The organism is Pseudomonas marvdashtae (genome assembly GCF_014268655.2).
Taxonomy (GTDB): Bacteria; Pseudomonadota; Gammaproteobacteria; order Pseudomonadales; family Pseudomonadaceae; genus Aquipseudomonas; species Aquipseudomonas marvdashtae.
The window spans coordinates 3,674,729-3,789,584 of record NZ_JABWQX020000001.1; the positions used below are offsets into that span (position 1 = coordinate 3,674,729).

Genomic DNA, 114,856 nt, shown 5'->3' on the forward strand with positions numbered 1-114,856 from the left:
CTGGCCATGAACGGATTGTAAATTCATGGACGCGAGTTGACCTGGCTCATGCAAACCCAGCGAAACGGGCTTACAGTGAATGCATGACGCTGCCCAGACAGCGCTTTACCCTGATGGCTGGAGATACTCGCATGCCCTGGAAAAATTCCGAGAACCGCTACAGCACCGTCACGGTCACATTGCACTGGTTGATGCTGGTGCTGCTGGCCGTGGTTTATGCCTGCATCGAGTTCCGCGGTATTTTCCCCAAGGGCAGTGGCGGTCGAACCCTGATCAAGGAAGCGCACTTCATGCTCGGCCTGACTGTGTTTGCGCTGGTCTGGCTACGCCTTTTCGCTCGAAGCATGGGCAAGGCGCCGGCGATTTTTCCGGCTTCGCCTGGGTGGCAAACTTTCCTGGCGCGCCTGATGCACTGGGCGTTGTACCTGTTGATGATCGCCATGCCGCTGCTGGGCTGGCTGATCACCAGCGCCGAAGGGCACCAGGTGATGTTCTACGGCTTCGATCTGCCGCTGCTGATCGATCAGGACAAGGATTTCGCCAAGCAGCTGGAAGGCTGGCATGTGCTGGGCGGCACCATTGGTTATTGGCTGATTGGCCTGCACGCAGTGGCGGGGTTGTATCACCACTATGTGGTGCGCGATAACACGCTGCTGCGGATGATGCCCAAGCGCGGTTGACGACCGGTCACGCAAGTCCCCGGCGGCCTTGCAGGCCGCCGGTATGAACGAAGATCAAGCGGGTGCCGGGTGCAAACATCCCGGCCTCGACCCGAGCCTTGAGCAACATCAACGCCTTGCCGGTGTACAACGGCTCCAGCTCGATAACATGGGTGGTTTCGATGAAGGCTATGAGGTCGGCATCCACCCGGGCAAATCCGCCCCGGCTGCCATCGAGCAGTTCATACAGCGGATCGGCAAGCCCCGCTGCCTCGACGATTTTTTCGACCTGCGGCTTCACCCCATGGTCTTCGGGCACTGCCAGGACACCATAGACGGGACGCTTGCCAGCTTCAGCCAGCACCAGGCCCGCCAGCGACGTTCCGGTGCCGCAGGGCAACCACCAACCGTGGTAATCGTCCCAACCCAACCCTTTCAACTGAGCGCTGACGCTGGTCGCCCACGTCATGCAGCCTTTGGCGCCAGGCAACCCAGAGCCCCCTTCGGGTATCGGCCATAACCTCGGATATTGCGCCTGCCAGGGCGCCCAGAAATCCGGATCATGCCGTCTTCGGTATCCTTCGTATCCCAACCAATGCAGCGTCATGCCGAACACTTTCAGGTCGAGCACCGTTGGCGTGTCCTGGGGATGGCCGCGCAGCAGTCCAACGGTCGCAAAACCGAAGCGCTCGCCCGCCGCGGCCAGTGCATGCAAGTGATTGGAGTAAGCGCCGCCCAGGCTCATGACGCCTTCGGCACCGGCCTCTTGGGCAGCGCGCAAATGATCAAGCAGCTTGAACCACTTGTTGCCGCTGACCAGCGAATCGATCTGGTCCAGGCGCAACACCGCCACCTCGACATTGGCACGGGCGAGCCAGTCCAAGTGAAGGGGTTCGAGGCGCGGTTCAGGTTGCCAATCAAGGGCGGGGAGAAACATCGCAGCAGGCCGAGGGGGAACAGGCCAGCATCTTAGCAGCTCGATTCAGACACCTGCGGGAGCGAAGCTGTTCGCTACCGCAGGAACCATCAGGTCCGAGCGCTACAGCTGCGCCGCCAACCGCGAACCCTGGTTGATCGCACGCTTGGCGTCCAGCTCCGCCGCCACGTCGGCACCGCCGATGAGATGGACGCTCTGCCCAGCTGCTTCCAGGCCTTCCTGCAATTCGCGCAGCGGATCCTGGCCGGCGCAGATCACGATGTTGTCCACCGCCAGTACTTGCGGCTCACCCGTTTCGCCAATGCGGATATGCAAGCCCTCGTCGTCAATCTTCAGGTACTCGACGCTGTTAAGCATTTGCACCTGCTTGTTTTTCAAGCCCGTGCGGTGAATCCAGCCGGTGGTCTTGCCCAGGCCGTCGCCGACCTTGGAGGTCTTGCGCTGCAGCAGGAATACCTGGCACGCCGGTGCGTGGGGTTCGGCCTTGATCCCAGCGACACCGCCACGCGCCTCGAGCTGGGTATCGATCCCCCACTCCTTCCAGAACGCTTCACGGTCCTGGCTGGTGGCGACGCCCTGGTGAACGAGAAACTCCGACACGTCAAAACCGATCCCGCCGGCCCCGATCACCGCGACGCTGCGGCCTACCGGCTTGCGCTCCAGAATCACGTCCAGGTAGCTCAACACCTTGGCATGCTCCACACCCGCAATAGCCGGTGTACGCGGCGCGATACCGGTGGCCAGGATGATCTCGTCGAAACCGCCGGCCAACAGTTGCGCTACATCGACGCGGGTATCGAGGCATAGCTCAACATGGGTGGTCTGCAACTTGCGCTTGAAGTAGCGCAGGGTTTCAAAGAATTCTTCCTTGCCCGGCACGCGCTTGGCGATGTTGAACTGACCGCCGATTTCGCTGGCCGAATCGAACAGCGTCACTTGGTGCCCACGCTCGGCCGCCACGGTGGCCGCCGACAACCCCGCGGGACCAGCGCCGACCACGGCGATTTTCTTCACCTGGGTCACCGGCAGGTAATTGAGTTCGGTTTCATGGCACGCCCGCGGATTCACCAGGCAGCTGGTGAGCTTGCCGCCGAACGTATGGTCCAGGCAGGCCTGGTTGCAACCGATGCAGGTGTTGATTTCATCGCTGCGACCGGCAGCGGCCTTGTTAACGAACTCCGGGTCGGCAAGAAAGGGCCGCGCCATGGACACCATGTCGGCGTCGCCTTCGGCCAGGATCCGCTCGGCGACTTCGGGCGTATTGATACGGTTGGTGGTGATCAGTGGAATGCCTACTGAGCCACGCAGCTTGGCCGTGACCTTACTGAACGCCGCCCGCGGCACCTTGGTGGCGATGGTCGGGATACGCGCTTCATGCCAACCGATACCGGTGTTGATGATCGTCGCACCGGCCGCTTCGATGGCCTTGGCCAACTGGACAATTTCGTCCCAGGTGCTGCCCCCTTCCACCAGATCGAGCATCGACAGGCGGAAGATAATGATGAAGTTCGGGCCCACCGCCTCGCGCACCCGGCGGACGATCTCCACCGGCAGGCGCATGCGGTTCTCGTAGCTGCCGCCCCAACGGTCGGTTCGATGGTTGGTGTGAGCGGCGAGGAATTGGTTAATGAAATAGCCTTCCGAGCCCATGATCTCGACACCGTCGTATTCGGCCTTCCGGGCCAGGACCGAGCAGGTGACGAAATCGCGAATTTGTTTTTCGATGCCCTCCTCGTCCAGTTCCTTGGGCTTGAACGGATTGATCGGTGCCTGGATCGCGCTCGGAGCCACCTGCTTGGGGCTGTAGGCATAGCGACCCGCATGGAGAATCTGCATGCAGATCTTGCCGCCGGCCTCGTGCACGGCCCGGGTCACGATCTGGTGCTTGAGCGCCTCGTCTTCCGTGGTCAGCTTGGCCGCGCCGGAGTAGACACCGCCCTCGTCATTCGGCCCGATCCCACCGGTGACCATCAGGCCCACGCCGCCCCGGGCGCGCTCGGCAAAATACGCTGCCATGCGTTCGAAGCCGCCGGGCTTCTCTTCCAGGCCGGTGTGCATCGAACCCATCAGGGTACGGTTGCGCAGCGTGGTGAAACCCAGGTCCAGCGGGGCCAGCAGGTGCGGGTAATGAGAGGCGGTCATCGGTAGCTCCACAACGGGCGATCACGGGAATAAAGCGCAAGCTCTGCGGCTTGCGTCTGTCATGGCCCACAGCGTAAGAGTCCGGCTGCGGCGGCTCAATGACCGTAACTGACAACTTAATGATCCAAACGTGCAGGAGGCTGATCAGCTGTGCGTGACTCTCAGCCGGATGAGCCAGTCCTATCAACGCTGGACCAGGTGCTCAAACCAAAAATAACCCTAATAACATGGTCGCCCTCGCATGCATCCCCAACGAAAAATGCTGCACAACGAGTTGCACGCCCGCCCGTCGTTGTATTTTGACGAGCCGGCCCACGTCTTCCACCTGGCGTTTCTGGGCGACAACACCCAGTGCAACTCTCTGCTCGAGCGACTTTGCCCTGATACCGTCGCCGCGCAAGCCGCGCAAGGCATCACTCGCCTGGAAGGACACCCGCTCAAGTGGGAGCGCCACGCCGAGTTCTTCACCCTGACCCTGGTCGTTCCCGCCAGCAGCAACGAACTGCAATGGACGACGCTGCCTGAAAGCCTTGCCCGGGGTATCGAGGGTCACGCCCAGCATCTCATCAATGCCGTTCAGGTGGTGGTGCGCGCAGAAGCCGGTCTCGACCTGCCCAGCTACGGCTTCAAGGACCCTTGCGGCTCGTGTGTGGGCGGCGGCGATGCGGTGGTCTGGAGCGATTTTCGCCTGACCGAGGACGGCACCAATCGCCTGTTGTTCATCAATCGACGGCTCAACGCTTATCGCCAGGGACGCATGATCCGGCGCCTGCTGGAAATCGAGACCTATCGCATGATGGCGTCCTTGTCGCTCGATATCGCCAAGGCGCTGGACCCGCAACTGAACGAATTCGATCGCACCCTGGTGAGCCTTTCCGAGCGCAACGCCAATGCCAGTGGCGTACATGCCAAGGCCCTGCTGGAGGACATCGCCCTGCTGTCGCGCCAAGTCGTCGGCAGCACGGTCAGGAATCGCCACCGATTCAGCGCGACCCGAGCCTACGCACAACTGGTGTTTGAGCGCCTGGGGGAGTTGCGCGAAAGTCACCTGGGGGATTGCCAGCGGCTGGGTGTGTTCATCGAACGACGCTTCAAACCCACGGTGCGTTATTGCGCAGCCACCGAACAGCGCCTCGAACAACTGGCCATGAGCGTCGCGAACCTGGGCGACCTGCTGCAAGCCCGCGTTCAAGTCGAGATGGAGGACCAGAACGCCGAGATCCTGCGCAGTCTCAACGCCCGCGCCGATGCCCAGATCAAGATCCAGCGCGCGGTGGAAGGCCTATCGATCATTGCCATCACCTACTACCTGATCAACCTGTTCAAGTTGATCTATAGCGGATTGCACACCTTGGGCGCCAACCTCTCGGCCCGTGAGGCGCTGCTGGGCATGACGCCACCGGTGCTGTTGATCCTGCTGTTGATTCTGATCCGGATCAGGAAGGCCAAAAATCACTAGGGTGCCCTGCCAGCGCAAAGGTGTCCGAGGTTTCCCCGGACACCCTTGCGTCTATTTGCGTTACTTACAAATCAGTGCCCGCCCTTCGCTAATCCCTTGTTTTACCGTACCCTGCCCCGTAGCTCCTGACGAAAATCACCAACCTGCACACGGCCGCTTACTGTTCCCCCATGCGCAAATTTCTGTACCTGCTGTTTTCACTGGCCTTGATTGCCGCTCTGGTCACCTACGCACTGTGGACGACCGATCGTCCGGCGGGTCATTACCTGTCTGACCTTCGGATAAACCTGGCGGTCGACCAGGGCACGCCGGCGGATCGAGGCAATCTGCTGGGCATCCAGCCTGAACTGTTTCCCACCGACTACCAAAGCCCGGAACGCCTGCATCGCAAGTTGGCGGCCTATCTGCAGACGGCTCGCGACCAAGGGTTTCTCAACGACAAGACCATCGTGGTCCTGCCAGAGCACATCGGCACCTGGCTAATGGTCAGCGGTGAGAAAGACGAGGTGTACCAAGCCACCACGTTCAAGCAAGCCATGCATTGGCTGGCCGTCAGCAATCCGCTGGCTTTCATCCAAGCATTGGCCGGCGCCAAAGGCGATAGCCGCCTGGACGACGCCTACCTGCGCATGAAAGCAGCCACCATGGCTCATGATTACCAGGCGCTGTTCGGCGGGCTGGCCAAGGAATTCGGCGTGACCCTGGTGGCCGGCTCCATCGTGCTGCCCGAACCCAGCGTCAGCGAAGGCGAACTGAAGATCGGTCGCGGCGCGCTCTACAACAGCAGCCTGGTGTTCGGTCGCGATGGTCGGCCGATCGGCCAACCGCAGCGCCAACGACACCCGGTGTTTGACCAGCAGGAGGTGCTTGAGGCCGAGCACTCGGACGCGAGCCGAGTGATCGAGACCCCCGCGGGTCGCCTGGGCATACTGATCGGCAGCGACAGTTGGTACCCGCTTCATTATCGGCAGCTCAACGAACAGGGCGCGCAATTGATCGCCGTGCCCGCTTTTGTCATGGGTCGCGACACGTGGGACAAGCCATGGAGCGGCTATAAAGGCCTGTCCACTCCGGACGAAGTGAGCCTCAAGCCCGGCGAATTGACTGAAGGCCAAGCCTGGCTTCGCCTGACATTGACCAGCCAGTTGCCTATCAGCCAGGCGCGGGGCGGCGTCAGCGTGTTCTTGCGCGGGCAATTCTGGGACAACGGCAGCGCCGGCCAGAGCTTCATCAGCCACAACGGCGAGCAATTCTCCGATGGCCAATCCCGTGGCGCCCGCCTGCTGAACCTCTGGTTGTGAACATGAAGCTGCAACCGATGCGCCTGGGTGACCTGTCCGTAGGCTTCGTCCACAGCCTCGCTGACGCAGTGGCCAGCCACGGACAGGATCCCCAGCCATTGCTCGAACAATACGGCCTCGATGCGGCACGCCTGGCCGAGCCCGGGGCTCGCCTGTCGATTCCGCGCTACATGCGCCTGGGCCACGCTGCGATCCAATTGACCGAAGATCCCGCCCTGGGATTGCGCATGGGTCAGTTCAGCCGCTTGAGCCAAGCCGGGCTGGCCGGCGTCACCGCGGCCCAGGCGCCGAATGTACGCGAAGCCGCGCGCTGCATGATCCGTTTCGAGCCGCTGTACGGGTCCAACTATCGTGGGCAGTCGAGTTTCCATGAGGACACCCGAGGCGCGTGGCTGCGGTTCTATTCCATCAGCCCGTATAACGCCTACAACCGCTTCGTCGTCGATTCCATTATCGCTGGCTGGCTCCAGCAATTGTCCAGCGTGAGCAATGTCGCGCTGCCCGCCGAACACATCGATATCGAGTTCCAGGAACCTGCCTATGCGCAGGCCTATCGGGTCTTGGGCGATTGCCACATCCAGTTCGGTGCCGAGCAGAACCAACTGCGCCTTGGCCTGGAAAGCCTCGCCCAGCGCAATCCACAACATTGCCCAAGCACCTGGCGGCACCTGATCCAATTATGTGAACGGGAGCTGGAGCAACTGACTCGCACCCGCACCCTGCGCGAGCGCATCATCCAGTTGCTTGGGCCGCTACTCAGCGGCGGACGGGAGCCGGGTCTTGAAGAAGTGGCGACACGCCTGAAGCTGCCGACCTGGACGTTGCGTCGCAAACTGGCTGAAGAAGGTACGCAATTCAGGGCGATCCTCAACGACACCCGCCGAGACCTCGCCATGACGTACATTCGCGACACGGAACTGGCATTCGGGGAAATCGCCTACTTGCTCGGGTTCGCCTCGGCCGAAGCGTTTCAACGCGCCTTCAAGCGCTGGAACCACCAGACGCCTGGAGAGTTTCGCCGCAGTCGCAAGGGAGCGTGAGCTGCGCAGCGTGCCGTACGGTCTGCAATTAACCTGCGCGCCTACAGCTCCGTCGCATCTTCGGCGGGCTCCAATGGGTCCAGCTCATACGCCTGATATTCCAGCAGCTCTTCCTGATAATCGTCCATTACGTATCCTTCCCATAAATGTTGAAACCGAGGGTCTAATGGCCTCGAATCAGCATAAAGCTGCTTTATGAACAAAACATGAAGCCGAGGCTTCATGAATTAAACGTAGCACAGCGTTGGGAAATTAATGAATGAAGTGTGGCAAGGGATTACAACCCCGCCACCACAACTCAGGACGCCGGAAGTGGCTGGATTGGCTCGGAGGGAAGCGGCAAGGAACTGGCCGGTGACGGAGTGACGGTTTCCGTCGACGAAGGCGCGTAGGACTCCGGCTCGCCAGGGGCGATCGGCGCAGGCTCGACTGGCGGCGTGACCGGCTCCGACACGGCAGGAGCGGGCTCCAGAGGCGCCGGCGCAACTTCTTGGACCGGTGCCAAAGGTACTGGCGCAAGCGCCGGTTGAGGGGCCTGTAGCGCGGCCGGCTCAGGAGCGGGCATCGCCGCGGCCGGTTCGGCCTTTGATTCCGGAACGCCCAGCTCGGTCTTGGGTTTTTCGAGGTTCTCGGTGGGCTTCTTCGTTTCCTTCGCTTCCGGAGGCAGGAACGCCTCCACCAGCGTAAAGAAACGCTCATAGAACTTGTCCGCCGACACCGTTTCGCTGGCGACCTTGACCATCGAATCGTCCGAGGAGCCAATCGGCATCGACACCGATCCCAGTACACCCACGCCCAAGCTGGCGGAGTTGTTGGTTTTCTTCAGGGCGTAGCGGTCCTGCAAGGCGTTGGCGAACAGGGTCGCCCGATGCCCTGGACCGCCGTCTTCGGCGCAGACCAGGTTGAAGCTGATCTCCATATGGGTATCGCCGGTTTGCTGGAAGCTCTTGTGGCCGCTGACCAGTTTAGGGTCGCTGCTGGTGATGATGTAGCCCTGGCTGAGCAGCGCACGACGCCCTGCTTCACAGGTCGCCACATCAGTCACTGAATAAGTACGCGAAAACGTGCCCGAATCATCGAAGTTTTCATGCTCGTAGATGGCGGCTTTCTTGGAGGAACAACCGGCGGCAACCGCCAGCAGCAAGGCCAGCCCAACGGTGCGCATGTGAAATGATCTGAACATTGAACATCCTGAGGAAAACAATCCGGGGCGTATTGTGCAATAGAACGCTGCCGGGCAGCGTGGGTATCTCGCCCCAAAGGGATTACAAGTCTACGGGGGGTTTGCTGCGGGAAAAAGACTCAATCTCGATGAATCGATGAACATCCCTGTGGTGGCAATACACAGATACAAAAAGACCCCGGCCTTTCGGTCGGGGTCTGGTGGGCAATGCATCAAGAACGTCAGAAACGCTTGATGTCCGCCTGGTTTTCCAACTGCTTGCGATAGGCCGCGAAGTCTTGCTGGCCGACGCGTGAAGCGAGGTAGCGGCGATATTCGGCCTTTTCTTCCTCGGTCGGTGCCGCAGCTTCGTTCACACCGTTCAAGCGCAGGACCGTCAGGCTGCCGTCAGGCAGCGTCACGCTGGCGAACGTCGGCTTGCCCTTCGCTTCGGGCTTGGGCATGCGGAACACCGCCTGCAGCACGGCAGGATCAATGCCTTCCTGGCTACGGGTGGCCGCTTCGACGGCTTTCCAGCTCTGGCCATTGATCGGTTTGTCCAGTGCAGTCTTGCCATCGCGCAGGCTGGCAATCAGCTCATCGGCCTGGGTCTTGGAAGCCGAGCTGGCATGTTCCTTGGTCAACTGGGCGCGAATAGGCCCGGCGACTTTGTCCAGCGGCAGTTGCTCAGGCTTGCGGTGCTCCTTGGCACGCAGCACCACGACGGTCTCCGGATCCAGCTCGATGGCGGTGCTGTTGGCACCCTCCTCCAGCACTTCCGGGCTGAACGCAGCGGTGACCACGGCACGGTTAGCCGCAATCCCTTCACCGCCCTCACGACCGAACGGCGCCGACGTGTGAACGGTCAGCTTCAAGTCCTGGGCCGGCTGTGCCAAGTCGGAAGCCTCGAACGAGGCATCTTCCAGCTGTTTGGTCGCCTCGACAAAACGCTGCTCCACTTGCTGGGTCTTCAGGTCGCGGGTCAGCTTGTCCTTCAGGCTCGCAAAGCTCGGGACCTCAGGTGCTTCGACTCCCAGCAGCTTGATCAGGTGCAGGCCGAAATCGGTGCGTACCGGTGCCGATACCTGATCCTTGTTCAAGGCATACAGCGCCTTCTCGAACTCCGGATCGTAAACGCCCGGACCGGCAAAGCCCAGGTCGCCACCGTTGTTGGCTGAGCCCGGATCCTGGGAGAACTCCTTCGCCAAGGCTTCAAACGACTCGCCCTTGGCCAGTCGAGCCTGGATTTCGTCGATCTTCGCCTTGGCCTGGGCCTCGGTGACCTTGTCGTTCACTTCGATCAGGATGTGCGCAGCCCGACGCTGTTCGGACAGGTTGGCGATTTCTTTCTGATAGGCCGCTTGCAGCTCCTCGTCCTTGACGGTGACTTGGTCGAAGAAAGAGGCTTTTTTCAGCTCTACGTAATCGATGACCACCTGATCAGGCGTCATGAACTCCTTGGCATGCTGGTCGTAGTAGGCCTTGACCTCATCATCGGTCACCTTCACAGCCGATGGGTCCGCCTTGATGGATAGCGTCGCAAAGTCGCGGGTCTGCTTCTCCAACCGGGCAAATGCCAACACCTGGGCATCAGTGACAAAGCCACTGCCAGCCAGGCCGGCGCGCAGTTGGCCGATCAGCATTTCCTGCGTCAGCATCTGACGGAACTGCAAACGACCGTAACCCAACTGACGGATCACCTGGTCGAAACGCTCAGGGCTGAATTTGCCGTCGACCTGGAACTCAGGCGTCTGCAGGATCACTTGGTCCAGCGCGGCTTCGGAGAAAGTGAATTTAGCGTCATGTGCGCCTTGCAACAGCAGCTTGCGATCGATCAGGCCCTTGAGGGCCGAGTCGCGCAGCATTTTCTCGTCCAGCAAGGAAGCGTCGAAATCCTTGCCCAGCTGTTGCATGAGCTGACGGCGTTGCATATCTACCGCTTGGGTCAGCTCGTTCTGGCTGATTTCTTCGCCATTGACCTTGGCCGCGTCATTGCTGCTGGTGGTGGCTTGAAAAATGGCTTCGAAACCGGTCAACGCCATCAATGCGACGATGATCCCGATGATGGTCTTGGCAATCCAGCCTTGTGAATTGTCCCTGATATTCTGCAGCATGCGTCCCCCAGAAACGGTTGAACTTCAAATTTAGGCAACCGTGGAGCGTGGGTAGAATCCGGATAGAAGAAAGGCGCATCCGAGGATGCGCCTTCTCGTAACTGGCGGAGCGGACCGGGCTCGAACCCGCGAGCCCTGGCGTGACAGCCCGGTAGTTACCGGACGCATTACCGCTCCGCTGCCAAGCCAGGCATGACCCCGACCCGGATAAACTCAGTGAAACCTTAGTTAACGGCTTCTTTCAGTGCTTTACCAGCTTTGAAGCCTGGCTTTTTGGCGGCAGCGATCTGCAGCGTCTTGCCGGTCTGCGGGTTGCGACCAACACGAGCTGGACGATCGGTAACGGAGAACGTACCGAAACCAACCAGAACAACAGAGTCGCCAGCCTTGAGAGCGCCAGTGACGGATTCGATTACAGCGTCCAGCGCACGGCCAGCAGCAGCTTTCGGGATATCAGCGGATGCAGCGATAGCATCAATCAGTTCCGACTTGTTCACTCTAAGTCCCCTTATATCTATTTTGAGATGATTCTAAGTTTTTTTGGTGAAAGCAAAAACGAGTGCTGAATGGCCTGCAGACACTTAAGAGCCGCTTTATAACAAGGGCTCTAAAAAACTGTCAAGGAAGCCCCCCAGGCAAATGCGTATTAATGCGTGCTAATTCTTTCCTTAGAGTCAGACTCTCGCTTTTCTTCCTTCGCGACAATCTCCGGAGCCACATCCGGCAAGGGCTCCGGCGCGTATTGCAGCGCAATTTGCAGGACCTCGTCAATCCATTTAACCGGTTTGATCTGAAGATCCTGCTTGATGTTGTCAGGAATTTCCTTCAGATCACGGACATTCTCTTCTGGAATGATCACGATCTTGATCCCGCCACGGTGAGCCGCCAGCAGTTTTTCCTTCAGGCCACCGATCGCCAACACCTGTCCGCGCAGGGTGATTTCGCCTGTCATGGCAACATCCGCACGCACCGGAATACCAGTCAACGCAGAAACCAGGGCGGTGCACATACCCACGCCAGCACTCGGTCCGTCCTTGGGTGTCGCCCCCTCCGGCATATGGATGTGGGTATCGCGTTTCTCGTGGAAATCCAAGGGGATGCCCAGGCTACGCGCGCGGCTGCGGACAACCGTCAACGCCGCGGTGATCGATTCCACCATCACATCACCGAGGGAACCGGTCTTGATCAATTGCCCTTTGCCCGGTACCACAGCGGCTTCGATGGTGAGCAATTCGCCGCCAACTTGCGTCCACGCCAGGCCTGTTACCTGACCGATCTGATCCTGCTGCTCGGCCAGGCCGTAGCGGAATTTACGCACGCCAAGGAAGTGCTCCAGCAAGTCCGCCGTCACCTTGACCGCGAAGCGTTTTTCCAGCGCATGTTCCTTCACCGCCTTGCGGCAGACCTTGGCGATTTGTCGCTCCAGGCCACGCACACCGGCTTCGCGGGTGTAGTAACGAATGATGTCGCGAATCGCTTCCTCGTCGAATTCCAACTCGCCCTTCTTCAAGCCGTTGGCCTGGATCTGCTTGGGCGAAAGGTATTTGACGGCAATGTTGATCTTCTCGTCTTCGGTATAGCCAGGAAGACGAATCACCTCCATCCGGTCCAGCAGCGCTGGCGGGATATTCATGGAGTTGGAGGTGCAGAGGAACATCACATCCGACAAGTCGTAGTCGACTTCCAGATAGTGGTCGTTGAAATTGTGATTCTGCTCGGGATCGAGCACTTCCAGCAACGCAGATGCGGGATCGCCGCGCATATCGCTGCCCATCTTGTCGATTTCATCCAAAAGGAACAATGGGTTGCGCACGCCAACCTTTGTCATCTTTTGAATCAATCTTCCCGGCATAGACCCGATGTAGGTGCGGCGATGACCACGGATTTCGGCTTCGTCGCGCACGCCACCGAGGGCCATGCGAACGAATTTACGGTTGGTTGCGTGGGCAATTGATTCCGCCAAGGAGGTTTTACCCACCCCCGGAGGACCGACCAGGCACAGAACCGGACCACGAATTTTCTTCACGCGCTTCTGCACGGCGAGGTATTCAAGGATGCGTTCCTTGACCTCTTCCAGGCCGTAATGGTCGGCATCCAGGATGTCTTCGGCACGCGCCAGATCGAGGCGCACCTTGCTCTGGGCTTTCCACGGCACCTGGACCAGCCAGTCGATGTAGGAGCGCACCACGGTGGCCTCGGCTGACATCGGCGACATTTGCTTGAGCTTGTTCAGCTCGGCCTGGGCCTTGGCAAGGGCATCCTTCGGCAGGCCAGCGGCATCGATGCGCTTTTTCAGCTCTTCGATCTCGTTGTGACCTTCATCGCCATCGCCGAGCTCTTTCTGAATCGCCTTCATCTGCTCGTTCAGGTAGTACTCGCGCTGGCTGCGCTCCATCTGCTTCTTGACCCGACCGCGAATGCGCTTCTCGACCTGCAACAGGTCGATCTCACCGTCGAGTAGCGCCAGTACGTGCTCGACGCGCGCCGACAGGTCGATGATTTCGAGGATTTCCTGTTTCTGCTCGATCTTGAGGGCCATGTGGGCCGCCATCGTATCGACCAGGCGTCCGGGTTCATCGATGCTGTTAAGCGACGACAGCACCTCGGCAGGCACCTTCTTGCCCAACTGCACGTACTGTTCGAACTGCGACAGCAGGCTGCGGACAAACACCTCGGATTCACGCTCCGGCGCATCGACTTCATCGATCAACGAGACTTCGGCACGGCAATGACCGTCCACTTCGCTGAAACGCTCGACCGAACCACGCTGCTCGCCCTCAACCAGCACCTTAACGGTGCCGTCAGGGAGCTTGAGCAGTTGCAGGACCGTTGCAATCGTACCTACGCGATAAAGTGCCTCTTCACCGGGATCGTCGTCGGCAGGATTTCTCTGAGCGATCAGAAGAATCTGCTTATCACCCGTCATCGCGGCCTCAAGGGCTTCGATGGACTTCTCGCGCCCCACGAACAGCGGGATAACCATGTGCGGATACACCACGACATCGCGCAATGGCAGGAGAGGCAATTCGATGGTTGTCTTCATGATTTCGCCTCTACGGCGGCCATAAGGCCGTAAACAGATGGAAGTAAGCTTGAAACCAAGATGGGGGCAGCCTTTAAAAAAAACAAGCGCTAAGACACGTCTAAAACGCGCTAATAGCAAAGGGGCCCGAAGGCCCCTTCTTTATTTCGGCACCTGGACGCTTAGGCGTCCGGTGCAGCCTTGGCAGCCGGCTCACTGTTTTCGTAGATATACAGCGGCTTGGACTTGCCTTCTATGACGCTTTCGTCGATCACGACTTTACTCACCTCGGACTGCGAGGGGATTTCGTACATCGTGTCGAGCAGTACGCCTTCCAGAATCGAGCGCAACCCACGGGCACCGGTCTTACGCTCCAGGGCTCGCTTGGCGACGGATTTCAGCGCGTCGGAACGGAACTCCAGGTCTACACCTTCCATTTCGAACAGCTTGGCATACTGCTTGGTCAGGGCGTTTTTCGGCTCGGTCAGAATCTGCATCAATGCCGCTTCATCCAACTCATCCAGCGTCGCCAGGACCGGCAGACGACCGACGAATTCCGGGATCAGACCGAACTTGACCAAATCGTCAGGCTCGACTTCACGCAGGGATTCACCCACCTTCTTGCCCTCTTCCTTGCTGCGCACTTCGGCGTTGAAACCAATGCCGCCGCGCGTAGAACGATTCTGGATGACCTTTTCGAGGCCAGAGAACGCACCACCGCAGATGAACAGGATGTTACGGGTATCGACCTGCAGGAATTCCTGCTGCGGATGCTTGCGACCACCTTGGGGTGGAACGGAAGCGACCGTGCCTTCGATCAACTTGAGCAAGGCCTGTTGCACGCCCTCGCCGGAAACATCCCGGGTGATGGACGGGTTATCGGACTTGCGGGAAATCTTGTCGATTTCATCGATGTAGACAATGCCCATCTGGGCCTTTTCCACATCGTAGTCGCATTTCTGCAACAGCTTCTGAATGATGTTCTCGACGTCCTCACCCACGTAACCCGCCTCGGTGAGGGTGGTTGCGTCGGCGATGGTGAACGGAACGTTCAGCAAGCGCGCCAGGGTTTCGGCAAGCAGGGTCTTACCCGAGCCTGTCGGGCCGATCAGCAGGATGTTGCTCTTGCCGAGTTCGACGTCGTCGTTCTTTTTGTCACGCTGGTTCAGGCGCTTGTAGTGGTTGTACACCGCTACGGCCAGTACCTTTTTCGCGCGTTCCTGACCAATTACATACTGGTCGAGGATGCCGCTGATTTCTTTGGGCGAAGGCAACTTATGCGCGCTGCTTTCGGCCTGGGCTTCCTGCACCTCCTCGCGGATGATGTCATTGCACAGGTCGACGCACTCGTCGCAAATGAAGACCGAGGGGCCGGCAATCAATTTGCGTACTTCATGCTGGCTTTTGCCACAGAAGGAGCAATAAAGCAGTTTGCCGTTGTCCTCGCCGTTGCGGGTGTCAGTCATTCGATCGATCCAAATCCGATAGGCTTGCAACACAAGATGAAGGCAATTGCGGGCTTTTTCAAGCCCGCAGGTGATCGGACCTGCCGATCAACCTCATTTTGAGCTGCTTATTTTAAGCGGGGCGCTGGCTGATCACTTCATCGATCAGGCCATATTCACGTGCGGCTTCAGCGCTCATGAAATTGTCGCGATTGGTATCGCGCTCGATTTCTTCAAGCGTGCGCCCGCTGTGCTTGGCCATCAAGGTGTTGAGGCGCTCGCGAATGAAGAGGATTTCCTTGGCATGGATTTCGATATCCGATGCCTGGCCCTGGAAACCGCCCAACGGTTGGTGAATCATCACGCGGGAGTTCGGCAGGCAATAACGCTTGCCATGAGCGCCGGCGGTCAGCAAAAACGCGCCCATGCTGCACGCCTGACCGATACAGGTCGTCGAAACGTTAGGCTTGATGAACTGCATGGTGTCGTAGATCGACATACCCGCCGTCACCGAACCGCCTGGGGAGTTGATATAGAGATGGATGTCTTTGTCCGGGTTTTCGGCTTCAAGGAACAACAGCTGCGCGCAGATCAGGTTGGCCATGTAATCCTCTACCGGCCCCACCAAAAAGATCACTCGTTCCTTGAGCAGACGCGAATAGATGTCATAGGCACGTTCGCCACGGGCGGACTGCTCGATAACCATCGGGACCAGGCCGCCAGCGGCTTGGATGTCAGAGCTCTGCTGATAAAAAGAATTGCGGGACATGTCTCGCAGTCACTCCCAAATAGTTATGTCTTGAATACGCATAAGCCAGCGCGAAGGCTGGCTTATGGTGTGTGTTTCTTACTGCAGAACCATCAATCGGCTTGTGGAGCTTCCACCGGCTTGACCGCTTCTTCGTAAGAGACCGCTTTGTCGGTCACGCTAGCTTTCTGCAGAACAGTATCCACAACTTGTTCTTCCAGCACAACCGAACGGACTTCGTTCAGCTGCTGCTCGTTCTTGTAGTACCAGGACACCACTTGCTCAGGCTCTTGATAGGCCGAAGCCATTTCCTGGATCAGCTCGCGAACGCGCGCTTCGTCGGGCTTGAGTTCGAACTGCTTGACCACTTCGGCGACGATCAGGCCCAGCACGACGCGGCGCTTGGCTTGTTCTTCGAACAGCTCGGCCGGCAGTTGGTCAGGCTTGATGTTGCCACCGAACTGCTGAACAGCCTGTACGCGCAGACGGTTCACTTCGTTGTCCAGCAGAGCCTTTGGCACTTCGATCGGGTTGGAGGCCAGCAGACCATCCATGACCTGGTTCTTGATCTTCGACTTGATGGCCTGGCGCAGTTCACGCTCCATGTTCTTGCGAACTTCGGCGCGGAAACCTTCCAGACCGGTTTCCTTGATACCGAACTGGGCGAAGAATTCTTCGTTCAGCTCAGGCAGCTTCGGCTCGGAAACACTGTTGACGGTCACGGTGAACTCGGCGGCCTTGCCGGCCAGGTCCAGGTTCTGGTAGTCCTCTGGGAAGGTCAGGTTCAGCACGCGTTCTTCACCGGCCTTGGCGCCAACCAGGCCATCTTCGAAACCAGGAATCATGCGACCGGAGCCCAGCACCAGCTGGGTAGCCTTGGCGGAACCGCCGGCGAACACTTCACCGTCGACCTTGCCGACGAAATCGATGTTCAACTGGTCTTCGTTCTGGGCGGCACGATCGGTCGCCTCGAAACGGGTGTTCTGCTTGCGCAGGATGTCGAGCATCTTGTCCAGGTCGGCGTCCGAAACGTCAGCGCTCAGGCGCTCGACAGCAATGGACTCAAAACCGGCAACGGTGAACTCCGGGAACACTTCGAACGTGGCGACGAACTCGAGGTCCTTGCCTTTTTCCAGCACTTTAGGCTCGACGGAAGGAGCGCCAGCCGGATTCAGCTTCTGCTCGACGACAGCTTCGTAGAACGAAGACTGGATCACGTCGCCCACGGCTTCCTGGCGCGCATCAGCTTCGTAGCGCTGGCGGATTACGCTCATTGGCACTTTGCCTGGGCGGAAACCTGGGATTTTGGCCTTTTGGGCAGTCTGCTGCAGACGCTTGTTGACCTGAGTCTCGATGCGCTCAGCCGGCACGGTGATGCTCATGCGGCGCTCAAGAGCAGAAGTATTTTCAACAGAAACTTGCATGGATATTCCTCGTTGCACAGACGTTGGCCGGGCGTTTCCGACCCCAGAATCAAGGGCATGCATTCTAGTAGGTCAAACTCAAGAAGTCACCCTACTGAAAACGCGCAGGAAACAGGCGCCGAATTTAGAAGCGGGACAATGCGTCATGCCCCGCCCGGTTTGCAAATACAGTCGGTCATTGCCAGGGCTCTGGGTAGCACTTCTATATATAGAAGCACCGTTTCCCTTCTACCCCGGCATACGGCTCGCGCTGGAAGACCGACGGAAAGTCGAGCATCATCACGAAACACATTTGCGACGAATCGCATGCTTCACACTCGCGCCAGAACCAGGCCGAGGCGTATACACGATCCTTGAAAACAAAAACGGCGCAGCCCTTTTCAGGTTCTGCGCCGTTCTCTGCTAATTAAATAGCGACTTGTATGGTGCGGACGGAGAGACTCGAACTCTCACACCTTGCGGCGCTGGAACCTAAATCCAGTGTGTCTACCAATTCCACCACATCCGCGTATCAAGCTTTTAAAGCAAAGGCGCCAGACTATTAAATCTGGCGCCTCTCTAGAATATGGGGTGGACGATGGGGATCGAACCCACGACAACGGGAGTCACAATCCCGTGCTCTACCAACTGAGCTACGCCCACCATATTGCCTTGTAGCGTTACTTGTGCCAAAGCTGCCTAATTGGCGCACCCGGCAGGACTCGAACCTGCGACCATCCGCTTAGAAGGCGGATGCTCTATCCAGCTGAGCTACGGGCGCCTTTTTAATCTGTATTCTTGGACGATTACAAACTAAGTGCTTTCAGTTTCGCTGAATTGTAACAACCAACTCCGCTCGACCTTCTTAACCAGTGCTAGGCTGTGCCCGACAAGTGCGACGAATGTTATAGACGGCCCGATAGGTCGTCAACTCTTTTTTAAAAAAAATTCATTTAATTAAAGGAGTTAGGGGAATTTGCAGACCAAGCGCCTTTGCCCTCACGCCTCGGCATGCGAGAATGCGTTCTCTTTTTTTCCCCTCTCGATGGTTAACCACGCGCAATGACTGCACAACTTATCGACGGCAAATCGATCGCCGCCAGCCTGCGCCAGCAGATCGCCCAACGAGTCACCGAGCGCCGCCAACAGGGCCTGCGCACGCCCGGCCTTGCGGTGATCCTGGTCGGCAGCGATCCTGCCTCTCAGGTTTATGTCTCGCACAAGCGTAAAGACTGTGAGGAGGTCGGCTTCCTTTCCCAGGCCTACGACCTGCCTTGCGAAACCACCCAGCAAGCGCTGGCCGAGTTGATCGACCGCCTCAATGACGATCCGAACATCGACGGCGTGCTGCTCCAGTTGCCCCTGCCCGAGCACCTCGATGCCTCGAAACTGCTGGAGCGTATCCGCCCGGACAAAGACGTCGACGGTTTCCATCCTTATAACGTCGGTCGCCTCGCCCAACGCATTCCATTGCTGCGCCCCTGCACGCCCAAGGGCATCATGACCTTGCTGGAAAGCACCGGCGTGGACCTTTACGGACTCGATGCCGTGGTAGTGGGCGCCTCCAACATCGTCGGCCGCCCGATGGCCATGGAGTTGCTGCTGGCCGGTTGCACCGTCACCGTGACCCATCGTTTCACCAAAGACCTGGCGGGGCACGTCGGCCGCGCCGACCTGGTGGTCGTCGCCGCCGGTAAGCCTGGCCTGGTCCGGGGCGAGTGGATCAAGGAAGGCGCCATCGTCATCGACGTGGGCATCAATCGCCAGGACGATGGCAAGCTGGTGGGCGACGTGGTCTATGAGACCGCCCTGCCCCGCGCCGGCTGGATCACTCCGGTACCCGGCGGAGTGGGACCGATGACCCGCGCCTGCCTGTTGGAGAACACACTTTATGCAGCCGAGACGCTGCATAGCTGACAGACGGGACGATCAGCCCAATCCCGTGGAGCGAGCCTCTTCGCTCCGCGGTATCCCGATCGCCGGATCCTGCTCCGCCAAGCAGCAAATTCTCTATCTCCCCAAATTACAAATTTTTCAGATTCGATTCGCCAGAATCGCCCTTCATTAAACTTTATTTATTCACGGGTCCCGGTGGCACAGGCATATAGCGCTGTCCTCGCCCATACTCATAAAATGCGGCGCTCCTTAACAAGCCGCTGTTCAACGGCATCTTCAACTCTATCGAGTCTACTCGCGTGAAAATTCGTCTTTCGGTCATTAGCCTGCTTTTCGTCTTCACGGGCACTCTCATCACGCAAAACGTCAGCGCGCAGGAAACCATTGCGGCTCCCCGAGACACCTCGAAATTGCAAGTCGCCTCCGGCAGCGCAATCCTCCTGGATCTACAGACAGATAAAGTCGTCTACTCGAGCAATCCGGACGTCGTGGTGCCGATTGCTTCGGTGACCAAATTGATGACTGGCCTGATTGTCCTGGACGCCAAGCAGAACCTGGACGAATACATCTCGATGACCATCGCCAACACGCCAGAAATGAAGGGCGTGTTCTCCCGGGTCAAGCTCAACAGCGAACTGTCACGCCGAGACGTGCTGCTGATTGCGCTGATGTCCTCGGAAAACCGCGCCGCCGCCAGTCTCGCCCATCACTATCCCGGCGGTTACGCGGCGTTCATTGCGGCGATGAACGCCAAGGCCAAGGCGCTGGGCATGACCAGCACCCATTATGTCGAGCCCACCGGCCTGTCTACCCAAAACGTATCGACCGCCCGTGACCTGACGAAACTGTTGATCGCTGCGCGCAAATACCCGTTGCTGAGCGAATTGAGCACCACCAAGGAAAAGACCGTGACGTTCCGCAAGCCGGTCTACAGCCTCGGCTTTCGCAACACTGACCACCTGGTCCACAAGGCCAACTGGGACATTCAACTGACCAAGACCGGCTTCACCAACCAGGCCGGTCATTGCCTGGTACTGGTCACGAAAATGGGTAATCGCCCGATGGCATTGGTCATTCTTGACGCCTTCGGCAAATACACCCATTTTGCCGATGCAAGCCGCATCCGCAGTTGGGTCGAGACAGGCAAAAGCGCCAGCGTCCCGGCCGTGGCCCTTCAATACAAAGCCGCGAAGAATCTCAAGAGCCGCCAAAGCGGTGTGGTTGAAGCATCCAAGTAGCGTGGCGTAACAATCCTTAAGCCTGAGAGAAATAGCCCCGAGCAAATAGCCCCGACGTGTCGGGGCTATTTTCATTCAGGGCTTGAGATCTCCCAAAGGATCGTAAGGCCTGGAAGAAGGTGCATCCTGCGAATCCTTCTCGTCGTCCCGGGGCGCCTTCGCCGGACCTATCGGATCGACCTGAGGATCGTCGAGATCCGGCGAGTCCGGATCGAAACCCAAATCATCATTACCAGACGAATGCTCGGACGAATGTGGCCCCGAAGGTGTTTTCGACTGTGCCATAGCTGCCTCCTTGAATCATGGCCCGGAGTTTCCAGGCCCTGACGATAAGAACCCGAGGCATGCCAGGTTGTGCCCGACAGGTGACGAACGGGGATCGCATTAGTGTGCAGCGTCCAGCGCCTTGGTCGCCCGCGCCGCTGCCTGCTCCTGCCCTGCCCCGGCCAATTGCTCGGCGGCTTTCAACCAGCGTTGCGAATCAACATTGGCAGGAAGTTGCGTAGGCTTCTGGATCAGTACTGCCCAGCCCCCAGCACCTTTAAAAGCCGACTCGAATGCATCGAAGCTCATCAATGAGCGTCGATTCATTCCAGAGCGCAGCAACACCGTGCGTTTCTGCCGGTTATAACCCGCGAGGATCGCGTAGCGCGGCTCGGACCAGAACGCCGAACCCTTGGTGTAGCGCAGCAATACCGGATAGCCCGCCGCCACCTGTTCGAGCAATGCGGCAAGTTGGCCATTGAGGGGGTACACCACCAGCCCGTATTCACGCGCCAGGGTTTGCAGGTTCTGCTGCAAACGAGCCTCGCCACCGGGCAGGTGCAGAGGTTTCTCCAGCAGCCCGGGCGTGATTACCGTTCCCTGCAAGGTCAACAGGGCCGCCATCGATTGCGGCGCGCCCTGGTGCGTTTCACCGCGAAAGAATGGCACGCTGTTGAGCTCCACCCGCTCGGGCAGGCGCTTGATCTGCGGCGACACGCTGCCGGCGCACCCCGCCAGGGCGGCGAGGCAGGACAACGCCAATACCAGTGATCGAAAAGATGAAATTACTGGCGACATGATGACTCTCTTGTTCAGGCAGACCCGGCATTCGAGCCGGGCGTGGGCCGACGATCATAAGGCGCGCATCGGCCCGGGTATAGCCATAAGCAACAGTTTCACAACCGCGATAGAACGAACCGATCCGTCGCCGCGCACCACGAATCGACTGCTCGTAACACTTGAGCGACTAGACTGTCCATTGTAGAGAGTGCATTGCCCGGTTCCGGGCAGAAGGAGGCGCAGATGAGCCTGATGATGACTGTTCTGATGCTGATATTCGGCTGGCTGAGCGTAGCGGCGGCCATGTTGTGGGGCGTGCTGCGGATCGCCCGGCGCCACCACCCCGCGCCGCAGCCACAAGCGCAACAGAACCCGAAAGCCGCCGGCCGCCACGCCACCGCGCACTGACCTTTACGTCGTCCATAAAAAAGCCGCCCGGGACCTTCGACCCGGGCGGCTTTTATCTATCTCGCTCAGGCTTGCTCGAGGGCCTTCTTTTCCCTGGCCCGACGAGACAGCATGTTCAACACCTCGATCGCTGCCGAGAAGGCCATGGCCGCGTAGATGTAGCCCTTGGGCACGTGGGCACCGAAGCCTTCGGCAATCAGCGTCATGCCGATCATGATCAAGAAGCCCAGGGCAAGCATGACCACGGTAGGGTTGTCGTTGATGAATTTCGCCAGTGGCTCGGCGGCCAGCAGCATCACCAGGACCGAAACCACCACGGCGATGATCATGATCGGCAAGTGTTCGGTCATGCCCACCGCCGTAATGATGCTGTCGATGGAGAACACCAGGTCGAGCATCAGGATCTGACCGATCGCGGCGGCAAACCCAAGGGTCACGCCGGACGTAGCGGACTTCGGATCATCCGGTGCCGGATCCATGCTGTGGTGGATCTCAGTGGTGGCCTTCCACAGCAGGAACAGGCCGCCCGCGATCAGGATCATGTCCTTCCAGGAAAATGCCTGGCCGAGGATCTCGATGACCGGTTCGGTCAACTGCACGATGAAGGCGATGGTGCTCAACAAGCCCAGGCGCAGGATCAACGCCATGCCGATACCGATCCGCCGAGCCCTGGCCCGATGTTGTTCGGGCAGCTTGTTGGTCAGAATCGAAATGAAGATCAGGTTATCGATGCCGAGCACGATTTCCATGACGACCAGGGTTGCCAAGGCAATCCAGGCGGTTGGGCTGGCGGCGAGCTGTAACAGATAATCCATGGGTCAGTCCTGACTCGATAAGACGGGTTAAAGGGTTTGGGTGGAAGGTTTGGCTGCTTCAGCATCGTCCTCGGGTTCTTCCTTGGGGCTGATCAACCCGCCGGAGAGCTCGCTGATGGCTTGTTCGGCAGCCTTGTGAGTATCGTCGATGGCCTGCTTGGCCGTTTCAACCGCTTGTTCCTTCAACTGCTCTGCCAACTGCTGGGCGCTTTTTTCGGCTTGTTCGCAGCCCACGAGCGCCAGCGACGACAACGATAGCAAGGCCGCTAGGCCCAAGGATTTATACGTCATGAAGACTGTGCCTCTCAGAGAATAGACGGAGCACAAGATGGCTCACCAATGGCCCGGCATTCTAGAGGGGCAAATACTTCAGGAAAATTCGTATTTTCAGCGGTTATACTTCGGTTTTTACGAACTGGCGCGCACATGCTCAATTACCGACAGCTCCATTATTTCTGGGTCGTGGCAAAAACCGGCAGCATCGTGCGTGCCTGCGAGCAATTGAACCTGACCCCACAAACCATCAGCGGGCAGATTTCCCTGTTCGAACAGACTTACAACATCAAGTTGTTCCAACGGGTCGGGCGCCAGCTGGAACTGACCGAAGCCGGCCGCCAGACGTTGCCCTACGCCGAACACATGTTCCAGCTGGGCGGCGAACTGGAATTGATGCTGCGGGCCCAGCCCAACGAGCAACAAACGTTGTTTCGGGTCGGAGTGGCGGATGTGGTGCCCAAGTCCATCGTCTACCGCCTGTTGGCGCCGACCATGGAGCTGAGCGACCCACTGCGCATCACCTGCCGCGAAGACAAGCTCGATCGGCTACTGGCAGACCTGGCGATTCAACGCCTGGACCTGGTGATTTCGGACAGCCCGATGCCGACGCACCTGGACATCAAGGGCTTCAGCCAAAAACTGGGGGAATGCGGGATCAGCTTTTTCGCCACTGCAGCGTTGGCCGAGCGCCATGGGCAGGATTTTCCCCACAGTTTGCATGACGCCCCGCTGCTGATTCCCGGGCCGGAGACGGTGGTGCGCAGCCGCTTGCAACGTTGGTTCGCCGAGCAACAGATCCAGCCGCGTATCGTCGGCGAGTTTGACGACAGCGCGCTGATGCAGGCGTTTGGTCAGTCAGGCAGCGGGATTTTCATCGGCCCTAGCGTGATTGCCGAAGAGGTGAAGCGGCAGTACGGCGTGCAGGTCATCGGCCAGACCGATGCGGTGAGCGAGTCGTTCTACGCAATTTCCGTGGAGCGCAAGGTCAGCCATCCGGGCATCGTCGCGATCGCCGAAGGGGCGCGCCGCGAGTTGTTCAGTGCCTAGCACTGCGCGCAGCTGACGCGGGGTCTGAATGTCATCAGCCATAACGTCAGCAGGATCGACACCAGGATGAAGCCGGCCGCGGCGAAACCGACGTTGCCCAACCCCAGGGTATCGATTACCCGTCCGCCGACCATCGCGCCCAGGCCAATTCCCAGGTTGGCGCCGGCGATGTTCAGCGACGCGGCGAACGCCGGCGCCTCAGGTGCAGCCTTCATCAACCGGACGTGACTGACCAGGAACAAAGCCGCCTGGGTCACGCCCCAAATGCCCAGCGCGGCGGCCAACCCGAGGGTCGAATGAATGCTCGGCACCAGCGCTACCATACCGCCGATCATGAACAGGCAGAACACCATCGATGCGATCAACGGATGCCGGTCCACCGCGCGGCCTCCCAGGGAATTGCCCAGCAGGCCCACGGCCCCAAAGCCCATCAGGCACCAGCCTACGAGCGTGCCGTCGAAGCCGGCCAGCCGTTCGAGAATATCCGCCAGGTAGGTATAGGCGGTGAACATGCCGCTGAACACCAGGACCGACAACAGCACATGCCCCTGCATCAAAGGGCTGCGCAGGATCTTGAGCTGCGAGCGAAAGCTCACTTGATGCTGATGCAGGTTGGTTTTTGGCAGATAGATAAACAGCAGCAGCGCCTTGGCAAACGCGATAACAGCCAGAATCGCAAATGCGCTGCGCCAGCCAAACGCATCGGCGATCAGCGTACCCACCGGAATGCCGAATACCGTGGCACAGACGATGCCGAATCCGATCCGGGCAATCGCGCGTCCGGCGAACTGCGGTCCGACAATGTCCACCGCCGTTTCGCTGGCCAACGCCCAGAATACCGGCAGGCCCAGCGCCGGGACCAGCCGGGCAACAGCCATGACCCAGATGTTGGGTGCCAGCGCCGCGAGGGTATTGGCCAGGCCGAACATCACCAGCACGCTGATAAACAATTTGCGCCGCTCGACACGGGCGAACCAGGCAGTCAGGAACGGCCCGAACGCCGCGACGGTAAACGCGAACAAGGTCACAAGCAGTCCCGCCTGGGGGATGCTGACGTGCAGATCACGGGCAATGGATGGCAGCAGGCCGACGATGATGAATTCCGTGGTCAACACCGTGAACCCGGCGGCGGACAACAGGAAGATTGGCAACAGCATGCAAGACTCCAACAAAACGACGACACCAGCGCTAGCCCAATGGCCCGCTGGAGAAATTGAAAATTGAGAAGCGCAAAGCCTAACAGAATGCCACCGTCAGAAAAATCCGCTCAAACAAGCAGGTGACGGATCGTCACAGGTCCGTCAGATTTTTCGTTGGGCTGTGATAAAGTCCGCGGCCTGCAAACGCTCTACTTTCTTTTCGGTCCCGCTCATGTGGCCTGCCCGCTTGTTGCCCTGTTCGGCTGACCGTTGCACATAAAAAATCAGAGATACCGTCATGACAGCTGTCTCCCCTTCTCTTCTGCACCGCCTCAAACACACCAGCCTGGTCACGCAAATTGTCATCGGCCTGATCGCCGGTATCTTGCTGGCGTGGCTGGCACCGGAGCTGGCAAAGTCCACCGCGTTCATCGGCAAGGTCTTCGTCTCCGCGCTCAAGGCTGTTGCGCCGATCCTGGTGTTCGTACTGGTCATGGCCTCGATCGCCAACCATAAGCACGGCCAGGAAACCCACATCCGGCCCATCCTGTTCCTGTATCTGCTGGGGACCTTCGCCGCCGCGGTGGTCGCGGTCGTTGCCAGCACGTTATTTCCGTCGAGCCTGGTGTTGAGCACTTCCGACGTCGCCGTCACCGCGCCCGGCGGCATCAGCGAAGTGCTGCAAAGCCTGCTGTTCAGCGTGGTGGACAACCCGGTCCGGGCGCTGATGGATGGCAACTTCATCGGCATCCTGGCCTGGGCCATCGGCATGGGCGTCGCCATCCGCCACGCCGGCCAAACCACGCGCACCGTGTTGGATGACCTGTCTAACGGCGTGACCGTCATCGTGCGCCTGGTCATCCGCTTCGCGCCGCTGGGGATCTTCGGGCTGGTGGCGTCGACCCTGGCCACTTCCGGCTTTGGCGCCCTGCTCGGTTACCTGCACCTGTTGACCGTGCTGATCGGCTGCATGCTGTTCGTGGCACTGGTGGTCAACCCGCTCATTGTGTTGTGGAAGCTGCGTCGCAACCCATACCCGCTGGTGTTCACCTGCTTGCGCGAGAGCGGCATCACTGCGTTCTTCACCCGCAGCTCGGCGGCGAACATTCCGGTGAACCTGGAACTGAGCAAACGCCTCGGCTTGCACGAAGACACCTATTCGGTCTCGATCCCGCTGGGCGCAACCATCAACATGGCTGGCGCCGCCATCACCATCACAGTGCTGACGCTGGCGGCCGTGCATACCCTGGGTATCGCGGTGGATTTGCCCACGGCGGTGCTGCTGAGTGTTGTCGCCGCCATCTGCGCCTGCGGTGCGTCCGGTGTCGCCGGCGGTTCGCTGCTGCTCATTCCGCTGGCATGCAGCTTGTTTGGCATCCCCAGCGAAATCGCCATGCAAGTGGTCGCCGTGGGGTTCATCATTGGTGTCTTGCAGGACTCGGCGGAAACCGCGCTGAACTCGTCGACGGATGTGTTGTTCACCGCGGCGGCTTGCCTGGGTGAGGAAGAACGGTCGCAGCGTACTGCCTGACAGACAGACACAAAAAAGCCCGGAACGGCTCACACCGTTCCGGGCTTTTTCATGCTTGCGGGTTTAGAACGCGCCCATGTAATCGCGCTTGCCCACTTCTACGCCGTTGTGACGCAACAGCGCGTAGGTCGTGGTGACATGGAAGAAGAATTGCGGCAGACCGTAGGTCAACAGGTAGGTTTGGCCGCTGAAGCGCTTCTCCTTCGGCGTGCCCGGACGGGTCACGATTTCAATGCCTTCCTTGCCGTCGATCTGCTCGGGTTTGATGCCATCGATGAACGCCAGCACCTTGGCGATCAACGCTTGCAGCTCAGCGAAAGTGGTCTCGCTGTCGTCATATTTCGGCACTTCAATCTCGGCCAGACGGGCGGACACGCCTTTGGCGAAATCCACGGCAATCTGCACCTGGCGCACCAACGGGAACATGTCCGGGAAGAGGCGCGCTTGCAGGAAAGCGTTCGGGTCGATGCTTTTTGAGGTGGCGTGGGCTTCGGCCTTGTTCAGGACATCGCTCAGGGCAGTGAGCATCTGCTTGAAAACCGGGACGGAGGCGGCGTACAGGGAAATAGTCATGGTGGTCTCATGCGGGTGATGAAAAAGAGATGAATCGAACGTGGGCGATTATAGCCACGGCTTGTTACGCACCTTGTCTTTTATTGCGCAAGGATTAGGCTAGCGTCCTCCACAGCATAGGGAACGCGCGATGAGCATCGAAGAACAAAGCCAGGCCGAAGAACCACGGCTCAATAGCACGGAAATCCGCATTCTCGGCGCATTGATCGAAAAGCAGGCGACCAATCCCGAAACATATCCCCTCACGCTCAACGCGCTGGTGCTCGCCTGTAACCAGAAAACCAGTCGTGAACCAGTGACCAACCTCAATCCGGGCCAGGTCGGCCAGAGCCTGCGGGCATTGGAAGGCCAGGGCTTCACCCGCCTGGTGATGGGCAGCCGCGCCGACCGCTGGGAACACCGGGTCGACAAAGCGCTGGAGCTGGTGCCGGCCCAGGTGATCCTGATGGGATTGCTATTTTTGCGCGGCCCGCAAACGGTCAATGAGCTGCTGACCCGCAGCGGCCGCATGCATGACTTCGAAGATGCCGAGCAGGTCGTGCATCAGCTTGAGCGGCTGATTGCCCGAGGCTTGGCGCTGCTGGTGCCACGCCAGGCCGGCCAGCGCGAAGACCGTTATGTGCATGCGATGGGCGACCCGGCGGACATCGAGGCCATCCTCGCCGCCCGCCACCAACCGACAGAACGCAGCATTGGCAGCGGCGTATCGCTGGAGCGCATCGAAGAACTCGAAGCGCGGATCGCCGCATTGGAAGAACGCCTGGCACGACTGGAATAACGAGGCCTACACGGACCGGGCGAAGGCCACGGCTTTTTCGAACTGTTCCAGATTGGGCCGCACGCCGGTGTACAGGACGAACTGCTCCAAGGCCTGGATTGCGATGACTTCCAGCCCGGTGATCACTCGCTTGCCCTCCGTCCGGGCCTGCACGATCAGCGGCGTTTCCGACGGGATCGCCACGACATCGAACACGGTGTCAGCCGCGGCGATCGCGGCGCGGTCGAACGCCAGGTGTTCCGCTTCCGGGCCGCCGGTCATGCCGATTGGCGTTACGTTGATGAGCATCTGCGGGCGTCGGTCAGCCAGTTCAGACTGCCAGTCGTAACCCAGCGAATCGGCAAGGGCTCGGCCAGTGGTTTGGTTGCGAGCGACGATCAGCCCGTTCTTGTAGCCTCCGTCGCGCAAGGCGCTGGCGACGGCCTTGGCCATGCCGCCGCTGCCGCGCAGCGCAAAGGTCGAATCCTTGGGCACGGCATGACTTTGCAGCAACTGAGCGATGGCGATGTAGTCGGTGTTGTAGGCCTTCAAGTGCCCGTTGGTATTGACAATGGTATTGATGGACTGGATCGCTGCGGCGGAAGGGTCCAATTCGTCGACCAAGGCAATGCACGCCTCCTTGAACGGCATCGATACGCCGCAGCCACGAATGCCCAAGGCACGTATCCCGCGCACCGCACCAGGCAGGTCCTGGCTGCTGAAGGCCTTGTAATAGAAATTCAGCCCCAGCTGTTCGTACAGATGATTGTGAAAGCGCAGGCCAAAATTGCCTGGGCGCCCCGATAGCGACATGCACAATTGGGTGTCTTTGTTGGGATTGATCTGCATGCTCGTCTCCTTGATGCCACTTTCGGACAGGCGGGATCACCGTCCCGACAGTTTATTTCGATGATCAGACACCGGGCGCAGCGTGGCGACTCGGCAATTTGTAGAAAAAACCGCCACAGACCTTACACAACATTTACCCAACGGCGTTGCAAATCCTGGGAAAATCGCGGTCATAGCAAGTATCCCCGCGCCCCTACTTGGGTCTGTTGCAGACCACAGGCGCCGGGGCCGGAACGAGGAATCGCCATGAAACGCAAACTCCCCATCATCGCCCTGCTTGTGGGGGCTCTCGCGGTCACCGGCCAGGCATCCGCCCATGGTCGCGGTGGTTGGGAGGGGCCCGCAGTGTTCGGCGCCATCGTCGGCTCGGCCATCGTTGGCTCGGCGCTGATCAGCCGTGACCGGCCGGTGTACGTCCAGCAACCGGTTTACGTGCAGCCGCAGCCGGTCTATGTGCAACAGCCGCCACCGGTCTATTACCAGCCGCAACCGGTGTACGTGGAACAGCCGATCTACTACCGTCCGGCACCGGTGTATTACGGTCCGCCACGCGGCTATTACTACGGTCCACCACGCGGCCATTACGGTCGCTGGTAATCACCGTTCAAGCGACACAAAAAAACAGCCGGCGATCAGTGATCGCCGGCTGCTTTTTTTGGGCTGGCATCAGCTACGAGGTCAGACGTGCTCGCTGCTTTTCAGCCGCACCGGGTCGTGCTCTGGCGCCAGGTGCTCAGCCACCGCTACCACCGGAATCTCGTTGCCGTCGCAGTCGTGCAGCTTGCCGTCACTGAAGTAATCCCCTTCGCGCAGCGCCGCCAGATCCTGGTAACGCAACACCCGCTCAGTACCGGCGGCGAAGACGGACTGCTGGTCGGAATTGCCCGTGGTGAAGTGGTTGAACGCCAGGTTCAGGATGATCGCCATGATCGCCGAGGAGCTGATGCCCGAATGGAAGATCGTCGCGAACCAACTGGGGAAATGATCGTAGAAGTTCGGGGCGGCGATAGGAATCATGCCAAAGCCGATGGATGTGGCGACGATGATCAGGTTGACGTTGTTACGGTAATCAACCTTCGACAGGGTCCGGATGCCGCTGGCGGCCACGGTGCCGAACAGCACGATACCGGCGCCACCGAGCACCGAGGTGGGCACTGCGGCGATCACCCGCCCCATGAACGGCAACAGGCCGAGCACGACCAGGAACACCCCGCCAGTTGCCACCACGAAACGGCTCTTGATCCCAGTCACCGCCACCAGGCCGACGTTCTGGGCAAACGCGCTTTGGGTGAAGGAACCGAAGATCGGCGCGATCATGCTCGACAGCATGTCCGCCCGCAGACCGTTGCCCAGGCGCCGGGAGTCGACCTTGGTGTCGATGATCTCACCCACTGCCAGGATATCGGCGGAGGTTTCCACCAGCGTCACCATGATCACAATGCACATCGACAGGATCGCGGCGATGTGAAAGGTCGGCATCCCGAAATGGAACGGCGTCGGGAAGCCGAACATCGGGCCTTCGCCGACGGAGGAAAAATCCGCCATGCCGAGGAACACGGCGATGACCGTACCGATGACCATCGCCAGCAGAATCGACAGCCGCGAGATGGTCGCGCTGCCCATTTTGCTCAGCAACAACACCAATACCAGGGTCACCGCAGCCAGGCCGATGTTTGCCATGCTGCCAAAATCGGGCGCATGGCTGTTGCCGCCCATTGCCCAGCGCGCCGCCACCGGCATCAGCGTCAGGCCGATGGTGGTGATAACGATGCCGGTGACCAATGGCGGGAAGAACCGGGTGATCCGCGAAAACACCGGCGTGATCAGCAGGCCGATCAGGGATGCGGCGATGACGGCGCCGAGGATGGCCTGGAAGCCCCCTTCTCCGCCGGTGCCGACAATCGCGACCATGGTGGCGACGCCCGAAAACGAGACGCCTTGGACCAGCGGTAGCTGACAGCCAAAAAACGGCACGCCGAGCGTCTGCAACAAAGTTGCCAGCCCCCCTGCGAACAACGACGCGGCGATCAGTAGACCGATGTCCGACGGTGACAACCCCGCCGCCTGGCCAATGATCAAGGGCACCGCGACGATGCCACCATACATGGTCAACACATGTTGCAGGCCGTAAGCCATATTCGCGCCGACGCCGAGGTTTTCGTCCTCGGGCCGTGGGAGTGAAACATGGGGCGTTTTCATGGTTCGGGGGTTCCCTGTTTTTTGTTATGAGCACACTGTATTCAAAACTCGGGACAAATGTCCATAGAGTTGTATACAACTTGTTGCCCGTACATCGTCTACAGGGTTGCAATTGCCGAACCAGAAGCTTCAGCTTTCTACACTAAAAGCCGCTGCACCGCGGGCCGCAGCTCCCCTCGGGGCGGCACCCTCAAACCAAACTCGTTTTCCAGCAGGTCGATCAGTTCATCGGCATCGTTAATGGTGCGTCGTTCGCTGTCGTGTCCAATCCGGTGCACGGCGTAGCTGTTGCCATTGAGGGTCTTGCGCAGCCCTTCCCCAGTACGAGCGACCATCAACCGGCCCATGAAGGGTGATTCCGGGTGGGAGCAGACGTACCAATTGCCGACGGCGTAGTCGATTTCCTCCTGGCGTTGCAGGTCGAACAGGTACATCGGCCGCCATTCATCGGCGACCTTGGCCCTTAGCAGATAGCCGTCTTCATTGGCCTCGATGCGGTACGGCTCGTGGGGTGTCGGTTGAACGTCGCGACTGTCCAGCAACAGCGGCGCGGTGGGCACCATGCCGCCGAAGCCGACATCGGTGATATAGCGCACGTCGTCAAGCGTCACCAGGCTCAAGCGATGAGTGCGCGCGGTCCAGGCGCCCTCGGGCGCGTTCATGACGACCCGTCCGGTGATGCCGCGGGCGCTGAAGCCGAGCACCTGCAAAAGCGCGAGGAACAACTGATTGAGCTCGTAGCAATACCCGCCGCGCCCTTGCTCGAACACCTTTCGTTCGACCGATTCGAGGTCGATGGGCACCGGCTGACGCAGCAGCGACGAGAGGGTCTCGAACGGAAACTCGGCCGTATGACGCTGTTGGAGCAGGCGCAACGTATCGAGGGTTGGCGGTGGGGCCGTGTCGAAGCCCAGTCGGCGCAAATAGCGGCCGGTATCGCTCAGTCGCGACTCGCTCATGGGGATGTCCTTTCCTGTCAGGTGCAGGGCCAGCGGTAAGCTGGCGGCAATCCGCAGGTATAAGGCATTTCCCTCTTGCGGACAATCTGCGGCGACCGCCCGTTCTACGTTTAACGCCGCTTTCGCGAAGACAACCGAATCCAAGTGGGCGCATGGTCGCTGGGATGAGGTTGGTTCCTGACCCAAGCGTCCACGCCCGCCTCGCTCAGGTAGGCGCTGGCCGCCGGGTTGAGCAGCAGGTGATCGATGCGCAGCCCGGAATTCTTCTGCCAGTGCTGGCGGAAATAATCCCAGAAAGTGTAGATGCGCTCGTCCGGGTAGAGGTGACGCAACGAGTCCGTCCAGCCTTGGTCCAGCAGCCGCTGATAACACTCGCGGCTTTCAGGCTGCAACAGCGCATCCTTGAGCCAGGAACGCGGGTTGTAGATGTCCATGTCGGTGGGCACCACGTTGTAGTCTCCGGCCAGCACCACCGGATGATCGCTTGCCTGTAGCGCCTGCGCATAATCGATCAGCCGTTCGAACCAGGCCAATTTATAGTCGAACTTGGGGCCTGGCTGCGGGTTGCCGTTGGGCAGGTAAAGGCAGCCCACCAGGACACCGTGCACCGCCGCTTCCAGGTAGCGACTGTGACTGTCGTCGTCGCCCCCCGGCAGGCCGCGCCGGCTCTCCAGCGGTTGCGCATCGCGGGCCAGGATCGCAACACCATTCCACGAAGCCTGGCCATGCCAGATCGATCCGTACCCTACCGACTCCAGTTCCGCTGCCGGGAAATCCTTATCCGCCGCCTTGAGTTCCTGCAAGCAAACGACCTCGGGTTTCTCCCGTTCCAGCCACTCCAGCAGGTTAGGCAACCGGGCCCGGATGCCGTTGATATTGAAGGTTGCGATTCGCAGGTTCTTCATGGGCCAAAAACTCTGAATGCCAACACACTGGTTGTGACCGTGAGGAAGCCGCCCAGGTTGCAACCACTGTTCAGGAACCGGTTCGCGGTAACGACTGGCCGCTCAAGAGCAAGTTCGCAAATGCCTGTTTGTCGATTGGCCGACTGAGGAAATACCCCTGGACTTCGTGGCATTCATCCGAGCCCAGCGACCCCAATTGGGCCAGCGTTTCAACACCTTCGGCAGTGACGGTCAAGCCCATCGCCTTGCCCAGGTTGATGATCGCCTGGACCACGGCCCGATCGTTGCTGCTGTTGCTCATGGAGGCGATGAAGCGCTTGTCGATCTTGATGCCATCGAATGGGTAGGTACGCAAATAACCGAGGGATGAATAACCGGTGCCAAAGTCGTCCATGTTCAAGCGCACGCCCAACTCCTTGAGCGCATTCATGACCTGGAGCGCGCCATTCACATCGTTCAGCATGACGTTTTCGGTGATTTCCAGCTCCAGGCGACTCGCCGGGAAATGGGTTTCGATCAGTACCTGGCGCACATCCTCCACGACATCGCTGCGTTCGAATTGTGCCGGGGAAAGATTGACCGAAACCATCAACGCTCCCGGCCAGGTCAGGGCGGTCTGACAGGCCTCACGCAATACCCAGCGTGAAAGCGGGACAATCAGGTCGGTTTGTTCGGCCAGCGGGATAAACGCGTCGGGGCCCAACAAGCCTTGGGTCGGATGTTGCCAGCGAACCAGCGCCTCGACTGCGACGATTTCGCTGCCATCGACTTTGTAGCGAGGCTGGAAATGCAGGATGAACTCGTTGTTCTTCACCGCCTGGCGCAGGTCACTTTCCAGCTGGCGTCGGTGCTGGATCTGGTCGTTCATGTGCGAGACGAAATAGCACCAGGTCTTCTTGCCCTCTGACTTGGCCTGGTACAGGGCGATGTCGGCGCAGCGGATCAATTCACTCGGCACATAGCCTTGGCGGCGGCTGACGGCAATGCCGATGCTGGCGCCGATGTGCAGCGAATGGGTCTCGTAGTGAATCGGCTGTTGCAGGCTGTCGATCAATCGCGCACAGAATCGATCAATTTCAGCGCTGTGCTCCACGCCACTGAGCACCACCACGAACTCATCACCTCCCAGGCGCGCCACCAGGTCCTGCTCACGCGTGCTGTCGCGCAGGCGCTGGGCGACTTCCAGCAACACCGCATCGCCGGCCGGGTGGCCAAGCGAATCGTTGATCGGCTTGAAGTTGTCCAGGTCCACCATCAGCAAGGCCAACGGCGCGGCATGCTCCTTGGCGACCAAGGCGTCATCCAGGTGCCTCGCCAACTTGTTGCGGTTCGGCAGGCCGGTCAACGCATCGTGCAGCGAAAGATGCTGGACCTGGGCATGAGCTGCGACCTCGTCGGTGATGTCGCTGGCGGTGCCGCGATACCCCGTAACGACGGCCTTGTCATAGATCGGCCGCGCCGAAACCCGACAGAACCGCAACTGCCCGGAATGATCGCGGTAGGAACAACGCAGGTTGCTGGCGTTCTGATCCTCCACCAGTTTGCCTAGCCACAGCGCGATCGGGGTCGTATCGCAATACAACAATTGTTCGATGTCCTGGCCCAGCCACTGCTGGTCGGAAAATCCCGTGACGGTATTAAAGCGACCCGACAGGTAGGTGATGTGCTGCTGGCTATCGATTTCCCAGATCCAGTCGGACGCGGCTTCGACCACGGCGCGAAAGCGCTCTTCGCTGGCTTCAAGTGCTTGTTTCGACTTTTCAAGGCTGTCGTAGCTGGCGTCTACCTGTCGAGCCGTGCGCATGGCATAGCGAAAAAAGTAAGCCGTGAGCAATGCCAGGATCAGCAACGCCCCACCCAATGGCGGCAGCAGCGACCAGAGCAACTGCTGGCCCGGCCGCTCCAGCCGCGACACCAGGCTATAACCCGTGCTGTCGAGCGGCACGGCGGCCTGGCCGGGCCCCAACGCGGTGTCTTTGACGAGGGTCAACTCGGTAAGGCCGTAGCTCTTGCCCAACTTGCGAAGTTTGACGGGCGTGAGTTGATCGACGAACAGCAAGACCGACGTTCCTTCAGGCGCCACCCGGGGGCGTTCGTCATTGGGAAGAATCACCGAAGCCGTAACAGCGGCCGGCCAGCCTTCGAACAAGGTGTAACGGATCGCGGGCGTCGTCAGGTCAGCTTGCGCCTGGAGCTGATCCATGAGGTCCGCCAGCGGCGTATCCATGTAGGCCGTTGCCTCTGCCTGGACATGCTGCCCGCGCACCACGGCGTATTTGGTGCGCTCACGGTCAATGACGAATACCCCCTCAAAGTCATCATTGGTGAATAGCGTCTTGCCCATGTTCTGTTCGGCATAGGCCCACTGCACGTCGACTTCACCGTTGAGGTGATCGTAGGCCGTGGTCCAGTAGGCGTAGCTGGCGATGTAGTTCTTCGAGGCGGTGATGCGGTTATCAAGGGCGCGTTCGATATAGAAATGGGTTTTGCGCACATCCTCCGTATCCAGCTTTTGCGCGATGTTGAACAGCGCGACAACGGCCACCAGAACCCCCAGGACAAACAATCCGCCGACGGCCACCACCAGGCGACGGGTAATCGGCGTGTGACGCTTGGCGTCAGAGGGGGTAGCGGCAGTGGTGTCCATTGACGTGCTCCTGTCCTTGCGGCGCTGGCTTCGCCGTACAGCTTTACTTCATGAGCGGCGCTCGGCCCTGGCGTTTTCTTAACCTTAGCAGCCACCGCTGTGACAGATGACGAGCCTACGGAATTTGACGAAAGGGCCTACGCATCGCTTGCGCCACGGGTCGAACAATGGACTGTCCTGCGCTACTGATGATTCCAACGAATCTCAACGATCGGAGCGCTCCAAAGCATCGAGCACGCCTTCCCTGGACAAGGCCTCGACACAGTTGCGACCGCTGTGCTTGGCTTGGTAGAGCGCCGCATCGGCGCGCTGGATGAACGCTTCGGTACTGTCCAGGCTGCTAGGCACGAAGGCATAACAGCCCAGGCTCACGGTCAGATAACCGGAGGGGGAAGCCGAATGGGTAATATGCTTGTCGATGACACTGCGACGGATCTGCTCGGCCAATGCCATCGCACCCTGCAGGTTGGTGTCGGGCAGCAGCACAGCGAACTCCTCACCGCCGTAACGCACCGCCAGGTCGGCTTTGCGATGACAGCAATTCCTGAGCACGGTCGCTACTTCCGCCAGGCAGTGGTCTCCGGCAACGTGCCCGTAGGTGTCGTTGTAGCGTTTGAAGAAATCGATATCGAGCATGATCAGGCTCAACGGGCTGCGCTGACGGGCGCCTCGGCCAAATTCGATGTCCAGGGCGCGCTCGAACAAACGGCGGTTTGCCAGTCCGGTCAGGCTGTCATGGGTGGCGATCAGCTCCAGCGCCTCCTGGGCCCTGCGCAGGTCGGCTTCAATTCGCTCGCTGTTACGCACCTGGCGCACGAATACCCAGCCGAACAGGCAGATGCCCAGCACGACCAGGCCCACGATGAGACTGGATTGGAACGCCCTGTCGTACCAGCCCGCGAGGATCGCTTCTTCAGACATCGCGGCGGTGACAACCAGGGGATACGCGCGCAAATGCTGATGATCATAAAGCCTGATGACCCCATCGGCGGCGGAGCGGATCACCGCGTTGCCGATGACGGTCCCTTGCGTCTCATGCTGGAAGATCGCGTCCTGGGCCAGGGAACGGCCGATCTTGGTTTCATCGAAAGGCCGGCGAGCCAGCAAGGTTCCGTCGGCCAGGGCGAGGACCATCTCGCCTTCGTCATCGAGGCTGAAGCTTTTGAAGAACTGATCGAAGTAGGCCATTTTGACCCCGGCCATCAGCACGCCCTGAAAATTGCCGTCCGAATCGTTCAATCGCCGTGAAACGGGGATGATCCACTCACCATTCTGGCGACTGCGAATCGCCGGCCCGATATGCGCAAGCAGGGAGGCATTCTGTTGATGAAAAGCAAAATACTCGCGATCCGCGACCCCCGCTCCCCTGTGCAGATTGGCGAAGGAGGTGATGACCCAATGTCCGTCCTTGTCAAACAGGAACAGCCCATGTAACTGCTCCAACGATTGCACGCGCCGGGCGAACGTCTGTTGCAGACGCGGTTGTAACGCGTGGCCGAAACCGTCGATCTGCATCCAGTCCGCCAGGCTGGCGAGGACCAGGTCAGTCTGTTGAAACGTGTCCTGGGCCTGCTGGGCCATGGCCCGCGTCAGGTTGGCCGAGGCGACGCGGGCCGACGCCAGGTCGTAGCGACGGGACTGTTCCAACTGCAGGTAGAGCAAGCCACACAGGCACAGGCAGACAGCGGCGATAAACGCAACCGCTGCCTTGAGCAACGGCAGGCGCTTGAGAGCACCACCGGGAGCGTGGAACGGATCAAAAGTGGGGATAGGCAAGCGAATTCCTGAGGGGGGCAGGACATGAGCGAATCGCTCAAAGCCCCCAATATTCGTGAGCTTAGCCTGCCGCTTGTAGGGCGGCAATTAGCCATTGGAACGAAGCCGATGGGTGGCTGAATGGATCCAAAACCCATCGTCGCTTCTGACGCGTGGCCTCCTCTTGAAGATGTTGTATCGCTGGTTTCATCGCACCGGCGGAACCCGGATTTCCCCAGCGCGGCATTGTGTCTTGACGCCCTTGCCACACTCGGTGAACGCCAGGTCCTTGCTCATGCACACTCGCACTTCCGACAGTTGCGGCCCGCTGCAAATCACTGCTATGCCGTTGGAATCGATATCGGGATTGCTTTGGCGGAACAGCCGGGCAATCTCCTCAGCTTCCAGATAAGTAGAAGAGCTGAGGGGTTGCAACTGCGCGGGAATCTTTACCGTGCCGATGGCCTTGTCCGAAGCTTCCAGATAGCCCATGGCACCGAGCCCGCTGCAAGTCCCGTGTTTGGACCATTCATGCTCCAACAGCTTGCGGGTCGGAAACAGCGTCAAGCCCTTCTCTCGCTCGGCCGCGGTCAAGGCCACCTTGGGCGAGCAGGATTTCGGCCAGCCGCCCTTGGCATATTGCGGCCAGAGGCCATGGAGCACAAAACCGTAGCCTTTGCCGGAACACTGCGTGTCGTTCTGGTGAGTAAGGCAAAAAGTCGGCGACCAGGACAGCGCCAGTACGTAATAGTCGAACACTCCCGCGATGGATGGCGCGCGAACTTGATGCGGCTCCCGGGCACTGGCCGCGCCGATGGAACCTAATAGCATCGCAACCAGCATGACGACCGTAAAACATTGCTTCATCGACCCATTCCTTGGTGAATATCTAGAAAGACGGCATGAGGACGGACCCGGATTAATTTGCCTCGGTTGTCCAACCCATTAAAGTGCGCTTTTTTACAAGCAAACCTAGCCGGGGGCTATCTAAATTGCGTAACGCGCCATAACGTTGGCAGCCCTTGACTACCAATTCCCGACGACCATGAGAAAACCGACCCCGGCCGCCGACATCCCCTTGACCCGCCCCGCGACCGTCAGTCTGCGGGAAGCTTTCTGGTTCTGGCTCAAGTTGGGCTTCATCAGCTTTGGCGGCCCGGCGGGACAGATCTCGATCATGCATCAGGAGCTCGTGGAGCGCCGTCGCTGGATCTCCGAACGACGCTTCCTGCATGCGCTCAATTACTGCATGTTGCTGCCAGGGCCGGAGGCGCAGCAGTTGGCGACTTACCTGGGCTGGCTGATGCATCGCAGTTGGGGCGGAGTGATTGCCGGGGCGTTGTTCGTCCTGCCGTCGCTGTTCATCCTGATTGCGTTGTCCTGGTTGTATGTCGCCTTTGGCGAAGTGCCGGCAGTGGCGGGAGTTTTCTACGGCATCAAGCCCGCCGTAACGGCAATCGTGGTGCATGCTGCGCATCGGATAGGCTCGCGCGCGCTCAAGAACGGCTGGTTATGGGTTATCGCTGCGGCGTCATTCACGGCCATATTCGCGTTGGATATTCCCTTCCCCCTTATCGTATTGGGCGCCGCTGTCATCGGCTATTTCGGTGGCCGCTGGGCACCGGACAAATTCAGCCTGGGTGGCCATGGGGCCAATCATCGATCCTACGGCCCGGCGCTGATAGACGACGACACCCCGCCACCGGAACACGCCCGGTTCAGCACCGCTCGACTCGTTCGGTTGGCGATGATCGGCGCCCTGTTGTGGTCATTGCCGATGGGGCTGCTAACGATGTTTTTCGGCTGGGAAGGCACCCTCACGCAAATGGCCTGGTTCTTCACCAAGGCCGCGTTGCTGACTTTCGGTGGCGCCTATGCGGTTTTGCCCTATCTATATCAGGGCGCCGTCGAGCACTTTGGCTGGCTGACGCCGACCCAGATGATCGACGGCCTCGCGCTGGGCGAAACCACGCCCGGGCCGCTGATCATGGTGGTGGCATTCGTCGGTTTCGTCGGCGGCTACGTGATGCAAGTGTTCGGTCCCGATCAGGCCTTCATGGCCGGCGCCGTGGCGGCCTCGCTGGTAACCTGGTTCACTTTCCTGCCGTCCTTCCTGTTCATCCTGGCTGGCGGGCCGCTGGTGGAATCGACTCATGATTCGTTGAAGTTCACCGCTCCCCTGACCGCCATCACCGCCGCCGTAGTCGGCGTGATCCTCAACCTGGCCTGCTTCTTTGGCTACCACGTACTCTGGCCCAACGGGTTCGCCGGTGCGCTGGACTGGCCCTCGGCAATCATCGCGACAGCAGCGGCCATTGCGCTATTTCGCTACAAGCGCGGGGTGATCCAGGTGCTGTTGGCATGCGGGCTTGCCGGGTTGGCGGTGCATTTGCTGCGCTAGACGAGGCATTTGCTCAGATAGATTGCGCAAGCCGGGCACACAATCTGTCGGAGCCGTCGCCCGAAACTACGCCGCCGCTACCGGAACCTGCAACAGCTCCGGTAAGAAAATTGAACGGCCCCTGGCTGAGGCGAACTAATCAGGTTCATGGCCCGGCCAAGGCCTTTGCGTCAAATCGGCCTGGGGCCCGACCTGAACAGCAATGGCACAGGTGACCCGTCAATGGATTCAACCCCCCTCGAAATCTTTACCGACACCCAACTGCTAGGCATCTCCATCGCCAACTGGTTACTGGCACTGACAGTGACGGCGGTGAGTTTTATCATCGCCAGGACAGGCGTCGGTTTCCTCCTGAAAAACGTGCGTGCCCGGGCTCAAAAGCCTGATGCCTACCTCAGCCACATCGCTGTCGAAGTGCTTTCCAGTACCAGCAATACCTTGTTGTTATTGGCCTCGATTCTGATTGGCATCGGCGTATTGGACCTACCGGAACGCTGGTTGGGCCGGGTCAGCAGCCTTTGGTTCGTGGTGGCCGCCTTGCAGGTGGGATTGTGGGCAAACCGGGCGATCGCCCTGGCATTGCTGCACTATTTCGCCCGTCACAGCCATACCGATATTCATCAGAAAAGTGCCTTGGCCACCCTGAGCCTATGGGGCGCGAAGGTGTTCCTGTGGGCGGTGGTGCTGCTGGCCATGCTTTCCAACCTGGGCGTGAACATTACGGCCTTTATCGCCAGCCTCGGGGTTGGCGGCATCGCCGTGGCGCTCGCCGTGCAGAACATCCTCGGGGATTTGTTCGCCTCGCTGTCAATCGCCGTGGACAAGCCCTTCGAAGTCGGTGACTTCATTGTGGTGGGCTCCCTGGCCGGCACCGTAGAACACGTCGGCTTGAAGACCACGCGGATCCGCAGCCTGGGCGGCGAGCAGATCGTCATGGCCAACGCCGGGATGATCAGCACCACGATCCAGAACTACAAGCGGCTCCAGGAGCGGCGTATCGTTTTCGAATTTGCTCTGCCCCAGCAATGCTCGACAGAACAACTGCGCCAAGTGCCGGTTATCGTCGAACGCATCATCAAGGCTCAGGAAAAGACCCGCTTCGACCGCGCGCACTTTCGCGGGTTTGGCGAAAGCGCGCTGGAATTCGAGACGGTGTATATCGTGCTGGATCCCAGCTACAACGTGTACATGGACATCCAGCAGGCCATCAACCTGGGCATGATGGATGAATTCGCCAAGATCGGCGTGCGCTTCGCCATGCCGTCCCGTGCCGTGCACATCGCTTCGCTGCCGGATACACCCGAGCGAATGTCCAGGGACAACGTGCCCGCGCAGGCTGCGGCGTCGTTTCGGGCGCAGCATTGATGCGCTTTATCCCGTGTGAGCTGCCCGAATCCGGCCCTTCGCCAATCGAAATGAAACGACTCATGACCCAGCGCAAATGAACACTCAGCCCCTTCAGCTAAGCTCAACCTATCACCACGACAGGGGATAGACATGAGCAAGGCAGACGAACTCGCGACCAAGCTGAGGCAGGCCCAACGAACCCCGGCCGATACCGACAACTGCGCCGACCTGGCCATTGAACATTGGCCCGGCCAAGTCTATGACTTGTACCGTCAGATCGAAACCTGGCTGGCACCGGTCTGTGAGGCCGGCCTGGACATCCGACATAACCCGACCCACGTATTTGAACGCCATTGCAGTGGTTCGACCTACAACTACGCCATCGACCAACTGGTGATCGAAGGCAATCATCGGCGCATCGTGCTCGACCCGATCGCGCGCTTCTCCTCCAGTTCGGACGGCTGCGTCGAAATTCACATGACGGGCCTGGAGCGCTGCATCCTGCGCACCGTGGGCGGGCACGGCGAATCGATCTGGCATTTGCGGTCAACCGGACAGCAGCGCTCAGAACCGCTGACGCTGGATGAAGATGCCTTCCTCTCGGTTGTCGAGGAAGGCCTGGGACTCTGAAAAAAATGGGCGACCTTGAGTCGCCCATTTTCGCGAAGACTGAAGCGTTTAGCCGGCCGCCGATTCAAGTTCTGCGTCAGGCCCTGATTCAAGTGCCCGAGCCCCGTGGATCGTTGTTTGTCTGCCAACCAGAATTGTCCAGGCGTTATCGATCTCGTCGACGGCGCCTTGTGCATGTTGGGCATCCGCCCAGCTCCAGTAGCGCTCGGACACCAACCCACCCACTGCCTGAGCGCATAACTCATCGCAACTGATGCCCATCTTGCCCGCAGCCGCGATCACCGCGAGGAGCGCTTGCTCCAATTGGGAAACTCTTTCGGTAGACACAACACTAACCAACTCGGCAGGTAACGAGTCCAAAGCTTATCAAGATATCAATGTGCCACCAACCGCAGCCGCCCAACGGTTCACTCGAGCACTTCCTGGTTTTGCATTCGCCGCATCGTTTTTGATCAACCCAACGCACCGGACGTCGCCGCGCTCGAAACTGGCGGAGACTGGCGAGCCGCCGCGCGGGCCGCCAGGAAGGCCAGGACGGCAGCGATGCCCAGTACGCCGGCGCTGGTTTCGAACGTCGCACGATAGCCGCTCGCATCAAACAGGACGCCCCCAACGGTGGCGCCCATGGCGATGGCAAGCTGGACGATCGCCACCATCAATCCGCCGCCTGCTTCGGCATTCTCGGGCAAGGACCTGGCCAGCCAGGTCCACCAGCCAACTGGGGCCGCTGTCGCCACCAGGCCCCATAGACCCAGCAGCACGGCGGTGATGATCACCGACTCACCGAACGCAACCAAGGCGAGGGCGATTGCTGCCATCGATATTGGGATGATGACGAGCGTCCGATACAAGCCATTTTTCAGGAATGAGCCGATCAGGAAGGTGCCGAGCAGACCCGCCAAACCAACCACCAACAGCATCAACGACAGCAGCGACACGCTCACCTGCGTCACCGTTTCCAGGAACGGTCGCAGATAAGTGAACAACATGAATTGCCCCATGAACAACGTGCTGACCGCCAGCATGCCCAATGCCACCTGAGCCTGAGTCATCAACTTGAAAGGGTTGCCAGTGCCTCGTTTCGCGTTGGCGGGCATCGACGGCAGGCGCAACAGTAGCCAGACGAGGGCAAGCGCGGCGACAGGCACGATGCAAAGGAACGCGCCCCGCCAACCAATGATCGCCCCGAGAAAACTGCCTAACGGCGCGGCCACCACCGTCGCCAAGGCATTGCCTCCATTGACGATAGCCAAGGCGCGGGGGATTTTGTCCTCCGGCACCAGGCGCATGGCCGTGGCCGCCGACAGCGACCAGAAGCCGCCAATCGCAACGCCGATCAACGCACGGCCGAGCATGAATATCGCGTAATTGGGCGCCATGGCAGCCACTGTTCCAGACACGATCATCAGCATTGTCAGCGCGCAGAGTAGCCATTTACGGTCGACCCGAGCGGCGATCAATGCGATGAACAGGCTGGTGACCAGCGCAAATGCGCCGGAGACGGCAATGCCTTGGCCGGCCTGCCCTTCGCTGACGTGAAGATCCGTTGCTACCGGCGTCAGCAGGCTGACCGGCATGAACTCCGAGGCCACGAGCGCGAAGGCGGCAAGCGACATGGCGAGCACCGCACCCCACGCAGGCTGGCGCTGCGGTTTGGGCAATGAGGTAGTGGTCATTGATGAAAGCCTTGAAATTATCGATGGGTTAAGCGTCGGGCCTATGCAACGCCCGAAGATGAAAACGGCGGCTCGCAGCCGCTGATTGGATTCTCTGCATTCTCAAGGGCCCGCGCCGTTGGCCGGTAGAACGTTTCACTGAAGTTCTTGCCCGATCCTGTGAACGTGTCTGTAGGCCATAGGCAACGCTTCGCTTGGCGGGTTAATGTTCTGCCCATAACTATCAACCCGGCAGAAGATCGACATGACCACTCAGGGCAGATCGCCACAAGAGCGCCTCGCGGGCCTCATCGGTACCCGGGCGACCGGAACGGGCGACTTCGAGACGTCGATTGCCGGCCTGTGTTTTTTCCGCCGCGACGCCCCTGCGCCGCCCGCGACCTGCATGATCGAACCGAGCGTCGTCCTCGTCGCCCAAGGCATGAAACAGGTCTGGATCGGCGGCCAGGCTTATGGCTATGACACCACGCGATTTCTCATGACATCGCTGGATATGCCCGCAAATTCCGAAGTGCTGATGGCAAGCCCGGAGCAGCCGTGCCTGGGCTTGGTCATGAGGTTGGACTTGCGCATGGTCGCCGATCTGGTTGCCCAGGGCAGCCTGGCGCCACGCGTTGAACGCCCGGTCGGGATTGGCGCCGGAATCGGCACGGCTACGCCTGATTTCCTGGCGCCGTTCGCACGTTTGCTGGCCTTGTTGGATGAGCCCGAAGCGATCCCGGTCCTGGCGCCATTGATCCAGCGTGAAATCCACTATCGACTGTTGATGAGCGACCAGGCGGCGCGACTAAGGCAGATTGCCTCCGTCGACAGCCAGGGGCATCGGATCGCCAAGGCGATAGACTGGCTGAAACTGAACTACACCGAGCCAATCCGCGTCGACGACCTCGCGGCCCGCGTGCAGATGAGCGCGCCGACGTTCCATCATCATTTCCGCCAGCTCACCGCGATGAGTCCGCTGCAATACCAGAAGTGGCTGCGGTTGAACGAGGCAAAGCGCTTGATGCTCAATGAGCACCTGGACGTGGCGAGCGCCGCCTACAGGGTCGGCTATGAAAGCCCCTCGCAGTTCAGCCGTGAATACAGCCGCCTGTTCGGCGAATCCCCCAAGCGCGACATTGCCGCCTTGCGCCGGCCGCCAAACGTTATCTAGACCGTCTGATCGTTTTGTCATGGACCATCGTGGCGAAGGCAACTTGCTTGCGGTCAACCCCTGCCCTGGTAGTACTGCGCCATATAATCGACGAACGCCCGCACCTTGGCCGGCAGATGCCGGGCGTTAGGATAAAGCGCGTAGTAGTGCCGTTCCCCAAGGGTGTGCTCAGGCAGAATCCGCACCAGCCTCCCCGTCAGCAGGTCATCCTTCACCGTCGCTAAAGTGAACGCGGCGATACCCCCGCCCGCCAGGGCGCAGGCATGCAAGGCGGTAATAGTGTCTGTATGAAATGTGCTGCGGCAATCCAGCGTGGCCGATTGGCCGCTCTCATTTCCAAGCGTCCATTGGGCGGATGCGCCATAGGTCAACAATCGATGTTCGTTGAGTTCGGCAACGCTGCGAGGCAGACCGCACTTGAACACATAGGCCGGCGCCGCCACGAGCACAAGCGGCGAGACGCTGAGCTGTCGGGCAACCAGGCTGCTGTCGGCCAACGGCCCGCAGATCCGCAACGCCACATCGAAGCCATCAGCCACCAGATCGACCAGCGGATCGGAGCAAGACAAATCAACCCAGATATCCGGATAACGCGCCTGGAACGCCGGCAACCAATGCGCCAGTTCCAACGTGCCCACCACCAGCGGCGCGCTGATTCGAAGCAGCCCGGACGGACGTTCCTGCTCCCGGGCGGCCGCTTGGGACGCAGCGTCCACGCGATCGAGAATATCCACGCAAGCTGAGTAATACCCTTCCCCCGCCGCCGTCAGGCTCATATGCCGGGTATTACGGTTGATCAGTCGCACGCCCAGCGCGGATTCCAGTTGCTGCAAATGCCGCGACACCGATGAGTGCGTGGTGTCCAGTCGCTCGGCGGCGGCTGAAAAACCCTTGGCTTCGGCGATGCTGCGGAACACGCGCATGGCGAGCATCTGATTCATAGGGCTTCAGCGCACCGGTAGCTTGATGATGTCGGCGGTACTCATCACGTCACCGAACGTATCCTCGATTTCAGCCAGGGCAGCCTTATGTAAAGCGTCCTTGTTTATCGAGTCACCGTTGACCCGAGTGATCGCGCGGGTAGCCGAGGCATCGGCCGCCACCAGCACGTTATAGCCCAGCGGGGCCGCATCACGGGCAGCTCCCGCCACGCACGCATGGGTCATGAGGCCGGAGACGACCAGGTTCTCGATGCCTGCGGCTTTCAGGCGGTTGTCCAGATCGGTACTGCCGAACACGCTCACGGTGGTTTTCTGCAAGACCGAATCCTTGGCCCGGGGCTGCATGTCAGGGTGGAATTTCACGGTTTCACCGTCAACGGCAAACACTGGCGAACCGGCAGGTGCAATGTGCTGGACATGGTAGACCGGCATTTCATGTTCATCGGCGAACTCGATCAGTTTGCGAGCATTGGCCAGCGCTGCAGGGCCGTCGGGGATCGGCATCTTACCGGCGAAGTATTCGTTCTGAAAATCAATCACCAGTAACGCGGTTTTACCAGAAGGCAATTGGCTGACCGGCGCGGCGCCAGACATGGCGCGGATGGTCGGGTGACTTTCGGCCAAGGCGCCAGCACTGGCGAGAACGCCCGATAAAACACAGGCACTGAGGAAACGGCGGGGGAAACGTTGCATGGGAGATTCCTTCATTCGTGGAGTGGATGAGGGAATGCTAGGGGGATGGTCTGCACCGAAACACAGTGCGCGCGGTACAGGACTTGTTTGGGGTTTGCACAGATACGTCGTTTGAAGGGCGACTCGTGAGGTCGCCCTCCTTCCGTCAGGATGCCAAAAGCTGCGCCTGCAATCGCCGTCCAATGACATCCAATAAATCGCAACCGTCCCGTAACGGGATCGCCAGTAGCTGGACGAAGTCCTGCAACACCACAGCATCGGTGCTGATTTCAGAACGCATCGCGAGGTTCTCAAGTAACTGTGTGACAGCAGCGATGCGGTAAGCGGCGGGTGTCATGCAACACGTCCAGCGGGGCTTCTGTGTCGATCAACAGGGCGTGGAAATTGTTCTCGATACCGGTGATGGGCATGTAGCGGGCCATGGGTGTCAGTACGACTCGGCGAAAAACGCTGCGAACAAAAAGAAACACAAAGTAAGCCTGGCAGACGCTGAAGCCGTATTTTACGACGGTATGGCCCTTGAACGAGAGGACAACGACCATGAGGAAACACGCTGGGTTATCATGGGCCGAGACGCAACCGGTCGTGTTCTCGTCGTTGCCTACACCTACCGCGAGCCGGACTTCGTCCGCCTCATCAGCGCGCGAGTAGCCTCCAAAAACGAACTGCATCAGTACCTAGGGGGGTGACCTATGAAAGAAGAATACGATTTCAGCACCGCCAAGCGCGGTCCCGTTGCGAGCAGTAAAGGCAAGACCCGCATCACCATCATGCTCGATGATGAGGTGATCAAAGCTGCTCGCGAGTCCGCCGAAAATACCGGTATTGGCTATCAAACCGTCATCAACCATCTGCTGCGTCAGGCCCTGGTATCCGAAACCGCCCACAACCTGGCACCAGCGCCGCAAAAGCGGACCCGCACCGTCAAACCCTACGCAAACGGAATTACCCGATCCGATGTGAAGGATCTGGAGAAACGGCTAGCCGCCATGACTGAAAAATTACACAAGATGATGAATGCGCCCAAGCCCGGCAGCGCCAAGGCATCGGCATGATCTGGGGAACTCTGTGACGCGCAGGCACTGTCTCAACGCAGTGCCTCTGCCATGCTGCCAACGATTATCCGCTTACCCTCCCTCTCCCCAACCTCCAATGCTTGCCCATCCCGCTGCTTCCCCTGCCGCGCCTGCCCCACCAATTGCGGAATCAAGTCCCCTTCCGGCAAATGCTTCCAGAATCGTCCCGGCATGTGCTGTCGTAACGCGGTGGGATTGAGCCTTGCCGGGTTGAAAATGTGACGATAATAGGTGCGCCACAACTCGGCGCCGGGGTCTTCGGCGTGGCGGGCCCATTGCTGCCACTGCTCGGGGCAGCGCCGCTGGTAATCCAGCGATTGGCCATCGAAACGGATTCCGTCGCGAGGCGTTGCGATCAGCCAGCGTTGCCGGCCCAGCCGCTCGGCGAAATGACCACTCGCGCTTTCAAGGATGTCGTGGGCCGGCTGGTGAAAAGCCACCAGATCCAATTCCAGTCGCTCGGCCACGGCTGGCGGCAAGGGGATGAAGCGCACAAAGGCGTGCAAATGATGGGCTTCGCGGCTGACCTGTTTGATGCGCCGTTGCAGTTCGCTACCCAGTCGATCCCCAGCGAGCATGGCCGTGCGGTCGCCATGGGCGACGCGCCAGAGCACTTCGTACAACAGACTCCAGCGCTGCTCACCCTGATAGCGGCTGGCCTGTTCGAGCTGATCCAACAAGGCCGCCGGAACACGCGTGCGGAACGGTCCCGGACCTTGCGGCAAGGGCGCCGGCACGGCCAACAAATCGGCCGTGGGGCCCTGGGACCATGTCACGTCGCAGGGGTCGACTCCATGTCCGAGCAGCGTTCGGGCCTGGTCACGCCACGTGGCGAAATCATCGTCACAATCCAGCGCGATCATGCCCATAATCCCATTTGCACAGGCCTTTGAGGATCGCGCAAACGAGCCCGCAGCAAGCCGCTGCGCATTTGAGCGTCGGCGGGTCGATAATCGCTGGTGACGATAAACGGCCGGGCCTTCTCCAGTACGCAGCGCATCTGCACCAGATCGTCGTAGCGAATCCGTCGCTCCCTGCGCAACGCTACCAGGCGTTGCACACTCCGCAGGCCAATGCCGGGGATACGCGCCAGCAACGCAGGTTCGGCGCGGTTGAGGTCGAGAGGGAAAACTTCGCGATTGGCCAATGCCCAGGCCAGCTTGGGATCGATGTCCAGGTCCAGGTTGGCGGTTTTTCCCAGCAGCTCGCCGGCCTTGTAGCCGTAGCCGCGCATGAGGAAGTCGGCCTGATACAGACGATGCTCGCGCAGCAATGGCGGCGCGGCCAGCGGAACGCTGGCGGGGCTGTCGGGGATCGGGCTGAAAGCGGAATAGTAGACCCGCCGCAACCCGTAGCCTTGGTAGAGCGACTCGGCATTGCTGAGGATGGCATGGTCATCGGTGGCATCAGCCCCCACGATCACCTGGGTGCTTTGCCCGGCCGGGGCAAAACGCGGCGCCCGGGGCTCGCCGGCCACCGCTTGTTGACCGTGATGGATGGTGCCCATGGCCTGGCGGATGGTCGTCAATCGCTTTTCCGGCGCCAGGCGTTTGAGGCTCACCTCACTGGACAGTTCGATGTTCACACTCAGGCGATCCGCCAACCGTCCCGCTTCTTCGATCAACAGCGGATCAGCATCGGGAATGGTCTTGAGATGGATGTAACCGCGGAACTGGTGCTCCTCTCGCAGCAGCCGTGCCACTCGGATCAATTGCTCCATCGTGTAATCCGCCGAGCGAATGATGCCGGAACTGAGGAACAGGCCGCTGATGCAGTTTCGCCGGTAGAAATCCAGCGTCAGGCGAACCACCTCCTCCGGCGTGAATCGCGCCCTCGGCACGTTGCTAGAGCGACGGTTGACGCAGTATTGGCAGTCATACAGGCAGAAATTGGTCAGCAACACCTTGAGTAGAGAAACACAGCGGCCGTCCGGCGTGTAACTATGGCAAATGCCCATGCCATCGGTCGCGCCAAGCCCGTCGCGCCCCCGAGAGCTGCGTTTGGGGGCGCCACTGCTGGCGCAAGATGCGTCATATTTGGCGGCGTCGGCAAGAATGCCGAGCTTGGCGATGAGTTGCATGGAGAATGCCCGAATACTGGATGCATACACAGTATTTTGAGACGCGCCGCGATGCAAGCTCCGTTGGTCAATCCAGGCTCCTGAAGGACCGAATCATCCCGGCCACGGCGTAGGCCCTGGTGGCGGGATGGGCTATAATCCGTCCACTCACGCGATTGAGGTTCAGCCCCATGGGCAATGTCAGCCTTGAAACAAAGAAGGCCTACGCGGCCAGGACACGCCGATCCAATTACGCCGCCAGCCTGCGCCTGGAAGGCTTCAAGGTGTCTCCCGAAGACGGCGAATGCAAGCTGCCCTCCCGTGAACAAGTCCTGAAGACCTTCACCCAGACCAGAACCTGATGCCCGACAAATATGGTGTCGGGGAAGACGCCTACTGCTACGCGGGCTCCACGGTCCTTCGCAATAAACTCGAGATCCGCGACGAGCCGACCCTGGACGAAGCCGAACAACAACTGTCGGCCATCGCAGCGGCAAGCGTCGAGTTCAACCCTCCCCCCTACGACCTGAGCTACCTGCAGAATATTCATCGAGCATTGTTCTGCGACCTGTTCGAGTGGGCTGGGGAACTGCGCACCGTTGGCATGGCCAAACAAGCCTCGCGCTTTTGCCAACCCGAATACATGGAAAAGGAAGCCGAGAAAATCTTCGCCAAACTGGCGACGGCGAACTGGTTCGAAGGCATGGACCGAGCGGACTTGATCGTGGCTGTGGCTGATGCCTATTCCGACATCAACGTCGTGCACCCCTTCCGCGAAGGCAATGGCCGAGCCCAGCGCATACTGTTTGAGCATCTGATCATGAATGCGGGATTTGAGATCAGTTGGTGGGGGATCGAAAAAGACGAATGGATCTGCGCCAATATCGCGGCCTACAACTGCGTGCTGGGGCCTATGGAAAAAGTGTTTGAGAAATGTATTGGGCAAGCGATTCAACCCTAGGCATAAGCCCTCTCTGCGCTCCCCCGTTTAAGTGCTACATTCCCCACCAGCCAAATCTTCCAAAAGACAGAACATGTACCGGACCGCCTCCTTCCCACCGAACAAGCAAGGTCGCGACTTCGTGGTGGGCGACATACACGGTCATTTCAACATGCTTGCCACGGCCTTGACCGCAGTGAATTTCAATACCGAGCTGGACCGTATTTTTTCCGTGGGCGATCTTATCGACCGGGGTCCCGACTCAGAAGACGTATTGAACTGGCTGGAGAAGCCCTGGTTCCACGCGGTACGCGGCAATCACGAGCAAATGCTGATCGACGGTATCTCCGGCCATGGGGACAGACCCAGGCATATCCGCAACGGTGGCGCTTGGCTCTACAAGTTGAACCCTGCCATCCAGGACAAGCTGTTAAAGGCCTTTGAAAAACTTCCAGTCATTCTCGAAATCCATCTATCGCCAAACGAAACGGTCGGGATCGTACATGCCCAGGCGCCGATGGTCGGCCTTAACGATGATTGGCAGGGTGCGAAAGACGCCATAACCGGGAAACTTGGAGAGCAGTGTCAACGCCAAGCCTTGGCGGAAGCCCTGTATGCCCGAGAAAAAATAGAACGACAGGACCAGACTTCAATCAAGGGCCTCCACGCACTCTACGTCGGGCATTCCACCGTCCCCAACGTCACGCGCCTCGGCAACGTGGTCTATATGGACACTGGCTGCTCCTTTTCCGACGGTGCGTTAAGCCTCGTGGAAATCAACAGCCAAGCCGTCATCAGCGTAGGCACGACACAATGAAGTAACGGCCCGTCTCGCGCGCAGGCGCTGGGCCAACCGCAATCGCTAACGTCCCATACCTGATAAACTGGCCGCCCTTCGCATTTGCCTCCAGATTCCCATGCATTCTCTAGAAACTTATCAACAATCGGTCTCTCGGCGTTTTAGTGTTGCCCCCATGATGGATTGGACTGACGCCCATTGCCGCTACTTCCTGCGCATCCTCTCCAAACACGCCCTGCTCTACACCGAAATGGTCACCACCGGCGCGCTGCTCAACGGTGATCACGAGCGCTTTCTGCGCCACCATGAGACCGAACACCCGCTTGCCTTGCAGCTGGGCGGTAGCGTTCCGAGCGACTTGGCGGCCTGTGCCCGGATGGCCGAGGAACACGGTTACGATGAGGTCAATCTGAATGTCGGTTGCCCCAGCGACAGAGTGCAGAACAACATGATTGGCGCCTGCCTGATGGGACATCCAGACCTGGTGGCCGATTGCGTGAAAGCGATGCGTGATGCGGTGTCGATTCCGGTGACGGTCAAGCATCGGATCGGAATCAACGGACGCGACAGCTACGAGCAGTTATGTGAGTTCGTCGGCACGGTGCACGAAGCCGGATGCACCAGTTTCACCGTGCATGCGCGGATTGCGATCCTGGAAGGGCTTTCGCCGAAGGAGAACCGTGACATTCCACCGTTGCGGTATGACGTGGTGGCACGGTTGAAAGCTGATTTCCCTGGGCTGGAAATTGTCCTGAACGGCGGGATCAAGACGCTCGAGGCGTGCCACGAACACCTGCGGACGTTCGACGGTGTCATGCTCGGACGCGAGGCCTACCACAACCCGTACCTGCTGGCCGAGGTCGATCAACAGCTGTTCGGCAGCACGGCGCCGATCATCGGCCGCGCCGAAGCCCTGGCACAGTTGCGGCCTTATATCGCCAATCACTTGGCCACAGGCGGCGCCATGCATCACATCACTCGGCACGTATTGGGGCTGGGCACTGGCTTCCCGGGGGCCCGACGGTTCCGGCAGTTGTTGTCGGTAGACATCCACAAGACCAAGGATCCACTGGCGCTTCTGGATCAGGCGGGACATCTGCTCGAAGGTCGCTGACCGTCACTTGCTTTGAACCTGCAAGCTGTTTTGGCATCGTATCTAGCGGTAGTTGCCCCGGCCTTTCAAACAGCTGTTTTCAGGTTGTTGCCGCTGGGGCCATCGATACCTCTTCACACCCTTGAGTGGCTGCCGGCCCTCGGGTAATGTCAACGGACCCATAGGACAGAGCACGCCCATGACTTCCAAGCTGGAACAACTCAAGCAGTTCACTACCGTCGTGGCCGATACCGGCGACTTCGAAGCCATCGCCCGCATCAAGCCCGTAGACGCTACCACCAACCCTTCCCTGCTGCTCAAGGCCTCGGCCATTCACGGTTACGCCGAGCTGCTGAACGCCTGCGTGGCGGACTGCAAGGGCGACGTGGGCTTGGCGAGCGACCGTTTTGGCGTCGCGGTGGGCCAAGAGATCCTGAAAGTGATTCCGGGGCGCATTTCCACCGAAGTGGATGCGCGCCTGTCGTTCGACACCGAGGCCATGTTGAAGCGTGCCCATCGCCTGGTCGACCTGTACGAAAAGGCCGGTGTGGGTCGTGAGCGCGTACTGATCAAGATCGCGTCCACCTGGGAAGGCATCCGCGCCGCCGAGAAGCTGGAGCGCGAGGGTATCCAGTGCAACCTGACCCTGCTGTTCTCCTTCGCCCAGGCCGCCGCCTGCGCCGATGCCGGCGTGTTCCTGATTTCGCCGTTCGTGGGTCGTATCTATGACTGGTACAAGAAGGCCAATGGCAACGATTACACCGGTTCCGATGATCCGGGCGTGCAATCGGTGACGCGCATCTACAACTACTACAAGGCCAATGACTACAAGACCGTGGTCATGGGCGCAAGCTTCCGCAATCTGAACCAGATCGAGCAATTGGCCGGCTGCGACCGCTTGACGGTCAGCCCTGAACTGCTGGAAAAACTGGCCGCCGACGAGGGCAAGTTGGAACGCAAGCTGGCGCCTGGGCAAGCCGGAGAAGCACGCTTGAGCCTCAACGAGGCACAGTTCCGCTGGCTGTCCAACGAGGACGCCATGGCGACCGAGAAACTGGCCGAAGGCATCCGCCAGTTCGCTCGGGACCAGGAGAAGCTGGAAGCGTTGCTGCAAGCCAAGCTCTGAATTGAGTCAGCGACATGCAAAAGGGCGAACCTGAATGGGTTCGCCCTTTTTTGTGCGGCCGTTGTGATGTAGCTGCTGCGCTAAGGCCGCTCAGCCGATAGAGAGAATCAAGGACGCTCCAACGCGTTAACCAAGTCATGGAACGCTTCACGGTTGGAGTCGTTCAGGCCCATCAGGATCTTGTGGGCTTCCAACACCTTGATCCGCACTTCCTCTTCGGACTGGTCCTGATCAGGCAGATCGTCCAGGCACTCCGGGCATGGCACCGGGTCGCCGACGATATTGAACACCTGGTCGAAGCCCATCGATTGCAGAAGACGGGTGATGTCGTTGTGGGTGGTGACGACGGTAGGCAGCAGGCCGACCTTTTGCCGCGACAGGATCGACAGTTTGGCCAGCAAGCCCAAGGTGGTGCTGTCGATGCTGCGGGTTTCGGTCAAGTCGATCACGATGGCGCTGAAGTTCAGCGCGGTGAAGATCTTTTCGATTGTCGCATCCAGCGCTGAACACAAGGTCAGGCGCACTTCACCGACAAACTTCAGGACAAATGTGCCGTCCTGCTCGGCGAACTGGATTCTACCGGTACTCATCAAAGGTTCCTGCTCAACACTAACAGGGCGATATCATCCGGCATCTCCCCTAGCGTGGCTAATCCAAACACTTGCCGCAGGCCTTCCAGGCTGCCGCCCGCCGCACTTACCCGTTCAGGCAAGGCTGCTTCTTTCTCTTTGAGTGTAGGTTCTGACAAAAGGTCCAAAATGCCATCAGACATCAGCGTCAGGCTGAACGCCGGTGGCAGTTCCAGCACGTGGTCTTCATAGGTCGCCTCGTTGAACAGGCCCACCGGCAAACCACGCCCTTCCAGGTAACGAACACTGTCAGGTGTATACAACACAGGCAACGGCAGGTGACCGCCGATGCTATACGTCAACAAACCAGTCTCCTCGTCGATGACTCCACCGACCATCGTGACGTGTTTACCCAGCTTACAACTGATCAGGCCCCGGTTGATATGCCCAAGGACTTCCGAAGGCTTGAATTCCGGCAAAGTACCGTTGCGCTTGGATTCGAACAGCAGGCGCGTGGTCATGAATTTCAGCAGTACCGTCACGAACGCCGACGAAGCGCCATGGCCGGAAACGTCCGCCAGATAGAACGCCACTCGACGTTCATCGACCCGGAAATAATCGACAAAATCCCCCGACAGGTACAACGACGGGATGATCTGGTGCGCAAAGCGGAAGCCATCGACTGTCCAGGGGCTGACCGGCAGCATGTTCATCTGCACCTGGCGCCCGGCGTTCTGGTCTTCCTGCAGCAGGTTCAGGCTGGCTTCCAGCTCACGATTGGCTGTCTCCAGCTTCTCGCGGTAACGTTGGTTTTCCACCAACAGGCGCGAGCGATCCAGCGCCCGGCGTACCGAGTGCTCAAGCACGGCGAGGTCTTCGAGGGGCTTGATCAGGTAGTCCGCCGCGCCCAGGCGCAAGGCTTCGACCGCGTCATTCATCACGCCCGCACCCGACACCACGATCACCGGCGTCTGCGACGACAGCTCGGTGACCTGGCGAATGAGTTCGAGTCCGCCCATCTGCGGCATGCGCAGGTCGCAGATGACCAGGTCGGGCTTGTCCTGCTCGAATACCTGGAGACCCTGTTGGCCATTGCTGGCCTGCAGGACGCTGAAACCACTGTCTTCCAAGTAGGCTGCGAGACTGGCTCGCACCACTTCGTCATCATCGATTATCAGCAGCGTGGCACTGGTTATTGGCATGTGGGCAAACGGCGCCAGAATTAGGTTGGCGTAGCGGGCTGGGCGATCGGGCCTGGCGCGCACTACTGGATTCGCTTTCTAGCCTCTCTGTCGTACAGGTTTCAGGCCTTTGCCCTACACGCAGTTACATCAGAGGTGCCCTTCTAAGGCGCAGACGGTACTCCCATCCGCGGGGCGTTTCAAGCTCATGCAGATAGCCGCTTGCCGTCTTTATTTGTCAAAGTCCGGAGAGTTATAAGAACCGAGCGAAGCGTAACTCAATGGAAGGATGGATCTGCACCTTGGCAGACGCCAAAGCGAAGAAGGCGGCCTTTCGGCCGCCTTCGTGTTTTACAAATCGAAATCAGAAATCGTCTTCGACCTGGCCATCCTTGACCTTGAATTCGCGGTTTTGCAGGTAGGCATTGCGGATGAACACGTATTTGTCGCCGCTGACCATCTTCTCGGCCGACAACAGGCTGGCGCGGGTGTCGACGATGTTCAGGCCCCAGATCGAATTGCGCACCGACACATTATCGATATACGGGTACGGCGTGGCATAGCTGTCGACCATCTTCGCCGGCGCATCACGCAAGGTGCTAGGCCCGAGCAAGGGCAGCATCAAGTACGGCCCACTGCCCAGGCCCCAGTACCCCAAGGTCTGGCCAAAATCTTCGTCGTTGCGCTGCAACCCCATCTTGGTGCCTACGTCGAAGAAGCCCAGGAGGCCAAACGTGGTGTTGAAGATCAGTCGCGCAGTGTCGACACCGGCGGCGGCCGGCTTGGCTTGCAGCACGTCGTTGGCGAGGTTGCCCACGTCACCGATGTTGCGGAACATGTTGTGGATGCCGTCCTCAAGGAATTGCGGCGTTACGTATTGATAACCTTGGGCCAGCGGCTTCAGGGCATAGGTGTCGATGGTGTCATTGAACGTAAAGATCGGACGGTTGACGCTTTCCCATGGATCTTCTTCCGTGGCGGCCTGGGCGGCGAACGGCACCAGCAGGACACTGGCAGACAGACACAGCTGAGCTAGACGATGGCTCCAGCGCATAGGGAAAAACTCCTTGGATTAATCTGGCAAGGGCGCCGAGCCCAGGCGGTAAGGTGGCTAGTATAAGGCGGAACGCGTGGATAGGCAGCAATGAAAAGAGCAGCTGGCTGTAGGAACATTCCGCGATCCTCCGCCTTCATTTCATTGTCACCGGACTGTCACAGGAGCTCGTTAGGCTGCTTGGTTATTTCAAGGACGTTCTCATGCCCCGCGCCGAAGCCCTGCCCCTCCCCGCTCCCAGCCTCACCGCTGTACTGTTTGGCCTGAGTGGATGCCTGGTGGATTTCGGCGCGCGTGTTCGCCAGCCAGGGGCCACGCCGACCGATCTCGCACAACCGACACCCGGTGCATTGGAGAGTCTGCAACGTTTGCAGCATCTGGACATCCCCTGCGCCTGGCTCGACGAATTGCCGCCTGCTGTCAGCCATAGCCTCGCCGCGTCATTGCCGGCATTCATCAAGGCGCCGCAACTTCCTGCAACAAATCAGCCATGGCCAGCACCGCACGCTTGCTGGCAATCGCTGATGGCGCTGGACGTCCAGCAATTGGACGGCTGCGTGTTGGTCAGTAGCGAACCGAAGTTGTTGCAGTCGGGGCTCAACGCCGGTCTGTGGACCATCGGGCTGGCGTCCTGTGGCTCGTTGTGCGGCCTGGCGCCCGCCGAGTGGCAGGCCTTGAGCCAACAAGAACGGGAGGCCAAACGCGCCAAGGCCACCGTGCAGCTGTTCGGCCTGGGCGTGCATTCGGTGATCGATCATCTGGGCGAACTCGATACCTGCCTGGCCGATATCAGCCTGCGCCGACTTAAAGGCGAGAAGCCCTGACCAGGATCATGCAGGGCGCGTAAGTGTGGATTACTCTTAAGGCAAGCCACGGACTTTTGACGCCGCGTCACGGTCCATGGAAGTGCCTATCAATAAAGGGAGTACGCCAATGCCTGCCCGCCGCGAACTGCAAGAACAACTGAATGCCCTGCGCGAGCAATTGGACCAGAACCCGCCGTTGTCTGAGCCAGAGCGCGAACACCTGCATCAGTTAATGGCGCAGATTGACGCTAAGATCCAATTGGAAAACCAGCTTCAGGACAACAACCTGGTCGACGGCGTGAACTTGGCCGTGGAGCGCTTTGAGGTTGACCACCCGGGTATCGCGGGCACGTTGCGCAACATCATGCTGACGTTGGGTAACATGGGAATCTGAATGACCGGATGCAAAAGCTCCGCTGGCGATAGCGGGGCTTTTTACTGTTGACCTACATACCCTTGAAGGGAGGTTTATTGACGAACCAAGCGCTGGTTCGGCAACTGCACCGCTTCAGTACTGCGATACGGGTTGATATCCAACCCACCCCGCCGCACATACCGTGCATACACTGTCAGTTTCTCCGGCTTGAGCAAGCGCTGCAGATCGAGGAAGATCCGCTCCACGCATTGCTCATGGAAATCCGAATGCTGGCGAAAGCTGACGATGTAGGCCAGCAGGCTCGCGTGGTCCAGCGCCGCACCGCGATACTCCACCGCCACGCTGCCCCAATCCGGCTGGCTGGTCACCGGGCAATTGGATTTGAGCAGATGGCTGTGCACGCTCTCCTCAACGATGCGCGATGCATCGCAACGCAGCAACTCCGGACGCGGATGCTCGTAGGAGTCGACGCTGATGTCCAGGTCGTCGATGCACACACCCGGCAGCGCCACGACGCCTTCGCGCTCTACGTCCTTGAGGCTACGAATGCGCACACTCACTGGTTTACCCGCCGCCGCTGACAGATCCTTGTGCAAGGTCGCTTCCAGGCTCGCGGTATCGGCGAACGGGGTCTGGTTCAACGAGTTCAGGTACAGCTTGAAGGATTTCGATTCGATGATGTTCGGCGAATCCGCCGGGATCGCGAACTCACCGATAGCCACCACCGGCTTGCCGGACGGCAACAGCCAGGACAGCTCGAAACAGTTCCAGAAATCCACACCCTTGTACGGCAGGGTCTCGGCCGTCAGGCCCAGCTCCGCCCATTTCGCGGTGCGCGGGATTGGGAATAGCAATGAGGGCGTGTACGTGGCGATGTATTCGCTGGATTTGCCCAGCGGCGAATGTTCGGCTGCGGGATGCATGACGGAAACCTGACTGAAGAATCAGCGGATTCTACCAGTCTTTACGGTTTTCTTGAGCCCTTACTCCGCCAACTGACTTGCAGTCGCATTACAACTTTGTCAGCTTGACCCATGACACGATGCGCCACGGTATAACGCCCTCGTTCAAACACAGCCGCGAGCAACCCATGAAACTGCTGATCGTCGAAGACCAACTGAAAACCGGCCAATACCTGCGCCAAGGCTTGAGCGAAGCCGGTTTCAACGCCGACTTGGTGGCCGACGGCATCACCGGCCAGCAACTGGCCCTAAGCGGTGAATACACGCTGCTGATTCTCGACGTGATGCTGCCCGGTCGTGATGGCTGGCAGATCCTGCAAGCGGTACGCGGGGCTGGGCTGGAGACGCCGGTGCTGTTCCTGACCGCGCGCGATGCGGTGCAGGACCGGGTACACGGGCTGGAACTGGGCGCCGACGATTACCTGGTCAAGCCCTTTGCCTTTTCCGAACTGCTGGCCCGGGTTCGAAGCCTGTTGCGCCGAGGCAGTTCGGCGACCCAGGAAACCAGCCTGCAACTGGCGGACCTGCGCCTGGACCTGATCCGCCGGCGAGTAGAGCGCAGTGGCCGACGCATCGATTTGACCGCCAAGGAGTTTGCCTTGTTGGAAATGCTGCTGCGGCGCCAGGGCGAAGTACTGCCAAAGTCGCTGATTGCCTCGCAGGTCTGGGACATGAATTTCGACAGCGATACCAACGTCATCGAGGTGGCAATCCGGCGTCTGCGGATCAAGGTCGACGATGAGTTTCCCAACAAGCTGATCCACACCGTGCGCGGCATGGGCTATGTCCTCGAAGAGCGCAGCCTGTGAATCATCGATGGTCGCTGAGCAATCGCTTGGCACTGCTTTTCGCTGCGTGCACCGCCATTGTGTCGTTGTTTGCAGGCGTACTGTTCAGCCGAGGCAGCGAGGCGCACTTCATCGAGCTGGACCAGCAAGTGCTCGAAGCCAAGTTGATTGGCGTGCGGCGCGCCTTGCAGGACAGCCATGGCCACGATCCGCGCAAACTCCTGGACGATGAGTTGAGCCGTCAGGCAGACCTGGCCTTGCGCATCAAGGACAACGAAGGCGTCCGCTGGCATGGCGGCTCGATTCGAATTCCAGCGCAAGTGCCGGAGCGGCTTGGCTTGTCCACGCTCAGCGACGCCAACAATGATTATCGGGTGTTGAATGCGCCGCTGTATCTTGATCGCGCGGACTCGGCGCAGCTCACGCTGTTGCTCGACATCACTCATCACCAGCACTTCCTGCAGCGCATGCAGCGCCTGATCTGGTTGACCGTCGGCCTCTCGGCCGTGGCCACCGCCCTGCTCGGCGCCTGGGCAGCGCGACGTGGTCTGCGCCCCTTGCGACGCATGGGCGCCATTGCCAGCAATGTCTCGGCCCGCTCACTCAACGCCCGACTGCCAGAAGAGCATATGCCCGCCGAACTGGCGGAATTGGCCCACAGCATCAACGACATGCTCGGACGCCTGGATGACGCCTTTCAACGTCTTTCTGCCTTCTCTGCCGATATCGCCCATGAATTGCGCACGCCATTGTCGAACCTGCTGACCCACACTCAGGTCACACTCACCCGCGAGCGCTCACTGGAGGATTACCGCGAAGCGCTGCACGGCAACCTCGAAGAACTGCAATGGATGGCGCAACTGGTCAACGACATGCTCTACCTCGCCAAAGCCGATCATGGCTTGCTGGCGCTCCACCGCGAACCGCTGGACCTTGCCCAGGAAGCGGATCTGCTGCTGGAATTTTTCGCCCCCCTGGCCGAAGACACCCATGTGCACCTGAGCCGCGAGGGCAATAGCCACATGGAGGGAGACCGCAACATGGTGCGCCGGGCCCTCTCCAACCTGATGGACAACGCCCTGCGCTTCACTCCCGATGGCGGCGAAGTGCGTGTGCGGATTGTGGATGGAGCTCAAGAGGTGAGTGTCAGCGTGGAGAACAGTGGCGAAGGCATTACAGCGGACTTGCTGCCGCGCCTGTTCGACCGTTTCTATCGCGCCGATCCGTCCCGCCAGGAAGGCAGCAGCGAGCACGCTGGCCTGGGGCTGGCCATCACCCGCTCGATCATCCGCGCCCATGGCGGGGAGATCCGCTGCGAATCGGCTGATGGCTGGACGCGGTTTGTGATCGAGTTGCCAAAGAGCAATTGAAGGCAACTCATACCTGTGGCGAGGGGATTTATCCCCGCTGGGTCGCGAAGCGGCCCCAAAATGAACAACTCAGTCTGTCTGGTGCACCGAGGCGCCTGGATTTAGGGCTGCTCCGCAGCCCAGCGGGGATAAATCCCCTCGCCACAAGGGCTTTGGAGCAAACTCACGGCCTCAGGAATACCGCAACGCCTGCGCCGGTTCGATCTTCGCCGCGCGCCAGGCCGGGTATACGGTGGCGAGGAAGCTCAGGATGAACCCGGCCGAGCAGATCAATATCACATCGCCACGCTGCAGCTCCGACGGCAAGTTACTGACGAAGTACACGTCTGAACTGAAGATATGCTGGCCGCTGACCCGTTCCAGCCACCCCACCAATTCGCTGACGTTCAACGCCGCAATCACCCCCAGCACGCCGCCGATCAACGTGCCGACGACGCCGATCACTGTGCCCTGGACCATGAAGATCGCCATGATCTGCCGCGGTGTGGCGCCAATCGTGCGCAGGATGGCGATGTCCGCGCCTTTATCGTTCACTACCATGATCAAGGTGGCGATGATGTTGAACGCCGCCACCGCGACGATCATCAACAACAGCAGGCCGATCATGGTCTTTTCCATTTTCATGGCGCTGAACAGGCTGCCCTGGGTGTGGGTCCAGTCGTCGGCCTTGTAGCCCGCGCCAAGGCCGGTGGCGATATCACCGGACACTTTCGGGGCCGCGTACAAATCCTTCACCGCCAGGCGCAAACTCTGCACCTGGTTCGGCTGCCAGTGCTGCATCTGTGCGGCGTCGGCGAGGTGGATCAGCGCCATCGAGCCGTCCAACTCTGCACCGACCTTGAACACACCCACCACATTCAGCCGCTGCATCCGTGGCGTGATGCCACCCGGCGCGGTGCTGATTTCCGGCACGATCAAGGTCAGCTTGTCGCCGACGTTGAGGCGGAAACGCCGGGCAGTGATTTCGCCGATGACAACGCCAAACTCGCCCGGCTTCAGGGCATCGAGACGCCCCTGGACGATGTGCTGGGCGACGATCGAGACCTTGCCTTCCTGGGCCGGGTCAATGCCGCTGATCTGGATCGGCTGCATCGAACCCTTGTGGCTGAGCATGCCTTCCATTTCAGTGAACGGCACGGCGGCGGTCACTTCGGGATTCTTCAACGCCGCGGCGGCCACCGGCTGCCAGTCGTCGATAGGATTGACGCCGACGATGGTCGCGTGGGGCACCATGCCGAGGATGCGCGAGCTCATTTCGCGCTGGAAGCCGTTCATTACCGACAACACCACGATCATCGCCAGCACGCCCAAGGCGAGGCCGATCATCGAGGTCATGGAGATGAACGAAACAAAGCGATTGCGGCGCTTGGCGCGGGTATAGCGCGTGCCGATAAAGATCGATAACGGTCTGAACATTCGCGGGGCACCGTATGAAAATAAAAGACCCGGCGCTGTTCAACAGGCGCCGGGTTTCGGTCGGTCAGATGGGCGTCAGGCAACCTTCCTGCAAGTGCAGGACGCGGTCCATCTGGCGGGCCAGGTTCATGTCGTGAGTCACCACCAGGAACGCGGTGCGCATCGAGGTGCTGAGTTCCAGCATCAAGTCCTGGATGCCCTGGGCGGTGTGGGAGTCGAGGTTACCGGTGGGCTCGTCGAGCATCACCAGCCCCGGCTTGTTGACCAGGGCCCGGGCAATCGCCACGCGCTGGCGCTCACCGCCGGACAGCTCGGCCGGCTTGTGCTCCAGGCGATGGCCCAGCCCTACCCGCTCCAGCAACGCCGTGGCGCGCTGCCGGGCTTCGGGAATCGCCGTGCGGCCGATCAACAGCGGCATGCAGACGTTCTCCAGCGCCGTGAACTCGGGCAGCAAATGGTGGAACTGGTAGACGAAACCCAGGGACCGGTTGCGCAGCAGGCCCCGGGCCTTCTCGTTTAGCGCCGACAGTTCTTCACCGGCCAGCCAGACACTGCCGGCAGTCGGCGTATCCAGGCCACCGAGCAGGTTGAGCAAGGTACTTTTGCCCGATCCGGAGGTGCCGACAATCGCCACGCGCTCGCCAGGATGCAGCTCCAGCTGCAGGCCCGACAACACCACCACCGACTCCGGTCCTTCCTCGTAGGATTTGCCCAGGTTGCGGCAGCTCAAGATAGCTTTTTCACTCATGCCCGACTCACTCATAACGTAACGCCTCTGCCGGCTGGGTGCGCGCGGCACGCCAGGCTGGGTACAGGGTGGCGAGGAAACTCAGGATCAACGCGGCGCCGCAGACCATCAACACGTCATCGGACTGCAACTGCGATGGCAGGTAGTCGATGAAATACACGTCGGCGTTGAGAAACTTGTGCCCGAGCAGCCCTTCAAGGGCGGCAATCGCGGCGCTGACATTCAATGCGGCGAACATCCCGACCAAGGCCCCCACGAACGTACCGATCACACCGATGACCGTGCCCTGGACCATGAAGATGCGCATGATCTGCCCCGGCGTGGCGCCGAGGGTGCGCAGGATGGCGATGTCGCCTTTCTTGTCGTTCACCACCATCACCAGCGTCGAGATGATGTTGAAGGCCGCCACGGCCACGATCAGCAACAGCAGCAGGCCGATCATGGCCTTCTCCATGCGGATCGCCTGGTACAGGTTGCCGTGGGTGCGGGTCCAGTCGCGGGCGTAGTAACGGTCTTCGCCGAGCTGCTGGGCAATGCTCCAGGCAACGCGCGGCGCCTGGAACAAATCGTCGAACTTCAGCCGCAGGCCCTGCACCTGATCCGGCTTCCAGCGATGCAGGCGGGCCAGGTCCTGGAGATTGGTCACGCCCAGGTAGCCGTCCAGCTCGCCGGCGCCGACATGGAAAATGCCGACCACGGTAAAGCGCTTCATGCGCGGGAACATCCCGCCCGGCGTCACGGTGACCTCCGGAGCGACAAACGTCAGCTTGTCGCCGATGGCGACGCCGAGCTTGGCCGCAGCCTTGTCGCCGATCACGATACCGAAGCTGCCCGGCGTCAAGTCGTCGAGCTTCCCCTGTTTCATGAAGTTGTCGATGATCGACACCTGCCGTTCGAGCCCGGGGTCGATGCCGTTGAGCAAGACCTTGGACACCTTGCCGTCGTTGGTCAGCAGCCCCTGCATCTGGGTGAAAGGCGCAACGGCCAGCACCTGCGGGTTCTGCTTGACCTTGGCGGCCAGGCTTGGCCAGTCGCTGATGGCTTCCCCGGTTTCGAGGGTCGCGTGGGGCACCATGCCCAGCACGCGGGTGCGCATTTCATGATCGAAGCCGTTCATCACCGACAGCACGACGATCATCACGACCACGCCCAAGGCGAGTCCGATGATGGAAGTCAGGGAAATGAACGATACGAAATGATTGCGACGCTTTGCACGGGTATAACGCGTGCCGATAAATACGAAGAGAGGTCTGAACATGTCGGGGCTTGTTCGGAGGGAAAAGGAACGTCCTTGTGGCGGGGGTCACAAACCAGCTTTACACTCAGACCACCGCCGCTACCATGGGTTCGCCATGTCGACATTAGATGAAGAAGATCGCCGCGAATACTACCGTATCGAGGACACGATCGCACTGGAAATTCGGCCCTTGTCCATTCCTGAAGCTGCCAGCCAGGAAGTGTTGCAGGATGAGTCCCCACTGTTCAATCTGCTCAGCGAACTGCACCTGAGCGAATTCGAGTCACAACACCTGTTGCGCCAGATCAGCGAGCGCGAACGCAGCATCGCGGCCTATCTCAAGGCCATGAACAAGCGCATCGATTTGCTCAGCCAGGTCATCGCCGTGACGGTGCTCGGCGAAATCGGCGAACCCCAGCCGGTGATCATCTCCGAAGGCGGCATCGACTTCCAATACCCCACTCCCATTGCCGTCGGCGCACACCTGTCGATCAAACTGGTGCTGATGCCCCAGGCCTTGGGGTTGTTGCTCCGGGCCCGCGTTACCCATTGCGACCCCAAGGGCGGTGGCTATGACGTAGGCACCGAGTTTGAGCACCCGACCGACGCCCAGCGTCAATTGCTGGCCCGCTATATCCTGCAAAAACAGGCTCAAGAACGACGCCTGGCCCGAGAACTGAACGAATCTGGCATCAATAAGGAAGAACCGTGACCCTCATTTATGGCCACCGCGGCGCCAAGGGCGAAGCACCGGAAAACACCCTCATCGGTTTCCAGGAATGCCTCAAGCACGGCGTGCGCCGTTGCGAGCTGGACCTGCACTTGTCAATGGACGGCGAGTTGATGGTGATCCACGATCCGACCCTCAAGCGCACCACGGACCGTCGGGGCAAGGTCGTTGAACACACCGCTGCCGAACTGGTGACCTACGACGCGCGCAAGGGTGGACCCGGCTGGATCAAGCCTTGCCCGATCCCGCGCCTGGAGGAACTGTTCGAACAATGTGATTTCGAGCACTGGCAGCTAGAGGTGAAAAGCGCATCACGCACCCGGGCTGCCGCCACGGTGCTGGGGATTCGCGAGATGGCCCAGCGTTTCGGGCTGCTGGACAAGATCACCATCACGTCCAGTTCCCGGGAAGTGCTCAAGGCCGCCCTGGACCTGACGCCAGACATTTCCCGTGGACTGGTGGCCGAATACGCCTGGCTCGACCCGTTGAAGGTTGCCCAAAGCTATGGCTGCGAGATTCTCGCGCTGAACTGGACCCTGTGCACGCCGGAGCGCCTGGTCAAGGCGCAGCGCCAGGGGCTGCATGTGTCGGTGTGGACCGTCAACGAGCCCGCGCTCATGCGCAGGCTCGCCGACTTTGGCGCTGACAGCCTGATTACAGACTTTCCCGGTTTGGCCACTGCCACCCTCGAGAATTGCTGAAATCGGTCTCCCCGGCCGGCTCAGGCCACCGGCCGGAGCCGCTCAAAAAAGCCGGTTGAGCCCGTCATAGGCCGCTACCCGGTAGGCTTCGGCCATGGTCGGGTAGTTGAACGTGGTGTTGACGAAGTACTTCAACGTGTTCAGTTCGCCCGGCTGGTTCATGATCGCCTGGCCAATGTGCACGATCTCCGATGCCTGGTAGCCGAAGCAGTGCACGCCCAGCACTTCCAGGGTCTCGCGGTGGAACAGGATCTTCAGCATGCCTTGCGGCTCGCCGGCGATCTGCGCCCGCGCCATGCTCTTGAAGAACGCCTTGCCCACTTCGTACGGCACCTTGGCCTGGGTCAGCTCCTGCTCGTTCTTGCCGATCGAGCTGATCTCCGGAATGGTGTAGATGCCGGTCGGCACGTCGTTGACGAAGCGCCAGCTGCCATTGTCGACAATGCTGCCAGCAGCCGAACGGCCCTGGTCGTGGGCGGCGCTGGCCAGGCTCGGCCAACCGATCACGTCGCCGGCACCATAGATGTTCGGCACGCAGGTGCGATAGTTCTCGTCGACTTCGATCTGGCCGCGGCTGTTGACCTTCACGCCGATATTTTCCAGGCCCAGGGTATCGGTGTTACCGGTACGGCCGTTGCACCAGAGCAAGGCGTCGGCCTTGATCTTCTTGCCCGACTTGAGGTGCAGGATCACGCCGTTGTCGCAGCCTTCGACGCGCTCGTAGTCTTCGTTGTGGCGCACGGTGATGTTGTTGTTGCTGAAGTGATAGCTCAGGGCCTGGGAGATTTCCGAGTCGAGGAAGCTCAGCAATTGGCCGCGGTTGTCCACCAGTTCCACCAGCACACCCAGGCCGCTGAAGATCGAGGCGTACTCGCAACCGATCACGCCGGCGCCGTAGACGATCAGCTTGCGCGGGGTGTGCCCCAGGCTCAGGATGGTGTCGCTATCGTAGATACGCGCGTGGTTGAAATCGATGTCGGCCGGGCGATACGGGCGCGATCCAGTGGCGATGATGATGTGCTTGGCCACCAGTTTCTCGACCACGCCATTACCGCAGACCACTTCGACCGTCTGCTCGTCGGCAAAGCTGCCGGTGCCGAAAAATACGTCAACACGGTTGCGGGCGTAGTAGCCGGTACGCGAGGCCACTTGCTTGGAGATCACCTTCTCGGCGCTCTTGAGCACGTCCGGGAAGGAGAACCAGCGCGGCTCGCCGATGGCCCGGAACATCGGGTTGGTGTTGAACTGCATGATCTGCCGGACCGAGTGACGCAAGGCCTTGGACGGGATGGTACCCAAGTGGGTGCAGTTGCCGCCGACCTGCCGACGGCTGTCGACCATCGCCACCTTGCGCCCTGCCTTGGCCGCGTTCATTGCCGCGCCTTCCCCCGCCGGGCCGGAGCCCAGTACCACCACGTCGTAGTTGTAGACAGCCATGCGTACTCCTCAGAACAGGCCGCGATGCCACATTTGGCACCGACGGCTAAATCATGCCGGCCGGCGGCATGAAGGAACAATTTTCAGGCCGGTTCACGAGCCCGGCCACAGTCTATAGAAGCGTCAACGCCGCGCACATTACCCCTTGGTCGCGTCGTAGGCTAGGGGGCGCTCCCCTTTACCTGCGCTATTTCGCCACAGGTAGGCTTTCAGGGCGCTGTCATCATTGGTTTTTTCCGCCGGCCATCCGTTCAAACGCATCGTTTGTGCGAACGACGAAACGGTCATTGTCCCGCAAGACAAAAAATACCCCGATGCCATGCTCCTGGGCATAGTCCCAACCCTGTTCAGGGCCGAGAATCAGCAACAGCGTCGATAGTCCATCGGCCATTAGCGCCGAAGGATGAATCACCGTGACGGACGCCAGGTTGTGTAGGACCGGCGCACCGGTGCGTGCATCAAAGGTGTGGGAATATCGCCTGCCGCCCTGCTCGAAATATTTACGGTAGTCGCCCGAGGTCGAAACGCCATAACCATCGAGCTCAATGACACGCTCCGCCACTCGTTTGTCGTCCCGGGGTTCTTCCAGGGCGACACGCCACGCGGAATCATCCGGCTTGCGCCCAGCGGCCCTGAGTTCTCCAGTGACCTCGGCCAGATAACTGTCGATGCCCAATGCCTTGAGCCGGGCGGCGATGCGGTCGACGGCATAGCCTGCGGCGATGCTGTTGAAGTCGACCTCGACCGCGGCGTCTTTGCACAACCGCTCGCCGTCGATGTGCAAGTGCCGATAGCCGACACGTTGCCGTGCCTGGGCCAAAGCGTCGGCGCCGGGCACCTCTTCGGTACGTGACTGAGGGCCGAACCCCCATAGATTCAGCAAAGGTTCGACGGTCAGGTCGAAAGCGCCATCGCTTTGCGAAGACAGCTGCTCACCGACCCGGATCAATTCGAGAACCGGAACGGGCATGACCGCACAACTGTCGGCTGGCAGCGCGTTGAAACGCTCGATGTCCGAGTCACCGCGGTAAGTGGAAAATTGCCGATCGACCTCGGCAAGGATGTTTTCCACCTCGCCGCGCACCTCTTTCGGACCGGCTGTGATGCCATGCCTGACGTACTGGATCGAATAGCGACTACCCATGGTCGGGCCATCGAAGCGTTCAAGGGTGTCGCCGTTGCCGCATCCGGACAACACGCCGGCCAGCATCACAAGCCCAATCCATCGTCCAGTTAACAAATCTTCATCTCCCCTCAAAACCACGCCGGCCATTATGGGCTACAGCGCTCCCGCAGCGAGCAATGCTTCCCTACAAGATTGGCCAGAGTGAGTACCTACACATGTCTTCCCAAACGAGCAACGGCAAGGCGATTTTTCGTGTTGTCAGCGGCAACTTCCTGGAGATGTTCGATTTCATGGTGTACGGCTTCTACGCCACAGCCATCGCCAAGACATTCTTTCCCACCGACAGTGCCTTTGCCTCCCTGATGCTGTCCTTGGCGACGTTCGGCGCCGGGTTCCTCATGCGTCCGCTGGGGGCGATTTTTCTCGGCGCCTACATCGACCGCCACGGCCGCCGCAAAGGCCTGATCATCACCCTCGCGATGATGGCCGCCGGCACCGTGCTGATTGCCTGTGTGCCCGGTTACGCCACCCTCGGCGTGGCAGCGCCGTTGCTGGTGCTGCTGGGGCGGTTGTTGCAAGGCTTCTCCGCTGGCGTCGAATTGGGTGGTGTGTCGGTGTACCTGGCGGAGATTTCCACGCCGGGGCGCAAGGGCTTTTTTGTCAGTTGGCAATCCGCCAGCCAACAGGCCGCCGTGGTGTTTGCCGGCTTGCTGGGAGTCGCTCTGAATCATTGGCTGAGCCCCGTGGAAATGGGTGAATGGGGCTGGCGCGTGCCGTTCCTCGTCGGATGCCTGATCGTACCGGTCATCTTCGTGATTCGCCGCTCACTGGAAGAAACACCTGAATTCCAGGCAAGAAAACACCGCCCTACCCTGTCGGAAATCGTCCGCTCCATCGGCCAGAATTTTGGCATCGTCCTGGCGGGCATGGCGCTGGTGGTGATGACCACCGTGTCGTTTTACCTGATCACCGCCTACACACCGACATTTGGCAAGGCCGAGCTGAACCTGTCGGACCTGGATGCGCTGCTGGTCACGGTGTGTATCGGCTTATCGAATTTCTTCTGGCTGCCGGTCATGGGCGCGTTTTCCGACAAGATTGGACGTAAACCCCTGCTGCTGGCAGCGACCATTCTCGCAATCTTGACTGCGTACCCCGCGCTGTCCTGGCTGGTGGCGAACCCCAGCTTCAGCCATTTGCTGATCGTCGAGTTGTGGTTGTCGTTCCTGTATGGATCGTACAACGGAGCGATGGTGGTCGCCTTGACGGAAATCATGCCCGTCGAAGTGCGCACCACTGGTTTTTCCCTGGCCTACAGCCTGGCGACGGCGACGTTCGGTGGGTTTACCCCGGCGGCCTGTACCTACCTGATACATGTGCTCGACAACAAGGCCGCACCAGGGATCTGGCTCAGTGGTGCGGCGGTGCTCGGGTTGATCGCAACCTTGGTGCTGTTCAAGGGCAATCGGCATGAATTGCGGACGGCGCAGGCTTCAATGGTCAGCGGCGCCTGACAAACCCCAGGCGAAAAAAAACGCCCCGACAAGTCGGGGCGTTTTCACAAGCGGCTAAGGCTTAGCGCGGGAACGCAGGCGGATTCACGTCAGCCATGTCTTCCATTACGCGAACCACCTGGCAGCTGTAGCCGAACTCGTTGTCGTACCAGACGTACAGAACAACGCGATTGTCCTGGACGATGGTTGCTTCGGCGTCGACAACACCGGCGTGGCGCGAGCCCACGAAGTCGGTGGACACGACTTCCTGCGAGTTGACGAAGTCGATTTGCTTGTGCAGATCGGAGTGCAGCGCCATGTAGCGCAGGTACTCGTTCATCTCCTCACGAGTGGCGGCTTTCTCAAGGTTCAGGTTGAGAATGGCCATCGACACGTTCGGCGTTGGTACACGGATCGCGTTACCGGTCAGCTTGCCGGCCAGCTCAGGCAGGGCCTTGGCGGCGGCGGTAGCGGCGCCGGTCTCGGTGATGACCATGTTCAGCGCGGCGCTGCGGCCACGGCGATCACCCTTGTGGAAGTTGTCGATCAGGTTCTGGTCGTTGGTGTACGAGTGAACGGTTTCGACGTGACCGTTGATGATGCCGAACTTGTCGTTCACAGCCTTGAGCACCGGCACGATGGCGTTGGTGGTGCAGGAAGCGGCGGACACGATCTTGTCGTCAGCGGTGATTTCGTTGTGGTTGATGCCGTGAACGATGTTCTTCAGCTTGCCCTTGCCAGGCGCAGTCAGAACAACACGGTCGATCCCCGGGCAGGCCAGATGCTGGCCGAGGCCGTCGGCGTCACGCCATACACCGGTGTTGTCCACCAGCAGGGCGTCCTTGATGCCGTACTGGGTGTAATCCACCTCGGCCGGGTTCTTCGCGTAGATCACCTGGATCAGGTTACCGTTGGCGGTGATGGTGTTGTTTTCTTCATCGATGGTGATGGTGCCGTTGAACGAACCATGGACCGAATCGCGACGCAGCAGGCTGGCGCGCTTGGTCAAGTCATTCTCGGCGCCCTTGCGCACCACGATGGCCCGCAGGCGCAGGCCGTCGCCACCGCCGGTTTTTTCGATCAGGATGCGCGCCAGCAGACGGCCGATACGACCGAAACCGTACAGCACGACGTCAGTGCCTTTGCGGGCCGAAGCGTTTTGCTGACCGACCACATCAGCCATTTCTTCACGCACGAATTGCTCGGCGCTACGGCCATTGCCTTCGTTGCGGAATTTGAAAGCCAACTTGCCCAGGTCTACCGAAGCCGCGCCGAGCTTGAGCTCGCTCATGGCCTTGAGCAGGGGGAAAGTTTCGTGGACGGAGAGTTCGCTGTCGTCGGAAGAACGGTGGCGAGCAAAGCGGTGGGCCTTGAGGATCGCGATGACAGACTGGTTGATCAGGCTGCGGCCATAGATCGAACTCACCACATTGTTATTGCGGTAGAGCTGACCGATGAGAGGGATCATCGCTTCGGCGAGAGCTTCACGATCAATCCATTCACCAAGACACTGGTCGGGCTTCTGAGTCACGGTAACCTTCCACATGTAGGGGCTGAAAAAAGGGGCTACATTATGACGCCGAGTCCTCTGCGGAGCAATGCGCGCCCGTCGCGCCGTGGTTTTAGGTGCTGCAAGAGTAGTCCGCGACTGACAGCCGGGCACTTCCCCCGCTACAATTGTCGACTTTGTCGCAACGCTTGGAGCTCAACCTTCCGTGCCCGTTCTGCGTCTTCCGCTTCTCCCTGCCGCGGCAGGTAAACAGCACTGGGGCAACCTGCCCGGTGCCGCCCTGAGCCTGGCCATTGCCGAGGCTGCCAGCGCTGCAAAGCGCTTCACCCTGTTATTGACCGCTGACAGCCAGAGCGCCGAGCGGCTCGAACAGGAGCTGGCTTTCTTCGCCCCGGATTTGCCCGTGCTGCATTTCCCGGACTGGGAAACCCTGCCCTACGATCTGTTTTCGCCCCACCAGGACATCATTTCCCAGCGTATCGCCAGCCTTTATCGGCTGCCGGAGCTCAGTCATGGCGTTTTGGTAGTGCCCATCACCACGGCCCTACATCGCCTGGCACCGACCCAATTCCTGCTCGGCAGCAGCCTGGTGCTGGACATCGGCCAGAAGCTCGACGTCGAGCAAATGCGCACCCGGCTCGAGGCCAGCGGCTACCGCTACGTCGATACGGTGTACGAGCACGGTGAGTTCACGGTGCGTGGCGCCTTGATCGACCTGTTCCCGATGGGCAGCAAATTGCCGTATCGCATCGACCTGTTCGACGACGAGATCGAGACGCTGCGTACCTTCGACCCGGAAAACCAGCGTTCCATCGACAAGGTCCAGTCGATCCGCCTGCTGCCGGCCAAGGAATTCCCCCTGCAAAAAGACGCGGTGACTCGCTTCAAGGCGCGGTTTCGCGAACGTTTCGACGTGGATTTCCGCCGTTGCCCGATTTTCCAGGACTTGAGCAGCGGGATCACCCCTGCGGGGATCGAGTATTACCTGCCGCTGTTTTTCGAAGAGACGTCGACCCTATTCGATTACCTGCCCCAGGACACCCAAGTGTTTTCCCTGCCAGGCATCGAGCAGGCGGCGGAAAACTTCTGGAACGACGTGCGCAACCGTTACGAAGAACGCCGCGTCGATCCGTCCCGACCTTTATTGCCGCCGGCCGAGTTGTTCCTGCCGGTGGAAGACTGCTTCGCCCGGCTCAAGAGCTGGCCACGCGTGGTGGCGAGCCAGCAGGACGTGGAAGTGGGTGCCGGTCGCGAACGCTTTCCGGCCAAGCCCCTGCCGGACCTGGCAATCGAAGCCAAGGCCACGCAACCTTTGGCGGCCCTGGCCGGTTTCCTTGACGAGTTCCCCGGCCGCGTGCTGTTCACCGCTGAGTCCGCGGGACGGCGCGAAGTATTGCTGGAGCTGCTCGAGCGCCTCAAGCTGCGGCCGAAGACTGTCGACAGCTGGCCGGACTTTGTCGCCGGCAAGGATCGCCTGGCAATCACCATCGCCCCGCTGAACGACGGACTGGTTCTCGAGGATCCAGCCCTGGCGCTGGTCGCCGAAAGCCCGCTGTTCGGCCAGCGCGTGATGCAGCGCCGCCGCCGTGAAAAACGCGCCGATGCCGCCAATGACGCGGTCATCAAGAACCTCACGGAATTGCGCGAAGGCGCGCCGGTGGTGCACATCGACCATGGCGTAGGCCGCTACCTGGGCCTGGCGACGCTGGAAATCGATAACCAGGCCGCCGAATTCCTGACCCTCGAATATGCCGAAGCCGCCAAGCTCTACGTGCCGGTGGCGAACCTGCATTTGATTGCACGCTACACCGGCAGCGACGACGCCCTGGCCCCGCTGCACCGCCTGGGTTCGGAAACCTGGCAGAAAGCCAAGCGCAAGGCCGCTGAACAGGTGCGCGACGTCGCCGCCGAACTGCTCGATATCTACGCCCGTCGGGCCGCCCGCGAAGGTTACGCCTTCGCCGACCCGAAAGCCGATTACGAAACCTTCAGCGCCGGCTTTCCCTTCGAAGAGACCGTCGACCAGCAGACCACCATCGAAGCCGTACGCGCCGACATGCTCGCGCCCAAGCCGATGGACCGGCTGGTGTGTGGCGATGTCGGTTTTGGCAAGACCGAAGTGGCGATGCGTGCCGCCTTCATTGCCGTGCACGGAGGCAAACAGGTCGCGATCCTGGTGCCGACCACGCTGCTCGCCCAGCAGCATTACAACAGTTTCCGCGACCGTTTCGCCGACTGGCCGGTGACCGTGGAGGTCATGAGCCGTTTCAAATCCGCCAAGGAAGTGAACGCCGCCATTGCCGACTTGGCCGAGGGCAAGATCGACATCGTCATCGGTACGCACAAGCTGCTGCAGGATGACGTGAAGATCAAGAATCTCGGGCTGGTGATCATCGACGAGGAGCACCGCTTCGGTGTACGCCAGAAAGAACAGCTCAAGGCGCTGCGCAGCGAAGTCGACATCCTGACCCTCACCGCCACGCCGATCCCGCGCACGCTGAACATGGCGGTGTCGGGCATGCGCGATCTGTCGATCATCGCCACGCCGCCGGCCCGGCGCCTGTCGGTGCGAACGTTCGTCATGGAGCAGAACAAAAGCACGGTCAAGGAAGCCTTGCTGCGTGAGCTGCTGCGCGGCGGGCAGGTGTATTACCTGCACAACGACGTGAAGACCATCGAGAAATGCGCCGCCGACCTCGCGGAGCTGGTGCCCGAAGCGCGTATCGCCATCGGCCACGGGCAGATGCGCGAACGTGATCTCGAGCAGGTGATGAGCGATTTCTACCACAAGCGCTTCAACGTGCTGATCGCCTCGACCATCATCGAGACCGGCATCGACGTGCCAAGCGCCAACACCATCATCATCGAGCGCGCCGACAAGTTCGGCCTGGCCCAGCTGCACCAGTTGCGCGGCCGGGTCGGACGCAGTCACCACCAGGCTTATGCCTACCTGCTGACGCCGCCGCGCCAGCAAATCACCCCGGATGCGGAGAAGCGCCTGGAGGCGATCGCCAATACCCAGGACCTGGGCGCCGGTTTCGTGCTGGCCACCAACGACCTGGAAATTCGTGGCGCCGGCGAATTGCTCGGCGATGGCCAGAGCGGCCAAATCCAGGCCGTCGGCTTCACCTTGTATATGGAAATGCTCGAGCGGGCGGTCAAGTCGATTCGCAAGGGCGAGCAACCGAACCTCGACCAGCCCCTGGGCGGCGGACCGGAAATCAACCTGCGAGTGCCGGCGCTGATCCCGGAAGATTACCTGCCGGACGTCCATGCCCGATTGATCCTGTACAAGCGCATCGCCTCGGCCACCGACGAGGAAGGCCTCAAGGACCTGCAAGTGGAGATGATCGACCGCTTCGGCCTGCTTCCGGAGCCGACCAAGAACCTGGTCCGCACCACGCTGCTCAAGCTCAAGGCCGAGCAACTGGGCATCAAGAAAGTCGACGGCGGTCCCAATGGTGGCCGTATCGAATTCGAAGCCCAGACGCCGGTCGATCCGCTGGTACTGATCAAGCTGATCCAGGGCCAGCCCAAACGCTACAAGTTCGAAGGTGCCACGATGTTCAAGTTCATGGTGCCCATGGAACGCCCGGAAGAGCGTTTCAATACCGTTGAAGCGCTGTTCGAGCGCCTCACTCCGACCACTGCTTGAAGGACGCCCAATGCGCCTGTTTCGCTCCTTGACGTTGTTGATGACCCTGATCGCTCCCCTGGCGTTTGCCGACGACCTGTACCAGGTTGAAATGATCCTGGTCCGCCAGAATGCCGAACCGGCGATTATCAGCCGCGCCGCACCGGAAGACTGGGACGCTGGCGCGCAACGCCTTGGCGCGGACAGCCAGCGCACGCCGGCACTGGGCAACATCGTCGAGAAACTCAACGCCAGCGGCCAATACACCGTGCTGATGCACAAGGCCTGGCAGCAGAACCTGGGCGAACAAGGGCGTAAAATCGCCGTCAGCGAAGGCGCCGAACAGTTCGGCCAGTTTCCCATCGAGGGCACCCTCGAACTGAAGCTCGGTCGCTTCACCGACGTCGACGCGGACTTCTGGATCAATCAAATCGACGCCAATGGCCTGGTCACCGCCAGCGAGCGACTGAAGCAGCAAAGCCATACCAAGAATGGCCAACTGAACTTCCTCGATAACGGCCACCTGGGCTTGCTGATCAAGATCACCTCGCTGACCGCGCCTGCGCCACGGCAGGCTCCTGACGTGATTCCGGACTGATCGGCGCGCCTATGCCCTCGCCCCTGAGCAAACCCCTGGCTCCTTCCTGGGTCAATCGATTCAAGGAACAAAGCCTGGAGCGTGGGCGCCGTTACGCCCTGGAAAACCGCGTCAGGATCGTCGAGGCCGGTGACAGCACCGTCATTGCCAGTTGTGAAGGCTCTGGTGGCAGCGTCTACCGTCAGACCATTCGCCTGAAAGAGTCAGCCAAAGGCGCATTGATCCTCCTTGAAGCGGCGTGCTCCTGTCCGGTGCGCATCAACTGCAAGCATTGCGCGGCGGTGCTGCTGCAAGTCCAGGAAACCCTGGCCTACCCCGCCGCCGAAAAAGACGCGCAACTGCTGGAGAAACTCCAGGCAGTGCTGGACAACCGCAGCCCCAAGGCTGCGCCGCAAGTGTTGGTGGAAAACGTGCAGCCGGTGCCCCGGTTGTGGCTGGCGAGTGTCGAGTTCAGTGCCTTCGAGCCGCGCAACGGCAAGATGCAGCGCTACATCCAGCACCGCGCTGCGCTCTCGTTCAGCTATTTGGACGAGTACGTCAGCGGCCAGCGCAACACCGACGTGCTGATTCGCCAGGCAACCCAGACGCTGCGGATAAAACGCCAGACCGATGTAGAACAGTCCTACCGCGAGCAGCTACGAATCCTCGGCTTCAAGGTTGCGACACGGCAAAGCAAGGCGCTGCCGGAAAGCGCTGGCGAACTGTACGAAATGGTCAATGACAGTGCCTGGCTGACGTTTACCCTCAACGATCTGCCGAAACTGCGTAGCCAGGGCTGGGAGTTGCAGATCGACGAAGATTTCGGCTTCGACCTGACGGCGGTGGACGAGTGGTACGCCACGGTCGAGGACACACCGGAGCGTGACTGGTTCGACCTGGAGCTGGGCATCATCGTCAATGGCGAGCGCCTGAGCCTGCTGCCGATCCTGTTGAACCTGATGCGCTCGCACATCGAACTGTTCAACCCGGAACGGCTGGCCCGGCGCCGCGATGATGAGCTCATCCTGGTCAATTTGCCCAACCGTCCAAACTCGGAATTCGGTCCGCAGCAGGTGGCCCTACCCTACGGCCGGCTGAAACCAGTGCTGGCGACCCTCGGCGAGTTTTACCTGCAAGAGCCCGGCACCACCAAACTGCGACTCAACAGCGCGGACGCCCTACGCCTGAACCCACTGCAGGACATGCCCCTGCGCTGGGAGGGCGGTGAACACATCCGCGGCCTGGCCCAGCGCCTGCGCGACATCAAGGACTACACCGCCACCGCGCCGCAAGGCCTGAATGCAACGCTACGACCCTACCAGCTCGAAGGCCTGAGCTGGATGCAATCGCTGCGGCAGCTGGAGGTCGGCGGTATCCTCGCGGATGACATGGGGCTGGGCAAAACCCTACAAACCCTGGCGCACATTCTCAGCGAAAAAATCGCCGGTCGCCTCGACCGGCCGTGCATGGTCGTGATGCCGACGAGCCTGATTCCCAACTGGCTCGACGAAGCAAGCCATTTCACCCCCCAGCTCAAGGTACTGGCGTTGTACGGTGCCGGGCGCAAGAAACATTTCGAGCGGTTGGCAGATTACGACCTGATCCTTACCACCTATGCCCTGCTCCCCAAGGATGTCGAGCGACTGAAGGCGCAGCCCCTTCACGTACTGATCCTCGATGAGGCCCAGTACATCAAGAATCCCACCAGCAAAGCCGCCCAGGCCGCCCGCGAACTCAACGCCCGGCAGCGGCTCTGCCTGTCCGGCACACCGCTGGAAAACCATCTCGGGGAACTGTGGTCGTTGTTTCACTTCCTGCTGCCGGGATGGCTTGGCGACGTCAAGAGTTTCAACCGCGACTACCGCGTGCCGATCGAAAAACGCCACAGCGACGTGCGATTACAGCACCTTAACGGTCGGATAAAACCGTTCCTGCTGCGCAGGACCAAGGAACAAGTCGCAACCGAATTGCCGCCCAAGACCGAGATCATCCATTGGGTCGAACTCAGCGACGCCCAACGCGACGTCTACGAAACCATGCGCCTGGCCATGGATAAGAAAGTGCGCGACGAGATTACTCGCAAAGGCGTGGCGCGCAGCCAGATCATCATCCTTGAAGCACTGCTCAAGCTGCGCCAGGTGTGCTGCGACCTGCGCCTGATCAACGACGCCACCCTACCCGTCCGCGGCAGTACTTCGGGCAAGCTCGACAGCCTGATGGAGATGCTCGAAGAGCTGTTCGAAGAAGGTCGGCGAGTGCTGCTGTTTTCGCAGTTCACCTCCATGTTGGCGTTGATTGAAGAGGAACTGAAAAAGCGCGGCGTCGACTATGCGATCCTGACCGGCCAAACGCGCGACCGGCGCACTCCCGTGAAGGAATTCCAGAGCGGCAAACGTCAGATTTTTCTCATCAGCCTGAAGGCCGGCGGCGTAGGCTTGAACCTGACCGAAGCCGACACCGTGATTCACTATGACCCGTGGTGGAACCCGGCCACCGAAAACCAAGCCACCGACCGCGCCTACCGTATCGGCCAGGAAAAACCGGTGTTTGTCTACAAGCTGATTGCCCGCGGCACCGTGGAGGAAAAGATTCAGCTGCTGCAAAAAGAAAAATCCGACCTGGCGGCGGGTGTACTGGATGGCCGCGTGGCCGGAGATTGGAAATTGCAGAATGAGGACATCGAAGCGCTGTTCGCACCGTTGCCGGAGAAGCTGGAAAAACGCTAGGTCATCCCGCCCTGATAAAAGCCGCTTCCGGGGCCTTTAGTGGGAGCCGAAAAGGCTCGGCTCCCTCCGTCATCCTCTACAAGCTCATCAACCGGCCATCAACACCCGCGCCAGCGTCGACTTCACTTTTCCCATCCCGTCATGCAGCGCCTGCTCGATCTCGGCCATGGTAATCACTGCCGTGGACTTGCCTGCTGCCGGGTTCACCACCAAGGCCAAGCAGGCGTAATCCAGCTCCAGCTCACGGGCCAAGGCCGCTTCCGGCATGCCGGTCATGCCGACGATGTCACAACCATCACGCTCCAGGCGGGCGATTTCAGCCACGGTTTCCAGGCGCGGGCCTTGCGTGCAGGCGTAGACACCGTGGCTGCTATAGCCACAGCCCTCGGCGGCCAGGGCCGCTATCAACTGCTGGCGCAGCGACTCCGTGTACGGATAACTGAAGTCGATGTGGGTCACCGCCTCCAGGTCGTCGGCAAAATACGTGTGCTGGCGACCGCTGGTGTAATCGATCAACTGGTGGGGAACGCAGAAATGACCGGTGCCCATTGCAGCGTGAATCCCGCCCACGGCATTGACGGCCAGGACAGCCTGGGCGCCAGCCTGCTTCAAGGCCCAGAGATTGGCGCGATAATTCACCTGATGAGGCGGCAGGCGATGGGGATGGCCGTGGCGCGCCAGGAACAAGACCTCGCGTCCGGCATAGTCGCCGATCTGCACGTCGGCCGATGGCGCGCCGTAGGGCGTCTCCACCGAGAGGGATTGGCGAATGGTCAAGCCTTCGAGCTGGGTCAGGCCGGTGCCGCCAATAATTGCGTAAACGGTCATGTAAAACGTCCTTTAATCGATCAGTTGGGCGGCTTTCAACGCGCCGATGGCTGTCAACCAGCGTGGGTCCTGACGATATTCAGTGGAGGCAAACGCCTGGCCACGCATGCGGGCGATCCGCGCCGAAGGCTTGACCTTCAGACGCTGGGCTGCACTCAATGCCAATTCCGCGGCAGCACGGTCATTGCACACCAGACCCATGTCGCAACCGGCCGTCAGTGCGGCCTCGATACGGCTGGCGGCATCACCGACCACATGGGCGCCGGCCATGGAAAGGTCATCGCTGAAGATCACGCCGTCGAACTGCAGCTCGCCTCGCAAGATGTCTTGCAGCCAACGACGAGAGAAGCCTGCCGGACTGGCATCAACCTGCGGGTAAATGACATGGGCCGGCATCACGGCGGCAAGCTGCTTGCTCAACTTGGCAAACGGCACCAGGTCGTTGGCACGGATCTGTTCGAGACTGCGCTCGTCATTGGGAATGGCCACGTGGGAATCGGCCTCGGCCCAACCGTGCCCTGGAAAGTGCTTGCCGGTGGCGGCCATTCCCGCGGCGCTCATGCCCCGAATGAAAGCACCAGCCAAGAGTGCGACGCGCTCGGGATCGCCATCAAAGGAACGGCTGCCGACCACGGCGCTGCGCTGGTAATCAAGGTCCAGCACCGGGGCGAAGCTCAAATCCAGGCCGACTGCCAGCACTTCGGTCGCCATGATCCAGCCACATTGCTCGGCCAGGTATTCGGCATTAGGGTTATCGGCTATGGCTCGCATCGCCGGCAGCCGCACAAAGCCTTGGCGCAGGCGCTGGACACGCCCGCCTTCCTGATCGACCGCCAGCAGCAGGTCGGGACGGATGGCCCGGATCGACGCACTCAATTCGCGCACCTGGCGCGGATGCTCGATGTTGCGAGCAAAGATGATCAAGCCGCCCACTTCGGGCTGACGCAACAGATGGCGATCCTCAGCCGTCAGCCAGGTACCGGCGACGTCCACCATCAACGAGCCTTGCAGGCCAGCAGTCATAACAATTCCTTAAAAACGATGAACCCTCGCAGTGACGCATGCACGACCGCACCGCCGGGCTCCAGGCCTGGCAGGTCGCGATGATGCAACGAACTGTATAACGGGTTCGAAACGAGAGTCGGCATGGGCGGCTAGCTTAGCGGATGTAGGCTGCCGCGCCCACCCGCGCACTCAAGCCTTGGCGAGCGCCGGCGTGGATTTGCTGCGCGGACGCAGCTGCGCCGCGGCCATGGCCTCATCGGTGACACCACTTTCGGCACGCATGCCGGCCGCCAGGAAAGGCACCATCAGGCGCATCACCTGTTCGATGGAAGTGTTTACCCCGAAGTCGGTTTCAGCAATGGCCCGCAACGCCTTGATACCGGACATGCTGAACGCTGCGGCGCCAAGCATGAAGTGCACGCGCCAGAAGAGCTCGATCGGCGGGATTCGCGGCGCAGCCTCGTTGACTAGCAGCATGTAGCGGCGAAATACCTTGCCGTACATGTCCTCGAGATAACGCCGCAAGTGGCCTTGGCTCTGGCTGAACGCCAAGCCCAGCAGGCGCATGAAGATGGATAGATCATTGCCGCTGCGGGGTTGCACGACAAGGGCTTGCTCGACAAGGATTTCCAGCAGCTCTTCCAGCGTCGGCTTTACGTCGGGCTTGGCTTGGCGCCGCTCCAGCTCGCGATCGAGACTGAGGCAAAAAGGCCCGAGAAACCTAGAGAAAACCGCCTGGATCAGCGCTTTTTTTGAACCGAAGTGATAATTCACCGCCGCCAGGTTGACACCGGCTTTGCTGGTGATCAGACGCAACGAGGTTTCGGCGAAACCTTTTTCCGCGAACAACTGCTCGGCAGCATCCAGAATGCGTTCTACGGTTTCCGACTGGGCCATGGCTACTCCGCCTGACAAACACTTGTTTGAAACATACGTTTCAGCCCTGGGGTTGTCAAGCCTGACGGGACGTTTTGCGAACGCCCGGTCAGGTATTTAACCACACCTTCCAGACGGTTGTGACCCCGTCGTTTGCGGCTCCGGAGCGACCGTCCAGCGGCGCCTGAAAAAAGGAGGATTGCCAAGCGGCGCGTACTGTATATAATCCCAGTCACTGTATAAAAAGACAGAGCGATCATTATGCTAAAGCTGACGCCACGCCAAGCAGAGATTCTGGCCTTCATCAAACGCTGCCTAGAAGACAACGGCTACCCGCCGACCCGTGCGGAAATCGCCCAGGAACTGGGTTTCAAATCGCCCAACGCGGCGGAAGAACATCTTAAGGCACTGGCCCGCAAAGGCGCGATCGAAATGACGCCTGGCGCCTCGCGGGGCATTCGCATCCCCGGCTTCGAAGCCAAGGCTGACGAAACCACTCTCCCGATCATTGGTCGTGTTGCAGCTGGCGCACCGATTCTCGCTCAGCAGCACGTCGAGGAATCCTGCAACATCAACCCTTCGTTCTTCCATCCAAGGGCTGACTACCTGCTTCGTGTCCATGGCATGAGCATGAAGGACATTGGCATCTTCGACGGTGATCTGCTGGCTGTCCACACCACGCGCGAAGCCCGCAACGGCCAGATCGTGGTGGCGCGCATCGGTGATGAAGTCACGGTCAAGCGGTTCAAGCGCGACGGCAGCAAGGTCTGGCTGATTGCCGAAAATCCAGAGTTTGCCCCCATCGAAGTGGACCTGAAAGATCAGGACCTGGTTATCGAAGGCTTGAGTGTCGGCGTCATTCGCCGCTAAAGGAGGCTTTATGCAATTCCCTCACGCACCACAGCACACACAACTTCCGTTGTTCGAGGCATTCATGGCCCAACCGCTGGTTCCTGTCCTGCAAGAGGTCATCGAATCGCCCTGGGGCATCGAGCCCGAGGCGTTCAGCGAGCTGTCGTTGCGTGGTGCAGCAGGAAATTGCTTGAACCTGCTCGCCCCCATCCTGAGGGAGCTGAGCCAAGATCAGGATGCTCGCTGGCTGACGCTGATTGCGCCGCCTGCGAGCGTTACACAAGCCTGGTTGCGGGACGCTGGTCTCAATCGCGAACGGATCCTGCTACTGCAACCACGCGGCACCCAAAGTGCCCAGCAATTGACTTGCGAAGCGTTGCGCCTGGGCCGCAGCCATACGGTGGTCAGCTGGCTGAACCCCTTGACCGCGACCGCGCGTCAACAATTGATCAGCGCCGCCCGCATCGGGGATGCGCAAAGCTTGAATATCCGACTGGGCTAAGACTATCGCAGGGCTTCTTCAGGGCAGAGAAGCCAGCAATATTGACGTAAAAAAAACCGACAGCCGGGATCAATGAAGAACCCGCGGTCCTTCTTCCTTGTTGAATTCGCCTTCAACCAGGCGGCCTGCCATCTGGACACCCACGCTAAGCATCGCCTTGGCGACCTCGACGTGCTGGCCTTGAAGGAACACCTTGGCGTCCTCGGAGAAGTTCAGGGTAACCAGGGAACCTTCGTCTTCAGCCCTGCGCAACTCGATGCGGCCATCAGGAAGTTCGACAATTTCTAGAAAGGACGTTGGCATAAAAGTCTGTTCTCCACGAAAGGCGGGGATTATATAGTCATCAGCCGGGCTTCGCTCAGGATCTTGACCAAGCGTCGTTAGCGAACATTACGGAGCGAATGAAACTCAACATTCGTTCAGCCCTTCGCGAAAGCGGATAGCCAGACCTTTGAGATTCTGGCGCCAGCTTTCCAATTCTTCCCGAGTCAGCTCCTGCTCCGGCTCATGTTCGTCAAGATTGACCGCAACGATCAATGGCTGGGTCACGTCACCCTTGGGCTTACGGGGAGCCCGTGGCGGCTGGAACAAAGCCGTATGGGCTGCCAACAGCCTGGCCAGCCAGGTCTCCGGGTTTTGGGCCAGCTCGATCATTTCGGCCAGCTCTGGAATCGCGTGGGTTTCCAACACTTCTGGAGCCAACATCAATTCGGCCCGTGAAGCATTCGCCTGTGGCAAGCGATAGAAACCGGCAATTTCATGACAAAGCCCCAGCAACGCACCGTACAAATGAAACAGCACTGATTCACGCCCAGCCTGGACCAGCGCCGGGGAATTCATTGCGCGCCCTTCCTCAGCCCTGGCCAGCGCTTCAAGCGACAGGCCGGCGAAATAGATCTTCTGATTGGTGCGGGTGTAGAGTTCGTGGGCCATGTCGGCATTCTCCCCAACGAAATAAAAGCGTCACGCAGGTGCGACAGTGTCGTGGATCAACCGAGGCCACTGCAAGGCAAAAACACAGAGGCCGCATGAAACCGTTGGGTTGTCATGCGGCCTTCTGTTTTCTGGGGACTTGCTGGAGGACGACTAGGCCCGAAACGTCGGACCGGTCCAGTGGGAGCAAGCCCCTCGCCACGAAAGCCCCCAGGCTATCCCATCAGCGCTTATCTTCAACGGTCCATTTTCCGCCGTCATAGAACGCTTTCCAGCCAGTAGGCTTGCCGTCGACCTCGGTCTGCACGTATTGCTCCTTGGTCTTGCGGCTGTAACGAATCACCGCCGGGCGACCGTCCGGGTCCTTCTGCGGCGCTTCGCAGAGGAAATGATACTTCGGATCGATTTCGTCCTTGTGCGGGACGATCTCCATCACCAGTGGCGCACGGGTTTCACGGTTTTTCGGGAACTGGCTGGCCGCCAGGAACAGCCCGGAAGCGCCGTCGCGCAGGATATAGGTGTCGTTGACCTTTTCGCACTTGAGCTCGGGCATCTTCACCGGGTCCATCTTCGGCGGCGCGGCGTCACCACTCTTGAGCAGCTTGCGGGTGTTCTTGCAGGTCGGGTTGGTGCAACCGAAGAACTTGCCGAAGCGACCTGTCTTGAGCTGCATCTCACTGCCGCACTTGTCGCATTCCAGGCTCGGGCCTTCGTAGCCCTTGATGCGGTAGGTGCCCTCTTCAATCTCGTAGCCGGCGCAATCGGGATTGTTACCGCAGATGTGCAGCTTGCGCTTCTCATCCAACAGGTAGGCATCCATCGCCGTGCTGCAGATTGGGCAGCGGTGCTTGCCACGCAACACCAGGGATTCCGATTCGCCTTCGTCGTCTGCGGCGATTTCGTCGCCAGGCACCAGATTGACCGTCGCCTTGCATCGCTCTTTCGGTGGCAGGCTGTAGCCTGAGCAGCCCAGGAATACGCCAGTCGAGGCGGTACGGATTTGCATCGGGCGACCGCACGTCAGGCACGGGATATCCGTCATGACTGGCTGGTTGGCGCGCATGCCGCTCTCAGGACTCTCGGCTACTTCAAGTTTTTTCTTGAAGTCGCCGTAGAACTCGTCGAGCACGTTCTTCCAGTCCCGCTCGCCCTGGGCCACGTCATCGAGGTTCTCTTCCATGCCGGCGGTGAAGCCGTAGTCCATCAGGTTCGAGAAGCTCTCGGACAAACGTTCGGTAACGATGTCACCCATCTTTTCCGAATAGAAACGACGGTTGTGCAGCGCCACATAGCCGCGGTCCTGGATGGTGGAAATGATCGCGGCGTAGGTCGAAGGACGGCCGATGCCGCGTTTTTCCATTTCCTTGACCAGGCTGGCTTCGGAGTAACGGGCCGGTGGCTTGGTGAAGTGCTGGGTTGGATCGATCTTGACCAGTTTCATCACATCGCCCTGGGCCATGTCCGGCAAGACATCGTCGTCGCCAGGCTTGGTGATTTGCGGCATGACACGGGTGTAACCGTCGAACTTCAGGATGCGACCCTTGGCGCGCAGCTCGAAGTCGCCAGCACCGACGCTGACCGTGGTCGACAGGTATTGCGCCGGCAGCATCTGGCAGGCCAGGAACTGGCGCCAGATCAGCTCGTAGAGACGCTCGGCATCGCGCTCCATCCCCGACAGCTTGCTTGGCTCGGTATTGGCGTCGGACGGACGAATCGCTTCGTGAGCCTCTTGAGCGCCTGCCTTGCTGCTGTAGACATTTGGCGTCTCAGGCAGATATTTCTTGCCGAACTCGCTTTCTATATAAGTACGCGCCATCGCCACGGCATCCGCCGAGAGGTTGGTCGAGTCGGTACGCATGTACGTGATGTAGCCTGCTTCGTACAACCGCTGGGCCATCATCATGGTTTTCTTTACGCCGAAGCCCAGGCGGTTGCTCGCGGCCTGCTGCAGCGTGGACGTAATAAACGGCGCGGACGGCTTGCTGCTGGTCGGCTTGTCTTCACGCTTGACGATGCTGTAGCTCGACGACTTGAGCTTCTCCAACGCTGCCATGGCCTGGGCTTCGTTGAGTGGCTTGAAGGCCTCGCCTTTCTCACGGGCCACCTCAAAGCGCACGGTGGCGCCCTTGGCGGTTCCAAGATCAGCGTGGACCTCCCAATATTCTTCCGGAATGAAAGCCCGGATTTCCCGCTCGCGCTCCACCACGAGCTTCACCGCAACCGACTGCACGCGACCGGCCGACAGACCACGGGCGATCTTGGCCCACAGCAGCGGCGAGACCATGTAGCCCACCACGCGGTCGAGGAAGCGACGCGCCTGCTGGGCGTTAACCCGATCGATATCCAGCTCGCCCGGCTGGGAGAAGGCTTCCTGGATGGCCTTCTTGGTGATCTCGTTGAACACCACGCGCTTGTAGCGGCTGTCATCCCCACCGATGGCTTCGCGCAGGTGCCAGGCAATGGCTTCCCCTTCGCGGTCCAAGTCCGTCGCGAGATAGATGGTGTCGGCGTCCTTGGCGAGCCGACGCAATTCTTCGATGACCTTTTCCTTGCCTGGGAGGATCTCGTACTTGGCTTTCCAGCCGTGTTCCGGATCGACCCCCATGCGTGAGACCAACTGCTTGCGCGCCTTTTCTTTCGGCGACAGCGCTGGCGCTTCACCAGCAGCGGCCTTGCCGCGCTTGGCGGCCGGCTCTTTGCTGGCGCTAGCCGAACCGCTGGTGGGCAGGTCTCGGATATGGCCGATACTCGACTTCACCACGTATTGGTTGCCCAGATACTTGTTGATGGTCTTGGCCTTAGCCGGGGATTCCACAATGACCAGCGATTTGCCCATGGATCAGAAAATTCCTGAATTCTAAAAAGTGAAAGGCGGTTGGCGCCTGACGCGGCACCGCTATATATAGTGGCTGCAAGGTGAGGTCAAGGGCACGCGCGCCCTCATGTCGGCCTCAAGGCTTGGAAAAAATGCTCTCCTCGGCCTGCACCAAAGCAAAGCGTGGCACCTGTTCGCCGTCAACCTCGACGGACTCCTGGAACATGCTCAACGGACGCACCCAAAAGCCGTAATCGCCATACAGGGCTTGATAGAAGACCACTTCTTCCTCGGTCTCGGAGTGCCGCGCAATACTGAATACGCGGTACTGCGGACCTTTGTAATGTTGGTAGAGCCCAGGTTGTATCGGCATGCTTTGGCACTCACTCAAATCTTTTCAAAATAAAAACAAAATCTTTTTTTACTAAACCCGAAAAAACAAAAACCGGGGCACTTGGCCCCGGCTTCCATCAACGTAACGCTTAGACGCGTTCGAAGACAGTGGCGATGCCCTGGCCGAGGCCAATGCACATGGTGGACACCCCAAAAGTGCCGCCGTTCTGCTTCATGACGTTGAGCAGCGTGCCGGAGATACGCGCACCGGAACAACCGAAAGGGTGACCCAGGGCGATTGCGCCGCCGTGCAGGTTAACCTTCTCGTTCATCTTGTCGAGCACTTTCAAATCTTTCAACACTGGCAAGGCCTGTGCGGCAAAAGCTTCGTTGAGCTCGAAGAAGTCGATATCGGCAATGCTCAGGCCCGCACGCTTCAAGGCTTTTTGCGTAGCCGGTACTGGACCATAGCCCATGATCGCCGGATCCACACCGGCAACGGCCATCGAACGAATCACGGCCATCGGCTGGATACCCAGGTCCTGAGCACGCTGGGCCGACATCACGATCATGCACGAGGCACCATCGGTGATCTGCGACGAGGTGCCAGCTGTCACGGTGCCGCCCTTCGGATTGAAGGCCGGCTTGAGGGCCGCCAGGCTTTCCAGGGTAGTTTCCGGACGAATGGTTTCGTCGTAGTCAAACAGCTTCAGGAAGCCGTTCTCGTCATAGCCTTGCATCGGGATGATTTCATCCTTGAACTTGCCTTCGACGGTCGCCTTGTGGGCGAGCTGGTGGGAGCGCACGCCAAAGGCGTCCTGCTGTTCGCGGGTAATGCCGTGCATTTTGCCGAGCATTTCCGCGGTCAGGCCCATCATGCCCGAGGCTTTTGCCGCGTATAGCGACATGTGCGGGTTCGGATCGACGCCGTGCATCATGCTCACGTGGCCCATGTGCTCCACACCGCCGACGACGAACACGTCGCCATTGCCGGTCATGATCGCCTGGGCGGCGGTGTGCAGCGCGCTCATGGACGAACCGCACAGGCGGCTGACGGTCTGGCCAGCCGCGGTGTGAGGAATCTGGGTCATCAGCGACGCCATGCGGGCGATGTTCCAGCCCTGCTCCAGGGTCTGGTTCACGCAGCCCCAGATCACGTCTTCGACTTCGTTGGGGTCAACCTTGACGTTGCGTTCCAGCAGTTTGCTGATCAGGTGCGCCGACATGTCTTCGGCGCGGGTGTTGCGGTGCATGCCGCCCTTGGAGCGGCCCATCGGCGTACGACCGAAGTCGACAATCACGACGTCTCTAGGATTCAAGCTCATAAATGTTCTCTCGCTCTAGTCGTTGGGCGCTTAACCGAAGAAGCTCTGGCCGTTCTTGGCCATTTCACGCAACTTCGCGGTCGGGTGGTACAGCGCGCCCAGATCAGCGTACTGGTCAGCCAGGGCAACGAACTCGGCCACACCGATCGAGTCGATGTAACGCAGCGCACCGCCACGGAATGGAGGGAAACCGATACCGTAGACCAGACCCATGTCGGCTTCGGCGGCGGTTTCGACAATGCCATCTTCCAGGCAACGCACGGTTTCCAGGCACAGCGGGATCATCATCCAGTTGATGATGTCCTCGTCGGTGACGTCACGCTGCTCGTAGACGATCGGCTTGAGCACTTCCAGCACCGACGAATCGGCGACTTTCTTCTGCTTGCCGCGCTTGTCGGTCTCATAGGCGTAGAAGCCCTTGCCGTTCTTCTGGCCCAGGCGCTTGGCCTCGTAGAGCACGTCGACGGCCGAACGGCGGTCGTCTTTCATGCGATCCGGGAAGCCTTCAGCCATCACGTCGCGACCGTGGTGACCGGTGTCGATGCCGACCACGTCCATCAGGTACGCCGGGCCCATCGGCCAGCCGAATTTTTCCATGATCTTGTCGATACGCACGAAGTCGACGCCAGCGCTGACCAGCTTGGCGAAACCACCGAAGTACGGGAACAGCACGCGGTTGACCAAAAAGCCCGGGCAATCGTTGACGACGATCGGGTTCTTGCCCATTTTCTTCGCGTAGGCAACGGTGGTGGCGATGGCTTGTTCGCTGGACTTCTCGCCACGGATGACTTCCACCAGCGGCATCATGTGCACCGGGTTGAAGAAGTGCATGCCGACGAAGTTCTCCGGACGCTTGAGAGCCTTGGCCAGCAGCGAAATGGAGATGGTCGAGGTGTTCGAGGCGAGGATGGTGTCCTCTTTGACCTTGTCTTCGACTTCGGCCAGTACCGCCTGCTTGACCTTCGGATTCTCGACAACGGCTTCGACCACCAGGTCGACATGGCCGAAATCGCCGTAGGACAGGGTAGGACGAATGCCGTTGAGCACTTCGGCCATCTTCGCAGCGGTCATGCGACCTTTGTCGACGCGACCGACCAGCAGCTTGGCGGCTTCGGCCAGGCCCTGCTCGATCCCGTGTTCGTTGATGTCTTTCATCAGGATCGGCGTGCCTTTGGACGCCGACTGATAGGCGATACCGCCACCCATGATGCCGGCGCCGAGCACGGCGGCCTGCTTAACGTCGCGGGCGATTTCGTCGTAGGCCTTGGCCTTTTTCTTCAGTTCCTGGTCGTTGAGGAACAGACCGATCAGGCTTTGTGCAGCCGAGGTCTTGGCCAGCTTGACGAAACCGGCGGCTTCGACTTCCAAAGCCTTGTCGCGACCGAAATTCGCGGCTTTCTGGATGGTCTTGATCGCCTCGACCGGTGCCGGGTAGTTCGGGCCAGCCTGGCCAGCCACGAAACCCTTCGCCGTCTCGAAGGCCATCATTTGTTCGATGGCGTTGAGCTTGAGTTTCTCCAGCTTCGGCTGGCGCTTGGCCTTGTAATCGAACTCGCCGCTGATGGCGCGCTTGATCGTTTCAAGCGCCGCTTCCTGGAGTTTACCGGGTTCAACCACGGCATCCACGGCGCCAACTTTCAGCGCATCTTCGGCACGGTTTTCCTTGCCGGCGGCAATCCACTCGATGGCATTGTCGGCGCCGATCAGGCGCGGCAGGCGCACGGTGCCGCCGAAACCCGGGTAGATGCCCAGCTTGACTTCCGGCAGGCCGATCTTGGCCGTGGTGGACATGACGCGGTAATCGGCCGCCAGGCACATTTCCAGGCCACCACCCAGGGCGATGCCATTGATAGCCGCGACGGTTGGCACGCCAAGGTCTTCGAAATCGCTGAAGATACGGTTCGCTTCGAGGTTGCCAGCGATCAGTTCGGCATCGGGCAGCTTGAAGTTGTCGACGAATTCGGTGATGTCGGCGCCGACGATGAACACGTCCTTGCCGCTGCTGACGATCACACCTTTGATCGAAGCATCTGCCTTGATGGTGTCTACGGCCTGCCGCAATTCATTCAGGGTTAGACGGTTGAACTTGTTGACGGACTCACCCTTGAGGTCGAATTTCAGTTCGACGATGCCACTTTCAAGAGCCTTAACCGTGATGGCTTTACCTTCGTAAATCATCAACTGATCTCCACGATATGGAAGCTGAACAGTACACGTTGGACGCTGACTGCTGGCCTGGCATTGACATAACGTCGATGCTACGCCAATCCGCCAGGCACACCCGTCAACGCGATAGTCGGGGTCTGTAGGAACGTTCTGAAAATACAAACGCTCAATTCATACGCCCGTTTGATTTGGGTACGTCACCTTCACGGAATTTCCGACAATTGTCAATCGCCCTAAACAAGCGTTTGAACAGGACTCTACAGTCATTTCCGTACCGCACGGATCCGCAACACGACGCCGCATGGGCAACCATTCATAGAATCAATTATTAGAAAAGTCGCCCTAATTACAGGCGTGCGGATCTGAACCGGCTAAGCTGGTGACAACACATCTGAGTGCTTGGGAAGAAGGACGTTTCGAAGCACGCCCGGAGAGAACGGTTTACCGGCCTGCCTGGCCAACCCGCCCGATGACGCTATCGGGCTTTTTATTACTCAGGCCAACGCCTTGAGCACAGCAGAAATGTCCTGCAAAACACTCGCCTCGCCTTTCTCGCCCCAATACAGGGCGATCATCTGACCGTCAGCCTCGACCTTGTAGACGTCGACAGGCAATGTTCTGAAATGACTGAGCAGCGATTCGTCCTGGCAGGTCTCCTGCCATTGGTTGACCCACACGCCCGGCGCCTTTTGCCAGTAACTCCAACTGGCCGGCTGACGCCCCCGCCGCGGCCGATGATACTGCGCGCAAGGGTTCGGCGGCTGCTGGCCGAGCCAGTGGGGCCACTCCTGCGGGGCCAGCTGCATGGCCAGCCCAAGGCGTCGCGCCTCCATGCGCAGGGCCATTCGACCGCTCTGGACGCGGGACGGCCGCAACCATGCCAGGGGGCTTAAAACCACCAACAGGATTGACACCACTATCCAGACCGTCATATCTGTACTCCCGAATTTTGATGAGCCATTGACCTGCGTTGCCTTCAATGCGCTTGAAACCAGCCATACTTAACGTATCGCCATTCTCTGGAGTGCTTTTTCATGTACTACGAACACGTCCTGGTCGCCGTCGACCTTACTGAAGAATGCGATCCCGTCGTCAAGCGCGCCCTCGCCCTTTGCGATGGCCGAGACACCAAACTGTCGCTGGTGCACATCGTCGAACCCATGGCCATGGCATTTGGCGGTGACGTTCCGATGGATCTTTCCCAACTGCAGCAGCAGCAATTCGACCAAGCCAAGGAGCGCCTTGACCGGCTGATCGTGAAATACCCGGCGCTGAAAAAAGAAAACAGCCACCTGACCTACGGCCAGCCTCGCCAGGAGATCCATCATCTGGCCAAGGAGCAAGGGTGCGACCTGATCGTCGTTGGCAGCCACGGCCGCCATGGCCTGGCGCTGTTGCTAGGCTCCACCGCCAACGATGTGTTGCATGGTGCGCCATGCGACGTGCTTGCAGTGCACCTGATCAAACGCACCTGAACCTTCAGGGGCGGTATCCCAGATGAAAAAATCCCGGCGCTCAACGCCGGGATTTTTTTGGGCGGTAGATCAGGCGTCCAGTTCGGCCCAGCGCTCGACCAATGCGTCCAGCTCGGCCTGCAACTGCTCCAGATGCGCGATCACCTTGGCGGTTTCGGCCGATGGACGCTGATAAAAACCTGCGTCCGCCATCTCGGCCTCCACCGCGGCGATCTGCTTTTCCTTCGCATCGATATCACCCGGCAAGGCTTCCAGCTCACGCTGCAGCTTGTAGCTGAGTTTCTTCTTCGCTGGCGTCGGTGCGGCCGCGGCGGCAACCGGAGCCGGCTCGGCGTTGACGACCGCGGAATTCAGATCAGCCTTGCCGGACTTGCTCTCGGTCACACCCAGCAGACGCGGCGAGCCGCCCTGGCGCAGCCAGTCCTGATAACCACCGACATATTCACGAACCAGTCCCTCGCCTTCGAACACCAGCGTGCTGGTGACCACGTTGTCGAGGAATGCCCGGTCGTGACTGACCATCAGCACAGTGCCGTTGAAGGTCAGCAGCACTTCCTCCAGCAATTCCAAGGTTTCCACGTCCAGGTCGTTGGTTGGTTCGTCGAGCACCAGCAGGTTTGCTGGCTTGCTGAACAATTTGGCCAGCAACAGACGGGCCCGCTCACCACCCGACAGCGCCTTCACTGGCGTGCGGGCACGCTGGGGGCTGAACAGGAAATCGCCGAGGTAGCTCAATACATGGCGGCTCTGGCCATCGATGTCGATGAAGTCGCGGCCTTCCGCCACGTTATCGATCACGGTCTTTTCCAGGTCCAACTGATGACGCAGCTGGTCGAAGTAGGCGACGTCGATCTTCGTGCCCTCTTCCACCTTGCCGTTGGTCGGCACCAGGCCGCCGAGCATCAGCTTGAGCAAGGTGGTCTTGCCGGTGCCGTTGGCGCCCAGCAGGCCGATGCGATCGCCGCGCTGCAGGACCATGGAGAAGTCCTTGATCAGGAACGGGCCGCCAGGGTGGGCGAAACTCACGTTCTCCAGCACCATGACCTGCTTGCCGGACTTGTCAGCGGTATCCAGCTGGATATTGGCCTTGCCGGTGCGCTCGCGACGCTCGCTGCGCTCCGTGCGCAGGGCCTTCAGCGCCCGCACGCGGCCTTCGTTGCGGGTGCGCCGAGCCTTGATGCCTTGGCGAATCCAGACTTCTTCCTGAGCCAGCTTCTTGTCGAACAACGCGTTGGCGGTTTCCTCCGCTGCCAGCGCCGCTTCCTTGTGCACCAGGAAACTGGCGTAATCGCCGTTCCAATCGATCAGGCCACCGCGATCCAGTTCGAGGATGCGGGTCGCCAGGTTTTGCAGGAAGGAACGGTCGTGGGTGATGAACAGCACAGCGCCCTGGAAATCCTTCAAGGCTTCTTCAAGCCAGGCGATGGCGCCGATGTCCAGGTGGTTGGTCGGCTCGTCGAGCAACAGCAGGTCCGGCTCGGACACCAGGGCCTGGGCCAGGAGGACGCGGCGACGCCAGCCACCGGACAGCTCGGCCAGGGTCTTGTCGGCCGGTAGCTGCAGGCGACTCAAGGTGCTGTCGACCAGTTGCTGCAGGCGCCATCCGTCGCGAGCCTCGAGGTCGTGCTGCACGTGCATCAACTTGTCCAGATCGGCATCGGTGACGATGTTCTGACTCAGGTGGTGATATTCGGCCAACAGCGCGCCGACGCCGTCCAGGCCTTCGGCAACCACGTCGAACACGGTCCGCTCGTCGGCCACCGGCAGTTCCTGGGGCAATTCGCCGATTTTCAGGCCAGGCGCGCGCCAGACCGAGCCATCGTCAGGCTTCTGGTCGCCCTTGACGAGCTTCATCATGCTGGACTTGCCAGTGCCGTTGCGGCCGATGATGCACACCCGCTCACCACGGGCGATCTGCCAGGACACCTTGTCCAACAACGGCATCGCGCCGAAAGCAAGGGACACATCGCTGAATTTGAGCAGGGTCATGAGCTTCTCCAAAAACCGGGGGCGCATTCTACCTGAGAAGAGCCCTCAAAGGTCCGCCAATTTCGTCGCCGATGCACTCTGCCCATTAAATGTTGCGAAGTTGTGCCGACGGCCCCGCAAAGCTTTCGCCGGTTGCTGGCAAAAGGCTAAGCTACGAGCAAGTTACCCTGGGTTTCTCCTTGGGCTTGTCATGTTTTTTTGCCCGGACGTATCATGCGCAGTCGCCTTTTGAATGTCTTATCTTGTTTTTTTGTATGTGCCACTGCCGTTCAAACCGCCCAGGCGGTGGATATCTCCACCCAACGCCAGTACTACGATGAAGCCAAGCGCGCCCTGGCCAAAGGTGATTCCGGCCCTTATTTTCGCTATAGCCAGGCTCTGCGCGATTATCCACTGGAACCGTACCTGGCCTACGACGAGCTGACCGCGCGCCTCAAGAGCGCAAGCAACGCCGAGATCGAGAAATTCCTCGCCGAACATGGCGACCTGCCCCAGGCCAACTGGATGAAGTTGCGCTGGTTGCGCTGGCTGGCCGAACGTGGCGACTGGGCGACGTTCGTCAAGTATTACGATCCCAAGCTCAACTTTACCGAGCTCGATTGCCTTAACGCCCAGTATCAGCTGGGTCACGGCCTGAAAGCCGAAGGCTACGCCAACACCGAGAAATTGTGGCTCACCGGCAAATCGCAGCCAGCGGCCTGCGACGCGCTGTTCGGCATGTGGGCGGCCCAGGGCCAGTTGACCGAGCAAAAACGCTGGGAGCGCGCCAAACTGGCTGCCCAGGCGCGCAACTATCCGTTGGCCAACAGCCTGATCAGCGGCCTGACCACCCTTGCCCCCCGAGGCAAGCTGCTGGTCGATGTTGCGCAAAAGCCCGAGATGCTCGACCAGCCTTCGCGCTTCTCGCCCGCCGACGAGCCGATGTCCGATGTGGTCAGCCTCGGTCTGCGCCGCCTGGCCCGCCAGGACCCGGAAAAAGCCATGGCCTTGCTGGACGGCTATGCAAGCACCATGCATTTTTCCCGGGATGAAAAAGTCGCCATTGCCCGTGAGATCGGGCTGACCCTGGCCAAACGCTTCGACAGCCGCGCCTTGGACGTCATGACCAAATATGACCCCGAGCTTCGCGACGACACCGTATCGGAATGGCGCTTGCGTCTGCTCCTGCGCCTGGCGCGCTGGGACGAGGCCTATCAACTGACCCGCCGCCTCCCGGAATCGCTGGCCAGCACCAACCGCTGGCGCTACTGGCAGGCTCGCAGCCTGGAACTGGCACAACCACAGAACCCCGAGGCGATCACGCTGTACAAGCATCTGGCTCGCGAACGGGACTTTTACGGATTCCTGGCCGCCGACCGCTCCCAATCGCCGTACACGCTGGTAAACAAGCCGCTGCCCATGAGCCAGGCGCTGATCAATAAAGTGCGCAACACCCCCGGCGTACGTCGCGCACTGGAATTTCACGCCCGCGGGCAAATTGTTGATGGGCGCCGCGAGTGGTATCACGTCAGCCGTCATTTCAACCGGGACGAAATGGTCGCCCAGGCGAAACTGGCGTACGACTTGAAATGGTATTTCCCGGCCATTCGCACCATCAGCCAAGCCAAATACTGGGACGACCTGGACATTCGCTTCCCGATGGCCCACCGCGAGACGTTGGTGCGCGAAGCCAAGGTCCGTGGCCTGCACCCGAGCTGGGCGTTTGCCATCACCCGCCAGGAAAGCGCGTTCATGGACGATGCCCGCTCCAGCGTCGGCGCCAGCGGCCTCATGCAGTTGATGCCGGGCACCGCCAAGGAAACCGCACGCAAGTTCAACATTCCCCTGGCCTCGCCACAGCAAGTGCTCAACCCGGACAAGAACATCCAGCTAGGCGCGGCTTACCTGAGCCAGGTCCACAGCCAGTTCAATGGCAACCGCGTCCTCGCCTCCGCCGCCTACAACGCCGGCCCCGGCCGCGTGCGCCAGTGGCTGCGCGGCGCCGATCACTTGAGCTTCGACGTCTGGGTCGAAAGCATCCCCTTCGACGAAACCCGCCAATACGTGCAGAACGTGTTGTCGTACTCGGTGATCTACGGCCAGAAACTCAACTCGCCGCAACCGCTGGTGGACTGGCACGAGCGGTATTTTGATGATCAGTGATCAGCACTCTGTCTTCGCAAGAGCTTGTGGGCGAGCCTGATCACACACTGGCTTGGTGCGCGGACAGAACTCAACCCGAGCCCATCGTCGCCTGCCTACCCAATTGGGTGAGTCGGTACCGTTGCGCCGGACTCCTAGGGGATTCGGGGTCAGTCATTTCGATGAAACCGCAGGCTAGTGCCGGCTTAAGGTAGTTACCCCGAAAAGTAGCTTTGTGCGCCAGCCCCAACTGCTCCATCAACTCACTGACCTTGAAAACCCCTCCCCCGCGCAGCGCGTGGAGCAGTCTCGCTACTTGGTCGGTTACTTGGTCGGTTACTTGGTCGGTGACCGGCTCGTTACGAATGGCTTCTGCAAGCGCAACCTTCAGTGAATGCAGCATGAACTCAACGAAGGGCGTCGACTCAGCCAACCGATCCGAAGCCGACAACGCAGCATAATAAGCCTCCTGCTGATCGCGAATGACTGCCTCCACCGGCAGATAAGCCAGCACGGGTCGCCATCGGCTAAGAAGCAACGTCTGCCATAGCCGACCCATTCGTCCATTCCCATCTGCGAAAGGATGGATGAATTCAAATTCGTAATGAAAAACGCAGCTGACAATCAGCGGATGCCAATCAGACGATCCGACCCATGCCAGCAGATCGTCTATCAAGTGTGTGACACGGCTGGGCGGTGGCGCCATGTGCACCAGTTGATCCCCCCGATAAATGCCCACGCCTGCACTGCGAAGCTGTCCGGCGTCATCGATCAGACCCTGCATCAGTAATTCATGAGCCCTGAGCAAGTCGATCCGGCTATCAGGCCGCCAACCAGACATAGCTTCGTAGGCGGCAAACGCATTGCGAACCTCCTGGATCTCACGAGGCAGCCCCAATACCCGCTGTCCGGCCAGAACCGCGGTCACCTGTGCGACGCTCAGGGTGTTGTTTTCGATCGCCAAGGAGGCATGGATTGTGCGGATCCGGTTTCCTCGGCGCAGCTGCGGTGTCTGCTGGTTCTCGCTGACAGCCGAAAGCTGACCGATTTGCTCGCTGATGTCAGCGATCAATCCCAGCATTCGGGTCGTCAGGGTCAGCGGTGGCGTATAACGGCTCATACCTCATCCAGCTCCAACAAACAGTTCAACATGATGCCCCAACGCACCGGCGTCAGCAGCATTAATGAATCCCTTCATCCTGTTGACTGAACTGCAACGCCGCCAACCGCGCATACAGCGCATTACCAGCAACCAATTCCTGATGCGTACCCACCGCAACCACCTTGCCCTGGTCCATCACCGCGATTCGGTCGGCGTTCTTCACCGTGGCCAGACGGTGGGCAATGACCAGCGTGGTGCGGTTCTTCATCAGGCTGGGCAGGGCTTGCTGGATCAGGTGTTCACTTTGCGCATCGAGGGCGCTGGTCGCCTCGTCCAGCAGCAGGATCGGCGCGTCCACCAACAACGCCCGGGCGATGGCCAGGCGCTGGCGCTGGCCTCCAGAAAGTCCGAGGCCGCCATCGCCCAGGTGGGTACCGTAGCCGTCGGGCATTTTTTCAATGAAATCGTGGGCGTGGGCAATGCGCGCGGCTTCGCGGACTTGCTCGGCGGTGGCGTCGGGGTTGCCGTAGCGGATGTTTTCTTCAACCGTGCCAAAAAACAATGCAGGGCTTTGCGACACCAGGGCGAAGTGACGGCGCAGGTCCAGCGGATCGAGCTGGGTCAGCGGCACGCCATCGATCAGAATCGCTCCCTCGACCGGGTCGTAGAAACGCAGCAACAAGTCATAAACCGTTGATTTGCCGGCGCCGGACGGCCCGACCAGCGCCAGGGTTTCACCGGCCCTGACGGTCAAGTCCAGCCCATCGACCGCGAAACGCTCCGGTCGGGACGGATAGGAAAACCGTACGCCTTCAAGCCGCAGATCGCCGCGCACCCTCGGCGGCAATGTAACAAGGCCAGAAGCCGGCGACTGGATGACATTTTCCGAACGCAGCAACTCGGCAATACGCTCGGCCGCGCCGGCCGCTCGCTGCAGCTCGCCGATCACCTCGCTCAGGGTACCGAAGGCACTCCCGACGATCATGCTGTAGAACACGAACGCCGCCAGCTCACCGCCGGAAATCCGCCCAGCGATCACGTCCATGCCGCCGACCCAGAGCATCACGCCCACGGCCCCCAGCACCAATACGATCACCAGCGTGATCAGCCAGGCCCGCTGGGTAATTCGTTTGCGGGCCGTGTCGAAGGCCTGCTCCACAGTGGTGGCGAAACGACGCTCATCCTGGACTTGATGATTGTAGGCCTGCACCGTCTTGATCTGGCCGAGGGTTTCGGAGACGTAGCTGCCCACATCGGCGATACGGTCCTGGCTCTCACGCGACAGGCTTCGCACACGGCGGCCGAAAATCAGGATCGGCGCCAGTACCAGCGGCAGGGCAATGACCACAATGCTGGTGAGCTTGGGGTTGGTGATGAATAACAGCACAATGCCGCCGATCACCATCAGCAGGTTGCGCAGGAACAACGAGAGCGATGAGCCGATCACCGATTGCAACAGCGTTGTGTCAGCCGTCAAGCGAGACTGGATCTCCGAACTGCGGTTGTTTTCATAAAAGCCAGGGTGCAAGTACACCAAATGGTTGAACACCTGCCGCCGGATATCGGCCACTACCCGCTCGCCGATCCACGACACCAGGTAGAAACGCGAAAACGTACCGATCGCCAGCCCGACCACCAAGACCATGAACAGGCCGATGGACTGATTGAGCAGCTGCGGTGAGCGGGTCATGAAGCCCTGGTCCACCAGCAACCGGATGCCCTGCCCCATGGACAAGGTAATGGCGGCCGTGGCAATCAGCGCCAGCAAAGCGCCGATGACCTGCTTGCGGTAAGGGGCGATGAAGCCGCTGGCCAAGCGTATGGCACGGCGATGTCGAGAAGAAAGCATTGAGAGCATCCGATAATGCAGCAGGAAAAGGACGGCCAGCGGCAACGAAACGCAGCGGAACCAAATTGAATCGAAATGAGTCAGGTTAAATATGACCAGCGGCACCAATGACTAGATGTTATCGGTCTAACGTCTGACTGGAAACGCACCGCCTTTTCTGGTTCAGTGGGGTTGTCGTCATGAACCTTCAAGGAGTGTCATGGCTCGGTCACCTGACGACAGTACGATAGGCACGCAACCTGATGAGGAGACAGGCCATGTCCTTGCAACACAGCAGCGACGATAAGATTCAAGTGATTCGCACGCAACCGGACCAGTCCCTGGGCTGCTCGTTCATCGATGCCCAAGGGCGCGAAGTCCCGATCACCGAAGACATGATCCAGGAAGCTTGCAGCGAACTGGAAAAACGACTGGTCAAGCCAGCCGAACAAAAGTGATACAACCCGTTTTCAATTGAACCCGACCTTGACGTCGGGTTTTTTATGCCTGGCGCCTCGCAGCCCTTGGGGTGCATGGCGCTTACAAGGTGGTGGCGCCCAGCGCCGCTACGATCTGTTGCAAGGCTGGGGACTGCCCTTCGATACGCACCTTCAAGCTGTCGATCTCGCGCCGTGGCGGATAGAACTTGCGCAGTGCGTCGAAGGCGCTGCGCTGTTCGCTGGCCGTACCCACCAGGCTGCGGCGAAAATCCGCATCGTCGCGACGCGGGTCGTACACGCTGCGGCACAACGCCGCGAGGGCCCAGGCCGGGTCGGCTTCGGCGTCCAGCGTCACGCCACCCAGCCAAGGGCGGGGCAACAGATCGGCCAAGCTGACTTCGACCGGTCGTTGGAGAAAACCGCACAAGGCTTCGTAGATCTGCGCCGTGCCGCGCTGGCGACCGTCAAGGCTGTAGCCGGCAATGTGCGGGGTGGCGATGACGCACAGGTCGGCCAGGTCAACATCGACTGTCGGCTCCTGTTCCCAGACATCCAGCACCGCTTGCAAGTCCTCGCGTTCCAACAGCACTTCGCGCAGCGCCACGTTGTCGATGACCGGGCCGCGAGCTGCGTTGATCAGCCACGTGCCAGGCTTGAGGCTGTTCAACCGGTGCTCATCGAATAGATGCCAGGTAGGCTGCTCCCCACCACGGGTCAAGGGTGTGTGCAGGCTGATGACATCGCACTGCTCGACAATCTGCTCCAGGCTCAGGTAATCACCGTCCTCGAGCGCCTGGCGCGGCGGATCGCAGACTTTCACATTCCAACCCAGGCCTTTGAGCACCTCGACTAACCGCCCGCCCACTTGGCCCGCCCCGACCACGCCAAAAGTACGTTGCGCAAGGCTTGCGCCTTCGATTTCCGCCAGGGTCATCAGGCTGCCCAGCACGTAGTCCACCACGCCACGAGCGTTACAGCCCGGCGCACTGGCCCAGCGAATGCCGGCCTCGGCAAAATACTCCAGGTCCAGGTGATCAGTACCGATGGTGCAGGTACCGACGAAGCGCACCTTGCTGCCAGTCAGCAATGCCCGATTGACTTGGCTGACCGAACGCACCAGCAACACATCAGCCTGCTCGACCAGCGCCCGGTCGATACTCCGTCCCGGCACCCGGCGGATTTCACCGAAGCCCTGGAAAAAAGCATCGAGCAGAGGAATGTTTTCGTCGGCAACAATCAGCATGGCGCAGCTCCTTTGGCGGGGTTGGCAGTGTAGGCGTTCCGCTGGCCCTGTGCATTCCCAATGATGTCGTGGCGAGGGGTAGCGGCGATTACAAATCCCCAACACAGGTTTTTTCCTGACCATTGCGTCAAGGCGTAGAATGCGCCGCCACGCGCTAATTTTTCGGACGCTCCGCCTGTGAATCCTGTCATCGAAAACCCCACGACTCTCACCCGCCCGGCCCGGGTTCGCCTGGAGCTCAAGACGTTGCTGGCCCTGGCACTGCCGATCATGGTGGCGCAACTGGCGACCACCGCCATGGGTTTTGTCGATGCGGTGATGGCCGGCCGGGTCGGGCCGCGGGATCTTGCGGCAGTGGCGCTGGGCAATTCGATCTGGGTCCCGGTGTTCCTGTTGATGACCGGTACGCTGCTGGCCACTACCCCGAAGGTGGCCCAGCGTTTCGGTGCGGGAACGTTCGACCAGATCGGCCCACTGGTTCGCCAGGCGCTGTGGCTGGCGCTGGTGGTGGGATTGATCGCGACGCTGGCGCTGTTCAGCGCCGAACCGATCTTGCACATCATGAAGGTCGATCCCGAGCTGATCGGCCCGTGCATGGAATACCTGCGGGGCATCGGCACCGGTCTGCCGGCGGTGGCGTTATATCATGTGCTGCGCTGCTTCAGCGACGGCTTGGGGCGTACGCGACCGGCGATGGTACTGGGCCTGTGCGGCCTGGCGCTGAACATTCCGCTCAACTACATCTTCATTTATGGACACCTGGGCGTTCCCGCCATGGGCGGCGTCGGTTGCGGTTGGGCCACGGCCATCGTGATGTGGTTCATGGCGGCAGGCATGGCGGCCTGGACACGCTGGGCACCGGCCTATCAGTCGAGTCGTTTGTTCGCTCGTTTCGATTGGCCGCAAGGATCGGTGATCAAGCGCCTGCTGGGCATCGGCCTGCCCATTGGTATTGCAGTGTTTGCTGAGTCGAGCATCTTCGCGGTCATCGCGCTGCTGATCGGCAGCCTCGGCGCCACGGTGGTGGCCGGGCATCAGATCGCCCTGAACTTCAGTTCACTGGTGTTCATGATCCCCTACTCCCTGGGCATGGCCGTGACGGTGCGGGTCGGCCAGGCGCTGGGCCGCGGCCAGCCACGGGAAGCGCGCTTCGCCGCCGGTGTCGGCATGGGCACGGCGCTGGCGTACGCCTGCCTGTCGGCGAGCCTGATGTTCGCGCTGCGCGCGCCCATCGCCGCGATCTACACCGCCGATCCCGTGGTGATCCAGGTGGCGTCGATGCTGATCGTCTACGCGGCGCTGTTCCAGTTTTCCGATGCGATACAGGTCACGGCGGCAGGTGCGTTGCGTGGCTATCAGGATACGCGCGTGACGATGATCCTGACGTTGTTCGCTTATTGGGGTATCGGCCTGCCGGTGGGTTACGCATTGGGACTGACCGACTGGCTCGGCGATGCAAGCGGTCCGAGCGGATTGTGGCAGGGCTTGATCGTAGGCTTGAGTTGCGCGGCGCTGATGCTTTCGATCCGCCTGGCACGCAGCGCACGCAAGCAAATCCGCATCAGCCGCTCGACGGATTAAGCGAGTTTCTTGCGGATCCAGTAGAGGTAGGTGCCATCCACTTCGTCCTGGTCCACCAACTCGTGGTCAAGGAACACGCAAAACTTGGGAATATCGCGGCGGGTCGAAGGGTCGGTGGCGATGACTTTCAACAGCCCTCCGGGAACCAGGTCGCGAATATGCTGGTGCAGCATCATCACCGGTTCCGGGCAATTGAGGCCGGTGGCGTCCAGTGTGCCGTCGACCGGCGCGTCGTTCATTTCACTCATGTTCTACTCCTGAAACTGGCCGGCATTGTCGCGTAATGCCGGCGCTCTTAACAGATGTCCATCATCCCTGTGGCGAGGGAGCTTGCTCCCGCTCGGCTGCGAAGCAGTCGTCGCTTTTGGGAACCCAGCAGGGCATTGGGGTTGCTTCGCAACCCAGCGGGAGCAAGCTCCCTCGCCACAAAAGCTCGCTACATGGAGTCAGCGGGACTTCGGCTTTTTCGTATCCAACCGTCGCAGATGGCACGTCACTTCCTCGCGGTCGTGATACAGCTGCTTGCAACCAATCTCGACCTTGATGCCCCGGGCCTTGAACCCCTCGGCGATACGCTCGAGCAGGCGCTTGACCTCGGCATAGCGCTGTTTCATCGGCAGCTTCAAGTTGACCACCGCTTCGCGGCAATGCCCCTCGCCAATCCACTCTTCCAGCATCGCCGCGTTGCGCGCGGGCTTCTCGACGATGTCGCAGACCATCCAGTCCACCGGCTGCTTGGGCTTGAACGTGAAGCCGTCCGCCATCAAGTGCTGCACCAGGCCGGTATCCATCAGGCTTTCAGCCATCGGGCCGTTGTCGATGGCCGTCACCAGCATGCCACGGTTGACCAGTTGCCAGGTCCAGCCGCCCGGCGCGGCGCCGAGGTCGACGCCGGTCATGTCGCTGTGCAGGCGTTCGTCCCACTGGTCGCGAGGAATGAAATGGTGCCAGGCCTCCTCCAGCTTGAGTGTCGAACGGCTCGGCGCTTCCCGGGGGAACTTCAGGCGCGGGATGCCCATCGGCCACATCGCTGAATTGTTGGACTCCGCCAGCCCCAGGAAAACCTCCCGGCCACTTTTGAACGTCAGCAGCAGGCGCGGCTTGAGCGGATCGTCCACCAGCTTGCCGGCTCCGCTCAACGCCTTGCGCAACGGACCTTCGAATTTTTTGCAGAAATTCGACAGCTCCTTGCCGTCATTGGTGTCGACCACTTCCAGCCATAGACTGCCGCAGGTCGGGAAAGCCGTCATGTGGGCAAGGATGACGCTGATGCGGTCGGTTTCCGGCAAGTCAATGAACGTGCCTCGCGCCCACTGGCGCGGAAAGATCAGCTCGGCAAACCGCTGTCCACGCATCAACCGCTCGGCGCCGTCCTGTTCGGTGCAGACAAATTCGGCGCAGGCACTGGCCGTTTTGGCCTTGGCGTAGCCGGCCACGTTGAGCCGCGCGGCGTGTTCGGCGATCTCCGAACAGACCTCGCCCTCGAATCCCGGTCGGCAGTGCATGAAAAGCGTATTCATTGAAACTCCGTAGCAAAGCCTGTCACGAAAACCGCCGCATGATAGCGGAGTTCGGAACCGCGAACCTTGCTATAGAGTCCAGTGATTAGTCATACGCTCAAAACAGGGCTAGGTTAAAGGCTCTGTCCGTTCCGTCAGTCCGTAGCCGTGCGGACTCAAAGGAGTGATTTCAATGCCGTCCCTCGATAGCCTGAAAACCCTTAAAACGCTGCAAGTCGACGCCAAGACCTATCACTATTTCAGCCTGCCGGACGCCGCGCGCAGCCTGGGCGACCTCGACAAGCTGCCCATGTCCTTGAAAGTGCTGTTGGAAAACCTGCTGCGCTGGGAAGATGAAAAAACCGTCACCGGCGCCGACCTCAAGGCCTTGGCCGGATGGTTGAAGGAGCGCCGCTCCGACCGCGAGATTCAATACCGCCCGGCACGGGTGCTGATGCAGGACTTTACCGGCGTGCCAGCCGTGGTCGACCTGGCCGCCATGCGCGCCGCCGTGGAAAGGGCCGGCGGCGATCCCCAGCGGATCAACCCGTTGTCACCGGTGGATCTGGTGATCGACCACTCGGTGATGGTGGACAAGTTCGCCAGCAGCCAAGCGTTCGAGCAGAACGTCGACATCGAAATGCAGCGCAACGGCGAACGCTACGCTTTCCTGCGCTGGGGCCAGAGTGCTTTCGACAATTTCAGCGTGGTGCCGCCGGGCACCGGCATCTGCCATCAGGTCAACCTTGAATACCTGGGCCGCACCGTCTGGACCAAAGAGGCAGACGGACGCACCTATGCCTTCCCTGACACCTTGGTGGGTACCGATTCCCACACCACCATGATCAATGGCCTGGGCGTGCTCGGCTGGGGCGTCGGCGGGATCGAGGCGGAAGCGGCGATGCTCGGCCAACCGGTGTCGATGCTGATTCCCGAGGTCGTCGGCTTCAAACTCGTTGGCAAGCTGCGCGAAGGCATCACCGCTACCGACCTGGTGCTGACCGTCACGCAAATGCTGCGCAAGAAGGGCGTGGTGGGCAAATTCGTCGAATTCTATGGTGATGGACTTGCCGACCTGCCGCTGGCCGACCGCGCGACCATTGCCAATATGGCGCCGGAATACGGCGCCACGTGCGGTTTCTTCCCGGTGGACGACGTGACGCTGGATTATCTGCGCCTGTCCGGCCGCCCGGCCGAAACGGTGAAACTGGTGGAAGCCTATTGCAAAGCCCAGGGACTGTGGAGGCTGCCAGGCCAGGAACCGGTGTTCACCGACACGCTGGAATTGGACATGGGCAGCGTCGAAGCCAGCCTCGCCGGGCCCAAACGTCCCCAGGACCGGGTCTCGCTACCGAATGTCGGCCAAGCCTTCAGCGATTTCCTGGGGCTGCAGGTCAAACCCACCAGTAAAGAAGAAGGCCGCCTGGAAAGTGAAGGTGGCGGCGGCGTCGCGGTGGGCAATGCCGACCAAGTGGGCGAAGCCGAGTATGAGTTCGAAGGCCAGACCCATCGCTTGAAAAATGGTGCGGTGGTGATTGCCGCCATTACCTCCTGCACCAATACCTCCAACCCCAGCGTAATGATGGCGGCTGGATTGCTGGCAAAAAAAGCCGTGGAAAAAGGCCTGACCCGCAAGCCTTGGGTCAAGAGCTCCCTGGCGCCGGGTTCCAAGGTGGTGACCGATTACTACAACGCCGCGGGCCTGACCGAATACCTCGACAAGCTCGGCTTCGACCTGGTGGGCTACGGTTGCACGACCTGTATCGGCAATTCGGGGCCACTGCCCGATCCTATTGAAAAAGCCATCCAGAAGGCTGACCTGACCGTCGCCTCGGTGCTGTCGGGTAATCGCAACTTCGAAGGCCGGGTGCATCCGCTGGTGAAAACCAACTGGCTGGCCTCACCGCCGCTGGTGGTTGCCTATGCGTTGGCCGGCACCGTGCGCATCGACATCAGCAGCGAACCGTTGGGCAACGACCGGGACGGCAACCCGGTGTATCTGCGGGACATCTGGCCCAGCAGCCAGGAAGTGGCCGCCGCCGTGGCCCAGGTCAACACCAGCATGTTCCATAAGGAATATGCCGCCGTGTTCGCTGGTGACGAGCAATGGCAAGCCATCGAGGTGCCGCAAGCGGCGACTTATGTCTGGCAGGACGACTCCACTTACATCCAGCATCCGCCGTTCTTCGACGACATTGGCGGGCCACCACCGGTGGTCAGGAACGTCGAGGGCGCACGGATCCTGGCATTGTTAGGCGACTCGGTGACCACCGACCACATCTCCCCCGCGGGCAACATCAAGACGGACAGCCCAGCCGGCCACTACCTGCGCGAACAAGGCGTAGAGCCACGGGACTTCAACTCCTACGGCTCGCGGCGCGGCAATCATCAGGTGATGATGCGCGGCACCTTTGCCAATATCCGCATCCGCAACGAGATGCTCGGCGGCGAAGAAGGCGGCAATACGATCTACATCCCCAGTGGCGAACGCATGCCAATCTATGATGCCGCCATGCTGTACCAGGCCATGGGCACGCCACTGGTGGTGATCGCAGGACAGGAATACGGCACGGGTTCGAGCCGGGACTGGGCTGCCAAGGGTACGAACCTGCTGGGGGTCAAGGCGGTGATCGCCGAGAGCTTCGAGCGTATCCACCGTTCCAACCTGGTGGGCATGGGCGTGCTGCCCTTGCAGTTCAAGCTGGATCAGAACCGCAAGAGCCTGAACCTCACGGGCAAGGAAACCCTGGATATCCTCGGCTTGAGCGACATCGAGTTGACGCCGCGCATGAACCTGCCCGTGGTCATCACCCGCGAGGACGGCAGTCAGGAGCGGATTGAAGTGTTGTGTCGGATCGACACCTTGAACGAGGTGGAATATTTCAAGGCCGGCGGCATCTTGCACTACGTCCTACGGCAATTGATTGCGGCATAAAAAGAAGCGTCTTACAAAAACACCGCCCGTTATGAGCGGTGTTTTTGTATGGGTCTGCCTATAATTCCCGCCGACTCCGACAGCCCCGCCCGTTTCAGCCTCAAAGGATGTGACATGCCTGCCCTGCCTTGGCCGTACCTGGCCCTTCTATCGATCGGTTATGGCCTGGCCCTGGTCTATGGTCACTTGGCTTGGACTGCGATTATTTCGGTCGCGCTGTTGCTGTTCGCCGGGTACGCGGTTCGCCAGCGACAGACGCCGGTCGGGCAATTCCTGGGGCACTGCTTGTTCGTTGTATTGGCGGTCGCCCTGGCGCTGCACTGGATGCCGGGTTTTTTCAACGGGCGGGTGATTGCGGCGCAACGCTTTACCGACGATGCCGCGCGGTTCGCCATGTATTTGAACCAAGACAAACCGTTGATCGGCTTCTGGCTGTTACTGGCCTGTCCATGGATCGTCGGTCGGCGCTCGTTTCGCTTGTCTGTCTACGCCACAGCCCAAGGTCTTTGCTTGAGCGCGGTATTGGCCTTGGGCGGAGCCATGCTGCTGGGCATGATCCACTGGGCACCGAAATGGCCGGACCAGGCCTGGCTGTGGGTGCTCAATAATCTTTTGTTGGTGACCTTGGTGGAGGAAGCGCTGTTTCGTGGCTACATTCAGGGTGGCCTGAGCCGACGCTTCAAACATCTGCGCCAAGGTGACGACCTCGCATTGCTGCTCGCCTCGCTGCTGTTCGGCCTGGTGCATGCTGGCGCCGGTTGGCAATGGGTACTGCTGTCGGGCCTGGCCGGGATCGGTTACGGCCTGGCCTATCGGTTTGGCGGCCTGAGCGCGGCGATTGCCACGCATTTTGGCCTCAACCTGCTGCATTTCGCCCTATTTACCTACCCGATGCTGGCGTGATACCGCCGGGCAGAATTTCTTCAACAAAAAGCTGACGGTGCCGACAACCTTTCAAAGCCTTGCGGACTACACCACCATGCGTAACAACCAACCTATTACACAACGCGAAAGGACCTTCCCGGCCCAGCAACGATTGATTTCCACCACCAATACCAAGGGTGTGATCACCTACTGCAACGACGCGTTCGTTGAAGTCAGTGGGTTTTCCAAGGAAGAGCTGATCCATTCGCCGCACAACCTGGTACGCCATCCCGACGTTCCGTCGGCCGTGTTCACCCACATGTGGGACACTCTGAAACAAGGCTTGCCATGGATGGGTATCGTCAAGAACCGCTGCCAGAACGGTGACCATTACTGGGTCAACGCCTACGTCACGCCGGTGTTCGAAGGCAATCAGGTGGTCGGCTATGAATCGGTACGGGTCAAGCCCAGCGCCGAGCAGATCACCCGGGCCGAAGCACTTTACCAACGCATCAACCAGGGCAAGTCAGCGGTCCCGAGCAGCGACAAATGGTTGCCGATGTTGCAGGACTGGCTGCCGTTCATCCTGGTCAGCCAGTTGAGTTTCGTGGTCGGCGCGTTCCTCAATTCGTCCTACGGTTTCGCCCTGGCCGCCCTGTTGTCGGTGCCGTTGGGCCTGATGGGCCTGCAATGGCAGCAACGCGGGATCAAGCGCCTGCTGCGCCTGGCCGAGCAAACCACTTCCGACCCGTTGATCGCGCGGATGTACACCGACAGCCGCGGCGTCCAGGCGCGCCTGGAAATGTCGATCCTGAGCCAGGAGGCACGTTTGAAGACCTGCCTGACCCGTCTGCAGGATACCGCCGAGCATCTGAACGCCCAGGCGCGCCAGTCCAATGCCCTGGCCAACGACAGTTCCAGCGGCCTGGAGCGCCAGCGCGTGGAGACCGAACAGGTCGCTACCGCCGTCAACCAGATGGCCGCCACCACCCAGGAAGTCGCCAGCCACGTACAACGTACCGCCGATGCCACCCAGGAGGCCAATCGCCTGACCGGTCGAGGTCGTGATATTGCCGGGGAAACCCGCCAGGCCATCGAGCGCCTGTCGGTGGTCGTGGGCGAGACCGGACAGACCGTGACCCAACTGGCCAAGGACAGCGACGAAATCGGTGGCGTGGTCGACGTGATCAAAGGCATCGCCGACCAGACCAACCTGCTGGCCCTCAACGCCGCCATCGAAGCGGCCCGTGCCGGTGAGATGGGTCGCGGCTTTGCCGTGGTGGCCGACGAAGTGCGACAACTGGCACAACGTACCAGCGAATCCACCGGGCAGATCCACGCCCTGATCGCCAAGCTCCAGCAGACCGCCACCAACGCCGTGCAAACCATGGAGGCCGGCCATCGCCAGGCCGAAGAAGGCGTGGCGCGCGTGATGGAAGCAGACCAGGCGCTGGTGGGGATCAGCGAAGCGGTGGCGCATATCACCGACATGACCACCCAGATCGCCGCTGCTACCGAGGAGCAAAGCTCAGTGGCCGAGGAGATCAGCCGCAACATCAGCAACATCTCGCAACTGGCCGACCAGACCTCCGGCCAGGCCCACAGCTCGGCGCTGCTCAGCGAAGAACTGACTCGCACGGCCAATACGCAGTATTCGTTGGTGGAGCGGTTTAACCGCTGATAGATGTCTGCCTCATAAAAAACCCGGACAGCGCAGGCTTCCCGGGTTTTTTATTGTTTGACCGGCCGTATCAATCCTGGGAGAGAAACCCAGCCACCTTCCGCGACGCCGCCTCCAGATGCTGCTCATGACTGAATCCCGAAACCTTCAACGGCTTGAGGTCATGATCCCCCGTCGCCAGCCAGGACACCTCGATGCAGGGTGACAAGGCATAGCCTTCGACCGCCGCCCGATTACCCAACGCATCACGCTCGCCCTGGACAATCAGCGCGCGGGTCTTCAACGTCGCCAGATGCTCGACCCGCGGTTTCTCCGGCTTGCCCACCGCATAGAACGGATAGCCCAGGCACACCAGCGCATCGGCGCCCAACTCATCGACCAGCAGGCTCGCCATGCGCCCGCCCATGGATTTGCCGCCAATGGCCAGCCGCCCAGCGACATAAGGCCGCACCGTGGCGTATACCTCGCGCCAGCACTCCAGCAATTTGGGCGCCGGGTTCGGTGGACGCTTGCCCCCCTCCAAGCGCCGTTGAGTCATGTAGGGAAACTCGAAGCGCAGCACGTTGACGCCTTGTGCAGCAAGGCGCGCGGCCATTTCGTTCATGAAACCGCTGTCCATCGGCGCACCGGCACCATGGGCGAGGATCAAGGTCGGCGACTCGGCGCCGGTACTTGGCTGCGCGGCTGTCCACAACCAACCGTGTTGCGCCACGCATCGCGCCCATTGATCCCCGTCAATACTGGCCTTGTGCTGTTTGTCCATGCTTGCCTCGCTTTTAGTCTGCCTATAACTCCAGGCGAAGAACGCCGCACTGCCTTGCGCAGGCGCTCACTTCGGCTGAACCGTGGATGGGGAACCATGAACACTTCTATCAGTACCGCCTACAACTACAAGGTGGTCCGCCAATTCGCCATTATGACGGTGGTGTGGGGCATCGTCGGCATGGGGCTCGGGGTTTTTCTCGCGGCCCAATTGGTCTGGCCACAGCTCAACTTCGATTTGCCCTGGACCAGCTTCGGCCGCCTGCGCCCATTGCACACCAACGCGGTAATCTTCGCCTTCGGTGGCTGCGCGTTGTTCGCCAGTTCGTTCTATTCGGTGCAACGCACCTGCCAGACCCAGCTGTTTGCGCCGAAACTCGCCGCGTTCTGCTTCTGGGGCTGGCAATTGGTGATCCTGCTGGCGGCCATCAGCCTGCCACTGGGCTACACCAGTTCCAAGGAATACGCCGAGCTTGAATGGCCGATCGACATCCTGATCACCATCGTCTGGGTCGCCTACGCCATTGTGTTCTTCGGCACCGTGGCCAAGCGCAACACCAAGCACATCTACGTCGGTAACTGGTTCTTCGGCGGGTTCATCCTGACCGTGGCGATCCTGCATATCGTCAACAACCTGGAATTGCCGGTGAGCTTCACCAAATCCTACTCGGTGTATGCCGGGGCCACGGATGCGATGGTGCAATGGTGGTACGGGCACAACGCCGTGGGCTTTTTCCTCACCGCAGGCTTCCTGGGGATGATGTACTACTTCGTGCCGAAGCAGGCCGAGCGCCCGGTGTATTCCTATCGCTTGTCCATCGTGCACTTCTGGGCACTGATCACCCTGTACATCTGGGCAGGTCCGCACCACCTGCACTACACCGCGCTGCCGGACTGGGCGCAGTCGCTGGGCATGGTGATGTCGCTGATCCTGCTGGCGCCCAGCTGGGGCGGCATGATCAACGGCATGATGACCCTCTCGGGCGCCTGGCATAAGTTGCGCAGCGACCCGATCCTGCGCTTTTTGGTGGTGTCCCTGGCGTTCTACGGCATGTCGACCTTCGAAGGTCCGATGATGGCGATCAAGACCGTCAACGCCCTCTCCCACTACACCGACTGGACCATCGGCCACGTTCACGCCGGCGCGCTCGGCTGGGTGGCGATGATTTCCATCGGCGCGCTGTACCACATGATCCCGAAAGTCTTCGGCCGGGCGCAGATGCACAGCATCGGTCTGATCAACGCACATTTTTGGCTGGCCACCATCGGCACCGTGCTCTACATCGCCTCGATGTGGGTCAACGGCATCGCCCAGGGCCTGATGTGGCGGGCGGTGAACGAGGACGGCACGCTCACCTATTCCTTCGTCGAAACCCTGGTGGCGAGCCATCCAGGCTTCGTCGTACGGCTGGCGGGCGGATCGATCTTCCTCCTCGGCATGCTGTTGATGGCCTACAACACCTGGCGCACCGTGCGGGCCTACGAGCCTGCCGAAGCCGCCGCTGCCGCGCAGATGGCCTGAGGAGTCCACCATGAAACACGAAACAATCGAAAAAAACGTCGGCCTGCTGATGCTGCTGATGGTCCTTGCCGTGAGCATTGGTGGCCTTACCCAGATCGTGCCGCTGTTCTTCCAGGACGTGACCAACAAGCCGGTGGACGGTATGAAGCCCTACACCGCCCTGCAACTGGAAGGCCGCGACATCTACATCCGTGAAGGCTGCGTCGGCTGCCACTCGCAGATGATCCGTCCATTCCGCGCCGAGACCGAGCGCTACGGCCACTACTCCGTCGCCGGCGAAAGCGTCTGGGACCACCCGTTCCTGTGGGGCTCCAAGCGCACCGGGCCGGACCTGGCACGGGTCGGCGCGCGCTACTCCGATGATTGGCACCGCGCCCACTTGTACAACCCGCGCAACGTCGTGCCTGAGTCGAAAATGCCCGCCTACCCGTGGCTGGTGACCCAAGCAGTGGATAGCAGCCATACCGAAGGCAAGCTGCGCGCCATGCGCACCCTGGGTGTGCCGTACACCGACGACGACATCACCGGCAGCGTGGCCTCGCTCAAGGGCAAGACCGAAATGGACGCGCTGGTCGCCTACCTGCAAGTGCTCGGCACTGCCATCAAGAGCAAGAGGTGAGCCATGGTTCTTGAAATGAGTACTGGAATGATCCGCGGCCTGGGCACGGTCGTGGTGTTCATCGCCTTCATCGGCCTGACCCTGTGGGTATTCAGCAGCAAACGTCGTCCAGAGTTCGCCGAAGCGCGCCTGCTGCCGTTCGCCGACGAGCCGTCCGCCGACATCGCCACCCCCCAAGCCCCTGCACCAAGGAGTACCCGGCCATGACCACCTTCTGGAGTACGTGGATCTGCGTACTGACCATCGGCAGCCTCATCGGTCTGACCTGGCTGCTGATCGGCACCCGCAAGGGCGAGACCAAGGGCAGCGTCGACCAGACCATGGGCCACAGCTTCGACGGCATCGAGGAATACGACAACCCGTTGCCGCAATGGTGGTTCCTGTTGTTCGCCGGCACGTTGGTTTTTTCCGTGGGCTATCTGATTCTGTATCCAGGCCTGGGCAACTGGAAAGGCATCCTGCCCGGCTACGAGAATGGCTGGACCGGCGCTCATGAATGGGAAAAGGAAATGGCCAAGGCCGACGCCCGGTTCGGGCCGATCTTCGCCAAGTTCTCGGCCATGCCGGTGGAAGAAGTCGCCAAGGATCCGCAAGCCTTGAAGATGGGTGGCCGCCTGTTCGCCTCCAACTGCTCGGTCTGCCATGGGTCGGACGCCAAGGGCGCCTTCGGCTTCCCGAACCTGGCTGACAGCCACTGGCGCTGGGGTGGCAATGCCGAGACCATCAAGGCGACCATCCTGGGCGGTCGCATGGCGGCAATGCCGGCCTGGGGCGAAGTGCTGGGAGACGCCGGGGTCAAGAACGTCGCCGCGTATGTTCGCCACGACCTGGCTGGCCTGCCACTGCCGGCCGACAGCGGTGCCGACCTGCAAGCCGGCCAGCAGGCGTTCAACAGCACCTGCGTCGCCTGCCACGGCGCCAACGGCCAAGGGACCGAAGCGATGGGCGCGCCGAACCTGACACAACCGGCCGGTTTCATCTACGGCACCAGCCTGGCTCAACTGCAGCAGACCATCCGCCACGGCCGCCAAGGCCATATGCCGGCGCAGAATGAATTGCTCGGCAATGACAAGGTGCAACTGCTCGCGGCCTACGTCTACAGCCTGTCCCACGGCACTGGCGCCGAGCGCCTGCAAGCTGAACGCAAAAGCGAATAAATCCTGACCACACGAACAGTCGCATTCATCTGGATGCGGCTGTTCCGTGCCCCTGCGCGACGCATTGTCGCACCCCTCCCATCGTCTTCTTTCGGTTCCCCGCAATCGGGTCTAAGCTTGCCTCTGCGTGCACTGGCGACTGCCGGTTTCAGGTCGACCCGACCCGATGCGTTCGACATTCGTTCGTTGAAAAAAGCCGCAAAGGCAGGTGAATACCGGCTGTTGCGACAGTTGCCTGGCATCACCCGAACGTAGCGTTTGAACACACCCCGTTACAACCGACCCGACCCCCTCGCCTCTTTCCTTCGTTGCGACATTTTGCCGAGGGCCAATTTTGTCCCTACACCGAACATGGAAAGGCCGCAGAATCAGCTTTGGAAAGCATTGACCCAGGTCATGGCGCGTTGCAATGACCCCCCGCTTTCTCCATACTTGCGACCGATTTTTATCCTAATAAAACACCCAAACCGTGGAACCTTAGAATGAGCACAGCAATCAGTCCGACTGCTTATAACTATAAGGTAGTCCGCCAGTTCGCCATCATGACGGTGGTCTGGGGGATCCTTGGCATGGGGCTCGGTGTCTTCATTGCCTCGCAACTGGTCTGGCCGGAGTTGAACTTCGATCTGCCATGGACGACTTTTGGACGCCTGCGCCCACTGCACACCAACCTGGTGATCTTCGCCTTCGGTGGTTGTGCCTTGTTTGCCACTTCTTACTATGTCGTGCAGCGAACCTGCCAGACGCGACTGATCTCCGACAGCCTCGCCGCCTTCACCTTCTGGGGTTGGCAAGCGGTGATCGTCGGCGCGATCGTGACCTTGCCAATGGGTTTCACTACCACCAAGGAATACGCGGAACTGGAATGGCCCCTGGCTATTCTGCTGGCCATCGTCTGGGTGACCTACGGTTTGGTGTTCTTCGGCACCATCGTCAAGCGCAAGACCAAGCACATCTACGTCGGTAACTGGTTCTACGGTGCCTTCATCGTCGTGACCGCCATGCTGCACATCGTCAACCACGCGTCCTTGCCGGTCAGCTTCTTCAAGTCGTACTCGGCCTATTCGGGCGCGACCGACGCGATGATCCAGTGGTGGTACGGCCACAACGCCGTGGGCTTCTTCCTGACCACCGGCTTCCTGGGAATGATGTATTACTTCGTGCCAAAACAGGCCGAGCGTCCGATCTACTCCTATCGCCTGTCCATCGTGCACTTCTGGGCGCTGATCACCCTGTACATCTGGGCCGGCCCGCACCACCTGCACTACACCGCGCTGCCCGACTGGGCGCAGTCGCTGGGCATGGCAATGTCGATCATCCTGCTGGCGCCAAGCTGGGGCGGCATGATCAACGGCATGATGACCCTGTCGGGCGCCTGGCATAAGCTGCGCACCGACCCGATCCTGCGGTTCCTGGTGGTATCCCTGGCGTTCTACGGCATGTCGACCTTCGAAGGCCCGATGATGGCGATCAAGACCGTCAACTCGCTGAGCCACTACACCGACTGGACCATCGGCCACGTACACGCCGGTGCACTCGGCTGGGTCGCGATGATTTCCATCGGCGCCATCTACCACATGATCCCGAAACTGTTCGGTCGCGCGCAGATGCACAGCACCGGCCTGATCAACGCGCACTTCTGGCTCGCCACCATCGGCACCGTGCTCTATATCGCCTCGATGTGGGTCAACGGCATTACCCAAGGCCTGATGTGGCGTGCAATCAACGACGACGGCACCCTGACGTACTCGTTCGTCGAAGCCCTGCAAGCCAGTCACCCAGGCTTCATCGTGCGTGCCCTGGGCGGCGCGTTCTTCGCCAGCGGCATGCTGCTGATGGCCTACAACGTGTATCGCACCGTTCGTGCCTCTGACCCGGTTGAAGCAGAAGCCGCCGCCAAGATCGCCGTAGTTGGAGCTCACTGATGAAGCACGAAGCAGTAGAGAAGAATATCGGCCTGCTGGCCTTCTTCATGGTCATCGCCGTCAGCATTGGCGGCTTGACCCAGATCGTTCCGCTGTTTTTCCAGGACGTGACCAACAAGCCGGTCGAAGGCATGAAGCCGCGTACCGCCCTTGAACTGGAAGGCCGCGACGTCTACATCGCCAACGGCTGTGTCGGCTGCCACTCGCAGATGATCCGTCCGTTCCGCGCCGAAACCGAACGTTACGGCCACTATTCCGTTGCCGGTGAAAGCGTCTGGGACCACCCGTTCCTGTGGGGCTCCAAGCGTACCGGCCCGGACCTGGCCCGCGTTGGTGGCCGTTACTCCGATGACTGGCAGCGTGCGCATTTGTACAACCCGCGCAACGTGGTGCCGGAATCGAAAATGCCGGCCTACCCGTTCCTCGTAGAAAACAAGCTCGACGGCAAAGACACTGCCAAGAAAATGGAAGTCTTGCGCACCTTGGGCGTGCCTTACACCGACGAAGACATCGCCGGTGCCAGGGATGCCGTGAAGGGCAAGACCGAAATGGACGCGCTGGTGGCCTATCTGCAAGGCCTGGGCACCATCATCAAAAGCAAACGGTGATTTAGATGGATATCGGGATGATTCG

The 114,856-nt window shown here is 60.2% G+C and carries 104 protein-coding genes, 3 tRNA genes and 1 pseudogene (1 of these 108 only partly in view); 48 read left to right on the forward strand and 60 right to left on the reverse strand.

Features of this window, described 5'->3' with window-relative positions; genetic code table 11:
• Positions 1–131 precede the first annotated feature (131 nt).
• The gene (locus HU742_RS16520) at positions 132–680 is read left to right on the forward strand and encodes a cytochrome b (RefSeq protein ID WP_186636370.1); all 549 of its coding nucleotides are present in this window, start codon (positions 132–134) and stop codon (positions 678–680) included.
• A gap of 7 nt (positions 681–687) precedes the next feature.
• Here the strand turns inward: HU742_RS16520 and HU742_RS16525 are convergent, their stop codons facing one another.
• Positions 688–1,596: a 1-aminocyclopropane-1-carboxylate deaminase/D-cysteine desulfhydrase gene (locus tag HU742_RS16525; RefSeq protein ID WP_186643188.1), complete on the reverse strand. Its 909-nt coding sequence runs from the start codon at positions 1,594–1,596 to the stop codon at positions 688–690.
• 102 nt (positions 1,597–1,698) lie between these two features.
• The gene (locus HU742_RS16530) at positions 1,699–3,738 is read right to left on the reverse strand and encodes an oxidoreductase (protein ID WP_186643187.1); all 2,040 of its coding nucleotides are present in this window, start codon (positions 3,736–3,738) and stop codon (positions 1,699–1,701) included.
• A 241-nt stretch (positions 3,739–3,979) separates the two neighbouring features.
• Here HU742_RS16530 and HU742_RS16535 point away from each other — a divergent pair, with 241 nt between their 5' ends.
• From HU742_RS16535 to HU742_RS16545, 3 genes are all read left to right on the forward strand, one after another.
• The gene (locus tag HU742_RS16535) at positions 3,980–5,197 is read left to right on the forward strand and encodes a DUF3422 domain-containing protein (protein ID WP_186643186.1); all 1,218 of its coding nucleotides are present in this window, start codon (positions 3,980–3,982) and stop codon (positions 5,195–5,197) included.
• Positions 5,198–5,367: 170 nt separating this feature from the next.
• Complete coding sequence (locus HU742_RS16540) at positions 5,368–6,498, forward strand: carbon-nitrogen hydrolase family protein (RefSeq protein WP_186636385.1); 1,131 nt, start codon at positions 5,368–5,370, stop codon at positions 6,496–6,498.
• Between the two features lie 2 nt (positions 6,499–6,500).
• Entirely contained in the window at positions 6,501–7,538 is a 1,038-nt protein-coding gene (locus HU742_RS16545) for an AraC family transcriptional regulator (RefSeq protein ID WP_186636388.1), read from the forward strand.
• Positions 7,539–7,836: 298 nt separating this feature from the next.
• Here the strand turns inward: HU742_RS16545 and HU742_RS16550 are convergent, their stop codons facing one another.
• The 10 genes from HU742_RS16550 to HU742_RS16595 all read right to left on the reverse strand — a co-directional run bounded on the left by HU742_RS16550 (position 7,837) and on the right by HU742_RS16595 (position 18,213).
• Positions 7,837–8,721 (reverse strand): DUF2242 domain-containing protein, encoded by an 885-nt coding sequence (locus HU742_RS16550; RefSeq protein ID WP_186643185.1) that lies wholly within the window; start codon positions 8,719–8,721, stop codon positions 7,837–7,839.
• 221 nt (positions 8,722–8,942) lie between these two features.
• Complete coding sequence (locus tag HU742_RS16555; protein ID WP_186636394.1) at positions 8,943–10,814, reverse strand: SurA N-terminal domain-containing protein; 1,872 nt, start codon at positions 10,812–10,814, stop codon at positions 8,943–8,945.
• A 224-nt stretch (positions 10,815–11,038) separates the two neighbouring features.
• A complete protein-coding gene (locus HU742_RS16560) occupies positions 11,039–11,311 on the reverse strand; it encodes an HU family DNA-binding protein (RefSeq protein ID WP_008077714.1) in 273 nt (90 codons plus the stop codon).
• Positions 11,312–11,460: 149 nt separating this feature from the next.
• Positions 11,461–13,857 (reverse strand): endopeptidase La, encoded by a 2,397-nt coding sequence (gene lon, locus HU742_RS16565; RefSeq protein ID WP_186636424.1) that lies wholly within the window; start codon positions 13,855–13,857, stop codon positions 11,461–11,463.
• A gap of 161 nt (positions 13,858–14,018) precedes the next feature.
• Entirely contained in the window at positions 14,019–15,302 is a 1,284-nt protein-coding gene (clpX, locus tag HU742_RS16570) for an ATP-dependent Clp protease ATP-binding subunit ClpX (RefSeq protein WP_003183176.1), read from the reverse strand.
• Between the two features lie 112 nt (positions 15,303–15,414).
• Entirely contained in the window at positions 15,415–16,050 is a 636-nt protein-coding gene (gene clpP / locus HU742_RS16575) for an ATP-dependent Clp endopeptidase proteolytic subunit ClpP (protein WP_186609760.1), read from the reverse strand.
• Positions 16,051–16,142: 92 nt separating this feature from the next.
• Positions 16,143–17,453, reverse strand: coding sequence for a trigger factor (gene tig, locus HU742_RS16580; RefSeq protein ID WP_186636426.1), 1,311 nt, complete (start codon positions 17,451–17,453; stop codon positions 16,143–16,145).
• Positions 17,454–17,876: 423 nt separating this feature from the next.
• Positions 17,877–17,961 (reverse strand) — tRNA-Leu (locus tag HU742_RS16585).
• A gap of 58 nt (positions 17,962–18,019) precedes the next feature.
• Positions 18,020–18,095: transfer RNA gene (locus HU742_RS16590), tRNA-His, on the reverse strand.
• A 41-nt stretch (positions 18,096–18,136) separates the two neighbouring features.
• Positions 18,137–18,213: transfer RNA gene (locus HU742_RS16595), tRNA-Arg, on the reverse strand.
• 281 nt (positions 18,214–18,494) lie between these two features.
• Here HU742_RS16595 and folD point away from each other — a divergent pair.
• Positions 18,495–19,349 carry a bifunctional methylenetetrahydrofolate dehydrogenase/methenyltetrahydrofolate cyclohydrolase FolD gene (gene folD / locus HU742_RS16600; RefSeq protein ID WP_186609762.1) on the forward strand — a complete coding sequence of 285 codons (855 nt, stop codon included), beginning with the start codon at positions 18,495–18,497 and terminating at the stop codon, positions 19,347–19,349.
• A 278-nt stretch (positions 19,350–19,627) separates the two neighbouring features.
• Complete coding sequence (pbpG, locus tag HU742_RS16605) at positions 19,628–20,566, forward strand: D-alanyl-D-alanine endopeptidase (protein ID WP_186636429.1); 939 nt, start codon at positions 19,628–19,630, stop codon at positions 20,564–20,566.
• A 75-nt stretch (positions 20,567–20,641) separates the two neighbouring features.
• Here the strand turns inward: pbpG and HU742_RS16610 are convergent, their stop codons facing one another.
• Together HU742_RS16610 and HU742_RS16615 are read right to left on the reverse strand one after the other, a co-directional pair.
• Entirely contained in the window at positions 20,642–20,851 is a 210-nt protein-coding gene (locus HU742_RS16610; RefSeq protein ID WP_186636432.1) for a DUF6021 family protein, read from the reverse strand.
• A 99-nt stretch (positions 20,852–20,950) separates the two neighbouring features.
• Positions 20,951–21,628, reverse strand: a complete 678-nt coding sequence (locus tag HU742_RS16615; RefSeq protein ID WP_186636434.1) for a peptidase C39 family protein — start codon at positions 21,626–21,628, stop codon at positions 20,951–20,953.
• Positions 21,629–21,853: 225 nt separating this feature from the next.
• On the opposite strand from HU742_RS16615, the gene HU742_RS16620 reads away from it, so the two are divergent.
• On the forward strand, positions 21,854–22,018 hold the full coding sequence (locus tag HU742_RS16620) for a hypothetical protein (protein WP_186636437.1): 165 nt from the start codon (positions 21,854–21,856) through the stop codon (positions 22,016–22,018).
• Between the two features lie 65 nt (positions 22,019–22,083).
• Here the strand turns inward: HU742_RS16620 and HU742_RS16625 are convergent, their stop codons facing one another.
• Positions 22,084–22,833, reverse strand: coding sequence for a TerC family protein (locus tag HU742_RS16625; RefSeq protein ID WP_186636440.1), 750 nt, complete (start codon positions 22,831–22,833; stop codon positions 22,084–22,086).
• A 27-nt stretch (positions 22,834–22,860) separates the two neighbouring features.
• Positions 22,861–23,124: a hypothetical protein gene (locus HU742_RS16630; protein WP_186636441.1), complete on the reverse strand. Its 264-nt coding sequence runs from the start codon at positions 23,122–23,124 to the stop codon at positions 22,861–22,863.
• 135 nt (positions 23,125–23,259) lie between these two features.
• Between HU742_RS16630 and nhaR the strand changes: the two genes are divergently transcribed.
• A complete protein-coding gene (gene nhaR / locus HU742_RS16635; protein WP_186636442.1) occupies positions 23,260–24,156 on the forward strand; it encodes a transcriptional activator NhaR in 897 nt (298 codons plus the stop codon).
• On the opposite strand, the gene HU742_RS16640 is transcribed toward nhaR, so the two are convergent.
• Positions 24,153–25,313 (reverse strand): MFS transporter, encoded by a 1,161-nt coding sequence (locus HU742_RS16640; protein WP_186636443.1) that lies wholly within the window; start codon positions 25,311–25,313, stop codon positions 24,153–24,155. The two genes, nhaR and HU742_RS16640, sit on opposite strands and share 4 nt — an antisense overlap.
• Before the next feature lie 144 nt (positions 25,314–25,457).
• Complete coding sequence (locus HU742_RS16645; protein WP_186636444.1) at positions 25,458–25,595, reverse strand: hypothetical protein; 138 nt, start codon at positions 25,593–25,595, stop codon at positions 25,458–25,460.
• Here HU742_RS16645 and sstT point away from each other — a divergent pair.
• Positions 25,594–26,826, forward strand: coding sequence for a serine/threonine transporter SstT (gene sstT / locus HU742_RS16650; protein WP_186636445.1), 1,233 nt, complete (start codon positions 25,594–25,596; stop codon positions 26,824–26,826). The genes HU742_RS16645 and sstT overlap by 2 nt on opposite strands.
• A 63-nt stretch (positions 26,827–26,889) precedes the next feature.
• Here the strand turns inward: sstT and HU742_RS16655 are convergent, their stop codons facing one another.
• On the reverse strand, positions 26,890–27,399 hold the full coding sequence (locus HU742_RS16655) for a DUF1993 domain-containing protein (RefSeq protein ID WP_186636446.1): 510 nt from the start codon (positions 27,397–27,399) through the stop codon (positions 26,890–26,892).
• Positions 27,400–27,529: 130 nt separating this feature from the next.
• Here HU742_RS16655 and HU742_RS16660 point away from each other — a divergent pair, with 130 nt between their 5' ends.
• Entirely contained in the window at positions 27,530–28,177 is a 648-nt protein-coding gene (locus HU742_RS16660; protein ID WP_186636447.1) for a YceH family protein, read from the forward strand.
• Between the two features lie 6 nt (positions 28,178–28,183).
• Here the strand turns inward: HU742_RS16660 and HU742_RS16665 are convergent, their stop codons facing one another.
• A complete protein-coding gene (locus HU742_RS16665) occupies positions 28,184–29,005 on the reverse strand; it encodes a shikimate 5-dehydrogenase (RefSeq protein ID WP_186636456.1) in 822 nt (273 codons plus the stop codon).
• A gap of 246 nt (positions 29,006–29,251) precedes the next feature.
• On the opposite strand from HU742_RS16665, the gene HU742_RS16670 reads away from it, so the two are divergent.
• Positions 29,252–29,602, forward strand: coding sequence for a hypothetical protein (locus HU742_RS16670; RefSeq protein ID WP_186609776.1), 351 nt, complete (start codon positions 29,252–29,254; stop codon positions 29,600–29,602).
• An 81-nt stretch (positions 29,603–29,683) separates the two neighbouring features.
• On the opposite strand, the gene HU742_RS16675 is transcribed toward HU742_RS16670, so the two are convergent.
• The 6 genes from HU742_RS16675 to HU742_RS16700 form a co-directional block, all read right to left on the reverse strand.
• Positions 29,684–31,204 (reverse strand): nucleobase:cation symporter-2 family protein, encoded by a 1,521-nt coding sequence (locus HU742_RS16675; RefSeq protein ID WP_186636458.1) that lies wholly within the window; start codon positions 31,202–31,204, stop codon positions 29,684–29,686.
• A 137-nt stretch (positions 31,205–31,341) separates the two neighbouring features.
• Positions 31,342–32,163, reverse strand: coding sequence for an arylamine N-acetyltransferase family protein (locus HU742_RS16680; protein WP_186636460.1), 822 nt, complete (start codon positions 32,161–32,163; stop codon positions 31,342–31,344).
• A 110-nt stretch (positions 32,164–32,273) separates the two neighbouring features.
• Complete coding sequence (gene xth / locus HU742_RS16685) at positions 32,274–33,068, reverse strand: exodeoxyribonuclease III (protein WP_186636461.1); 795 nt, start codon at positions 33,066–33,068, stop codon at positions 32,274–32,276.
• A gap of 70 nt (positions 33,069–33,138) precedes the next feature.
• Positions 33,139–35,715: a bifunctional diguanylate cyclase/phosphodiesterase gene (locus HU742_RS16690; RefSeq protein ID WP_186636463.1), complete on the reverse strand. Its 2,577-nt coding sequence runs from the start codon at positions 35,713–35,715 to the stop codon at positions 33,139–33,141.
• Positions 35,716–35,919: 204 nt separating this feature from the next.
• On the reverse strand, positions 35,920–37,491 hold the full coding sequence (locus HU742_RS16695) for a sensor domain-containing diguanylate cyclase (RefSeq protein WP_186636473.1): 1,572 nt from the start codon (positions 37,489–37,491) through the stop codon (positions 35,920–35,922).
• A 186-nt stretch (positions 37,492–37,677) separates the two neighbouring features.
• Positions 37,678–38,337 carry a ribonuclease T2 family protein gene (locus HU742_RS16700; protein ID WP_186636476.1) on the reverse strand — a complete coding sequence of 220 codons (660 nt, stop codon included), beginning with the start codon at positions 38,335–38,337 and terminating at the stop codon, positions 37,678–37,680.
• Between the two features lie 178 nt (positions 38,338–38,515).
• Between HU742_RS16700 and chrA the strand changes: the two genes are divergently transcribed.
• The 3 genes from chrA to HU742_RS16715 all read left to right on the forward strand — a co-directional run bounded on the left by chrA (position 38,516) and on the right by HU742_RS16715 (position 41,848).
• Positions 38,516–39,871: a chromate efflux transporter gene (chrA, locus tag HU742_RS16705; RefSeq protein WP_186643184.1), complete on the forward strand. Its 1,356-nt coding sequence runs from the start codon at positions 38,516–38,518 to the stop codon at positions 39,869–39,871.
• A 222-nt stretch (positions 39,872–40,093) separates the two neighbouring features.
• On the forward strand, positions 40,094–41,236 hold the full coding sequence (locus tag HU742_RS16710) for a mechanosensitive ion channel family protein (RefSeq protein WP_186643183.1): 1,143 nt from the start codon (positions 40,094–40,096) through the stop codon (positions 41,234–41,236).
• Between the two features lie 132 nt (positions 41,237–41,368).
• Complete coding sequence (locus HU742_RS16715; RefSeq protein WP_186643182.1) at positions 41,369–41,848, forward strand: hypothetical protein; 480 nt, start codon at positions 41,369–41,371, stop codon at positions 41,846–41,848.
• Between the two features lie 48 nt (positions 41,849–41,896).
• Here the strand turns inward: HU742_RS16715 and HU742_RS16720 are convergent, their stop codons facing one another.
• Together HU742_RS16720 and HU742_RS16725 are read right to left on the reverse strand one after the other, a co-directional pair.
• Positions 41,897–42,151 carry a hypothetical protein gene (locus HU742_RS16720; protein ID WP_186643181.1) on the reverse strand — a complete coding sequence of 85 codons (255 nt, stop codon included), beginning with the start codon at positions 42,149–42,151 and terminating at the stop codon, positions 41,897–41,899.
• A 149-nt stretch (positions 42,152–42,300) separates the two neighbouring features.
• Complete coding sequence (locus tag HU742_RS16725; RefSeq protein ID WP_186643180.1) at positions 42,301–43,524, reverse strand: MFS transporter; 1,224 nt, start codon at positions 43,522–43,524, stop codon at positions 42,301–42,303.
• A gap of 244 nt (positions 43,525–43,768) precedes the next feature.
• Between HU742_RS16725 and HU742_RS16730 the strand changes: the two genes are divergently transcribed.
• Positions 43,769–44,677 carry an AraC family transcriptional regulator gene (locus HU742_RS16730; RefSeq protein WP_186643179.1) on the forward strand — a complete coding sequence of 303 codons (909 nt, stop codon included), beginning with the start codon at positions 43,769–43,771 and terminating at the stop codon, positions 44,675–44,677.
• Between the two features lie 53 nt (positions 44,678–44,730).
• On the opposite strand, the gene HU742_RS16735 is transcribed toward HU742_RS16730, so the two are convergent.
• The 3 genes and pseudogenes from HU742_RS16735 to HU742_RS16745 form a co-directional block, all read right to left on the reverse strand.
• Positions 44,731–45,618: a LysR family transcriptional regulator gene (locus HU742_RS16735; RefSeq protein ID WP_186636493.1), complete on the reverse strand. Its 888-nt coding sequence runs from the start codon at positions 45,616–45,618 to the stop codon at positions 44,731–44,733.
• A 6-nt stretch (positions 45,619–45,624) separates the two neighbouring features.
• Positions 45,625–46,311, reverse strand: coding sequence for a cysteine hydrolase family protein (locus HU742_RS16740; protein WP_186643178.1), 687 nt, complete (start codon positions 46,309–46,311; stop codon positions 45,625–45,627).
• Between the two features lie 145 nt (positions 46,312–46,456).
• Positions 46,457–46,733: pseudogene (locus HU742_RS16745) on the reverse strand (hypothetical protein).
• Between HU742_RS16745 and HU742_RS26810 the strand changes: the two are divergent.
• Both HU742_RS26810 and HU742_RS16755 read left to right on the forward strand, forming a co-directional pair.
• Entirely contained in the window at positions 46,695–47,000 is a 306-nt protein-coding gene (locus HU742_RS26810) for a BrnT family toxin (RefSeq protein ID WP_367616110.1), read from the forward strand. The pseudogene HU742_RS16745 and the gene HU742_RS26810 overlap by 39 nt on opposite strands.
• Positions 47,001–47,003: 3 nt before the next feature.
• Positions 47,004–47,366: a BrnA antitoxin family protein gene (locus HU742_RS16755; protein ID WP_186643176.1), complete on the forward strand. Its 363-nt coding sequence runs from the start codon at positions 47,004–47,006 to the stop codon at positions 47,364–47,366.
• A 32-nt stretch (positions 47,367–47,398) separates the two neighbouring features.
• On the opposite strand, the gene HU742_RS16760 is transcribed toward HU742_RS16755, so the two are convergent.
• Positions 47,399–48,256: a TIGR03915 family putative DNA repair protein gene (locus tag HU742_RS16760; protein ID WP_186643175.1), complete on the reverse strand. Its 858-nt coding sequence runs from the start codon at positions 48,254–48,256 to the stop codon at positions 47,399–47,401.
• Positions 48,247–49,467, reverse strand: a complete 1,221-nt coding sequence (locus HU742_RS16765) for a putative DNA modification/repair radical SAM protein (RefSeq protein ID WP_186636499.1) — start codon at positions 49,465–49,467, stop codon at positions 48,247–48,249. The genes HU742_RS16760 and HU742_RS16765 overlap by 10 nt, the downstream gene beginning before the upstream one ends.
• 170 nt (positions 49,468–49,637) lie before the next feature.
• Between HU742_RS16765 and HU742_RS16770 the strand changes: the two genes are divergently transcribed.
• The 5 genes from HU742_RS16770 (at position 49,638) to tal (ending at position 53,404) form a co-directional block, all read left to right on the forward strand.
• On the forward strand, positions 49,638–49,808 hold the full coding sequence (locus HU742_RS16770) for a YhfG family protein (protein ID WP_186609798.1): 171 nt from the start codon (positions 49,638–49,640) through the stop codon (positions 49,806–49,808).
• Positions 49,808–50,407, forward strand: coding sequence for a putative adenosine monophosphate-protein transferase Fic (locus tag HU742_RS16775; RefSeq protein WP_186643174.1), 600 nt, complete (start codon positions 49,808–49,810; stop codon positions 50,405–50,407). The genes HU742_RS16770 and HU742_RS16775 overlap by 1 nt, the downstream gene beginning before the upstream one ends.
• Before the next feature lie 73 nt (positions 50,408–50,480).
• A complete protein-coding gene (locus tag HU742_RS16780; protein WP_186643173.1) occupies positions 50,481–51,203 on the forward strand; it encodes a metallophosphoesterase in 723 nt (240 codons plus the stop codon).
• 100 nt (positions 51,204–51,303) lie between these two features.
• A complete protein-coding gene (gene dusA / locus HU742_RS16785; RefSeq protein ID WP_186643172.1) occupies positions 51,304–52,299 on the forward strand; it encodes a tRNA dihydrouridine(20/20a) synthase DusA in 996 nt (331 codons plus the stop codon).
• 178 nt (positions 52,300–52,477) lie between these two features.
• Positions 52,478–53,404 carry a transaldolase gene (gene tal / locus HU742_RS16790; protein WP_186636508.1) on the forward strand — a complete coding sequence of 309 codons (927 nt, stop codon included), beginning with the start codon at positions 52,478–52,480 and terminating at the stop codon, positions 53,402–53,404.
• A 107-nt stretch (positions 53,405–53,511) separates the two neighbouring features.
• Here tal and rssC read toward each other — a convergent pair whose 3' ends face one another.
• From rssC to HU742_RS16805, 3 genes are all read right to left on the reverse strand, one after another.
• Positions 53,512–53,994 (reverse strand): anti-sigma factor antagonist RssC, encoded by a 483-nt coding sequence (gene rssC, locus HU742_RS16795; protein ID WP_186609803.1) that lies wholly within the window; start codon positions 53,992–53,994, stop codon positions 53,512–53,514.
• A complete protein-coding gene (gene rssB / locus HU742_RS16800) occupies positions 53,994–55,175 on the reverse strand; it encodes a two-component system response regulator RssB (RefSeq protein WP_186609804.1) in 1,182 nt (393 codons plus the stop codon). The genes rssC and rssB overlap by 1 nt, the downstream gene beginning before the upstream one ends.
• A 343-nt stretch (positions 55,176–55,518) precedes the next feature.
• Positions 55,519–56,208 (reverse strand): MlaA family lipoprotein, encoded by a 690-nt coding sequence (locus HU742_RS16805; protein ID WP_186636509.1) that lies wholly within the window; start codon positions 56,206–56,208, stop codon positions 55,519–55,521.
• Between the two features lie 203 nt (positions 56,209–56,411).
• On the opposite strand from HU742_RS16805, the gene pcrP reads away from it, so the two are divergent.
• Complete coding sequence (gene pcrP / locus HU742_RS16810) at positions 56,412–57,032, forward strand: HAD superfamily inactivated hydrolase PcrP (protein ID WP_186636511.1); 621 nt, start codon at positions 56,412–56,414, stop codon at positions 57,030–57,032.
• Positions 57,033–57,141: 109 nt separating this feature from the next.
• Positions 57,142–57,408 (forward strand): DUF4404 family protein, encoded by a 267-nt coding sequence (locus HU742_RS16815; RefSeq protein ID WP_186636513.1) that lies wholly within the window; start codon positions 57,142–57,144, stop codon positions 57,406–57,408.
• A gap of 74 nt (positions 57,409–57,482) precedes the next feature.
• Here HU742_RS16815 and queF read toward each other — a convergent pair whose 3' ends face one another.
• The gene (gene queF, locus HU742_RS16820; protein ID WP_186636515.1) at positions 57,483–58,313 is read right to left on the reverse strand and encodes an NADPH-dependent 7-cyano-7-deazaguanine reductase QueF; all 831 of its coding nucleotides are present in this window, start codon (positions 58,311–58,313) and stop codon (positions 57,483–57,485) included.
• A gap of 167 nt (positions 58,314–58,480) precedes the next feature.
• On the opposite strand from queF, the gene HU742_RS16825 reads away from it, so the two are divergent.
• Positions 58,481–59,161, forward strand: a complete 681-nt coding sequence (locus tag HU742_RS16825; RefSeq protein WP_186643171.1) for a heavy metal response regulator transcription factor — start codon at positions 58,481–58,483, stop codon at positions 59,159–59,161.
• Positions 59,158–60,510 carry a heavy metal sensor histidine kinase gene (locus tag HU742_RS16830; protein ID WP_186643170.1) on the forward strand — a complete coding sequence of 451 codons (1,353 nt, stop codon included), beginning with the start codon at positions 59,158–59,160 and terminating at the stop codon, positions 60,508–60,510. Before HU742_RS16825 ends, HU742_RS16830 begins: the two co-directional genes overlap by 4 nt.
• Before the next feature lie 171 nt (positions 60,511–60,681).
• Here HU742_RS16830 and HU742_RS16835 read toward each other — a convergent pair whose 3' ends face one another.
• From HU742_RS16835 to HU742_RS16845, 3 genes are all read right to left on the reverse strand, one after another.
• Entirely contained in the window at positions 60,682–61,926 is a 1,245-nt protein-coding gene (locus HU742_RS16835) for a lipoprotein-releasing ABC transporter permease subunit (RefSeq protein WP_186643169.1), read from the reverse strand.
• Positions 61,927–61,990: 64 nt separating this feature from the next.
• Entirely contained in the window at positions 61,991–62,674 is a 684-nt protein-coding gene (gene lolD, locus HU742_RS16840) for a lipoprotein-releasing ABC transporter ATP-binding protein LolD (RefSeq protein ID WP_162843734.1), read from the reverse strand.
• A 7-nt stretch (positions 62,675–62,681) separates the two neighbouring features.
• Positions 62,682–63,932 carry a lipoprotein-releasing ABC transporter permease subunit gene (locus tag HU742_RS16845; RefSeq protein ID WP_186636525.1) on the reverse strand — a complete coding sequence of 417 codons (1,251 nt, stop codon included), beginning with the start codon at positions 63,930–63,932 and terminating at the stop codon, positions 62,682–62,684.
• A gap of 94 nt (positions 63,933–64,026) precedes the next feature.
• Between HU742_RS16845 and HU742_RS16850 the strand changes: the two genes are divergently transcribed.
• Both HU742_RS16850 and HU742_RS16855 read left to right on the forward strand, forming a co-directional pair.
• Positions 64,027–64,623 (forward strand): PilZ domain-containing protein, encoded by a 597-nt coding sequence (locus HU742_RS16850; RefSeq protein ID WP_181286899.1) that lies wholly within the window; start codon positions 64,027–64,029, stop codon positions 64,621–64,623.
• Positions 64,620–65,342, forward strand: coding sequence for a glycerophosphodiester phosphodiesterase family protein (locus HU742_RS16855; protein ID WP_186609813.1), 723 nt, complete (start codon positions 64,620–64,622; stop codon positions 65,340–65,342). The genes HU742_RS16850 and HU742_RS16855 overlap by 4 nt, the downstream gene beginning before the upstream one ends.
• Before the next feature lie 42 nt (positions 65,343–65,384).
• On the opposite strand, the gene sthA is transcribed toward HU742_RS16855, so the two are convergent.
• Entirely contained in the window at positions 65,385–66,779 is a 1,395-nt protein-coding gene (sthA, locus tag HU742_RS16860) for a Si-specific NAD(P)(+) transhydrogenase (protein WP_186609814.1), read from the reverse strand.
• Between the two features lie 223 nt (positions 66,780–67,002).
• A complete protein-coding gene (locus HU742_RS16865) occupies positions 67,003–67,989 on the reverse strand; it encodes an FAD:protein FMN transferase (RefSeq protein ID WP_225923632.1) in 987 nt (328 codons plus the stop codon).
• Between the two features lie 131 nt (positions 67,990–68,120).
• On the opposite strand from HU742_RS16865, the gene HU742_RS16870 reads away from it, so the two are divergent.
• Complete coding sequence (locus HU742_RS16870; protein WP_186643167.1) at positions 68,121–69,419, forward strand: MFS transporter; 1,299 nt, start codon at positions 68,121–68,123, stop codon at positions 69,417–69,419.
• 61 nt (positions 69,420–69,480) lie between these two features.
• Here HU742_RS16870 and HU742_RS16875 read toward each other — a convergent pair whose 3' ends face one another.
• Positions 69,481–70,944, reverse strand: a complete 1,464-nt coding sequence (locus tag HU742_RS16875; RefSeq protein ID WP_186609817.1) for a glyceraldehyde-3-phosphate dehydrogenase — start codon at positions 70,942–70,944, stop codon at positions 69,481–69,483.
• A gap of 169 nt (positions 70,945–71,113) precedes the next feature.
• Here HU742_RS16875 and mfd point away from each other — a divergent pair, with 169 nt between their 5' ends.
• From mfd to HU742_RS16890, 3 genes are read left to right on the forward strand one after another with little or no spacing between them, the layout of a single operon-like run.
• Positions 71,114–74,563 (forward strand): transcription-repair coupling factor, encoded by a 3,450-nt coding sequence (gene mfd / locus HU742_RS16880; protein ID WP_186643166.1) that lies wholly within the window; start codon positions 71,114–71,116, stop codon positions 74,561–74,563.
• A 10-nt stretch (positions 74,564–74,573) separates the two neighbouring features.
• On the forward strand, positions 74,574–75,140 hold the full coding sequence (locus HU742_RS16885; protein ID WP_186643165.1) for a CsiV family protein: 567 nt from the start codon (positions 74,574–74,576) through the stop codon (positions 75,138–75,140).
• Positions 75,141–75,151: 11 nt separating this feature from the next.
• Entirely contained in the window at positions 75,152–77,845 is a 2,694-nt protein-coding gene (locus HU742_RS16890) for a DEAD/DEAH box helicase (protein ID WP_186643164.1), read from the forward strand.
• An 87-nt stretch (positions 77,846–77,932) separates the two neighbouring features.
• Here the strand turns inward: HU742_RS16890 and HU742_RS16895 are convergent, their stop codons facing one another.
• From HU742_RS16895 to HU742_RS16905, 3 genes are all read right to left on the reverse strand, one after another.
• Complete coding sequence (locus HU742_RS16895) at positions 77,933–78,673, reverse strand: S-methyl-5'-thioinosine phosphorylase (RefSeq protein ID WP_186609821.1); 741 nt, start codon at positions 78,671–78,673, stop codon at positions 77,933–77,935.
• A gap of 12 nt (positions 78,674–78,685) precedes the next feature.
• A complete protein-coding gene (gene nagZ, locus HU742_RS16900) occupies positions 78,686–79,696 on the reverse strand; it encodes a beta-N-acetylhexosaminidase (RefSeq protein WP_186636536.1) in 1,011 nt (336 codons plus the stop codon).
• 171 nt (positions 79,697–79,867) lie between these two features.
• Positions 79,868–80,575: a TetR/AcrR family transcriptional regulator gene (locus tag HU742_RS16905; RefSeq protein ID WP_013692622.1), complete on the reverse strand. Its 708-nt coding sequence runs from the start codon at positions 80,573–80,575 to the stop codon at positions 79,868–79,870.
• Between the two features lie 240 nt (positions 80,576–80,815).
• On the opposite strand from HU742_RS16905, the gene lexA reads away from it, so the two are divergent.
• Positions 80,816–81,424, forward strand: a complete 609-nt coding sequence (gene lexA, locus HU742_RS16910) for a transcriptional repressor LexA (protein ID WP_186609823.1) — start codon at positions 80,816–80,818, stop codon at positions 81,422–81,424.
• Positions 81,425–81,434: 10 nt separating this feature from the next.
• Positions 81,435–81,908 (forward strand): SOS-induced cell division inhibitor SulA, encoded by a 474-nt coding sequence (gene sulA / locus HU742_RS16915; protein ID WP_186609824.1) that lies wholly within the window; start codon positions 81,435–81,437, stop codon positions 81,906–81,908.
• Between the two features lie 69 nt (positions 81,909–81,977).
• On the opposite strand, the gene HU742_RS16920 is transcribed toward sulA, so the two are convergent.
• The 7 genes from HU742_RS16920 to HU742_RS16950 all read right to left on the reverse strand — a co-directional run bounded on the left by HU742_RS16920 (position 81,978) and on the right by HU742_RS16950 (position 90,412).
• Entirely contained in the window at positions 81,978–82,211 is a 234-nt protein-coding gene (locus HU742_RS16920; protein WP_003183419.1) for a hypothetical protein, read from the reverse strand.
• A 105-nt stretch (positions 82,212–82,316) separates the two neighbouring features.
• Positions 82,317–82,841 carry a DUF6586 family protein gene (locus tag HU742_RS16925; protein ID WP_186636537.1) on the reverse strand — a complete coding sequence of 175 codons (525 nt, stop codon included), beginning with the start codon at positions 82,839–82,841 and terminating at the stop codon, positions 82,317–82,319.
• Between the two features lie 223 nt (positions 82,842–83,064).
• Positions 83,065–85,677 carry a type I DNA topoisomerase gene (topA, locus tag HU742_RS16930; protein WP_186636539.1) on the reverse strand — a complete coding sequence of 871 codons (2,613 nt, stop codon included), beginning with the start codon at positions 85,675–85,677 and terminating at the stop codon, positions 83,065–83,067.
• A 115-nt stretch (positions 85,678–85,792) separates the two neighbouring features.
• Positions 85,793–86,029, reverse strand: coding sequence for a DUF1653 domain-containing protein (locus tag HU742_RS16935; RefSeq protein WP_025212748.1), 237 nt, complete (start codon positions 86,027–86,029; stop codon positions 85,793–85,795).
• A gap of 109 nt (positions 86,030–86,138) precedes the next feature.
• Positions 86,139–87,314 (reverse strand): acetyl-CoA C-acyltransferase FadA, encoded by a 1,176-nt coding sequence (gene fadA, locus HU742_RS16940; protein ID WP_186636541.1) that lies wholly within the window; start codon positions 87,312–87,314, stop codon positions 86,139–86,141.
• A 30-nt stretch (positions 87,315–87,344) separates the two neighbouring features.
• Positions 87,345–89,492 (reverse strand): fatty acid oxidation complex subunit alpha FadB, encoded by a 2,148-nt coding sequence (gene fadB, locus HU742_RS16945; protein WP_186636543.1) that lies wholly within the window; start codon positions 89,490–89,492, stop codon positions 87,345–87,347.
• Positions 89,493–89,974: 482 nt separating this feature from the next.
• A complete protein-coding gene (locus HU742_RS16950; protein ID WP_186643163.1) occupies positions 89,975–90,412 on the reverse strand; it encodes a hypothetical protein in 438 nt (145 codons plus the stop codon).
• A gap of 102 nt (positions 90,413–90,514) precedes the next feature.
• Here HU742_RS16950 and HU742_RS16955 point away from each other — a divergent pair, with 102 nt between their 5' ends.
• Complete coding sequence (locus HU742_RS16955; protein ID WP_186609829.1) at positions 90,515–90,955, forward strand: universal stress protein; 441 nt, start codon at positions 90,515–90,517, stop codon at positions 90,953–90,955.
• Between the two features lie 69 nt (positions 90,956–91,024).
• On the opposite strand, the gene HU742_RS16960 is transcribed toward HU742_RS16955, so the two are convergent.
• Entirely contained in the window at positions 91,025–92,944 is a 1,920-nt protein-coding gene (locus HU742_RS16960; RefSeq protein ID WP_186636561.1) for an ATP-binding cassette domain-containing protein, read from the reverse strand.
• A gap of 213 nt (positions 92,945–93,157) precedes the next feature.
• Here HU742_RS16960 and HU742_RS16965 point away from each other — a divergent pair, with 213 nt between their 5' ends.
• Entirely contained in the window at positions 93,158–95,086 is a 1,929-nt protein-coding gene (locus HU742_RS16965; RefSeq protein WP_186636563.1) for a transglycosylase SLT domain-containing protein, read from the forward strand.
• A gap of 70 nt (positions 95,087–95,156) precedes the next feature.
• Here the strand turns inward: HU742_RS16965 and HU742_RS16970 are convergent, their stop codons facing one another.
• A complete protein-coding gene (locus tag HU742_RS16970; protein WP_186643162.1) occupies positions 95,157–96,185 on the reverse strand; it encodes a Fic family protein in 1,029 nt (342 codons plus the stop codon).
• A gap of 61 nt (positions 96,186–96,246) precedes the next feature.
• A complete protein-coding gene (locus HU742_RS16975) occupies positions 96,247–98,025 on the reverse strand; it encodes an ABC transporter transmembrane domain-containing protein (RefSeq protein ID WP_186643161.1) in 1,779 nt (592 codons plus the stop codon).
• A 248-nt stretch (positions 98,026–98,273) separates the two neighbouring features.
• Here HU742_RS16975 and HU742_RS16980 point away from each other — a divergent pair, with 248 nt between their 5' ends.
• On the forward strand, positions 98,274–98,453 hold the full coding sequence (locus HU742_RS16980; protein WP_186609833.1) for a PA1571 family protein: 180 nt from the start codon (positions 98,274–98,276) through the stop codon (positions 98,451–98,453).
• Between the two features lie 82 nt (positions 98,454–98,535).
• Here the strand turns inward: HU742_RS16980 and pdxB are convergent, their stop codons facing one another.
• A complete protein-coding gene (gene pdxB, locus HU742_RS16985; RefSeq protein WP_186636575.1) occupies positions 98,536–99,678 on the reverse strand; it encodes a 4-phosphoerythronate dehydrogenase PdxB in 1,143 nt (380 codons plus the stop codon).
• Positions 99,679–99,855: 177 nt separating this feature from the next.
• On the opposite strand from pdxB, the gene HU742_RS16990 reads away from it, so the two are divergent.
• The gene (locus tag HU742_RS16990) at positions 99,856–101,259 is read left to right on the forward strand and encodes an MATE family efflux transporter (protein ID WP_186636577.1); all 1,404 of its coding nucleotides are present in this window, start codon (positions 99,856–99,858) and stop codon (positions 101,257–101,259) included.
• Here the strand turns inward: HU742_RS16990 and tusA are convergent.
• Complete coding sequence (gene tusA / locus HU742_RS16995; protein WP_186643160.1) at positions 101,256–101,507, reverse strand: sulfurtransferase TusA; 252 nt, start codon at positions 101,505–101,507, stop codon at positions 101,256–101,258. The genes HU742_RS16990 and tusA overlap by 4 nt on opposite strands.
• Before the next feature lie 198 nt (positions 101,508–101,705).
• The gene (gene rlmM, locus HU742_RS17000) at positions 101,706–102,779 is read right to left on the reverse strand and encodes a 23S rRNA (cytidine(2498)-2'-O)-methyltransferase RlmM (protein ID WP_186643159.1); all 1,074 of its coding nucleotides are present in this window, start codon (positions 102,777–102,779) and stop codon (positions 101,706–101,708) included.
• A gap of 172 nt (positions 102,780–102,951) precedes the next feature.
• On the opposite strand from rlmM, the gene acnA reads away from it, so the two are divergent.
• From acnA to HU742_RS17015, 3 genes are all read left to right on the forward strand, one after another.
• The gene (gene acnA / locus HU742_RS17005; protein ID WP_186636581.1) at positions 102,952–105,693 is read left to right on the forward strand and encodes an aconitate hydratase AcnA; all 2,742 of its coding nucleotides are present in this window, start codon (positions 102,952–102,954) and stop codon (positions 105,691–105,693) included.
• A 114-nt stretch (positions 105,694–105,807) separates the two neighbouring features.
• A complete protein-coding gene (locus tag HU742_RS17010) occupies positions 105,808–106,596 on the forward strand; it encodes a CPBP family intramembrane glutamic endopeptidase (protein WP_186643158.1) in 789 nt (262 codons plus the stop codon).
• A 76-nt stretch (positions 106,597–106,672) separates the two neighbouring features.
• Positions 106,673–108,238 (forward strand): methyl-accepting chemotaxis protein, encoded by a 1,566-nt coding sequence (locus HU742_RS17015; protein ID WP_186643157.1) that lies wholly within the window; start codon positions 106,673–106,675, stop codon positions 108,236–108,238.
• 70 nt (positions 108,239–108,308) lie between these two features.
• On the opposite strand, the gene HU742_RS17020 is transcribed toward HU742_RS17015, so the two are convergent.
• Entirely contained in the window at positions 108,309–109,001 is a 693-nt protein-coding gene (locus HU742_RS17020) for an alpha/beta family hydrolase (protein ID WP_186643156.1), read from the reverse strand.
• A gap of 96 nt (positions 109,002–109,097) precedes the next feature.
• Between HU742_RS17020 and ccoN (HU742_RS17025) the strand changes: the two genes are divergently transcribed.
• From ccoN (HU742_RS17025) to HU742_RS17055, 7 genes are all read left to right on the forward strand, one after another.
• Positions 109,098–110,522, forward strand: coding sequence for a cytochrome-c oxidase, cbb3-type subunit I (gene ccoN / locus HU742_RS17025; RefSeq protein ID WP_186636586.1), 1,425 nt, complete (start codon positions 109,098–109,100; stop codon positions 110,520–110,522).
• Positions 110,523–110,532: 10 nt separating this feature from the next.
• Positions 110,533–111,141: a cytochrome-c oxidase, cbb3-type subunit II gene (ccoO, locus tag HU742_RS17030; RefSeq protein ID WP_014339376.1), complete on the forward strand. Its 609-nt coding sequence runs from the start codon at positions 110,533–110,535 to the stop codon at positions 111,139–111,141.
• Positions 111,142–111,144: 3 nt separating this feature from the next.
• Positions 111,145–111,348, forward strand: a complete 204-nt coding sequence (locus tag HU742_RS17035) for a cbb3-type cytochrome oxidase subunit 3 (protein WP_186636598.1) — start codon at positions 111,145–111,147, stop codon at positions 111,346–111,348.
• Complete coding sequence (ccoP, locus tag HU742_RS17040) at positions 111,345–112,298, forward strand: cytochrome-c oxidase, cbb3-type subunit III (RefSeq protein ID WP_186636608.1); 954 nt, start codon at positions 111,345–111,347, stop codon at positions 112,296–112,298. The genes HU742_RS17035 and ccoP overlap by 4 nt, the downstream gene beginning before the upstream one ends.
• Positions 112,299–112,780: 482 nt before the next feature.
• Positions 112,781–114,223, forward strand: a complete 1,443-nt coding sequence (ccoN, locus tag HU742_RS17045; RefSeq protein ID WP_186636610.1) for a cytochrome-c oxidase, cbb3-type subunit I — start codon at positions 112,781–112,783, stop codon at positions 114,221–114,223.
• Positions 114,223–114,831, forward strand: coding sequence for a cytochrome-c oxidase, cbb3-type subunit II (gene ccoO / locus HU742_RS17050; protein WP_095943289.1), 609 nt, complete (start codon positions 114,223–114,225; stop codon positions 114,829–114,831). The genes ccoN (HU742_RS17045) and ccoO (HU742_RS17050) overlap by 1 nt, the downstream gene beginning before the upstream one ends.
• A gap of 5 nt (positions 114,832–114,836) precedes the next feature.
• Positions 114,837–114,856, forward strand: the start of a protein-coding gene (locus HU742_RS17055) for a CcoQ/FixQ family Cbb3-type cytochrome c oxidase assembly chaperone (RefSeq protein ID WP_003175465.1). It continues 166 nt past the right edge of the window; 20 of the gene's 186 nt are visible here — the first part of the coding sequence; its start codon is at positions 114,837–114,839; its stop codon lies off the right edge, out of view.

Bases quoted from the DNA above. Each gene is read 5' to 3' on its own strand.
- HU742_RS16520 (WP_186636370.1), top strand. From the start codon at position 132: ATGCCCTGGAAAAATTCCGAGAACCGCTACAGCACCGTCACGGTCACA.
- HU742_RS16525 (WP_186643188.1), bottom strand. From the start codon at position 1,596: ATGTTTCTCCCCGCCCTTGATTGGCAACCTGAACCGCGCCTCGAACCC.
- HU742_RS16530 (WP_186643187.1), bottom strand. From the start codon at position 3,738: ATGACCGCCTCTCATTACCCGCACCTGCTGGCCCCGCTGGACCTGGGT.
- HU742_RS16535 (WP_186643186.1), top strand. From the start codon at position 3,980: ATGCATCCCCAACGAAAAATGCTGCACAACGAGTTGCACGCCCGCCCG.
- HU742_RS16540 (WP_186636385.1), top strand. From the start codon at position 5,368: ATGCGCAAATTTCTGTACCTGCTGTTTTCACTGGCCTTGATTGCCGCT.
- HU742_RS16545 (WP_186636388.1), top strand. From the start codon at position 6,501: ATGAAGCTGCAACCGATGCGCCTGGGTGACCTGTCCGTAGGCTTCGTC.
- HU742_RS16550 (WP_186643185.1), bottom strand. From the start codon at position 8,721: ATGTTCAGATCATTTCACATGCGCACCGTTGGGCTGGCCTTGCTGCTG.
- HU742_RS16555 (WP_186636394.1), bottom strand. From the start codon at position 10,814: ATGCTGCAGAATATCAGGGACAATTCACAAGGCTGGATTGCCAAGACC.
- lon (WP_186636424.1), bottom strand. From the start codon at position 13,857: ATGAAGACAACCATCGAATTGCCTCTCCTGCCATTGCGCGATGTCGTG.
- clpX (WP_003183176.1), bottom strand. From the start codon at position 15,302: ATGACTGACACCCGCAACGGCGAGGACAACGGCAAACTGCTTTATTGC.
- clpP (WP_186609760.1), bottom strand. From the start codon at position 16,050: ATGTCCCGCAATTCTTTTTATCAGCAGAGCTCTGACATCCAAGCCGCT.
- tig (WP_186636426.1), bottom strand. From the start codon at position 17,453: ATGCAAGTTTCTGTTGAAAATACTTCTGCTCTTGAGCGCCGCATGAGC.
- folD (WP_186609762.1), top strand. From the start codon at position 18,495: ATGACTGCACAACTTATCGACGGCAAATCGATCGCCGCCAGCCTGCGC.
- HU742_RS16610 (WP_186636432.1), bottom strand. From the start codon at position 20,851: ATGGCACAGTCGAAAACACCTTCGGGGCCACATTCGTCCGAGCATTCG.
- HU742_RS16615 (WP_186636434.1), bottom strand. From the start codon at position 21,628: ATGTCGCCAGTAATTTCATCTTTTCGATCACTGGTATTGGCGTTGTCC.
- HU742_RS16620 (WP_186636437.1), top strand. From the start codon at position 21,854: ATGAGCCTGATGATGACTGTTCTGATGCTGATATTCGGCTGGCTGAGC.
- HU742_RS16625 (WP_186636440.1), bottom strand. From the start codon at position 22,833: ATGGATTATCTGTTACAGCTCGCCGCCAGCCCAACCGCCTGGATTGCC.
- HU742_RS16630 (WP_186636441.1), bottom strand. From the start codon at position 23,124: ATGACGTATAAATCCTTGGGCCTAGCGGCCTTGCTATCGTTGTCGTCG.
- nhaR (WP_186636442.1), top strand. From the start codon at position 23,260: ATGCTCAATTACCGACAGCTCCATTATTTCTGGGTCGTGGCAAAAACC.
- HU742_RS16640 (WP_186636443.1), bottom strand. From the start codon at position 25,313: ATGCTGTTGCCAATCTTCCTGTTGTCCGCCGCCGGGTTCACGGTGTTG.
- sstT (WP_186636445.1), top strand. From the start codon at position 25,594: ATGACAGCTGTCTCCCCTTCTCTTCTGCACCGCCTCAAACACACCAGC.
- HU742_RS16645 (WP_186636444.1), bottom strand. From the start codon at position 25,595: ATGACGGTATCTCTGATTTTTTATGTGCAACGGTCAGCCGAACAGGGC.
- HU742_RS16655 (WP_186636446.1), bottom strand. From the start codon at position 27,399: ATGACTATTTCCCTGTACGCCGCCTCCGTCCCGGTTTTCAAGCAGATG.
- HU742_RS16660 (WP_186636447.1), top strand. From the start codon at position 27,530: ATGAGCATCGAAGAACAAAGCCAGGCCGAAGAACCACGGCTCAATAGC.
- HU742_RS16665 (WP_186636456.1), bottom strand. From the start codon at position 29,005: ATGCAGATCAATCCCAACAAAGACACCCAATTGTGCATGTCGCTATCG.
- HU742_RS16670 (WP_186609776.1), top strand. From the start codon at position 29,252: ATGAAACGCAAACTCCCCATCATCGCCCTGCTTGTGGGGGCTCTCGCG.
- HU742_RS16675 (WP_186636458.1), bottom strand. From the start codon at position 31,204: ATGAAAACGCCCCATGTTTCACTCCCACGGCCCGAGGACGAAAACCTC.
- HU742_RS16680 (WP_186636460.1), bottom strand. From the start codon at position 32,163: ATGAGCGAGTCGCGACTGAGCGATACCGGCCGCTATTTGCGCCGACTG.
- xth (WP_186636461.1), bottom strand. From the start codon at position 33,068: ATGAAGAACCTGCGAATCGCAACCTTCAATATCAACGGCATCCGGGCC.
- HU742_RS16690 (WP_186636463.1), bottom strand. From the start codon at position 35,715: ATGGACACCACTGCCGCTACCCCCTCTGACGCCAAGCGTCACACGCCG.
- HU742_RS16700 (WP_186636476.1), bottom strand. From the start codon at position 38,337: ATGAAGCAATGTTTTACGGTCGTCATGCTGGTTGCGATGCTATTAGGT.
- chrA (WP_186643184.1), top strand. From the start codon at position 38,516: ATGAGAAAACCGACCCCGGCCGCCGACATCCCCTTGACCCGCCCCGCG.
- HU742_RS16710 (WP_186643183.1), top strand. From the start codon at position 40,094: ATGGATTCAACCCCCCTCGAAATCTTTACCGACACCCAACTGCTAGGC.
- HU742_RS16715 (WP_186643182.1), top strand. From the start codon at position 41,369: ATGAGCAAGGCAGACGAACTCGCGACCAAGCTGAGGCAGGCCCAACGA.
- HU742_RS16725 (WP_186643180.1), bottom strand. From the start codon at position 43,524: ATGACCACTACCTCATTGCCCAAACCGCAGCGCCAGCCTGCGTGGGGT.
- HU742_RS16730 (WP_186643179.1), top strand. From the start codon at position 43,769: ATGACCACTCAGGGCAGATCGCCACAAGAGCGCCTCGCGGGCCTCATC.
- HU742_RS16735 (WP_186636493.1), bottom strand. From the start codon at position 45,618: ATGAATCAGATGCTCGCCATGCGCGTGTTCCGCAGCATCGCCGAAGCC.
- HU742_RS16740 (WP_186643178.1), bottom strand. From the start codon at position 46,311: ATGCAACGTTTCCCCCGCCGTTTCCTCAGTGCCTGTGTTTTATCGGGC.
- HU742_RS16755 (WP_186643176.1), top strand. From the start codon at position 47,004: ATGAAAGAAGAATACGATTTCAGCACCGCCAAGCGCGGTCCCGTTGCG.
- HU742_RS16760 (WP_186643175.1), bottom strand. From the start codon at position 48,256: ATGGGCATGATCGCGCTGGATTGTGACGATGATTTCGCCACGTGGCGT.
- HU742_RS16765 (WP_186636499.1), bottom strand. From the start codon at position 49,467: ATGCAACTCATCGCCAAGCTCGGCATTCTTGCCGACGCCGCCAAATAT.
- HU742_RS16770 (WP_186609798.1), top strand. From the start codon at position 49,638: ATGGGCAATGTCAGCCTTGAAACAAAGAAGGCCTACGCGGCCAGGACA.
- HU742_RS16775 (WP_186643174.1), top strand. From the start codon at position 49,808: ATGCCCGACAAATATGGTGTCGGGGAAGACGCCTACTGCTACGCGGGC.
- HU742_RS16780 (WP_186643173.1), top strand. From the start codon at position 50,481: ATGTACCGGACCGCCTCCTTCCCACCGAACAAGCAAGGTCGCGACTTC.
- dusA (WP_186643172.1), top strand. From the start codon at position 51,304: ATGCATTCTCTAGAAACTTATCAACAATCGGTCTCTCGGCGTTTTAGT.
- tal (WP_186636508.1), top strand. From the start codon at position 52,478: ATGACTTCCAAGCTGGAACAACTCAAGCAGTTCACTACCGTCGTGGCC.
- rssC (WP_186609803.1), bottom strand. From the start codon at position 53,994: ATGAGTACCGGTAGAATCCAGTTCGCCGAGCAGGACGGCACATTTGTC.
- rssB (WP_186609804.1), bottom strand. From the start codon at position 55,175: ATGCCAATAACCAGTGCCACGCTGCTGATAATCGATGATGACGAAGTG.
- HU742_RS16805 (WP_186636509.1), bottom strand. From the start codon at position 56,208: ATGCGCTGGAGCCATCGTCTAGCTCAGCTGTGTCTGTCTGCCAGTGTC.
- pcrP (WP_186636511.1), top strand. From the start codon at position 56,412: ATGCCCCGCGCCGAAGCCCTGCCCCTCCCCGCTCCCAGCCTCACCGCT.
- HU742_RS16815 (WP_186636513.1), top strand. From the start codon at position 57,142: ATGCCTGCCCGCCGCGAACTGCAAGAACAACTGAATGCCCTGCGCGAG.
- queF (WP_186636515.1), bottom strand. From the start codon at position 58,313: ATGCATCCCGCAGCCGAACATTCGCCGCTGGGCAAATCCAGCGAATAC.
- HU742_RS16825 (WP_186643171.1), top strand. From the start codon at position 58,481: ATGAAACTGCTGATCGTCGAAGACCAACTGAAAACCGGCCAATACCTG.
- HU742_RS16835 (WP_186643169.1), bottom strand. From the start codon at position 61,926: ATGTTCAGACCGTTATCGATCTTTATCGGCACGCGCTATACCCGCGCC.
- lolD (WP_162843734.1), bottom strand. From the start codon at position 62,674: ATGAGTGAAAAAGCTATCTTGAGCTGCCGCAACCTGGGCAAATCCTAC.
- HU742_RS16845 (WP_186636525.1), bottom strand. From the start codon at position 63,932: ATGTTCAGACCTCTCTTCGTATTTATCGGCACGCGTTATACCCGTGCA.
- HU742_RS16850 (WP_181286899.1), top strand. From the start codon at position 64,027: ATGTCGACATTAGATGAAGAAGATCGCCGCGAATACTACCGTATCGAG.
- sthA (WP_186609814.1), bottom strand. From the start codon at position 66,779: ATGGCTGTCTACAACTACGACGTGGTGGTACTGGGCTCCGGCCCGGCG.
- HU742_RS16865 (WP_225923632.1), bottom strand. From the start codon at position 67,989: ATGCTGGCCGGCGTGTTGTCCGGATGCGGCAACGGCGACACCCTTGAA.
- HU742_RS16870 (WP_186643167.1), top strand. From the start codon at position 68,121: ATGTCTTCCCAAACGAGCAACGGCAAGGCGATTTTTCGTGTTGTCAGC.
- HU742_RS16875 (WP_186609817.1), bottom strand. From the start codon at position 70,944: ATGTGGAAGGTTACCGTGACTCAGAAGCCCGACCAGTGTCTTGGTGAA.
- HU742_RS16885 (WP_186643165.1), top strand. From the start codon at position 74,574: ATGCGCCTGTTTCGCTCCTTGACGTTGTTGATGACCCTGATCGCTCCC.
- HU742_RS16890 (WP_186643164.1), top strand. From the start codon at position 75,152: ATGCCCTCGCCCCTGAGCAAACCCCTGGCTCCTTCCTGGGTCAATCGA.
- HU742_RS16895 (WP_186609821.1), bottom strand. From the start codon at position 78,673: ATGACCGTTTACGCAATTATTGGCGGCACCGGCCTGACCCAGCTCGAA.
- nagZ (WP_186636536.1), bottom strand. From the start codon at position 79,696: ATGACTGCTGGCCTGCAAGGCTCGTTGATGGTGGACGTCGCCGGTACC.
- HU742_RS16905 (WP_013692622.1), bottom strand. From the start codon at position 80,575: ATGGCCCAGTCGGAAACCGTAGAACGCATTCTGGATGCTGCCGAGCAG.
- lexA (WP_186609823.1), top strand. From the start codon at position 80,816: ATGCTAAAGCTGACGCCACGCCAAGCAGAGATTCTGGCCTTCATCAAA.
- sulA (WP_186609824.1), top strand. From the start codon at position 81,435: ATGCAATTCCCTCACGCACCACAGCACACACAACTTCCGTTGTTCGAG.
- HU742_RS16920 (WP_003183419.1), bottom strand. From the start codon at position 82,211: ATGCCAACGTCCTTTCTAGAAATTGTCGAACTTCCTGATGGCCGCATC.
- HU742_RS16925 (WP_186636537.1), bottom strand. From the start codon at position 82,841: ATGGCCCACGAACTCTACACCCGCACCAATCAGAAGATCTATTTCGCC.
- topA (WP_186636539.1), bottom strand. From the start codon at position 85,677: ATGGGCAAATCGCTGGTCATTGTGGAATCCCCGGCTAAGGCCAAGACC.
- HU742_RS16935 (WP_025212748.1), bottom strand. From the start codon at position 86,029: ATGCCGATACAACCTGGGCTCTACCAACATTACAAAGGTCCGCAGTAC.
- fadA (WP_186636541.1), bottom strand. From the start codon at position 87,314: ATGAGCTTGAATCCTAGAGACGTCGTGATTGTCGACTTCGGTCGTACG.
- fadB (WP_186636543.1), bottom strand. From the start codon at position 89,492: ATGATTTACGAAGGTAAAGCCATCACGGTTAAGGCTCTTGAAAGTGGC.
- HU742_RS16950 (WP_186643163.1), bottom strand. From the start codon at position 90,412: ATGACGGTCTGGATAGTGGTGTCAATCCTGTTGGTGGTTTTAAGCCCC.
- HU742_RS16955 (WP_186609829.1), top strand. From the start codon at position 90,515: ATGTACTACGAACACGTCCTGGTCGCCGTCGACCTTACTGAAGAATGC.
- HU742_RS16960 (WP_186636561.1), bottom strand. From the start codon at position 92,944: ATGACCCTGCTCAAATTCAGCGATGTGTCCCTTGCTTTCGGCGCGATG.
- HU742_RS16965 (WP_186636563.1), top strand. From the start codon at position 93,158: ATGCGCAGTCGCCTTTTGAATGTCTTATCTTGTTTTTTTGTATGTGCC.
- HU742_RS16970 (WP_186643162.1), bottom strand. From the start codon at position 96,185: ATGAGCCGTTATACGCCACCGCTGACCCTGACGACCCGAATGCTGGGA.
- HU742_RS16975 (WP_186643161.1), bottom strand. From the start codon at position 98,025: ATGCTCTCAATGCTTTCTTCTCGACATCGCCGTGCCATACGCTTGGCC.
- HU742_RS16980 (WP_186609833.1), top strand. From the start codon at position 98,274: ATGTCCTTGCAACACAGCAGCGACGATAAGATTCAAGTGATTCGCACG.
- pdxB (WP_186636575.1), bottom strand. From the start codon at position 99,678: ATGCTGATTGTTGCCGACGAAAACATTCCTCTGCTCGATGCTTTTTTC.
- tusA (WP_186643160.1), bottom strand. From the start codon at position 101,507: ATGAGTGAAATGAACGACGCGCCGGTCGACGGCACACTGGACGCCACC.
- rlmM (WP_186643159.1), bottom strand. From the start codon at position 102,779: ATGAATACGCTTTTCATGCACTGCCGACCGGGATTCGAGGGCGAGGTC.
- acnA (WP_186636581.1), top strand. From the start codon at position 102,952: ATGCCGTCCCTCGATAGCCTGAAAACCCTTAAAACGCTGCAAGTCGAC.
- HU742_RS17010 (WP_186643158.1), top strand. From the start codon at position 105,808: ATGCCTGCCCTGCCTTGGCCGTACCTGGCCCTTCTATCGATCGGTTAT.
- HU742_RS17015 (WP_186643157.1), top strand. From the start codon at position 106,673: ATGCGTAACAACCAACCTATTACACAACGCGAAAGGACCTTCCCGGCC.
- HU742_RS17020 (WP_186643156.1), bottom strand. From the start codon at position 109,001: ATGGACAAACAGCACAAGGCCAGTATTGACGGGGATCAATGGGCGCGA.
- ccoN (WP_186636586.1), top strand. From the start codon at position 109,098: ATGAACACTTCTATCAGTACCGCCTACAACTACAAGGTGGTCCGCCAA.
- ccoO (WP_014339376.1), top strand. From the start codon at position 110,533: ATGAAACACGAAACAATCGAAAAAAACGTCGGCCTGCTGATGCTGCTG.
- HU742_RS17035 (WP_186636598.1), top strand. From the start codon at position 111,145: ATGGTTCTTGAAATGAGTACTGGAATGATCCGCGGCCTGGGCACGGTC.
- ccoP (WP_186636608.1), top strand. From the start codon at position 111,345: ATGACCACCTTCTGGAGTACGTGGATCTGCGTACTGACCATCGGCAGC.
- ccoN (WP_186636610.1), top strand. From the start codon at position 112,781: ATGAGCACAGCAATCAGTCCGACTGCTTATAACTATAAGGTAGTCCGC.
- ccoO (WP_095943289.1), top strand. From the start codon at position 114,223: ATGAAGCACGAAGCAGTAGAGAAGAATATCGGCCTGCTGGCCTTCTTC.